Genomic DNA, 115,343 nt, shown 5'->3' on the forward strand with positions numbered 1-115,343 from the left:
CCCGGCGGAGAACCAATCAAACGAGATACCGTGTGCTTCTCTTGGTATTCGGACATGTTGATGGTGGTCAAAAATTGGCGTCCGCCATAAAGCTGCTCGGCAATTTGCACGACCGTTTCGGTCTTGCCCACGCCGCTAGGACCGACCAGCAGGAACGCGCCCAACGGCCGCCCGGGGCGGCGCAGGTCGGCACGGGCGGTGAGCAGATGGCGATGGATCCGCTCGATGGCAGCCCCTTGCCCTTGAATTTGTTCGCCCAGATAGCGAGGCAATTCGGTTAGTCGCGTCAGCTCATCGCTGGTCATTCGCTCCACGGGCACACCGGTCCAGTCACCGATCACTTGCGCGATCTGCGCTTCTTCGACACTGGGAGTCACGAGCGCAAAGTCTTCCTGAAGTTGGGCTAGCTGTTGTTCTCGCTCGGCTAACTCACGCTGCCACTGTTCAGGCAACGCCTCTTGCGAATCATGCTCGAGTAGTTTGCGGTGCAGCCCCACGATGGCATCCACGCACTCACGCTGCGCCTGCCAAGCTGCTTCGAGGGTCGATAGCTCGGTTTCGAGGGTCGACAAGCGCTCATCCAACGCGTGGCGGGCCGCCGTGTCCGGCTCGCGACCCAGCAGCGTCTCTCGGGCTAAGTGATCACGCTCACGCAGCGCAGCCGTATGCTCGCTCTGCAGATGGCTCAGCTTGCGAGGCGGCGTATCCAGTGCCTGCGCCAGCCGCGTGCAGGCGGTATCCAACACATCGATGGCTTTGTCAGGCAACTGTCGTCCGGCTAGATAACGTGCGGAGAGTGCCGCCGCCGCACGTAAACCGCTATCGCCGATCAGTACTCCGTGAGCACGCTCGTACACATCCTGCAGGCCACGCAATATGACCAGTGCCTGTTCGACGCTGGGTTCAGAAAGCGCGACGGGTTGAAAACGCCGCGATAGCGCGGGGTCTTTTTCAAAGTATTTTTTATACTCACGCCACGTGGTGGCCGCGATGGTACGCAGCTCGCCCCGGGCCAGGGCGGGCTTTAGTAAATTGGCCGCATCACCGCCACCTTCCTGGTTACCGGCACCAATCAACGTATGCGCTTCATCGATAAACAGTAGCGTCGGACGCGGGGCATTCTTCACTTCATCGATGACGGCTTTCAGACGCTTTTCAAACTCACCTTTCACCGCCGCACCGGCTTGTAACGCGCCTAGGTCGAGTGTCAAAAGCTCGACGTCCGCCAGGGCGGCGGGCACTTGGCCTGCCACGATACGTGCGGCCAAGCCCTCTACGACGGCGCTCTTACCCACGCCAGCGTCGCCAATCACGATAGGATTGTTTTTACGACGCCGCCCTAGAATATCGAGCATTTGATCGATTTCCGGGTCTCTACCAAGCACCGGGTCCAACTTGCCCTGACGGGCTTGCTCCGTTAGCGACGTGGCAAACCGTGCCAACGCGGTGTCATCGTTCTGCTGGGTAGGCGATCGCGATGCCAAGGTCGACGCCTCTTGCGGCGCCTCGGCGGATTCAGCGGTTATCCGGTCAAAATGACGGCGTAAATGCTCACGATTGATGTCGGCAAGCAGGCGCACCGATCCGCTAGCCAAATAGCGGTCTGGGTTATGCAGCAGCGCGGTGAAAATCACCCCACTACGCAGCGTCAGATGTTGATACTCGGTCGAGGCCAATAACCACGCGTCTTGTAGCAGCTCGATGAGCAGCGGAGAAAAGCTGGGGGTGGCCACCTCGAGGGTGCGTGGAGGACGCAACTCTTCGGCCAATTGGGCACGCAAGTGCGACGTATCCAGATCGATATGCTCACAGATGCGGCGTACATCGCACAGCGGCTGGTCGAGCATGGCTTGCAATAAATGCCCTGCCGTCACTTCTGGAGCTTGCTGCTGCGCGCATAGTACAGCCGCCTGTTCGAGGCCTTGTCTCGCCACCGTGTCAAGACGGCCAATCAGTGCGGATAGCTCTACCCTGAGCATGGTGACTCCTAACGATAAAGTTGGTTGAGAAGGGACGTAATTTGGTCCGCTTGTTGATCAAGCGACAAGGAGAACGCGAGGTAGACCCCGACCATGGCAATACCGAAGAGGGCAAAGATTCCCCATGTTGGGAAACGTGAGCCTCGGCGCTGGCGACCCTGAACGACGTTATTCAGCGGTGTCGTCAAAGACTCGTCGGCAGGCTCTTTCAGCCCCGCCAGCTGATCCCCCAAGGCGCGCACGACTTGCTCATACTCGTCGCGGCCATGCGACATCACCCGATAGCGTCCCTCGAAGCCCAAACAGAGGCACAGATAGATGAACTCCAGCATGTCGCGATAACGCTGCGGTTCTTGTTGCAAACGTGCCAAGATGGAAAACACTTTTTCCCCACCCCAGGTTTCATTGTGAAAACGCGTCAGTAACGAGTGTTCGGCCCATTTGCTTTGGCGCCCCCAGGGCATTCCCATGACCGCTTCATCAATGAATGAGCACAGCACATAGCGATACGCCAACAGGGTCGCCCGGTCATAGCCTTGTTCGGTCAACTCGATATCGATCGCCGCAATTTCGTCGACGACTTGACGGTACAAACGCTCCACATCGCCAGCACTGTCTAACTGACGTACCCGCACGACCATGCCCAAAAGACTACTGGCGGCATCGACCAAGGGGTTGAGATTGTGTCCACGCAGGCGAAACCAGTAATCTTCGTCGGCGTCGAGCTGCTCGGCATGGCTATGAATGAGATGCTCAAGGCCGCGCTCGTTGATCAAATCCTCGTGTCGCCCCTTTGCATGAAACGCGCGCTGCCGGGAGGTGCTCAGTCCATCACTCACTAATTGCTGCATGATTTAACTCCTGATCGCCCAGAACTGCATTTCCAACCCGGGGAACTCGCCCGCCACGTGGAACGCAAAACCGCTGGCACCGTTGAGCATTCCCCACGCTTCGCTTTGGCGGTCCAACTGGAAGTAGGTATAGCCTGCGTGATACGGCAGCTCACGAGGTGCCACTGGCAAAGGCTCGAGCGGTACGCCGGGTAGCTGTAAGCTGATCAAATCGCGGATACGCTCGACGCTGGCGACCTTCGTTTGCTGCAGAAATAGCTTGCGCAGCCGCTCGTTGGGCATGTCGGCACGCACCGCTAGAATGAACTCGGCGGATTCGATCAAGCTGAGATCAGACAGCGGCGCCACCAAGAGGCCAAATCGACGAGCCTGCAATTGAATCGCCACGGCACGTGGCTCGAGTACCGTCGAGAGCGCTTGACGCAGCATTTTCATCAGAGGACGGAACGCCCGCTCGGGATGATCGTGATCGTAAGCGGGACACTCTGGCGGCAAGCGCGACTCGTCGGTAAACGTGACCAGTTCACAGGCGATTTCGTGCATGGTGTCGTAGAGGCGCTCGGGATGGAGCTGACCTAGGCGCGCTAGGTGTTGGAAACGGGGCTGGGCACGGTTCAACAGTTGTAGCAGCATGAAGTCCGATACGTCCGCGACACCGGCTTGATGGGGTGTCGATAGCCGCTGAGCAATGTTGCGTGCACGCTCGCGCATCAACCCGGCCATTTCGCCGACAAAGCGCTGCAAGCCCGGAGCTGCCTGAACGTTGAGCAGCGTGGGCAGAAACTGCTCGTCCAGCACGAGGCTACCGTCAGGACGCCGTTCGACGATTCTGGCAACGGCTAAACAGGCGTAGCCGCTACGATCTTCTTTTTCTAGCAGCAAGCGGGGCGATACGCGGGCCACGTCTAGCTCGGCACTGGCCCCTTCCCGTGAATGCAGGTCGCGCACGCTACGGCTCAGTAACCGATAACGTGCAGGCAAATCATCACCAGGCCAGCGCACTTCTCCTACGCCGTCTGTCGCTAGCGGTAATCCCAAATAAACCACTTGGTTCGTGATGCTGGCGTCGTCGATCTCCAACGGTGTGGGCTCGACATCATCGGCCGGTAAATGGAACGCCACGCCGTCCGGCATGACCCCACTGGCTCGACTAATCGCCACACGCCCGAAGCTGAGGAATTCGTTGTTCAATTCCAAAGAGAGAAAGCCGTATAGATAGTGGCTGACACCCTTCAAGCGGGTATCCAACAAGCCTTCCAAACTTCGCTGTTGCTGTTGGAAATGCTGCGGTTTGATGAAGAGCCCTTCGCTCCACACGACTCGGTTGCGGGTCGCCATTACTCTTCCTTCCTTAGTGCTACTTCGCGGTCACGCAGGTGCACCAACAGATGGTAGTGCTCGCCTTGGCTGGTGATTTTCACGACCTTTTTCCATTCCGCCTCGTTGGGCGAGGCATAAAACGCGATGATGCCGATGTAACGCGTATCCTCGTCTACCTCGAAGGGCTCGTAGAATTTCCACTGGCCGGGAAGCAGGGTGAAGTCATCATGGGTCAAGTAGTTGGTGCCCAGTGCCTCCTCTAGATCGCGCTGCAGCTGTCCCAGATCCGCGGCCATGAGCATGGAGTCATCTTTCAGTTGCAGTATCTGAAAGCGCAGCGGCGTGCCCTCGCCATCCGCATTAGGGTTGGCGTTGGGCTCGGCCACCATGCTGAGGTCCACGAGAGAGGGTCTCTCTTCTGGATACCCCACAGGGATAGAAGGATCACGGATCACTTGCCATGCCTTACCCGTGGCTTCCCGCGTTGAGGCACAGCCGACCAGCACTAAACAGAGGCACGCCACTGCCGCCAGCCGAACTAAACGGACGGTGCTCATGCTTCCTCCCGCTGCTGGCGTCGAACGGACTGGTCATAGCCCTGCTCGAAGACTTCCCAAAAAAGTTTTTGAAAGCCTTGCTGACGCCCAGAGTTAAGCTCCCGGTAATAGTGCTGGTACATTTCCCAAGCCCAGCCACCTTCATCGTCGATACGAGTGCCCGCGCCTCGGTACGCATGAAAACGCTTGAGCAGCGCATCGGGGGAGAATGCATCCAGAATGGCCCCCAGCGCTAAGCCAATGGCCTCTTCGACGGCGGCTTGGTGCTGCCCTTGGTGACGTAAACTTTCGGCCACCGCCTCGGGAGCTGACAGATGCACGGGGCTGCGCTGGGCGGAAAACAGCGTCTGTGCCGTCTCATCAAAGGAGAGCCCCAAACGTAATGGGTTATCCTCGATGGGCTGGAGCCGACGATCCCGAAGTGGGTACTTACTGTCATTTTGCGCCTTTTGCAGCAAGCGCAAACCATCCACGGCGGCGCGTAGTGTTTGGCCGGCTTCTTCCAAAAATGCCTGCTGCTCTTCGCTATCACGAAAAGGTAAATCGAGCCCCATACCTCGCAATAGGGGATCAGCGCCTACATGGCCCAGCGCTTGTGTCGTAGGGGTTTGCCAGCGATCCTCGAGCTGTTCACCCACCGAGCGCTCTAGGTCGTTAAGTTGCCGCTCATCCATGTCACTGCTCCTCTGCCTAAATGTGCCGTTAAAGGTTTGCCTACCAGAAAGGTTGACCGTTTCGCTGCGCGGCGGGTGATGCCGAAAAGGGGCTTCCTCGAGAGGTTCTATCGGTGATACGGGGGCTGACCCGCGATCCAACGCCACCATAGGATCGTGCTGTAACGAGCCAGGCATGACACCTCCTAGTGCCTCAATGGGGTCGTCTTGCCTGGACTGCTGACGATGCGAGTACTCACTCCCAATGGGCGCTTTGTCATACGGGTGCGTCATATCCTCATGTTCTTCATCGATCAGCGTTGTGATCGAGTGCACGCCTGGCTGCCACCCATGGCGGTCGCCCAAATGCACTTTTAACCGATACTCACCTACGATCAGCTCATCGCCATCGCGCAGAGCGACTTTTCGGCCTCTCCCCACGGGCAGCGTCGCGCGATTGATGTAGGTATGGCCACTGGCATCCACCAAGCAAAACTTGCCATCGATCTTAAGGATCTCAGCATGATGAGGACGTATCAGGCCGACATGATCTTGAAGCAGCCAGTCATCTGCGTCACTTGCTCCCAGCGTGCCGCCTTCTTCATAAAACACGTGGCTGCTGGAGGAGCGACCCTCTAGCTGTTCACTGTTCAACACAACCAACGTAATGGCATCGAAAGGCTCGGCGTGCATGGTTTAACTCGTCATTTGAATACGGACACGGCGATGCGTCGCGCTGCCGTCGCCGTCAGGGTTTACGAATGTCGTCCAGCCCAGTTGGCAGGAATCAATCTCGCCCAACTGCATGGGCCTCACGTCGCGCTCAAGCAGCTCGAGCTCCAGGTCGTAAGCCAGCGGCTCGCGCAAAACGAAACTCACCAGTGTCCTCAACGGCTGATGCTCGACGCCATCAGGAAGAAAATCGCGAAACCTCTCCAGGGTTAGCCCGCGCAAGCAAAGGGCAAACTTGCCGTTCACATCGGCCACCCGTTCGCCTGCCACCATGTCCTCACCAAGCGTCATGCCTGTGAAACCAGCCCGGCTACGCTGGTCCAGCGGTATGTCGACCCAGCGGTGTACCCACTGTTCGATCTCGACCGTGGCAATGTCGAAACAGTGGCTGACGATGCCGCTGACCACGTCCGGCGAACGTGACCGACCGGCCAGCAAGCCGGCATACGCCAGCATCTTGCTCCAGTTGATCGGTGTCTCACCGCGTAGGTTGCTGTCGGCAAGCCCTACCAAAGCAAAGACGGTGGCGGAAAAACCATCCTGAGCATCGTCTTGATAGCGCACGTAGTGGCGATACTTGCGCCAGCTTCGATGCAGCAACGTCAATAAGCGGTGATTGAAGAAGTCTAAAAAATCACCTGCCGCTCCTTCCTGATGCGCCGACTCATGCGCCAATGCTTCTAGGTAGTAGCTAGGCAGCGGTGACTGCGCTCCCTGTAAACCAAGAAAGCTGACTTGCAGGGCATACTGCCCCTCCTCGTTCATTTCCAGAGCCAGCACATCGCTACTCGGAAACCCCAACGACGCCGAGGCGGTATAACGCACTCGCTGAAAATCGGGCACGCTACCGCTATGGCGTTGCTCCAGGTCATCACCATGATGACGATGCAGCAGTTCGACCAGTTGAAAGAATTCGTAGCGACGCGCGCCGTTGAACAAGGGCGCCAGCGTTACATCAGAGGCTGCTGCCCCACTTGCAAGCTCCATACATAGCGCTCTTGGTTATGGCGATTGATCACTTGCAATTCGTGAAACGAATTGATGCTGGCGTACAAAGACAAAAAGCGTGCTAATACGCTGCCAAAGAGATAAAGGCTGCCCTCATCGCCAAACGCGTCTTGATCGAGCGTCATGACCGAGCGCAATCCGCGCACGGGCAAACCTCTGCGTAAACGGTCGACAGGCTGCGTCTGAATATTCACGATCCCGGCCAGGCGCTTTTGTGCGATGCGTTCTGCTTGCCGGTCGACCAGCGCTCGAAAGTCGTAGGCTTTCAGCACAGCACATAGCGCATCTCTATTGAGTAGCGACAGATAGTTCAGCGATAAATTGGAAATCAGCACCCACAGCAAACCATCATCGATGGCGGGCCGCAGTACGGGCGTGGGCTTGGTGATATTGCGAAATGCTGCGAACGTGGGGCTTTTCTCGGTGCCTACGCACACGTCACCAATCGTGAGCTGCTCGGGCAGTTCACGATTACTGCAGGTCAGGCTCAATGAGATGGTCTCCCGCAGCCCCAGGCACTGCTGCTCATCGCCTCGGATGAAGGCAATGTCGTGATCAAATCCATCACCTCTCACGCTGTTACACACCCGCACCCGGTAATGCAGCGTTTCGCGTCCTCGGTCGCGCTCGATTTGATGCTGAAAGCTCTCGAAGGGCACATAACGACGCGCGGCTGCCTGTACGCTGTTTTTATCGCTCTCTAGGCGCCCGACGACGTCATCGACACTGAACGTTTCGAAATGCGCGGGAGTTTGGCTACTAGGCCGAATACGATAGTCACTTCGCTCCCCCGTCAGGTCGATAGGTTCAGCGTCATGCTTGAAGAGGTTGATCGCTGGCGTGCAGTACAGTGCCAAATGCTCGTCTTGCACCCGCGCATCCGTCGGTAAAGGGCGAGAAAACTCGAAACGAAGCGTGGCACGACGACCGGGGGTCGCAGGCAGGGTTTGCGCGAGATGTTGTACATCGAAAAAATGGAAGGCCTCGGGGAAGCAGAGATACTCCTGCAGGATTCGATACCCCTGATGCACGTTTCGCGGGTAGGGCAGCAAGGCTTGGTCTCCATCGAAGCCAACCGCCTGTAACGTATCCGCTGGCAGCCTGTACGCAACGCCGTCGATCTCCAGCTCTAGTCGCGCCAGATAGTGGCTCATCCACAGATACAGCGTCCTTGCGGTATACGAATCTCCACCCAAATAGAGCCGTATCGCGTCGATACCCAGCGAGTTCATGGGCTGGTCACTGTGCACGGACATCGCCAATTCGACGACGGAGCTTTCCCGGGTATGCCGCGCAGTGACACCGTCATGTGCCAATGGGTACAACGCAACATCATGACAGGTGCGAAATAAGCAAGCCGTGTTGTTAACCGCCACGCTCGCCATCTCTGTCCCACGGTCAACGACCTGCTGTTGGCTCAACGCGTTCACCTGCGGCGTGAACTGCACGACCGTCATACTGGGCACCGGACGCAAATAGTTTGGCCACAGCATGCTGATCAGCGAGTGGGTCAGCTCAGGAAACTCATCCTCGACTTTTTCGCGCATGCGCCCCGTCAGAAAGGCAAAGCCTTCCAACAGACGCTCGACGTCCGGATCGGTGCTGCGTTCCGATAAAAAACGGCTAAGGCCAGGGTTTGCGTCGGCAAACTCCCGCCCTTGTCGTTTCAGAAAATTGAGTTCGTCTCGGTAGTAGCGATTGAGCATGAGTGCCTCGTTGGTCTATCAGTTGAGACACTGATAACGCTTGTTGTTGAGCAACAGATCGATCGTGGTGTGCGTACTGCTGTTTCCTAAAGCCACCGTTGCATGTACTTGAAAGCGCAGCTGGAGAGGGTCACCTGAGTTGGGCAACGACTCGACGTCGACATGCTGGACGCGTGGCTCATAGCGCTCGATACAATGCCGAATGGCCTGCTTGATATTGAGTTCCAGATCCAACACACCGATGGTGGCATCATTGAAATCCAGCAGGCCAAGCTCGGGCACACTCGCACTGTTGCCAGGATGGCTATTGAGCAAATCCACCAAATGCCGTTTGATGGACGCAACGACGACTTCCAGCGGACTCTCGCTCGCCTCTGCATGGTGCGGTTGAGGTGCGGCAAGACGCTCGAACAAACGGTTGCCTAATCGCTTACGACTGCTCTCCATTGCCATCCTGGCTCCACCCTCTTATTCCTTGTCGAGTCGACCGACCAAAGACAGCTCGAAGTTGGCCCCCATGTATTTGAAGTGCGGGCGAACGGCCATCGACACTTGATACCAGCCCGGATCGCCTTCGACGTCGGACACTTGGATAGAGGCAGCCCGCAGGGGACGACGGCTACGAACATCGGCAGGTGGATTCTCCTGGTCAGCGACGTACTGGCGAATCCACGTGTTGAGCTCGCGTTCCAGGTCTTGGCGTTCTTTCCAAGAGCCAATTTGTTCACGCTGAAGCACTTTGACGTAGTGCGCCAAGCGGTTGATGATGAACATGTAAGGCAGCTGAGTGCCCAACTTGAAGTTGGTCTCTGCGGCTTTCCCTTCCGCCGTATTGGGGAACACTTTCGGCTTTTGAACGGAGTTAGCAGAGAAGAAGGCTGCGTTATCGCTACCTTTACGCATCGTGAGCGAAATAAAGCCCTCTTCGGCCATTTCGAATTCGCGGCGGTCGGTAATGAGCACTTCCGTTGGAATTTTGGCTTGCAGCTGACCGAACGCCTCATAAGTGTGTACGGGGAGATTTTCCACCGCGCCGCCACTTTGCGGACCAATGATGTTCGGACACCAACGATATTTGGCAAAGCTGTCGGTCAGGCGCTCTGCGAGCAGATAAGCGGTATTTCCCCATAGATAGTGATCGTGGTTTTCGCTGACGTTCTCGCGGTAGTTGAACGTCTTAACCGGGTTTTCGATGGGGTCGTAAGGTGTTCGCAATAAAAAGCGAGGGGCCGTCAAACCAAGATAGCGAGCATCCTCGGACTCACGCAGACTGCGCCACCGTGCATATTTCGGCCCTTCGAAAATCGCTTTGAAATCCTTGATGTTGGGCAGTTCTTCGAAACTGTCGATCCCAAAGAAGGAGGGCGCCACGGAAGACATGAACGGCGCATGAGACATGGCGCCCACCGCCGAGGTGTACTGCAGCAGCTTCATATCAGGAGTCGAGGGTGAGAAATCGTAATGACCGATGATGCCCGCGACCGGCTCACCGCCAAATTGGCCATATCCTGCATTATAAACGTGGTGATAAAGGCCACTCTGGCTGATTTCGGGGGCAAACTCGAAATCTTCTAACAGCTCCTGTTTCGTGGCATGGAGCACATCGAGCTTGATGTTCTCACGGAAATCCGTGCGGTCTACCAGCAGCTTCAAACCGCGCCAAGCAGACTCCATTTGTTGAAAGCCACGATCATGGAGAATTTCATCGACTTGATGACTAATTTTACGATCGAGTTCGACGATCATACCGTCGACGAGCGACTTATTGACGTTTTGCACCGAATCACTATTGTTCAACAGCTCTGCAATGAACGCGGCCACGCCTTGTTTGGCGACATCATAGCCTTCATCGGCGGGTGCCATACGCGTTTGAGCCATTACCTGATCTAGCAGGGAAAGCTCTGATTCTGTCTCTGTCACTACTGCAGACTGCTGCTTTGCCGTTTTGCTCATTGCCATGCCTCGAAATCGTTGACGGTGGGATCGCTAAGACAACTGCCACGGCTCACTCGCCCTGGCGGTCCGACTCCAGTAGCTCCAACTCGCTTAATAGCTGCTGGCGAGCGTCTTCGTCCTCCAGCAGTTTTTGCAAACGATCACGGAAGGCGGGCACATTGCCCAGCGGCCCTTTCAAGGCGACCAGCGCTTCACGCAGCTCGACCAGCTTACGCAGTTCGGGTACCTGCTTGGCAACGGCATCAGGGGAGAAGTCATCCAAAGACTTGAACGACAGGTCGACCGCCATATCGTTAGGCGTTTCATCGTCTGCAAGGCGGTTAGGAACAGAGGCCTGAAGCGTTAGCCCAGCCTCACGCATGACCGATTGAAAATTATTCTTGTCGACGGAAACTGCTTGGCGCTCCTCAATCGACGTCTCTTCCTCACCGCCTTTGAAATCACCCACGACCAATAGCTTGAGAGGAAGCTCCGTTTCTGATTGTTGATCCCCGGTTGCCGGCACATACTTGATGTTGATGCGCTCTTTTGGCGCGACAGTTCCTTGTTTAGCCATGCGGATAAGCCCTAGAGAAAAGTGACCGAATGTAACCGCGAACGGTTCTCAATCAGGGAAAATTACCGAATTATTCTTCTCTATGCCAACCGCTCTGAATATCGATCCTGACAAACTAATCGCCAACTACTGTCTAGATAGCTACTGTTTCATTCATTTTTTTAGGAGTTAGCAGCTTTATAAAACAAAAATACTGACAAAGTATAATTTGTAAGATATTTCTTACAAAAACTATCGGCAATCTCTTAAGCGAATAGACAGAAATCACTTACAACAGCCATAAAAAACGACCGTTTGATCCGGCCATTTAGTCAACTATGATCCCTCATCATTCATGTCTTTGACTTCATTTAAAGCTACATTTATTAACATCTGCGTGCGATCTGCCACAAAGACTTAATACGCCCTGTATGTATTAGGCAACCTTTTGCCAATGGCAAGAGGTTGCTTAATGACAGGCAAAAAATTGCCTAATTAAAAATAAATAGCCTCGATATAAAAATTCAAGTGATTGTTTTTAAAGCGAACAGCCAGAATGGCATCTGTATTGCAATAACACTGCGTCCATCGGACAACGTTAACTCAATCCGTCAAGGAGCAGACTTATGCCAACTCCATGCTATATCAGTATCGAAGGCCAAACTCAGGGCAATATCACTGCTGGCGCATTTACCCCTGATTCAGTGGGTAACATCTACGTGGAGGGCCACGAAGATCAAATGCTGGTTCAGGAATTCAAACACGTCGTCACAGTTCCTACTGATCCGCAGTCTGGTCAACCGTCTGGCCAACGCGCCCACAAGCCATTTATCTTTACCGTTGCATTGAATAAAGCCGTACCGCTCATGTACAACGCGCTGGCATCCGGCGAGATGCTGCCGAACGTAGAGCTCAAGTGGTACCGCACGTCGGTAGAAGGCAAACAAGAGCACTTCTTCACCACGACCTTGACCGATGCCACGATCGTCGATATCAACCTGCGCATGCCGCACGCTCAGGATATGACGAAAGCCGAATTCACCCAGCTCATGGATGTTTCCCTCGCCTACCGCAAAATCGATTGGGAACACACCGTGGCCGGCACGTCGGGTTCCGACGACTGGCGCGCGCCTATCGAAAGCTAAGTCCCCTTTCGATACGCAAAAGGCCCTCCTTATGGAGGGCCTTTCTCGTTATTACCGCCAACTCATGCCTATCACACGAACCGGCCTAGACCGACCGCAGAACGTAACCGGTCCATCGTGACCGTCGCCTCTTCTCTGGCACGCTCGGCGCCTTTTTGAAGTACGGCTTCGATATGTCCGGGATCTTCCATCAGCGCATTATAGCGCTCCCTTGGCTCACTGAGATGCGCGTTGAGGTAATCGAACACTCGGTCTTTCGCCTCCCCCCAGCCAATGCCTTCAGCGTATTGCTCGCGCATATTCGCCGTCTCAGCATCGCTGGCGAAAGCAGCGTAAATCTGGAACAGCGTGCAGGTATCAGGATCTTTCGGCTCACCCGGCTCGAGCGAGTTGGTTTTGATTTTTCGCACCAGCTTTTGCAGCTTTTTCTCGCTAACGAACAGCGGGATCGTATTGTTGTAGCTCTTGGACATTTTGCGACCATCCAAGCCCTTCAATACTTCGCCCTTTTCGCTCACCACCGCTTCTGGCTGAGTGAAGTACTGACCTTTGAAAAGGTGATTGAAGCGACCCGCGATGTCTCTCGCCATTTCAATGTGCTGAATCTGATCGCGCCCTACCGGCACCTTGTTGGCGTTGAACATCAGTATGTCGGCGGCCATCAGCACCGGGTAGCCAAACAGCCCCATGGTGATACCTTTATCGGGGTCTTGGTCGCCCGCTTCTTCGTTCTCGGCCACGGCGGCCTTATACGCGTGAGCACGGTTCATCAACCCTTTCGCGCAGACGCAGGAGAGCATCCACATCAGCTCAGGGATCTCATGGATATCCGACTGACGGTAGAAAATGGCGTTGTCGGTATCCAGACCCAGCGCCAGCCACGTGGCCGCAATCTCTAAACGCGACGCTTGCACACGCTTGGGCTCTTGGCACTTGATCAGCGCGTGATAGTCAGCGAGAAAATAGAACGACTGCACGCTCGGGTCTTGGCTTGCTTCGATGGCAGGCTTGATAGCGCCCACGTAGTTACCAAGGTGCGGCGTTCCGGTCGTGGTAATCCCGGTCAGCACGCGGGTTTTGGCTGTCTGACTCATGATCTGAATCCAACTGAATGAAGGTCAAAAACGATACGCTATTGTACGCTTATTGCCAAACCACCGCTGCCTCTGCCCCTACTTCATGAGGGTTTTCGCGGCGAATGAGCAGCGGCGCACTTTGTGCGACCACCGTCCCGCTCCCTTCGAAGGTGGCCCCCATGGCCATGACCCATCGCTCGCTATGGTAAATGACCGGCATATAGAAACAGCTGTGCTGGGGACAGTGATGCGATGTCGATACTTTGGCGTGCGTGCCATACTCCTCAAAACGTGCCGTCTCGGGCGCATCTAGCAGTGGAGCGCCCTGCCAATCGAGTTCCTCCCAACGGGCCAAGGCTTCTGACGCCGCCGTTTCAGATCGCATTTGCGCTTGTATCGATGCACGAAAGTTACCTGCCAAGCGCTCGTCGATCAGTGCCGTTTGCATACTGACGAGCGCCATGACCAACGCGCTGGCCAGCAGTACCATGACGATGACCAAAGCCGCGCCCTGCTGTTGCTTCACTCCGCTCTTCTCCATGGTTATTCCCCTTGGGGTGCCAGTAGACTGGCACGGTGCGTTACATGAAAACGCAATTCGCTGCCGCCGGGGCCTAATGGCAATGACACGAGGCTATCGGCGCCGTCAGCCGTTTGGCTTCCCAACGGTACATCGCGTTCGCACGTACTCGTCGAGGGGGTGGCAAAATTGACCATGGGTTGAGCGCGCGACATGTCTTGCAACGTACAGCGGCACTCTTTGGCGACGCTCTGGCAACGTAAATGATAAAACGCCTGCCCCGACGCATCATAAGGCCCCTGCCGTCGCAGGGTTTGTGTCATCGTCGTCACTGCAAAAATCAGTGCTTCCTGCTGGCGACTCAGCATATCGACATGGCGATGGGTTTTCAGCGTGCCTAGAAATAGCTGCCCTGCCCCTAATACGATGACTAGCCCTATCGCCATCGCTACCATGACTTCCGTTAGGGTAAAACCGCGCTGCCTTTCCTTTAGCACAGAGACTCCTTGACCCTTACTTCAAAGCGGTAATAAGAACCGATACTCCATTCTGCCCCCGTTCTCATCCTGGGGCGTATCGAGTTGCACCGTGACATCGAACTGGCAGCCCGACCGGGCAATCCCACTTTGGCCCGGGTTCACGCTATGTCGTAGAGGGGCCCCCTTCGCCAGAAACCAGGCGTCACGCCACGCGTTTTCAATCGAGGCGACCGGTACGTCTTGGCACGCTTCTATATGAGAGATGGCGGCCCACACACGCTCTTGCGCGTCCAATGCAGCCACGGAGGCCAGCGACCGTTGATAACCGCTGTGAGCGCTTTGCATCGATTTCAGCTGCATTGCAGCCACACTGAGCACTCCCACTGACAAAATGACGAGCGCGACCAGCGCTTCCACCATAGAGAGTCCTCGCTGGCGCGTCTGCATTACCAACAGACTACCGGCGTGCGCTCGCCGCGCGCATTGAGTTGAATATCGCCATGACAGCCATCGGCCTGAGGGGTGGTCGCAGTGAGAAGAAAACCGCCGTCACTCTCTCCCCCTGCCGCGACAGAAAGGGTGTAGTTGCCATCAGGCGACGTCGTGGTGATGGCACAGCCGGTGTAGTTGTATTGACGAGAGTAGCAGCGCTCCATTTCAGAAGCGGCTTGCAGCAGCCCCGCATGCGCATCAGTGCGAAGCGAGCGTTCTACATAGCGTGTGTAACTGGGATAGGCGATACCTGCGACGATGCCAATGATGGCCACGGCAATCAGCATTTCGATGAGGGTAAAACCTTGCTGGTGAGTCTCCTGCTCGCCAGCAAGGGAAAATGAAGGGCTAGGCACCGAGTCAGCTCCTGTATCGGTTAAACCATACTTCGAGTATGTCGGAAACCGATACGCTTTGCATCACTCGCTGACGTCTATTCACTCACGCAAGTTCACCGATGAGCGCTTCAGCACACTCATCTTGTAAAGCGCGTTACTCGCTGACGATCACTCGTTCACGCAGCTCTCTTGGCATCGAGAACGTAATCGTCTCTTCACGCCCCTGCAGTTCGACAGGGGCTTCCGCGCCCAGTGTCTGCAACTTATCAATGACGCCTTTGACGAGCACTTCAGGGGCGCTCGCCCCGGCAGTGACGCCAATACGCTTGACGCCGTCGAGCCAAGTCGCATCAATTTGCTCAGCGTTATCGATCAAATAGGCAGGAGTGCCCATTCGCTCGGAAAGCTCACGCAGCCGGTTGGAATTCGAACTATTGGGGCTGCCGACCACCAAGACTAGGTCGCTATCCGCCGCCAAGTCACGCACCGCGTCCTGACGGTTTTGAGTGGCGTAGCAGATGTCGTCTTTACGCGGCCCCTGGATGTCGGGAAATTTGTCCCGTAGCGCGTCGATCACCTTGGCGGTGTCGTCCATGGAGAGTGTTGTTTGCGTCACGAACGCCAGTGCCGAGGGGTCGTTCACGACTAAGTTGGCCACATCCTGCTCGTCTTCGACCAAGTAAATCTTGCCGCCATGGGAGGTGTCGTAGCGCCCCATGGTGCCTTCGACTTCCGGGTGGCCTTCATGGCCAATCAAAATGCACTCCTGGCCGCGCTTGGCGTAGCGCAGCACTTCCATATGCACTTTGGTGACCAGCGGGCAGGTGGCATCGAACACCTTTAGGCCACGCTGCTCTGCGTCTTGCTGCACCGCGCGGGAAACGCCGTGGGCGGAGAAGATGACGATCACATCGTCGGGCACTTCGTGAAGCTCTTCCACGAAGACCGCGCCGCGTTCACGTAAGGTTTCCACCACGAAGCGGTTGTGCACCACCTCATGACGCACGTAAATCGGCGGACCGAAGACATCCAGCGCACGGTTGACGATATCGATCGCGCGGTCGACGCCCGCACAAAACCCGCGCGGGTTGGCTAGCTTGATCTGTACGGGCTGAGATGACTCTGATGACTGCATAAAAGCGCCTTGATGCAACCTGCATCGCTCAGGAAATTAGTGTTTGGTGATTGGCGTGACGTCGAGCACTTCGACATCGAATGTCAATGTACGCCCCGCCAGCGGATGGTTGAAGTCGACCTCGACGCGGTCACCATCAATGGCTTTGACCACGCCAGGCAATTCCGTTCCCGCTTTGTCGGCAAACGACATCACCATGCCGATCTCAGGCGATTCGTCACCAAAGTCTTCCCGCTTCAGCGTTTGAATGTTCTGCGGATTGTGTTGGCCAAACGCATGCTCTGGCGTGATATCGAACGAGCCGTTCTGGCCTGCGGCCATGCCTTTGATGGGATGCTCGAAGCCGGGCGGCAGATTGCCATCGCCAAATTGGAACGTCGCTGGCGCTTTCTCTTTGGTGGAATCGACGACCGTGCCATCTTCCAGCTTCAGGGTAAAATGCAGGGTGATTTCCATCCCATCGTCAATTAGGTAGTCCATGGTGCCTCACTCATTGATGTTAAGAAGAGGATGACTGCGCGGCTTTCTTACGCCGACGCTCACCCATGACCGACTCCCAAATCAAGCCCACGGCCCCTAGGGTAATGCCGATATCCGCCACGTTAAAGGCAGGGTAGTACCAGCCCGCCGCATGGAAGGAGAGAAAATCCACCACATAGCCGTGGATCAAGCGGTCGTACAAATTGCCCAACGCGCCTCCGATGATCAGCGGCAGCGCGATGGCTAACAGCGTCTCATCGGCGCGCACCCGAGATAGCCACACGGTGAGACCGATACTGGCACCGATGGCAATCGCCGCAAAGAACCAGCGCTGCCAGCCGGGATGCTCGGCTAAAAAGCTAAACGCCGCCCCCGTATTATGCAGCAGCGTGAGGTTGAAAAATGGCAGCACCTCGACCGGCTGAGCATAGTTCAGGAAATGGCTAGCGGCGTACTTGGTGGTCAAGTCCACTACGATGACCGCGACGGCAAGCCACAACCAGCGCAGCGGCCGCCGCATGGGCGGCCGCTGGGAGTGCAGATCGTTCGCTGAAGAGGCGTTAGGCATAATGACGAATCTCACCGCTACCGTCGGGTAAATTACTCACGCAGCGGCCGCACAGGTCAGGATGCTCGGCAATGCTGCCTACGTCCGCCCGATGATGCCAGCAGCGCTCACACTTGGCGTGCTCACTGGCACTCACCGCGACCTTCAGACCAGCAAGCTCGGTGCTTTCGGCATGGGCAGCCTTTGCGAGCGGCGCTAAATGCACTTCACTAGTGAGCATCACGAAGCGCAACTCGTCGCCAAGCTTGGTTAACGTTGCGTGCAGCTCCTCATTGACGAACAGCGTCACTTCTGCCGCGAGGCTACCCTTGATCACTTTGGCGTTACGGGCGTCTTCCAGACATTTGTTCACCGAATGCTTCACTTCCAGCACCTGTTCCCAGAACGCGCGGCCCATATCAGCGCCCTCGTCCAGCGTGGAGAGGCCAGTGTAGTAGGTCTCCAGCAGTACGCTATCGCCACGCTCGCCGGGGATATGCTCGAAAATCTCTTCGGCGGTAAAGGACAGAATCGGCGCCACCCAGCGACTCAGCGCTTCCACCACGTGATAGAGCGCGGTTTGCGCGCTGCGGCGGGCCAGCGAGTCGGTTTGGGTGGTGTACTGGCGGTCCTTGATCACGTCCAGGTAGAAGCCGCCTAGCTCCCGGGCGCAAAAGCCGTGCACCTGCTGATACACATCCAGGAAGCGGTACTCCTCATAGGCGGTTTCGATGCGGCCTTGAAGCTGTGCGGCACGGTCCACCACCCACTGGTCCAGCGCCAGCATATCGCCAAACGCGACTTGATCCCGCGCGGGATCGAACCCGTTCAAGTTGGACAGCAGGAAGCGGGCAGTGTTACGGATACGGCGATAGACATCGGCGGTGCGCTTGAGGATTTCATCCGAGACGGCCATTTCACCGGAGTAGTCGGTCGACGCCACCCAAAGGCGCAAAATATCGGCCCCCAGCTTATCCATCACGCTTTGCGGCGCGACCACGTTACCAATGGATTTGGACATCTTGCGGCCCTGGGCATCCACCGTGAAGCCGTGGGTCAGCAGCTGGCGATACGGGGCATGACCATCGATCGCTGCACCGGTGAGCAGCGACGAGTGGAACCAACCGCGGTGCTGGTCGCTACCTTCCAGGTATAAATCTGCCCGCGGGCCGCTTTCATGACCGTGGGGGTGCGAGCCGCGCAGCACATGACGGTGGGTAGTGCCCGAGTCGAACCATACGTCCAGCGTGTCGGTGACTTTCTCGTAATCCGACGCCTCTGCGCCGAGCAGCTCGGCGGGGTCGAGCTTGAACCATGCCTCGATGCCCTGCTGTTCCACGCGTTTGGCGGCTTCTTCCATCAGCGACACAGTGTTCGGGTGTAGCTCACCGGTTTGCTTATGCAGGAAGAACGGAATCGGCACACCCCAGTTACGCTGGCGAGAGATACACCAATCTGGGCGGTTGGCGATCATGCTGTGCAGGCGCGCCTGACCCCAGGCCGGGGTAAACTCGGTGGCCTCGATACCGGCCAGCGCGCGCTCGCGCAGAGTCTTGCCATCTTTGCCTTTGATATCCATGCCAACGAACCACTGGGCCGTGGCGCGGTAGATCACCGGCGTTTTGTGGCGCCAGCAATGCATGTAGCTGTGGGTGATCGGCGTATGGGCCATCAGCGCGTTCACGTCACGCAGCTTCTCGATGATGTTCGGGTTGGCTTTCCAGATCATCTGGCCGCCGAAGAACGGGAGGTCATCGGCGTAAACGCCGTTGCCCTGTACCGGATTCAGCATGTCATCAAAGCTCATGCCATGCTCACGGCAGGTGACGAAGTCATCCATACCGTAAGAAGGGGCAGAGTGAACGATACCGGTACTGCCGGCTTCAGACTCGACGTAATCCGCCAGATAGACCGGCGAGAGACGGTCGTAGAACGGGTGGCGGAAGTTGATCAGGTCCAAGTGTTTGCCCTGAGTCGTCGCGACCACCTCACCTTGTAAACCAAAGCGCTCCAAGCAGCTCTCGACCAGCTCTTCGGCCAGCAGCAGCAGGCGCTCACCGGTGTCGACCAGCGCGTAGGTGAAGTCGGGGTGAACGTTCAGCGCCTGGTTGGCGGGAATGGTCCAGGGCGTAGTGGTCCAGATGACCACTGCCGCAGGCTTGGCCAGCTCGCTCAGACCGAACGCCGCTGCCAGCTTGTCGGCGTCTTCCACGGGGAAGGCCACGTCGATGGCATCGGACTTCTTGTCAGCGTACTCGACCTCCGCCTCGGCCAGCGCCGAGCCGCAGTCGAAACACCAGTTCACCGGTTTCAAACCTTTGAAAACGTAGCCCGCGTCGACCATGTCGGCCAGCGCTCGGATTTCACCCGCTTCATTGGCGTAATCCATGGAGCGATAAGGGTGGTTCCAGTCGCCAATGATGCCCAGGCGCACGAAATCCACCAGCTGGGTTTCGATCTGGGCACCGGCGTACTCCCGGCAAAGCTCGCGGGCTTTATCGGCAGCCAGGTGCTTGCCATGGGTGGTTTCCACCTTGTGCTCGATGGGCAGGCCGTGGCAGTCCCAGCCGGGCACGTAGGGCGCATCGTAGCCCGCCAGGTTTTTGGACTTGACGATGATGTCCTTGAGAATCTTATTAACGGCGTGACCGATATGGATACTGCCATTGGCGTAGGGAGGGCCATCGTGCAGTACGAACAGCGGCGCACCCGCACGGGCGTCGCGCAGGCGCTGGTACAGGTTCATGTCCTGCCACTGGGAAACGCGCCCTGGCTCCTGCTTCGGCAGCATGCCGCGCATGGGAAAGTCGGTTTCTGGCAAGTTTAGCGTATGCTTATAATCCATAGTCCGGTCAGCCGTCGTTTGTATCGGCGGCGTCATCCGCCGAAGTGAAATCAGAAGAAGCGGTCTCACGCCCAAGCGGGGCCGAGGCCAGCGGAAGAGAGAGTGCAATGCCAGTCTCCACGGCCGCAAAGTAACGGCGCGCCCTGGCTTGGTCATGGTGAATCTGTGTTTTCAGTGCCTCGAAATCGTCAAACTTCACTTCCCCCCGTAGCCGTGCGCAGGGGTAAACCGTCAGCCGCTGGCCGTACAAATCGCCCGTAAACGCCAACAGGTGCACTTCCAGCGTGGGGCGTTTGGCTCCCACCGTGGGCCGAAAGCCGACGTTCGCCACGGCGGGATAGCGCTCACCGCTGGCAAGCTCGGCCACGACCGCAAACACGCCACGCAGCGTCAGCGGCTGGGGCAGCAGCGGTAGGTTCGCGGTTGGCACGCCAATGGTGCGCCCCAGTTGCTGGTCGCGCACCACGCGGCCATGCAGCGAGTAGGGCCGGCCCAACAAACGGGCAGCTACGTCGAAGTTGCCGCTGGCCAGCAGGGTGCGCACACGGGTGCTCGACACGCGCTCGTCATCGACTTTAAAGGTGCGGGTGTGCTCGACGCCAAAACCGTGGGTACGCCCGACCGCTTCCAACAGGCTGAAGTCCCCCTTTCGGTCGCAGCCAAATCGAAAGTCGTCCCCCACCACCAAGTGCTTGACACCCAACCCCTCGATGAGCACTTGATCGATGAATTCACGGCCGGTCAGGCTACGCAGCGCATCGTTGAACGGCAGACAGAGCACCTGCTCGGCACCGTGGTCGCGTAGCAGACGCATCTTTTCGCGTAGCCGTGTCAGGCGAGGCGGCGCTTGATCACCGGCAAAAAACTCGCGGGGCTGAGGCTCGAACACCACCACAGTCAGCGGAACGCCCAGGCGCGCAGCGTGCTCACGGCACTGTTGCAGGATCGCCTGATGCCCCCGGTGCACCCCATCGAAATTACCAATGGTCGCCACGCAGCCACGATGGGACGCTGTCAGATTGTGCAGACCTCGAATGACGTGCATGGCACCCCTGTTTTAAAAGCGTTAGATTTTAAAAAGCGCTGGCCGTGATCAAAGCGTTTGATTATAACGAACACGCAGGCCAGGTGCAGGAGTAGATCATCACCCCCAACGCCTAACTTAACCGTTCATTCTAAAGTGGCGCAGCCGCAGGCCAAGCGCCGTTAACCAGATGAAGTAGAGCCCGCCGCCCAACACGACCAAGGCCGCCACCCACCCCACGCGCTGCCATAGACCGAAGTCGAGCCATGCCTGCCAGTCAGGCGAGACGACCAGGAGCGCGAGACTCATGAGTACGCTGCCACCGATCAACTGTACGCCAAACCGCCCCCAGCCCGGCTGGAACACCAACACCTGCTGGCGATAGAGCAAGTACCCCAGCAGCCCTGCATTCAAAAACGCCGAGAGCGCCGTCGCCAGTGCCAAACCCGCGTGGGCCAGCGGCCAAATCAGCAGCAGGTTGAAGACCATGTTCGCAACCATGGCGATAATGCCTACTTTGACTGGCGTTTTGGTGTCTTGGCGAGCAAAGAAACCCGGCGCGAGCACCTTGATCAGCATAAAGGCCACTAAACCGAAGGCGTAGGCACGCAGGCTCATGGCCGCCATCTGAATATCGTTATCGGTCATCGCCCCGTAGTGAAACAGGGTAATCAAAAACGGCTCGGCCAGTACCGCCAGTGCCAATGCCGCTGGCACGCCCAGCAGCAGCACCACGCGAAGCCCCCAGTCCAGCATGGCGGAAAAGTGCTCGGTGGACTGCTCCGCGTGCCGCTTGGAAAGTGCAGGCAAGATAATGGTGCCAATCGCCACCCCAAACACGCCAAGCGGTAGCTCTACCAACCGATCCGAGTAGTAGAGCCACGAGACGCTTCCCGCCGCCAACAGCGATGCCAGCACCGTATCCAACAGCAAATTGATCTGCGACACCGATACGCCAAACAGCGCCGGGGCCATCAGTTTTAAAATACGCTTGACGCCGTCATGGGCAAAGTTGGGCCACGGCGTGGGCAAAAGCCCTAAACGCAGTAAAAACGGCACCTGAAACGCAAGCTGAGCCGCCCCTGCAATCAGTACGCCCCACGCCAGCGCCATGGCGGGCTCTTCCATCAGGGGCATCAAAAACAGCGCCGCACCGATCAACGACAAGTTCAGCAGTACTGGGGTAAATGCGGGCACTGCAAAGCGGTTCCAAGTGTTCAGCACGCTGCCTGAGAACGCGGTGAGCGAAATGAGCAGCAAATACGGAAACGTCAGCCGCAGCATATCGGCGGTCATCGCTAGTTTATCAGGGTCGCGACCAAAGCCAGGGGCAAACAGCCACACCAGCCAGGGCGCGCCCAGCATCGCCAGCGCCGTGATCAGCGCTAGCAGGGCCGTCAGGCTGCCCGCCACCGCGTTCAGCAGCTCACGGACCTCCTGCTTGGTACGCTGAGAAGAGTACTCCGAGAGCACCGGCACGAAGGCTTGATTGAATGCGCCCTCGGCAAAGAGACGGCGTAAAAAATTGGGAATCTTAAATGCCACGAAGAACGCATCGGAGCCATTGCCCGCTCCTAGGAACGTCGCTACGACCACATCGCGCACCAACCCCATCACCCGGGAGAGCATGGTCATGGCGCTGACCACCAACCCAGAACGCATCAGTCCTCGACGGGGTGGCGGCATATTGGCATGCGGTGATGTATCGGCGCTCATCAAGTACTTTCCTACAGGCGACTAGAGGCTAAATAGAGACTCGCACATCGCCTGCGAGGCGACGTTCAGGCACAAAAAAACCGGCCGCAGCCGGTTTTTTTATGGCGCCTGCCGGCTTACGCCGCCAGAGCCTTAATGCGCTTGTTCAAGCGGCTTTTCAGACGTGCAGCTTTCTTCTTGGAAAGAACGTCTTTATCAGCAATACGGTCAACGACCGGCTGCATTGCCTTGAACTCTTCCATCGCTTTGCCATGGTCGCCGGTGTTGATCGCTTTGATCACACGCTTGATGTAGGTGCGGACCATGCTGCGCTGGCTGGCTTTCAGGACGCGACGAGTCTCGGCCTGGCGGGCGCGCTTGCGTGCTTGCTTGCTGTTCGCCACAGGTATCTCCTTGGAGAATAAGGGCTGCCTATCAACGGCAACGAATTTACTATGTGTTTGTCGGCTGGCAGTTGCCAAATCACGACATTTCCGTAACAACCAATTGATCTAGCAGGGTTTTCAACACTGCTAAATAGTGTAACGAGCAGTCTTATAGCTGCCCGCTCACGGGTCTTGTCTGAGAGGATGGCGTAGTCTATCACGCGCAAAGCGGGCTTACTAGCCGGTGTCAATGCTTTTCGATGGTGCACTTACGGCAGTGCCTGGCCCGTGGGTGCCAAAATCTTGCGCAAAAAGCGCCGCGTGCGCTCGTCTTGGGGATTGGTGAAAAGCTGCTCTGGTGGCGCCTGCTCGACGATTTGACCTTCGTCCATAAACACCACACGGTCGGCGACGTCTCTGGCAAATTGCATCTCGTGGGTGACCACGATCATGGTTTGCTTCTCGGCCGCCAGTTGCTTCATGAGAGCCAGCACTTCCTCCACCCACTGCGGGTCGAGCGACGAGGTCGGCTCATCGAACAAAATGACGTCGGCATTCGCCGCCATGGCACGGCCAATGCCCACCCGCTGCTGCTGGCCGCCGGAGAGCGATGCAGGGTAAGCATCCGCTTTATCCGCCAAACCGATGCGCGCCAGGATCTCCCTGGCGCGAGCGTGGGCCTGCGCCTTGGGTAGCTTGTCCACCACGATCATGCCTTCGCTAATGTTTTCCAGCGCGGTTTTATTGGCGAACAGGCCGTAATTCTGAAATACGAAGGCGGTGCGACGGCGCAGTGCCAAAATATCCGCCCGACTCGCCTTTCGCGCATCGGCGCGCAGATCACCGACGGTAATATGCCCTGCCTCTGGGCGCTCTAAAAAATTGATACAGCGCAGCAGGGTCGACTTACCGGTGCCCGATGGGCCGATGATCACGATGATCTCACCCTGCTCAAGGTGTAAATCTACATGACTGAAGACCGGCTGCTGTCCAAACTGCTTGCTGACAGATTCAAGCGTGATCATCGCTGGTACGCCTTGTTCAAATACGTTTCCAGTCGGCGCTGGCCCCAAGAGAGTGCTTCCACCACGACCCAGTAGATGATCGCCACCAACAGGAAGGCTTCCAGATACAAAAAGCTGCCCGATGCCTCTTTCTGGGTGGCCCCCATCAGCTCCGTCACGCCCAGCGTAAAGGCCAGCGAGGTCGCCTTGATCATATCGATGAAGTAGTTCATCAACGTTGGCGTGGCCACGCGGGTGGCTTGCGGCAGGATAATCCGCCGCATCAGCTGCGGCTGGGTCATGCCTATCGAGAGCGCCGCCTCGGTTTGGCTGCGGTCGATACCCACGATGGCCGCACGAATGGATTCCGCCATATAGGCCGAAAAGTGCAGCGTCAGGCCCAATACCGCAGCGGTGACGCCATTAATGGAAATCAGCGCATCGATGAGCTGGGGCAGGCCGTAGTAGAACAGAAATAGCTGCACCAGCAGGGGCGTGCCGCGAAAAAACGAAATGAACAGCAGCGCGGCGCCGTTCAATACGGGAATCTTCAACACCCGCACGACCGCCAACAAGCAGGCAATGACTAGCGCAAATACCATGGCGATGCTCGCCATCTGCAGCGTCAGCGGTAAATAACTCAGAAGGACCGGCAACAGGCCCCACATATACTCCACATTTAGCATCGTCGTATCGCTTATCAACAAAACGGCCGTGGTCATGCCACGGCCGCCATCATCAGAGGTTCGCCGAGCTTATGGCGTCGTGATGTCAGTATCGAACCATTTCTGGGAGATTTCACCCAGAGTGCCGTTTTCACGCAGCTCAGACAGCGCGGCGTCGACGCGGTCGCGCTGCGCCCTCCCCTCCTCGTCGTCACGGAACGGCAGCGCGTTTTCGATGGTGGTGAACGGTTGACCTGCCAAGGCGAGCGGCAAACCGCGCTCACTAATGACCTGGCTGGCACTCACTCGATCCATCACGAAGGCATCGACACGGCCCAGCGCGACATCCTGCTCCACATTGGATTCGTAGGTGCGGATATCGATCTCGTCGGCGTTCGGCTGCTCACGCAGCAGCTGCTCGTAGTTAGAACCCAAGTTCACTGCCACGCTTTTGCCGGACAAATCGTCGACGCCTTCGATGGTGTCGTTACCGGCACGTACGACCACTTGGGCACCGTCGTATACATAAGGCGCGGTAAAGGCATACTTGGCTTTGCGCTCATCGGTGATAGTGATTTGGTTGGCAATGGTATCGATGCGACCCGATTCCAACATGCCCGCCAAGCCCGAGAAGCTCGCGGTCACGAATTCGATCTCGTCGCCGGTGATCTCCCCTACTGCATTCATCACATCGACTTCGAAACCCTTCAGCTCATCTTGCTCGACATAGGTGAACGGGAAGTAGCCACCCGACATACCGACACGCAGCGTGTCGGCCTGGGCAGCCATGGATGCCCATCCCGCAACGCCCAAGGAGAGCGCCATCACAGTCTTTTTCAAACGGCTTACGTTCATCATACGGTTTTCCTCATCGGGCCTTAGGCCCCTCGTAGAGACAGGGGCACTGGCGTCGGGGTGCCCGTCACCAGCGCAATGCCGACAAGATACCAGCAAAAAAGAAATAATAAACCGCCTGCTTATGATTTTTTGGAACTAGCCATATCTCAAGTTGACTGCATCGACTCGCCGCCCAGGCCGACGACCTGCTCTAACTGCTCATAGGCATGCCGTAGCCACACCTTCATACGCTGGCGCTCGGCAATGTTCATCAGGCGGCGGTCGTTGGCCACCGCCCAGAAGCTACTATTATTGAAATCGATTTTTTGGGTGAGCTTGGCATGCAGCCTTGGAAGCTCAATGAGCGCCACCCCCTGGTCATGAGCTTGCGTATAGGTATCCGACAGCAGAAAGCGCTCGAAATGTTCGCCGCGGCCTTTGTTCTGCACCACCACGATGTCGACGGGTTGCGATGCGTAGCGCGTCAACACCTGAGACAGCAGCGTCACCGAATCGGCGCCATCGTCCATCACGTGCCACCACACGACTTGCATACCCAACTCATCGAGCAGGCCGAACACATCGGTTTCATCGATCCAGCGATTGATGGGCTGGGCCGATTGCGCAGCCAAGTCGATGATCAAATCGCGATCCGGGTGCTCCTCGACCGCCGAGAGCATGCCGTCCAGGCTGTCGTCGTCGCCTACCACCACCGGCGAGGCGTACTCCTGATAAAAGCGTGAAAACGTACCGTGGGAGGCGTCGCAATCAAAGCCCAAAAACGGCCGTTCGTGATCGATGTAGTACTGCGCCAACACCCGCGCCGTCATCGACTTCCCCACCCCGCCCTTCTCACCGCCAATAAAGTGAACCTTACCCATCCGTGTCTCTCCGCCGTCGGGCCCGATGCCCTGTTGGGAATTTAGCAGGAAAACAGATTGAGCTAGACTTCAAATAAGCACCATAAAAAGGTGGTACATGCTGCCTGATTTGCTCCATAACTCTTCATAATTAGACGCTCTGACTGAGGGATATTAAACACAGGAAGCACAAAAAAATAATAAAAAACAACATTTTAAATTTTTTTACTGAGCTAGTCAGCTTTGTAGCGATTACGTCCATATATTTTTTAGCTTGAGCATGCATGAGCGAAATTATAGAACCAAAAGCGCCACCCTGATCCATTAGCAAAAACTGCCGATAGGGCGTCAGGATACGACACCACACAGCGTCACGGAGAGGTAGAGGAATACGTCATGAGCACCCACCAGCTTATGCTGCAACATAGATTGCGTAGCAAAATTGCTAAAATTTGCATAATAGGGCTAGGTTACGTCGGTTTGCCACTGGCATTACGCTATGTCGAAGCTGGTTTTCGGGTAATAGGAGTGGATATTGATCAGTCAAAAATCGATCTCCTGAGTAGTCGAAAAAGCTACATTGAGCACATACCATCAGAAAAAATTGAAGCCGCTAGTCACTGCGGGTTTGAAGCCAGCTCCAACTTTAGCCGCGTCGCAGAAGCTGACGCCATCATCCTTTGCGTGCCTACCCCTCTCAATAAATACCGCGAACCAAATATTAATTTTGTCATAGACACAGTTAACGCTATCAAGCCCTACCTGCGCGAAAACCAAATTGTGTCATTGGAGAGCACCACCTATCCGGGCACTACTGAGGAAGAGCTGTTGCCACGCGTGCAGGAGAGTGGCCTGATCGTTGGAGAAAACATTTTCTTAGTTTACTCGCCAGAACGGGAAGATCCTGGCAACCCAGACTATGAGACTCGCACGATTCCTAAAGTGATTGGTGGACACACCCCAGCCTGTCTCGAAGTGGGTATTGCGCTTTACTCACCCGCGATTGATCAGGTCGTGCCAGTCAGCTCTACCAAAACAGCCGAAATGACCAAGCTGTTAGAGAATATCCACCGCGCTGTAAATATCGGCTTAGTCAACGAGATGAAAATGGTCGCCGATCGAATGGGCATTGATATATTTGAGGTTGTGGATGCCGCAGCAACTAAACCCTTTGGCTTCACACCCTATTACCCGGGCCCAGGCCTAGGTGGCCACTGTATTCCTATTGACCCCTTCTACCTTACCTGGAAAGCTCGAGAATATGGACTGAATACTCGTTTTATCGAGCTTTCTGGGGAGGTGAACCGCGCCATGCCAGAGTATGTAGTGAACAAACTGATAGATGGCCTGAATGAGAATGGCAAGGCGCTCAAAAACAGCCGCGTACTAGTATTAGGTATCGCCTACAAAAAGAATGTGGACGATATGCGCGAGTCCCCCTCAGTGACGATCATGGAGTTGATCGAAGCAAAAGGCGCAAAGGTGGACTACAGCGATCCTCATGTGCCCATTTTCCCAAAAATGCGCGAACACCATTTTGAGTTGGCAAGCGTGGAACTGAACGTTGAGAGTTTGGTGAGCTTCGATGCTGTGGTACTGGCTACAGACCATGACTGTTTCGATTTCGAACTGATCAAGCAGCATGCCCAATTGATAATTGACAGCCGCGGTACTTTCCGCGAGTCCCACTCACATATTATCAAGGCCTGAGGAAAAGAATGAAGAACTTTGCCCTAATCGGCGCTGCTGGCTACATAGCTCCTCGTCATATGAGAGCGATTAAGGAAACCGGTAACCATCTGGCAGTTGCCTATGACATCAACGACTCGGTGGGAATCATAGACTCCATATCTCCCCAAAGTGCATTTTTTACCGAGTTTGAGCGCTTCCAAGAGCATGCTTGGCAGCTCAAGCGTACCCCCCAGACTGCGCTGGACTACTTAACGGTATGCTCACCCAACTACCTGCACCATGCCCATATTGCCGCAGGCCTAAGGCTTGGCTGTAATGTGATATGCGAGAAGCCGCTAGTACCTACACCTGAACTACTTGATGAGCTGGCATTAATTGAGCAGGAGACTGGCAGGCGGGTCTTCAACATTCTGCAGCTACGACACCACTCAGCCATCCTGGACCTAAAACAGAAAGTTGAGAATAGCTCACGCTCAAACAAGTACGAGGTGGAGCTTACCTATATCACTTCCCGCGGCAAGTGGTATATGGAGAGCTGGAAAGGCGACCCACGCAAGTCCTTCGGTGTAGCCACCAACATCGGCGTCCACTTCTTTGATATGTTGTACTTCGTCTTTGGCAGCCTACAGAAGAACGTGCTGCACTACGCCAGCGACAACAAAGCCGCTGGTTACCTTGAATACGAGAGGGCTCGGGTACCGTGGTTTCTTTCTATCGACGCCAATGACTTACCGGAAAGCATCAAGGGTAAGCAACCCACCTACCGCTCCATTACCGTGAATGGGCAAGAGATCGAGTTCTCCAGCGGCTTTACCGACCTGCATACGATAAGTTACCAAGAGATTCTCGCTAACCGCGGCTACGGCATTGAGGATGTGCGCCACTGCATTGAGGCCGTGAACATTATCAACTCCGCCCAGCCTTCTCCAGGGGTCGATAAAGCTCACCCATTCCTGAGCAGGCTGGTATGAAATGGATAACTCAAGCTTGATGATTCATGATTCCGCCATTATCGATGAAGGAGCCCAGATAGGTAAAGGCTCCCGAGTATGGCACTTCGTGCATGTATGTAGCGGGGCTCAAATTGGCAAAGGCGTCTCACTGGGGCAAAACGTCTTCGTCGGCAATAAAGCCGTGATTGGCGATAATTGTAAAGTGCAGAACAATGTTTCCATTTATGACAATGTCACCCTGGAAGAAGGCGTATTTTGCGGCCCCAGCATGGTATTCACTAACGTCTACAATCCCCGCTCGCTCATTGAACGAAAAAATGAATACCGCAACACACTAGTGAAGAAGGGCGCTACCTTGGGAGCCAACAGCACTATCGTCTGTGGTGTTTCCATCGGCGAGTACGCCTTTATCGGCGCCGGAGCAGTCGTCAATAAAGACGTTTTAGCTTACGCCCTTATGGTAGGTGTCCCAGCCAGGCAAATCGGCTGGATGAGCCAATACGGCGAACAACTAGCTCTACCATTGCAAGGGCAAAGCGAAGCAGTATGTCAGCATACCGGTGACCGCTATGTACTAAATGGCAACCAGCTGAAGAGGATGAGCGCATGATTCATTTTATTGACCTCGCAGCCCAACAAGCGCGCATAAAGGATAAAATCGACGCAGGTATCCAGCGGGTTTTGACCCACGGTCAGTACATCCTTGGCCCCGAAGTGGCCGAGCTGGAAGAAAAACTCGCTGCCTATACTGGCACCAAGCATTGCATTACCTGCGCTAACGGCACAGACGCCTTACAGATCGCCCTTATGGCGATTGGGATCGGCTACGGAGATGAGGTGATTACTCCCGGTTTCACTTATATTGCCACCGCCGAAACGGTAGCGCTGCTGGGCGCCAAACCAGTTTATGTGGATATTGACCCTCGCTCTTACACCCTAAATCCATCAACGCTAGAAATAGCCATTACACCGCGAACCAAGGCCATTATTCCCGTTTCACTCTACGGTCAGTGCGCTAATTTTGACAACATTAATTCCATTGCGGAAAAATACGGTTTACCGGTAATTGAAGACGCTGCCCAGAGCTTTGGCGCTACCTATAAAGGCCGCCAATCTTGCAACCTAAGTACCATCGCCACTACTAGCTTCTTCCCGAGCAAACCGCTGGGTTGTTATGGTGATGGAGGTGCAATGTTTACCAACGATGATGAGCTAGCTAAAGTACTGCGCCAAATTGCCAGCCATGGTCAGGATCGCCGCTATCATCACATCCGTGTAGGTGTAAACAGTCGATTGGATACCCTGCAGGCTGCTATCTTACTGACCAAGCTAGATATTTTTAACGAAGAACTACTACTACGCCAGCAAGTAGCCGATCGCTACACTCAACTACTTAACGGCGCAGGCATAACCACCACACCTTATGTCGCCCCTCACAATACTTGCACCTGGGCACAGTACACCATTCGGGTCGAAAATCGTGTAGAGGTACAAGCCAAATTGAAAGAAAGTGGGATACCAACCGCTGTACATTACCCAACCACGTTAAACCAGCAACCTGCGGTCGCTGACAAAAATTCATATTTACCAATAGGGGACCAAGCAGCTACACAAGTAATTAGTTTACCTATGCACGCTTACCTCAGCAGCCATCAGCAAACTCAAGTAGCTGTAGAGCTAACATCGGCGATAGCATTTAGCCGATAAAGTCTAACTCTCCCTAAAGAAAAACCAACTTCTCAAAGAAAAGAAAGGCTAGACGTGAAACTACTTATATTATATAACGCAAAAATTGACCCATTCGGCACACACTTAGCATTCTCTAATAGCATTGCAGAGGCCGCAGCCGAGCGCAAATATGAGCCGCTCATTATGGATATTAGCTGCTTTCGTCACGAAGCATATGAAGCCCTAACCTCTGGTTATTTCGATGCGGTACATTTAGAGCAAAGCCACGGCGCTGAACTAATAAAAAAAGCACGCCAAGAAAAAAAAAGGACTCCTCCCTTTTACTCATTAGTTAGAGACATGCCCTTTTACCCATGGATAAAAGAAAACATTATTGAAACAAACGATAACTCTAAGTTTTTCTATGTCGAACCTACTGCTATTGACATTGCAAAAAAAATCAACAAACGACACGATGGTGAGTATCATCCTAGTCTATACACTTCATCTCTTGTCACAAAAGACAGATTAACAAAGCCATCTCAAAGGCCAATCAACAATCTATACGTAGGCAGCTATCAAAATAACGAAAAAAACCTCAATGAAATCAAAAAAAATAAAGCGCTCTCTCAAGCGTTAGAAATCGTTCTTGAAACCAAAATAACACCTGCTCATATTGCGCTCTCCGAAGCTTTCAAAAGAAACATAAATTTTGAAAAAGAAAGCAATATGGTGGATTTATGTTTTCTTATCAATCAAGTAGCAAGATCAATTCGCCGTGAACAGTTTTTACGTAGCATTGCTCCCAAAATCCCTCTCACACTTATGTGGAATGGAAAATTTCCAGAAGGCATTAAGTTTCATAAAGACACAAAAATATTAAAACCAAAGAATTATGCACAGACTGTTAAACTAATGCACTATAGCAGCAACATGTGGATGATTATCAACAACTTTGGTTCTGCGCTAAGTGAGCGACAGCTGACGGCTGCTGCTAGCGGGTGTATTCCCTTCACCACCATGAATAATCATCAAGAAAAGCATAAAGAATTACAATGCATTTTCCATAATATAGATCACGACATAGAAAACAGCATCGAGCTGTCAAAAGACTTAAGCACCCTTGACACTATACACACTATCATTACAGAAGGAAATGCATTAAAAGAGTTCACACCATCGCAGTATTTAAAAAAATTGGCATATCTTACTAAATAAGCAACTCTTATTATAAAAATCATACTAAAAAATTATAGACGCATTATAACCCCCCCCTTAAAGCTCTCCACAAAAAGCAAGGCAGTAGGGATTTTGAGCATCCTTACTGCCTTGAAACAAAAGATAACAACTTACTGACATTCAGTTAACATAAACACACTACAACACTTCAAATAAATAAGTAGGAGTTGCATTAAATCGCTTTATTGCCTTATAACCAAAGACTTTTAGATATTCACTCACAGCATTAAAATAACTTTGATCTCCAGCTTCAACATATAACAAAGGAGAACTAACACTCAACACCTCTTCACAACCTTTTAAAACATCTAACTCCATACCTTCAACATCTAACTTAATCATGCCAACATTTCCCGTTTCACTATTTCTTAAAAAATCATCTAACTTGACAACATCAATTTCACCATTTTCGCTCATTCCTATCTTTGTCATGCCAACATTATTAGGATCATGGAATATCACGCTTGCCTTTCCATTAGAATCTGCAACACCTAAATTAAATGCATCAACTTTTCCATCGACTCCATTAATTTCTATATTTTCCATTAGGATGTTAAAAGCATCAATATTGGGCTCGAAAGAAATTACATGACTCGCATTAAAGAACTTTGAGAAAAATATGGTATGGTTCCCTATATTTGCTCCGATATCTATTACAACAGCCCCATCCTTAAACCTGCTAAGCATATCTTCTAACATAGCAACTTCATAAAAAGAACCCGTTCTAGCAATTATTTTCTGTATATGATCGTTTTTATTAGGCAAATAAAACCCAATATTTTCGCCGCCATATAAAAAACGACAAATATCCTCACTAGCTCTTTTAATCTCTAAGTTATCTTCTTCCATAAGGCATTTTTCTAATTCTGAGATTTGTTTTGATAGAGCATAATTCCTCTTAATAAAACCATTATATTCACTAGACCTATAATCATCAGATAACACCTGACCAACAGCTTCTTCCACAGTGTTAAAAACTAATGACTGGGGATAAATATTTTTTGCACCTGGCCAATTATGTATCAATGGTTTGATCCCTTTTGCCATGGCCTCTGCTATGTTATATCCAAAAGACTCAGAAACACTTGTTGAGATTAGATAATCTTTATCCTCAAGCCAATCATCAATATTTTCGACATGTCCATAAAAGACTACGTTTTCTTTTATGCAAAGAGATTCTAGGATGTGGTTTATATAGCGATAAAGTATAGGATCACTGATTTTTCCTGCCACATGCACGGTGTACCTTTTGTCAATTTTTGCTAACTTCTCTATTACTTGCACAAGAAGCTGTGGATTCTTAACACTTTTAAATGACGCAACAAAAGCCAAAGAAAAGCCGGGCCCGCGCTCTCTATAAGTAAACCCTTCTAAATCCACGCCATTATGTATTACAACAGAAGATATGTTGACCCCTCTATTTTTCACATATTCCATTGTATGCTCAGAAACAAATATTAACCTATCTAAAAAACCACTTTCAATTTTATATGGCCATTGTGAAAAGGCTTCAAAGCCATGTAGTCGGCAAACCACCTTACATTTTTTCTGTATTGCTTTACTTGCCTCAACCACAACTTCATCACACCACTCAAACCACGTCACGTCCGACCAATCCATGAGTGATTGAAGCCTTTCCATATTAGGCAATCTATAACCCAAATGCCAATATTTTACATTAAAATTCTTGCTAAACACCTCAACAATAGGCTTAATGAATGTCTCTCCGCGCGAGCATACAATTAGCAAATTCTTATTTTCTTCTTTCTGCCTTTTTCCTTTTTGATGCTTAACAAAATAAAGTTCATCACCAGCCTTAAAATGGTGCTCTTCAGCCTGAACTCCATCGCCTGCCAATGTATCAATATCCGTTACACTTTCACCATCACTCTTTTCGTATAAATAAGCAAGAAGCCATTCCACCTTATCTTTTTGTTGGCTATCAATATCTTTAGCGACGAAAATAGCATCGTCTGATCTTAGCTCTAAGCCTTTATAAGTCAAATTTTCTAAGCGCAGAAAGTCAAGTCCATTCAGGCTCGCCCAGCGCTGTAGTTCTGCGAGGTTTGGTTGACGCTCATGGGTTGGCTGAAAGGCTAGCTTCACCTGCACAAGTAAGGTGTTAGCCAAATATCTATGGCCATTTTCCAAAATAGCTATAGCATCGTTCAAGCTATCTAATATCAGTAAATCAATACCTGGAAGCCCTTCAATAGCATTAAGCGGCACCGTACTGATAGGCAGCATTGACAGCACACGAAGAGGATCATCCTGCTCACCAGTTTGCTGCTCCTCTAAAGGTTGGAGTGTACCTGTTAACTCAGGGTCCAACGTTGCGTACAACGTAGCATCCTTACCATCTCCTAATGTAGCGTGAGGGTAGTGGTGCCACTCACCAAGTTGTTTTAGTTCATCAGCTTGCTTAGTTAATAAACTCCCAGGATCAAAGGTAATAACGGCAAAGTTGCCTGTCTGCATCCACTCAGTAAATCTTGGGTGTCGGGCAAACAGCGCGCCATTGTCAATCACGGTAATTGGGCTGTCCAAGTGCCACTCAAGCTCAGCCTCTTGCTGTTCTGGTTCAGATTCTACGGCCACTAACTCAATTAGCTGCTCGTCATCAGCAAACCACGCATCCCCCTCTTTATTAAAAGTGAGAGCTTCCGGTTGTTTACCTTCACAATGACGATACCAGATACCACGCATTGCCATAGTAAAGTGCTTGGCAAAACGAGGGCCATCACACAAGGGCGATTCTTTCAGGATGGTTGGTAATGCAGCACGTATGACGGCGAGGCTTGGTAAATCAGACGCTAGCTCTTTTGCACGCTTACGGAAGTCGTCCCAGTTATCCGTGACTAACTCGGGCATACCCGCATTGGCCAAATGAGTCGCACTATGTCGACCGGCGAATGTCGGCCCTACACACGTGACTACCGGCACTCCCATGGCGAGCGCTTCGCAGGTTGTCAGGCCACCTGAATATGGCCATGTATCGAGCGCAATGTCGATGCGCTGGTACGTCGTGAGGAACTGCTCATGTCTAGCAGGGCCTTCCAATATTAGCCGACCCTCTTCTATCCCTTGTTCGTTAAAGCTTTTGACGATCTTACGCTTGAAATTATCTCCCTCAAACTGAATACCTCTTAGCAATAGCCTACTACTTGGAACTTCATGAAGAAGCTGAGCCCACTCTTTAATAAGGGGGGGAGATAGCTTTGCCGGGTTATTCAAGCAACCAAAGGTAATAAATTGATTACCAAGCGCAGGCAAACTGCTTACCGATGGCATGTATTCCGGTAAGTGGTAGCAGACATAATCATCCGGCAAACGAATCAGTTTTTCAGTGTATAGATGGTCGCTGCCGTGGGGGGTTTCAAAATGGTCACTCAAGAAATAGTCAACGGCATCCAGCCCGGTCGTATTAATTTGCATGCCTACCCATTTTACAATGAGAGGCGCAGGCTTGCTTGAAATGGCTTGATACCTTGAACCATCCCCCCCACCATTCATGTCTAAAAGAATATCAATACCATCAGACTTAATAACGTCACTTAAATACTGGTTAGTGACATTTTCGACGACCCTCCATTGACTGGCTAGAGCGATCACTTTTTCAGTGATAGAGTCTTGAACTTGATTGGTACTGTAAAAAAATAGTTCAAACTCGTCGGAAGACAGATTTTCCAGCGCAGGTAGTACCATTTGGCCAACGGGGTGAACTCTAAAGCCACCTGAGAGCAGGCCTAGCCGTATTTTTTTATTAGGCCGTGCCGGCTTAAAAGCCCCATTCATATTTTTGAGCTGATATTTTTTTGCCCACTGCTGATGAATCTCTTTTAATTGCTCGGCAGTATTTTCCGGGTTATAGTGTTGCGCAATAATTAGATTCGAAAACACCTGGCTATTATCTTGTAGGCTCAGCTCTGCTTGAAAATATTGTTCAGCCTCCCTGTATTCTCCTTCTCGCATGGCCAAGCTGCCTAGATGATTATTAACACTCAATTTATTAGACGCCAACTTCTTAACTTCAAGCAATGTTTTCTTGGCCTCACCCGGCCGCCGTAGATTATCTAAAATACGGCTGCGCCAAAGCAATGTATCCACATTGCTACGATCCAATTGTATCGCCTTGTCGTTAGCTTGCAGTGCCAAGTCATTTTTACCTTGGACATGATAGGCCTGACTCAGCCATGAAAAAATGTCAGGGTTTTTGTCTTGCTGCTTCACTAAACTCAAAAGGGTAGGAATCGCGTCGGATGCTTGCCCGCCGAGGACTTGGTATTGTGCACGTTTCAGCTGATATTCACTCGGGACTTGATGCATAATCTTGTCGATTTGCTGCATACAACTGATGGCATCAGCGAACTGCTTCAAACGTGCGTAAGTATCAGCCTTAGCAACCCATCCTAAAGCGCTAGAGGGGAACTGCTGGGTCATTGCCCCCGCAATGTTCAATGCTTGTGTTAGCTGGCTGGCTTTATAAGCTTTATCAAAAGCTGTTGTCATACGGGCTAATGATTGGCTAGTAGGAGTTACTTGGCCATTTTTCTTGCTTTGATTTTTTTTTGCTTGCTTGCGAGCCATGACTACCTCGGTGGCGCTCTGGGCTAATGATGAGTTTTCATCATCATACCTGAAGTGCAGGCACAAAAAAGGCTGGCCAATGGCCAGCCTTCGCTGCTATTTCTTGCTTTAGAGTGGCTATTAGCCCAGCAGGGACAGAACAGACTGAGGCGTCTGGTTGGCCTGGGCCAGCATCGAGGTACCCGCCTGCTGTAGGATCTGCGCACGCGTTAGGTTGGATACCTCAACAGCGTAATCGGCATCTTGAATACGTGAACGAGCTTCTGACAAGTTAGTGACGTCAGTTGTCAGGTTCTCAAGCACTGATTCGAAGCGGTTAATAGTCGCACCAAGGGTTGCACGACTATCATCGATAGATTGCAGAGCCGTATCAACGGAGTCAATAGCAGTTTGTGCGGTCGAGAAACTGGATACATCCAGAGCACCAACACTCAACCCACTTGCGGTAGCATCGACCAAACCAATGCTCAGTTCGTCAACGCCAGCGGTAGTGTTGGCTCCAACTTGGATATTCAGCGTTGTAGCTGAATCATTCAGAAGGTTGGTGCCGTTGAAGCTGGTTGCATTCGCTACACGAGTAATCTCAGATACGCGCTCATCGATTTCAAGCTGAATAGAATCGCGGTCTTCTGCGGTGTTGGTATCGTTAGCAGCTTGAACCGCCAGCTCACGGATACGCTGCAGGTTGTCGCTGATTTGGTTAAGACCACCTTCCATGGTTTGTGCCAGAGAAATACCGTCATTGGTATTACGCTGAGCCTGCTGCATGCCGGTGATTTGGGCGGTCATGCGGTTAGCGATGGCTTGACCAGCAGCGTCGTCGGCAGCGCTGTTGATACGCAGGCCAGAAGACAGACGCTCTTGCGCTTTGGACAGCATGGCCTGGGAGTTAGACAGGTTGTTCTGACCGATCAGGGCAGTGATGTTCGTATTGATCACAGACATGGAAGTGCTCCTTGAAGATTAACTGGCCATCAGGCCTGCTTTGCGGCGGTCAACCGCCGTTATTTTAATTAACGGCAGGCCAGTCAGAATCTTTAAAAAATTAAGCGCTTTTTTTGTAAAACAATGTAACCAGCTTAGTTATTATTCTGCATGGCGTTCAGCATGCTGAACTGCTGTGCTAGGTAGGAGCCCATCGAGTTCATCTGTGCGATCATGCCATCCAATTGAGCGAACTGAGTACGATAGCGGGAGATGTTGCGCTCGATGCTCAGCTCCATTCTGGCCTTCCGTTCCTTGAGATTGTCGATTCGCTGCTCTGCGCTGTTCACAGAAGTTTGAATCAAACCATCGTCACCGGTAATCGACTTGAGCGTCGCGCTCAACCTGCCCGCAAACCCCTCTTCTGATGACTCACCTGCAAAAAAAGCGCTGAGAGCTTCAGGGCTGTTGGAGATTGCCTCGTCCAATTTCGTATCATCTATCTGAAGACGGCCACGCTCATCGATCGCGATGCCAAACTGCGCCAAACGAGTAAAGTCGCCAGTACCAACTGGATTGGTCACGTCACGGCTTAGCCGTGTTTCAACCGTGCGTACGGTGCGGTCACCTAGCAGCTCGCCAGATGTCTCTCCCTCACCATTGAACGCTGTCATACGGCCTACGGTGGACTTCATTTCGTTGTAGGTGCTGACAAACTCCTTAATGGCTTCTTTTAAAGAGTCTTCATCGCGCTCAATGACAAGACTAACGGGCATTTGTGAAGCCGCTGTCAGGTCGAGCGTTACGCCTTGGATAGCACCTTCCACCCGGTTGCCACTGCTTGTAATCGCAATGCCATTCACTTCCAGAGCGGCATCCTGGCCTGCACGTCGTGTACTGGTATCCATGGACAGACCATCTAGGCCTGAAAAACCAATAATCGAAGCTTCTTTACCGGTTTCTTTTGAGCTCAAGGCTAGCCGATAGCCTGTACCGTCATTCACGATAGAGGCCGTCACGCCAGCGTCTGCATCGGCATTAATTTGATCACGCACGCTAGCTAATGTGCTGCCCGCAGAAATATTGATCGTTTTGCTGCTCAAGGCCGGCGCATTTGGATCGAACGCGCCGTCGGTATAGGTGGCGCCAAAATCTAACGTTAGAGTGGTGTCGCTGGCAGCCAGGACTTGATCCATCGTGACGCTGTTAGACGCCACGCTGCCCGCCCGTGCCAGCTGTGTCACATTGATATCGTAACGTCCAGCGTTAGCCGACTCTCCTGCTGTCGCGCTGACCCCTTCGCCAGTCACCGTACTTTTTTGCTGCTTAAACGTAGAAGCATCGTTCAACGCAGTAATCGACTCTTGCAGACGATCCATTGCCGACTGCAGGCGACCGTACGCCGATATTTTGGTTTGTTGAGTATTCTGTTGCTGCGTGAGCGGCGTTAGCTTCTGCCGCTCAGACGCTTGAAGCTGAGTCAACAGGCCATTCAAATCCAAACCTGAACCAACGCCAAGAGAGGTAATCGTCGCCATGTGGCTCAGCTCCTTTTCGTTTAAAAGTTATAGACTGAGTAGATTATCGGCAGGGTGGAAAAAACTTTAGCTTTGCAAGGATCAAAGAGCTAAAAAAGGCCTAGAGGATACTCTAGGCCAACATGACTTCGTATTCGAGTTTAGTTTTGGCCTATCTGGCCTAGTGTCGCAAGCTGCTGAGTCAGGTAGGCGCTGGTCTGATTCATTTGACCTACCATGCTGTCCATCGCAGCGAACTGAGCCCGGTAGCGCTCAACCGTTTGGTCGATACGGCTTTCCGTTGTCGCGAAGCGATCGTTTAGCGACGAAACCCGACGCTCCGAGCTGCTCACAGCGTTTTCCAGTCGTCCGCTTGGCCCGACGAGCTGCTCGACCGTCGCTGAAATTTGTCCTGCCATGCCATTCTCACTGGAGGTGCCTGCAAAGAAGTCCATTAACTGATCGGGTTGATTAGCGATGATGCCATCAAGCTGCTCATCATCGATTGCTAACGTTCCATCCAACTGAAGAGAGATGCCAATATCGGAGAGCATATTGAAGCCATCCCCACCCAGGCTACGGCTTAGTGCTTGGCGCAAGGTAGTTTCGACTGCCCGTGTGGCGCTGTCACCATTCAGCTCGCCCGCACTATCGCTTTCCGGATTATAGGCAGTCAGGCTGCCAATGGTATTTTTCAGCGCGTTGTAATCATCGACAAACGCCGTTATCTGCTCACGAATTGCCTCACTGTCCTGAGAAACCGTCAAAGTGCTGCTGGCGTTGGCTTCTGATAGGGTCAGCGTCACGCCTTGAATAGCATCCTCAATGCGATTGGTGGCACTGACGATATCAATACCGTTGACATTGAACGCCGCATCCTGACCTGCTTGCACCACCTGCGTGTCGCTAGTGGCAACATTCGCGTCTAAAATTTGCGAAAAATTGGTACTTTGAATGCTGGCCGCAGCTCCTGTTTCCGTTGCATTCACAGAAAGACGATACCCTTCCCCATCATTAATGATCGAAGCACTCAAACGTCCATCGCTTTGTGCGTTGATAGCATCCCGCATGTCATTGAGCGTGCTTCCATCCTCGATCACAATGGGGTCTATGGCACCATCAGCGAGAGAAAAAGACAGCGTTTGTTGACCAGAGACGAGTGCCACATCCGGGGCGTCTAAACGCTCCGTGACTAAACTGCCTGCCGTGGCTAGCTGATCGACTTGGATATCGTACTGGCCTGGCTGGGCATCATTGCTACTCACAGCAGCAACGGCACCCCCTTCCACACTCGTACTTAGACTTTGAAAAGCGTCCTGCTCGTTCAATGCTTTAGCCGACGCCTGAAAAGCAGAGAGCGCGCTTTGCAACTGCCCATAAGCAGAAATTTGCGCCTGCTCTGTTTCGATCTGTTCCTGGATGGGTTCGAGTTTGGAACGTTCCGCCTGCTGCAGTTGCGTCAGTAAGCCATTGAGATCCAAGCCAGAACCAATACCTAACGATGTAATAGAAGCCATAATCAAGCCTTTATTGGTGCGTTTTTACTCGCTATTAGTCACTCCTAATCAAGAGGCAACGTATTTTCTAGCGCAGTCGACATTTCTTAACATCATTAACCGTTTTCTTTATCTTATATTTTTCGGCAGTGCACAGCACTACTTAACCAGTATGACGAACTTTTAAGTTTCTATATGTAAAAACAAGTAACATGAAGAATCTCACGCCAGTCATTGGATAACTTGTATCAACCATAGACCTTAAAGACTTCATTTTCTTGACAGTTAGCTATGGGTACCGCTCAGAAAGCGCTGAGAGCCTCACAAAATATAGACCTTGGTCTAATCCCCCTCCTGCATTATAATGCACTGCAGCACACCCATTTTGCTGCGAATGCAGGAGCCTCCCCCATGCCCGCCGAAGCGTTACCCTCTGCGTCGACTGCCTCCTTCCATATTCAGCGCAGCTTACGACACTGTCTCTCCAGCGTAGCCGAAATGCTGTATGAGAGCGGACACGTGCTCGAAACCATCACACTGACACAGCGAGGTCTGTCCCGCCAAGAGCTGGATAGGCTTCGCCAGCAGCACCCGCGCTGGGCGATTTGCCAAACCACCTTGGAAAAGAGCGACGCCGCCATGTTCAATGACTATGACCGCTTGGTATTGACGCCATTGGGCCGAGAGCTAATGTTCGATATGTTTGGTCAAGGCGCCGCCGACTGCGCTTGAGCATCATTAGCGATATGAAAACGCCCGCTGAGGAAGCGGGCGTTGGCAGATGCTGATGTCGCGCTGTGTTAGCACTGATATTTCAGTACTAATGCTTATGATCTGAGAGAACCGCTTAGCGCAGCCCTAACAGCGAAAGAATAAACAGCACGACAACGATCAGACCGATGATATAGATGATGTTACGCATAATGGCACTCCTTGCTTTTGCGTTTCATGGAAATCAAAGGGTTGCTTCCCTTCAACGGGTGCTTTTAGCGTAGCAGGCTTTTCATCGGTTTGCGTAATGTCCTTCAGCGTTCCGCTGAGGGAACCTTGTCTGTGCATGGCTTTCAGAGCCGTACCACTCTCTTCTCAGGTATCGCCATGAAAACGACGGCTTTTATGCTGGCGTGTGCAATAAGTGCGTTGACCGTTACGCCGGTCCTTGCGTCAGCCCCTTCATCGGAGGCGCTGCAAGCACTCGATCGACAGGCCCGAACCCTCGATCGTCTACACACCGTCGTGGTGGCACATGACGGTACGATCATTCATGAGCATCATCAGGGCGGTCCCGGCGTCGCGGAGCCTGCCAACGTCAAGTCGCTTTCTAAAACGGTATTGGCCGCCGTGACCGGCGCGGCCATCGAATCAGGCATTATCGAATCGGTGGATCAGCCCCTCGTAGCGCTACTCGATAGCGTGCCGAGCAGCGCCGATCGTCGAGTCAACGACATCACGGTCGCTCACCTGTTGGCCCAGCAGGCTGGGTTGGAGCGCACCTCCGGCAGCAACTACGGCGCTTGGGTAGCTAGCGCTCACTGGGTCAACGATGCGCTTACACGCCCGTTCGTCGACCGTCCTGGTGGTCGAATGCTCTACTCTACTGGCACCAGCCATTTGCTGTCGGCAGCGCTGACTCAGGCCAGCGGCGAAAGCACGCTTGCACTTGCGCAGCGCTTGTTGGGCGAGCCGCTCGTTATTGCGATTCCCCCTTGGCCGCAGGACCCTCAAGGGATCTATTTTGGTGGGAACGACATGCAGCTTTCCCCACGCGCGCTCATTGCGATTGGGGAGCTATACCGTAATGACGGCAGGACCGATGGCCAGCGCGTGCTGCCAGAGGGTTGGGTAGAACACTCTTGGACGCCCAGAGGCCAATCGCCTTGGACAGGTGATGGCTACGGTTTTGGCTGGTTTATGACGACGCTCGCGGGGGAAGACGTTGCTTACGGGAGAGGATATGGCGGGCAGGCGCTGTATGTGATTCCTGAGCGCGACATGACGGTGGTGATTACGTCAGACCCAACGCCGCCCTCTCCCGGCGGTCAATTTCAGCAACGGTTGAATGAGCTGGTCGTCGATTTATTGGAGGATGGGTAGCGCGGCGCAAGAAACGTCACGCCCTCGCCAACTACTCCCCTTTATGCGCCAAACTCATCAAGTAGAGCGCAGCGGCCAGCGCCAGCACGGACAGTGCCAAGTAGATCGCATCCAGCGGTGTGGCGAAGCGAATGTCCACCACGGCGCGGAAGAACTCGATGATCACGGCCAGAATCACCACGCGGGCGATTTTGTCTTTCAACTGATCCAGCGAGGCGACGTTGAAGGGGTGGGCGGGGTAACGCACCTCGGCTTGGTCGATACGCGAGACGAACAATCGATACACGCCCAGCCCGAATATCAGCAGCACGATGGCAATCAGATAGATATCCACCGCGATAATGATGTCGGGCACCAGGGTGTCATGGATATTTTGGCTGTCATCCACCAAGTAGTAGTGCAGCACATCCCCCACTACCTTGAAAATATCCAACGTACCGACGATAAACAGCATCAGCGAGCCCAGCAGGCTTGGCACCACCGCCAGCATGACCAAAAAGCGCGAATTCCACAGCGCCGTCTCGATACGCCTCTCCCAAGTAGACTGCTCGTGAGGCGGTTTGGGTGGCGGTGTCGACTGAGGTGAAGGTGAGTGACTCATCGTAGACGCATTGCTCCTTATGGTATCCAAGCCCATCACAAACGTACCTTGACTCTGCCTGACACGTCGACCAGCGGAGCCAGTTCACAAGCAGCGCTTGGTAAGTATTAAATAAGATTCATCAAGACGACCGTAAACGTCACGCCCGTCAGCAAAAACCCCAGTGCGAGCATCAGGCCATCTCTCGCCACCAGCCCCAGCCCAAACAGCGAAAGTGCCAATCCAGCGCCATTGGCACTGAAAGGGATGAACTCCATGGGTGGCATCGCTAACGCCACCAGCAGGCAAGCGAAGGCCGTCACCCGAATACCGATATAGCCCGTCATCCACGCCAAGCGCACGCCCAGCAGTCCATCGATCCAGCGGGCCGGTTTTTTCATATAGTGCAGCCCTTTATCGAATTTATGCCGAGACAAAGAGCGGTTGAGCAACCAACCAGGTAGCCAAAACGTTGCTCGACCGATCAAAAGCTGCACCGACGTGAGCAGCACCAAGGCGGCCATCAGCGTTGGCATTCCGGGGATATCACCAATGATCGGCGCCAGCGTAATCAAGCCTGCCAACAGCAGCAGCGGCCCAAACGAGCGCCGCCCCACCGCATGCACCACATCATCCACGCTAACCTGCGCGTTTTCCCGCTCCATCCGTTCCATGGTGTGGATCAGTTCGGTTAAATTCGTTGCTTCCTGCGTATCGCTCATGGGCGTCTCGGCGCTCCTTTACCGTGAGTGTTGGGATGGATTACGCTCTCGTCGGGTGAATGGCTGAGTTTGCTGCGAATGAAGTCGCTATGACTGACGTAAAGTAGATCCGCCAGCCGACGGATGCGATGCTCTTCCAGCGGGTCGAGCGAGCCATCGGCCCAGGCCAGCTCCCACATGAGGTTCACCAGCTCCAGGCGCTGATCGTAGTCGTAGTGCTGTTTGATCAGGCTAACGAACTGATAGTGATCCACTGCATCGTCGACCTCCGCCTCTGCCAATGCCATCAACTGGCTGACATCTTGTTCATCGAGCCGGTAGCGCGCCATCAGCATTTGCTTGAGGGCCGCGCGCTCTACGTCGCTCTGATCGTAGTCCGCGCGCATCACCTCACACAGTAGCGCTGCCGAGGCTAGCTCCAGGGTCAGGCTTTGGTCATCACGCTGCTCAGGCGCAGAGAGGGCCTGTTGAAAAAAAGAGTGAATGGCATCCAGCACGGCGAACTCCTCCTGTCAGTGGCTAGCTTAGGACTCCAAGATGCCTCGAGAGTGCCGCCTCAATCCTTGCGCTTGGCGAGCTGCTCTTTGAGCTGTTTGGGCACTTGTTTGATGATCAGCCGATCTTGGGTTTCGTCATATTCAATACTGGAACCCAGCAGGTGTGAATCGAAGCTGATCGAGACGCCGCCAGAGCGACCGGTAAAGCGGCGAAACTGGCTAATGGTGCGTTTGTCCGGCGGTATTTCCGGCGAAAGGCCGTAGTCGGCGTTGCGAATATGGTCGTAAAACGCCCTGGGCTGCTGCTCGTCGACGAGCTCGGAGAGCTCTTCCAGCGTCATGGGTTCGCCACGGCGTAACTGCTCGTTGGCGTAGTCGACCAGCGTATCGGTTTTTTCACGACTGGCATCGTCGTCCAGGTCCTCTTTTTCGACGTAGTCGCTAAAGGCTTTCAGCAGCGTACGGGTTTCGGCCGGGGCATCGATGCCCTCCTCCATCCCCAGCAGCGCCGCGACGCCGTCGGCCAGCTTTTTACCGCCGCGGTCCTTCAGGAACGACACGTACTGCGTGCTTTCCGCGCCGCTCTGCCACTGGGTCACGTTGATGCGTGCCGCCAGCGTGAGCTGGCTCGTATTGAGCTGGGCGGCGGGCACCGCTTGGTGCGCGTCGTTGAAGCCAATGCCTTCCCGCTGATGCACGAGCGCCATGAACAGCGTTTCGGTGTCACCTTGACGAAGATGGGCGATGACCAAGAAACCGCCCACCGAGAGCTGGCCCTGCAACGTTTGAGCCAGCCGCTCGGCCATGGCGCTGGACAATTGGGCAAAGGTTTGCTCGTCGGCTTGATACGCCTTGAGCCACGCCACCAAGGGGCTTGCCTGCTCACCCTGCTCGGCAAAACGCCCCCAGCCTTTTGCCTTGGTGTTGTAAGTGTCGTTTAGCGCGTTCACCAAGCTTGCCATCACCGCGTCATTGCTGGCGGTGTCGGTCTCGGTAGGTGGGGCAGTCACACTCAAGCGTTCGCCGTCGAGGGAAGGCTCCAAGCGGTAAACGGTACTGTGTAGTAGCGGCATAAACAAACATCACCTTTTGAAAAAACGTCGACTAGCACACATCGATATCAAGGCTTCAAGCGGTAGCCAGTGCGGAAAATCCAGGCAATGGTGGCAAGACTTGCCGCCAGAAACAGCAAGATCATCGCCACGCTGGCCCCTAAGCTGACATCGCTGATGCCGTAGAAGCTCCAGCGGAAGCCGCTGACGAGATAGACCACCGGATTCGCCAGGGTCACGCTCTGCCAAAACGGCGGGAGCATATCGATGGAATAGAAGCTGCCGCCTAAAAACGTGAGTGGCGTAATCACCAGCAGCGGCACGAGCTGCAGCTTGTCGAAGCCATCTGCCCAGATGCCGATGATGAACCCCAGCAAGCTGAAGGTGACGGCGGTCAGCACTAGGAACGTCAGCATCCAGAACGGGTGGGCGATCTGCAATGGCACAAAGAAGCTGGACGTGCCGAGAATGATCAGCCCCAGCAGTATCGATTTCGAGGCCGCCGCCCCTACGTAGCCCACGACGATCTCTAGATAGGAGATCGGCGCCGACAAAATCTCATAGATGCTGCCGGAAAACTTGGGAAAAAAGATGCCAAACGAGGCGTTCGAGACGCTTTGGGTCAGCAGCATGAGCATGATCAAGCCAGGCACGATGAAGGCGCCGTAGCTCACGCCGCCAATTTCCGTGATCCGCGAGCCAATCGCCGCGCCAAACACCACGAAGTAGAGCGAGGTGGAGATCACCGGCGAGACGACGCTTTGCAGCAGCGTGCGGCGGGTGCGCGCCATTTCCGCCATGTAAATCGCGCGAACGGGATAGAGGTTCATGAACGCTCCTTCACCAAGTCAACGAAGATGTCTTCCAGCGAGCTCTGCCGGGTGTGTAGGTCTTTAAAGCCAATGCCCGCCTGCTCTAGCTGCGTTAACAAGGTAGAGATCCCGCGCCCTTCCTCTTCCTGGCGACCATCGTAGGTGTACACCAGCTCATGACCGTCGGCGGCCAAGCTGAGCGCTTCCCGCGCCAGTGCGGGCGGCAATTCCGCCAGCGGGCTATGCAGTTGCAGGGTCAGTTGCTTGCTGCCCAGCTTTTTCATGAGCGCGGCTTTTTCTTCTACCAGCACGATCTCGCCGCGATTGATGACGCCAATGCGGTCGGCCATCTCTTCGGCTTCTTCGATGTAGTGGGTCGTGAGAATGATCGTTACCCCCTCATCGCGCAGCCCGCGCACCACGTCCCACATGTCCCGGCGAAGCTCGACATCCACCCCGGCGGTCGGCTCATCCAAAAACAGAATGCGCGGCTCGTGGGAGAGTGCTTTCGCAATCAAAACCCGGCGTTTCATACCGCCGGAGAGCGTCATCAAACGGTTGTGACGCTTATCCCACAGCGAGAGCGACTTGAGCACTTTTTCGATATGGGCTGGATTGGGGGCTTTGCCAAACAGGCCGCGGCTGAAACTCACCGTGTTCCACACCGTTTCGAACGCTTCGTTGGTGAGTTCTTGCGGCACGAGACCGATCCGCTCGCGGGCTTGGCGGTAATCGCGCACGCTATCGAAGCCGTCGACGATGACATGGCCTTCGCTTGGGTTAACCAAGCCACATACCACGCTAATCAGCGTGGTTTTACCCGCCCCGTTCGGGCCGAGCAGAGCAAAGATTTCACCGCGTTGGATGGTCAAATCCACACGGGTGAGCGCCTGAAAGCCACCTTCGTAGGTTTTATTCAGGCCATCGATGGTGATGATAGGGTCGTTCAAGGCGTGCTCCTTACATCGCGGGCCAGCGCAGTACCGGCACAGCACGATGCCAATGGCACCGCGACGGCAGCCGCGGTGCATGACGGCCTTTAAAAGGGATTAGACGATGTCTGGAAAAGCGGCGTGCGCCGCCAGTCAGACAGAGTGCTAGGTGCGGCTGGTGATTTCGAGCAAGTGATAACCAAACTGAGTCTGTACCGGCCCATGCACTTTATTGAGTTCACCGCTGAAGACGACCTTGTCGAATTCAGGCACCATTTGGCCGGGGCCAAAGCTACCCAGGTCGCCGCCCTGGCGGCCGGAGGGGCAGCTGGAGTGCTGCTTGGCGACATCGGCGAAATCACGACCGTTTTCGATCTCTTGTTTCAGCGCGTTGCACTGCTCTTCGCTGCTTACCAAAATATGACGGGCGCTGGCACGTGCCATAACGAACTCCTTTAATAAAACCAATTTGGCGGGCCAGTTTACCACGCCTGCCGCTAGTCGTGACCCAAGGCACCGCTATAACGAAGCGCCTCGCCCACCTTCGCCAAAGCGCGCTCGTGCGCCTGCACCGAGAGCGGCCCACGGGTACACGCCACCACGACCCAAGGGCCGTTTCCGGCGCGGCTCTCCTGGGAGGCGAGCACCTCGCGAGAGGCAATGCCAGCATCACAGCTTCGCCGATGCTGCGTGCCCGTTTTGTGCGCAAAGGTAAATGCGCGGCCCATGCCCCGTTTCAAACGGTGCTCACCGGATTGGGTTCGTTGCATGATGCCAAGCAGCGTTTGGCGCTGTTCGGCATTCATATCCTCCATGCCACCGCGATGCAAGCTGGCCAGTAGGTCGCCATAGGCGCGCAGCGTGCCGACGTTTTCACCCGTGGCTTCATAAGCATCGAAGGCGTGGTCATAGTCGGGTTGGCCGAAGCTTTCTTCGCTCACGTCCAGCACACGGGCCAACGCAGCGGAGCGCTGGTTCACACCGTATTGTCGCAGGGCGATAAAATCTAACCCGCTCAGCTGGCGAGCCCCGGGATGCCATTGGCCATACACGCCTTGGCGAACGTCCACCAGCTTGCTGATGGGGCCGAGATGCTCCGGCTGGCCGTTGCTGGCAGCGATCATACGGCGGGCACGAGCATTCACGGCATCCAGGCCGACGCGGTCGATCAGCATGTCCGTGGCGGTGTTGTCGCTGACGGTAAGCATCTGCTCGAGCAGGTAGCGCACCGAGATCGGCGTGCCGGGGTCGTGCCAATTGACCGGCCCTGCGCCATCGACAAAGTCGCTACGTGCCAGGATCAGGCGTTCATCCAAGGAGAGCGTGCCCGCCTGACGCTCGGCCAGCACCTGAGCCGCCACGGGCACTTTAATCAGCGATGCCAAATACCAGGGGGCGTCTGCCTGCCACGCGTACGCCTCGCCCGTTGCGAGATTCTGAACGTAAACGCCAAGTGCTCCGCCAAATACGTCTTCAATGGCGCTTATTCGGGCGTCTAGATCGCCTTGCCAAGGGCTCTGCTTATCGACCTCGTAATACCAGTTCGTGTTAGCCCATACCGTGGCGCTGGCGGGCAATAAAACACCTACCAGCGCTGCCGCTAGCCAGCATTTAAACTGTCGCAACCGTACCTCCTACCGCTGATGGTGGCGAATTATTTGTATCGGGCGATCCAGCGCGTTAGCCAAATCCACAGCGCGGCCCCAATAATCAACAGCCCACCGACGCCAAGCGCCTGTGGATAGGTGTACATGCCTTCTCCTTCCAGCAGAAAACGCAGCACCAGAAAAATCATTACAATGTGAAAAATGAACGCTTTGAGGGCATCGCTACCCACGACCGTCAGCGGTGTCAACACCCGAGATGCCGCCGACCCACCCGCTAGCGCCATGCCCAGAATCACCAGCGCACCACCCACGCTGTACAGCGTGAATTTTAGCCCAGGCGGGTGCTTGCCATCGTTATTCGCCACCGCCAACATCGCGGCAGACACATCGCCTTCGGCCAAGGCCAATCCATAGAACGCGGCGACCATGACAGCCCCCACGCCCACCAGCGCCAGCACCAGTCGTCGCCGCAGCGCCGTATCAAAATAGCAGCGCAGCAGGGCTTCACCGATCAGCAGGCCCGTCAAAATCAGCGGCGCGCGGCTGAGCTGCCCCCAGGTGTAGTGGTCTTCATGATCGACCAGCAACGCTTTCAAGGTATCGTTACCGCCAAAGCTTAACCCCTGCAGCCAGGCAGAAAGCGTGGTCAAGCCAATAATGAGCGTACACCGACTCCATAGCGGTGCGCGCGCCCATAGCGGCAGCACGAGCGGCACCCAGAGTAGCGCAATGGCGTAAAAGCCGAGAATCTCTACCCAAATCGCAAAGCGCTGGTAAAGCAGCGCATCGACAATATCGCCAGGCGCGTAATACGGCAGCATCTCGACGATGGTGAGCGCCTTGTACCAAAACCACACTTCTATCGCGCGCACCCACAGTTTTAGCCGCCGTCTTGGCCATGCATCCGTTTGGGTAGACGCTAAAAACGCCACGGCCAGCGCAATCCCAAACACTAAAATGAACAGAGAAGAAGAGAACTTGGTAAGAAAGTGGACGGGCACCATGCCCCAATCGGGCACGTTGCGTATGCCAATCAGCCCGCTCACCGTGTGGCTGAGAATCATCAGCCCAATCGCTACACCACGGGCGAGATCGATCGCATCTATACGCCCTTCCGCACGGGGAAGGTGCGGCACTTCTTGCCAGGTAAACACGTTAGCAACGTCCTTGTCGGGTGTTCATGTTAATGAAGCATTGCTTTTACCATAGCCTATCCGTCTAGTGAGATACGGCGCTTTATTAAACGTTGCCACTCTTCCAACACAATAATTTCAACACAATAATTCCAACACAACAGTGCCCCGCAATGGCGGGGCACTGTGCTGCTCATCCATGAGCGTGAGGTGAAGGACTTCCTTTCGCTAAGAGGAGGTTACTGGCCGGACGTGTCGTCCTTTTCCGTTTCCCACTGCTCCTGCTCTTCTTCCTCTTCTTCGTACGTAAATTCTTGCTCTTCCTCTTCGTACTCGGTGGTCACGTCATCCGTCGTGGCATCCTGCTCCTGACCGGTGTCGTAGGAGTTATAGGTGCCTTGCTCGTCCTGCATGGTCTCTTCTTGCGGTGTTGTAGGCTGCTCTTCGTGCTCTTCCATCGCAAACGCCAACGGGCTTGCTACCAGACCAAACGATACACCCAGAATACCCAGTTTCTTGAGAGCTTCCTTTTTCATGCTCGTGCCTCCTAATGGCAACTCTTTCGTTCAATTCAGCGTTCAATATTCACAACGTTGCATCTTCACGATCGATAAGAGCGGCGAGTCGTCCTAACTTTTCGCTCTTGCCCAGTCACTGCAGCCACCGTACCAGAGCATACCCAAAACCCATGTATCATATATTTTTCAGAAGCTTATTGAATAAATACGCAACTATATATCCGCTGATCCGCGACTTTTAATTAGCGAAAACTTGTTTATGTTTGACACATGGGACCCAGCGATTCATGCCATTCAGCACGCAGGCTAATTAAGCATCAGAGATAGCGGTCAAAGCAGAAGCGTTGGAGGGAGAGGTTGCAAGGCCAGAAAGGCTTATTTTAACCCAACATAACTGCTGGTATCTTTTGGTCACCGTTCATCGTATCGAGAAAACAAATGTCTACCCAACAAGCATCCACGTTTCGTTTAGTGACCCGCAGCGATTTTGATGGTTTGGTTTGCGGTGCCCTGCTCAAGCATTTGGGCCTCATCGACGACATTACCTTCGTGCATCCGAAGGACATGCAGGACGGCAACATCGAGATCGATGCCAACGACATCACCACCAACCTGCCCTACGTGCCTGGCTGCCACTTGGCTTTCGATCACCATTTGAGCGAAACGGTGCGTAACGTCGAGCGGGCCGACAACCACATCATCAACGCAGACGCCCCGTCTGCGGCCCGCGTGGTGTGGGAGTACTACGGCGGACATGAGGCCTTCCCCGCCCGCTGGGACGACATGATGGACGCCGTCGATAAAGGTGATTCTGCCCAGTTCAATAAAGACGAGATTCTCGATCCTCAGGGGTGGGTGCTGCTGAACTTCATCATGGATGCCCGCACGGGCCTGGGCCGCTTTCGCGATTTTCGTATTTCCAACTATCAGTTGATGATGAAGTTGATCGATTACTGTCGAGAGCACACCATCGATGAAATCCTCGCCCTCGACGATGTACACGAGCGCACTACGCTTTACCGTGAACACGAAACGTTAGCGAAAGAGCAGATCAAGCGCTGCGCTACCGTACATGGCAACGTGGTGGTGCTGGACCTACGCAACGAGGAGATCATCTACGCGACCAACCGCTTTGTCATCTACGCCATGTACCCCGACTGCAATATCTCGATTCACGTAATGTGGGGGCTCAAGCAGCAGAACACCGTGCTAGCGATTGGTAAATCGATCCTCAACCGCTCCAGCCGCACCAACGTAGGCGAGCTATGCCTAAGCTACGGCGGTGGCGGTCACCTGAACGCGGGCACCTGCCAAGTCGACAACGACCAGGCAGAGAAAGCGCTGGCGGAGATTGTCGAGAAGATTAGAGCGGATGGGTAAAGAAGCTACTTATCTACCTTCGTTCTTCTAATACCCACCTCGTCTTCGCCCCTCACGTCACTAGCGTCTAAGGGGCGAAGCAAACGACTCTTCTTCAATACCCCATGACATCGGGCAGCCAAGTGGCCAGCCCAGGTACGGCGATCAGCAGCAGAATGGTCGCCAGGATGGGCAGCAAGAAGGGCAGTATCGCGGTCACCACTTGGTCATAGCGTAAGCGTGTAATGCCCACCATCAAGAACAGCACCGTGCCAAACGGCGGGGTAATCACGCCTACCGACAGCGTAATCACCATGACGATACCGAAGTGTACGGGGTCTAGCCCGGCGCTCAACGCGGCGGGCACGACAATGGGGGTGAAAATTAGGATGCTTTCGATCACCGACATGAAGCAGCCGATCAGCAGGAAGAACAGCGCAAAGCAGAGCAGCAGCACGAACATGGGCATATCGATACTAGCCACTTGGCCCGCCAGCGCCTGGGGGATGCCCATACGCACGAGAATCCAGCCATAGAAGCTAGATACCGCGATAATCAGCAAGATCACCGCACTGAACATCAGGGTGCGACGGAAAGCATTGAAAAGGTCCCGCCAACTCAAATCGCGATAGATCAAGCCACCCAAAATCACCGCATAGAGCGAGGCAATCGCGCCTGCCTCTGTCGGTGTGAAAAAGCCGCCCCAGATGCCACCGACAATGATCGCCGGCATCATCAACGGCAGAATGGCACGTTTTCCCGTGCGGGCGACTTCACACGCATCGAAGGGAACCGGCTTCGGCATCACCACCTTGCCACTGGCCGATAGCAATAGCGTCATGCCCATGAGCAGCAGCGCCATCAATATGCCCGGCAGTAGCCCCGCCATGAACAGCCCACCGATACTCACATTGGCCAGCCAGCCATAGACCACGAGGGCGATGCTGGGCGGGAGGATGGGGCCGATCACACTGGAGGCCGCCGTGATGCCGGTCGAGTACCCCAGTGCGTAGCCACGCTCTTTCATGGCTTTGATTTCGATGCTGCCAAGCCCGGCAGCGTCGGCGACGGCAGTGCCCGACATAGTGGCAAAAATAGAGCTGGCGACCACGTTAGCGTGGCCCAGGCCGCCCTTGGTAAAGCCCACCAAGGCGGTGGCAAAGTCAAAAATGCGCGTCGTGGTGGAGCCGATATTCATGATATTGGCGGCCAAGATGAACAGCGGGATTGCTAAAAGCGTAAAGTTATTGAGGGTTTGTACCATCCGTAATGGCAGCAGCTCGACGGGCAACCCGCCGGTTCCCGTCACGACGAGGGCAACAAAGGACGTCACGCCGATGGCGACCACGACAGGTAAGCCCATCGCCATGAGCGCTAGCAGGCCACCGACAAAAATCAGTAATTCGGTCATGGCCGAGAGGCCTCCTCTTCACGGGCCGCGCCCAACCACACCACGGGACCACGCACGCATTGCCACAGGGCGATCAGCGCCATGCCCACAAAGCTGAAAAAGACACCGTAATAGAGGTAACTGAAACTGATGCTGAGCGAGACGGTTTTATTGTTGGCGCTCACGTCCGACATGATCCACGCACCCCAAGCGGCAAGCGCGAAAAAGCCAAACGAGATCAGCGCCGTGAGACGATATTGAACATGCCGACCCAGGCCGGAAAGCTTGTGACTAAACAGATCAACGGCTAGGTGCTCGCCGCGCACCCAAGCCGATAAAGACCCAAAACCAATGGCATAGATGGCTAGCATCGAAGCCACCTCTTCTGTCCAGGGCATTCCAACGCCGAGCAGGTCGCGGGCAATCACGGCCGCCACGATCAGCAGCAGAATAGCGGCCATGAGCGCAACGCCCACCCCGTCGCAGAGACGAGTCACACTCCTTAGCGTATAGAAAGCCACTCGATCCAACCCTTTGCTGGGCGCTACCGCGTCTTCCACCAGAAAGCTCCTTATCTGAACGTTTTTTGATCGCCTATGGAAACCCGTCGTTGATAGCGTATTGACCTGACGTCTAAAACAGCGACGACCCAAGGGGCCGTCGCGAGCGCTGTGCTACGTGTTTTACGGGTCTTGATGACCCAGCGCGTCTTCACGAACACCTTCGGCCATATCCGCCATGACGCGGTCAATGGCCGGTAACGCGGCTTCACGGAAAGGTGCAACGTCTGGCTCGATCACGGTCATGCCTTCCTCTTGAAGGGCTTCGAGATAGAACTCGTCGAGTTCGCGCTCTTGCTCTGAACCGTATTGACGGGCCACGTCGATTGCCTCTTCGATCAGCGCTTGGTCCTCGGCTTCGAGGCCATCCCACCAGCGCGAGCTGGCCACCCAGCTCCACGGGAACTGTACATGGCTGGTCATGATCAGGTAGTCCTGTACTTCCCAGAGACGGCGAGTGTAGGGGGAGGAGAGCGAGTTCTCATGACCATCGACCTGACCGGTCTGCATGGCAAGATAAATTTCGGGCGCGGGCACGTTGACGACCTGAGCACCGATCTCTTCCCACACTTCCAGCCATACTGGCAGCGACGGTAGGCGCAGGCGGAAGCCTTCCAGATCGTCCGGCGTGTGGATCTCTTTATTCGCCGTCATATGGCGGGGCCCGCGGTGCTGCAAACCAAAATACTTCAAGCCGCCCTGGCTTTCGGCTTGCTCCACCAGCGCTTGGCCGGACGGACTCTCCATGTAGGCATCCACTTCCTCCCAGGTGGTGAACACGAAAGGAACCGTAATGGCGTCATATTCAGGCGCATACTGCTGGCGCCAGTTACCGCCGGTGATGGAGAGCTGGGTTTGACCCAAGTTGAGCAGTTCCAGCACGGCGTTTTCGCCGCCTAGCGAACCGGCTAGGAAAGGCCGCACGTCAAAGCGGCCGGGCGCTTTCTCTTCCAAATACTCGGCGAAGCGCTCTACGGCGGCACTTTCGGAACCGCCCTCGCTCATGGTGTTATTGACTTGAATCTCAATGGGGTTGGCCAGCGCGAACGGGGCTGTCGTCAACATGCCTAAGGTCGCCAGCGTGGCAAGCAGGTGTTTCCGCATGGGAAGGCTCTCTATGGTTGTCATTATTGGGTGTGATGCTGGCTCGATCTTGAAACAAGCCGCCAAGGCGCTCAAATCGGCGTTCGAGAAGGCAGGCTTCGTCAATGACGATGGCTGCAATCGCCCAGAGAATGGCGCCTTTTCAGAGACGCGGCGAAAGAGTGCGACTAAAGATGGATACTCAAGCGCTCGGATTCGTCACCCAATGACGCTTTCCCGAGCAGTTCAATATCAAGTCACTGTGGGAGTATTCTCCATGCACGAAACCAAGCAGGTCGTGTTCATCACCGGTGCGACGTCCGGCATTGGGCTCGCGTGCGCTCACCTCTTTGCCCAGGCAGGCTGGGCACTCGTTTTGACAGGCCGACGCCAGGAACGTCTAGAGCAGCTACAGGCGACCTTTGAAAAACAAGTACCGACTCATACGGCGGCGCTGGACGTCAGCGACGCCAAAGCGGTGGCCAGCGTCGTGGCGGCCTTGCCCGAGCCTTTTCAGCGGGTGCGCACGCTGATCAACAATGCCGGGCTGGCGCTGGGCAAGGATCCGGCACCGCAAGCATCACTGGATGACTGGCACCGTATGATCGATACCAACATCAAAGGGCTGGTCAACGTCACCAAACACTTGCTGCCGCATCTGTGCGCTTCTCCCTCAGGGGCCACGATCATCAACCTGGGCTCCATTGCCGCCAATACGCCCTACCCGGGCGGCCATGTATACGGTGCCACCAAGGCTTTCGTGGAGCAGTTCAGCTATAACCTACGCTGTGACGTGGGCCCGCTGGGCATTCGCGTCACGGACCTGGCCCCCGGCATGACGGCCAGCGAGTTCACCCTGGTGCGCATGAAGGGCGACCAGAGCGTCGCCGACCGCTACTACGAAGGTGCGCAACCGCTCCAGCCGGAAGACGTGGCCACGCAGGCGCTGCATGTGGCCTCCCTGCCTGCCCACGTCAACATCACCCGCCTGGAAGTCATGCCCGTGTGTCAGCAGTGGTCAGCACCGACCATTTTGCGCAATCAGACGTGAGTGTTGGCTCGGCCCATTACGTCGCTGGGCCAACCACATGCTTCACCTCTAGGTAGGCACTCAGTCCCCAAGGCCCCAACTCGCGGCCAATGCCGCTACGCTTGAAGCCGCCCCAGGCGGTTTCGGGCAGTACGAGCTGCTCGCTGTTGTACCAAATACTGCCTGCCCTCAACTGGCGGCCAACGCGCTTGGCGCGTTCCGGATCACCACTGATCACCGTGGCGGCGAGGCCAAAGTCACTGGCATTGGCAAGCCGAATGGCTTCGGCATCGCTGGTCACGCTATGGCCGCAAAGCACGGGGCCGAAGATCTCTTCTTTCCACAAACGGCTCTCTACCGGCACATCGCGGTAAAGTGTGGGTGCTAGAAAATAGCCTTGCGCGGGTAGCGTGCGGTGCCGCCCATCGCGCACTACCGTGAGGCCTTCCTGCTCGGCAATATCCAGATAACGCTTTACCGCATCGCGCTGCTTGGCGCTGGTCAACGGCCCTAAGTCGGTACCTTCGGCAAGCGGGTCGCCCAGTGTCAGCGCATCCATCCGTTCGGCAAGCGCCGCATAAAGTGCTTCGGCAATGTCTTCGTGTACCAATAGACGCGACGTGGCTGAGCAGATCTGCCCAGCGTTGAAGTAGATACCGGCCATCACCCAGTCAGCGGCTTGGGCAGGGTCTGCGTCTTCCATCACTACAATGGGCGATTTACCGCCCAGCTCCAGCGATACGCTCGCGGTGCGGGTACTGGCAGCCTGCATGACGGCCTCGCCCACGCGGTTACTGCCGGTAAAGGAGATTTTATCCACGCCAGGGTGGTTCGTCAGCGGCGCACCGATGCCCTCACCGTCACCATTGAGCAGATTCAACACCCCTGCGGGCAAGCCGATTTCCAGCGCGATCTCCGCCAGCACCCGTTCAGGCAGTGGCGTCACTTCCGACGGTTTGAGCACGGCAGTACAGCCTGCAGCCAAGGCAGGCGCCAGCTTCCAGGCACTGGTCACTAGCGGGAAGTTCCAGGGTGCAATCAGCCCCACGACGCCGACAGGGTCGTGATACGTGCGTGCTTCAACGCCGTCCATATCGACATTGACCCGCACCCCTTGCCGGGCATCCAGCGCTTTGGCTTGCTTGGCGTAGTAGCGATAGCAGGCAATCGCATCGTCCAGATCAACACCTGCTTCCACCAGAGGCTTACCGTTATTGGTAGCCGACAGGGTGATCAATGCCTCTCGACGAGACGCTAGTGCATCAGCAAATCCATCGAGGTAGTTGGCACGTGCGGCCCCTCCCAACGCCTGCCATTCAGGTTGAGCCTGTTGAGCGGCGTTTACGGCAAGATCGACATCTGTCGCATCTCCCGCTGTGACCTGGGCAATACGCTCCTCGAGGTAAGGATTCATCACGTCGAGCAAACGGGTGCCCTTCGATGCAACCCACTGGTTGTTGATGAACTGCTGGTTGAGTGTCTGCATGGAAACGTCCTAGTCAGAAGGTGAGCACGAGCGCTGCCAGGCAGCGGCGTCGATCTCGATCAGTAGCGGCCCGCTGGGAGCACGGTTGGCGAGCGCCTCGGAAAGCTCGTCGGGGCTCTCTACCAGCATGCCCGGGCAGCCGAAGCCTTCGGCCAGAGTCAGGAAGTTGGGCGCTTGAATATCGACCCCCAAGCGCGCCACGCCGTTGGCATCCATATAGCGGCGGATCTCTTCGTAGCCCGCGTTATGCCATAGCACGACGACCACGGGCAGGCGGGCTTCCACGGCGGTGGCGAGTTCCGAGAGCGTAAACATCACTCCGCCGTCTCCCACCAGCGCCACGACGGGGAGATCAGGCCGGGCTAGCTGTGCTCCAAGTGCCGCAGGCAGCCCATAGCCCAGGGTGCCGTAGCCGGTAGAGGCATTGAAGTAGCGCCTGGGCGCAGGCTGGCTGACGAGGTGGTTGCCGGCATACACCGGGGCGGTGGAGTCACCCACGAGAATGGCGTCAGGCAAATGGTCGGCCAGCGTTGCGTAGAGCGGCACGAAATCGCTAAACGCGGGATCGTTGGCCAAATCCAATGTGTTTAGCGCAGCGGCCGTTCGCTCGACGCCCTGACGTTTCAGCGGCTCAGAAAAATGCTTGAGCAGAAGCTCCAAACTCCGCCCGGCATCGCCCACCAGGCCGAGCGTAGTACGCTGGTTGCGCACCAGTTGTTCGGGATCGATGTCGATACGAATCAGCGTGCCGTTGAGATGAAAGCCGTCGTCGAAAACGACGTCATAGTCAGTTTCGCCAAGCTCGGTACCTACGGCCAAAATCACATCGGCACTGGCAGCCAGCTCCCTCACAGCGGGCAGCGCGGCATTGGCTCCCAGGTCCAGCGGGTGATTACACCCCAGCAGCCCCTTGGCGTTGATAGTCGTCACCGTGGGGGCATCCAACTGCTCAACCAGCGCTCGCGCGGCGTCAGGCGCTGACACACAGCCACCGCCCAGCAGCACCAGAGGCTGCTTCGCCGCCTTGAGTAGCCGAGCCGCCTCGGCCACCCCCTCTGGGTCGGGGGCCGCGCGATACAGCGTTGGGGCTTGCCAACTAATCGGCACGCGTACGGGTGCAATGAACAGATCGATGGGGATTTCGATATGTACCGGGCCTGGGCGAGCACCACTGAACACGGCAAAGGCGCGGGCCAGTACTTCCGGCAGCGTGCTGGCATCCAGCAGCGTGTGGCTAAAACGCGCCACGCCGCTGATCAGTTGCTGCTGGCTGGGCAGTTCGTGCAGCCGCCCCTGCCCCAAGCCCAGGGTATCGCGTCGGTTAACGCTGGAGATCACCAGCATGGGGATGGAGTCCGCCAGGGCTTGGCCCATGGCGGTGGCTATATTGGTCATCCCCGGCCCGGTGATGATCAAGCACACCCCCGGCTGACCGCTGGCACGGGCATAGCCATCGGCCATGAAGCCAGCCCCCTGCTCGTGGCGCGGGGTGATGTGCTCTACCTCACTGCTTTCCAGGCCACGGTACAGCTCTACTGTGTGTACACCGGGAATGCCAAACAGCGCCCGCACGCCGTAGGTCTCGCGCAGCAGATGGATCAACAGATCGGCGCAGGTCATCGTCGTTGACTCGTTCATACATGACCTCTTAGAAGAAAAACGTATGGGCCATGAAGGCAATGATTGGCAGCGTAATGGCCGTACGCAGCAGAAACACCACGGCTAGCTCCCAGAACCTGATGGGAATCTTCGACTTGAGCAGCAGTGCACCAATTTCCGACATATACACCAGCTGCGTCATGGAAAGGCAGGCAATCACGAAGCGGGTCAACTCACTATCGATGTTGGTGGCCAGCACGGCAGGCAGGAACATGTCCGCGAATCCTACCAGCGTGGCAGGGGCGGCCGCCTGGGCTTCGGGAAGACGCAACAGTTCCAGCACCGGCACCATGGGGTAAGAGAGCCAGGTAAATAGCGGCGTGAACTCGGCCAAAATCAGCGCCACGGTGCCAATCGCAAACACCAATGGCAGCAGCGTCAGAAAGATATCGATGACGTTGAGCAGCGCCAACCGTGCTAGTTCTTTTGGCCCTGGTGCGCCCGCTGCGCGGCGGGTGGCCTGCAACAGGCTGTAGCGGAACAGGCCCACGTTTTCGGTGCGCTCCTCGCTTAACTGGCAGCCGACCGGCTCGTAGTAGTCATCGGATTTACGCGACAGCGGCGGAATCCGCGAGACAACCACCGCAGCAATTAAGCCCGACACCACGACGGTAAAGTAGAACGGCACGAACAGGTGATTGAGATTGACGAAATTGACTACTAACAGACTAAAAGCGATGGAAGCGACAGAGAAGTTCGTTGCAATCACCGAGGCTTCGCGGCCATTGTAGTAGCCCTGCTCGTACTGTTGGGCAGTAATTAGCACACCCACCGTTCCCGACCCCATCCAAGAGGCAGTCGCATCGATAGCGCTTCGCCCAGGTAAGTTGAAAATAATGCGAAACGGTTTGCGTACCATGGTGCCAATGAACTCCATGAAACCGAATTCGACCAGAAATGGCAGCAATACGGCAGCAAAGAAGAAAAAGGTCAACAACACAGGGGCTAAGTCATTGAGCATGACACCGCCGGTAAACGACGCAGTGACGAACTCAGGCCCAAACTGGAAAAAGGTCATGATGACAAAAACGGCGCCCAAGACCCGCATGGCTATCCAAATCGCGCCCACATTGAACATATCGTGGAAAGGCCCACTTTTCGCCCAGGCAGGTTGGGTGACTTTAACGTAGAGCGTCACGACGACTGACAGGCACAATACGAACAACGCGATAGCGGGTAAGGCGTCCTCCAGCAGAGATTGCAGCCCATCTGCCATGATCCCCATGCCAATATTGATCGAATCACCTATTTGGAAAGGCACCAAAAACAGCATTACCCCAATGATGGAAGGGATCAGAAACTTCAGTAAATCTCGGCTAGGGATGGGGGCCGTCGATGTCGGTTCTTCCGACTTCGCTTGAGAATGAGACATACGATTCACCTTTTGAGTGTGATTATTGGAGGTGGGCTGGCGGCGTCCGGAAGGGGAGCACCGCTCCCCTTCCTGTGTATTGTCATCCGCGCCTTGTCAGGTCGGCGCTTGGTGCAGGGCACTTTTGCAGGCAGCGCTTACGGGCGGCGTTGCGCTGCGGGCAGTACGCAGAGCATTTCATAAAGCAGCGTGGCGCCCATTAGCGCCGTGTTGCCGCTGGGGTCGTACGGCGGCGACACCTCGACCAGGTCCCCGCCCACGATGTTCAAGCCAGCGGCACCACGCACGATTTCCAGCCCTTGAGCAGAGGTCAGCCCGCCCATTTCCACCGTGCCGGTACCGGGGGCGACCGAAGGGTCCAGACCATCGATGTCGAAACTGATGTACACCGGGGTATCGCCCATTTGCTCACGCACTTCGGCCATCAGTGGGGCCAGCGAGCGGTACCAGCACTCCTCGGCGGGCACTACGCGGAAACCCTGTTCGCGGCACCAGTCGAAATCTTCCGGGGCATAGCCGGTTCCACGCAGGCCGATTTGCACGACCTTGTTATGAGCCAGCAGCCCTTCCTCTTGGGCGCGGCGGAACGGCGTGCCATGGGCAATCGGCTCACCGAACATATGCTCGTTCACATCCGCATGGGCATCGATATGAATCAAGCCCACCGGGCCATGCTTTTTGGCCATGGCGCGTAGAATCGGCAGCGTCAGCGTGTGCTCGCCCCCTAGCGTGAGAGGAATGCAGTCATGCTTCAGCACGTCGTCGTAGAAGGCGGTGATGATGTCGACGCTTTTCGGCAGATGAAAGGTGTTGATGGGCACGTCACCGATATCGGCGACCTGAAGACGCTCGAAGGGAGCTGCCCCCGTGGCCATGTTGAAGGGGCGCAACATGCGCGACTCATCGCGAATCTGGCGTGGCCCCAGGCGGGTACCGGGGCGGTTCGATGTACCGATATCCATGGGAATGCCGATAAACGCTGCATCCAGCCCTTCGGCACTCTCTTGTGTGGGCAGGCGCATCATGGTGGCAGGGCCTGCAAAGCGCGGCATGGTGTTGCCGCCCAGCGGCTGATTGAATTCCGACATCGTTCTCTCCTTGGATTTATTGTGGCCAGCCTGAAGGGCTCGGCGCTTCAGCGATTTATCCAGCTCATACCGCTCATGCATCATTGATGCACAGATCAGTGCACAGACCATGCCAAGTCACCTGCGCTGATAAGTAGGGAGGTTTACCGCCCCATCGATGCAAAAATGAATCGCAACGCTAATGAAACGATGCAAAAATGAATCAACGAGTCATATTTGCATTGTCCTGTTCATCCAACGATACAAAAGCGGGTGCGGTAGATAAGGAGGGACGCATGAGTGAAATCGACAGGCGCGTACTGCAAACCATCGTGGAAACCGCCAATGATCACTTCTTTATCGTCAGCGGCGACGGTCAGATTATGGATATCAGCCCCGGTGCCGAGGCGGTATACGGCGTATCACGGGAGGAGCTGCTTTCCAGCAGCGTTCAACAGCTCCAGGCCGCCGGTATTCTGAAACCGTCCATCACCATGGAAGTCATCCGCACTCGCCAGCCCGCTCAGCTAATGCAAATCACCGGCACGGGCCGCCGCGTCATTGCCGAAGCCTACCCGGTGTTCGTCAACGGCAAGCTGGAGCGCATTGTCAGCCGCTCACGGGATTTGACCGACCTTCAGCTGCTGCAGGACGAATACGCCTTGCTGCAAAAACGTTTTAGTGAGCACTTGAAACGCAGCCAGGCCGCCCCCGATGCCGAAGAGCAGGCGTTGGATGAGGCACTGGATAACCTACAAGTCAGAAGCCATGTGATGCGCGAAATTGCGCTACTGCTAAAGCGAGTCGCGCCATCGGATGCCAATGTACTGATGCTGGGGGAGTCTGGCGTGGGCAAGACGGCCTTTGCCAAGCAGCTCCACCGCTGGAGCGAGCGCCATCATGGCCCGTTCATCGAGGTCAACTGCGCAGCGATCCCGGAAAACCTGTTCGAGTCGGAGATGTTCGGCTACCAGCCCGGCGCCTTCAGCGGTGCCGCGCGGCAAGGCAAGGCCGGACTGCTGGAGCAGGCCGAAGGGGGCACGCTGTTTCTGGATGAAATTGGCGAGCTGCCGCTGCTGATGCAGACCAAACTGCTGAAAGTGATTCAGGATGGCAGCCTGACGCGCCTTGGGGATACGCGCTCCCGCCGGGTCGATTTTCGCTTGGTGGTCGCGACCAATCAGGATTTGGGCAAGCAGGTGGAAGCGGGGCGTTTCCGCCTCGACCTTTACTACCGCCTCAACGTCATCCCGGTCACCCTGCCACCGCTGCGCGACCGACGTGAGGATATTCCCGACTTGGTGGAAGCATGCTTACAACGGCTGAACCAGCGCTATGGGCGGCAGAAAATTCTCGGTAATCACGTATGGTCGACCCTCATGGGCAGCGACTGGCCGGGTAATGTCAGGGAGCTGGAAAACTGGCTGGAGAGAGCCTGGCTTTCAAGCCCCACCGATCAAATTGAAGTGCCTGCAACGCAGGCCTATACCGAACAGCATACCCACCGCTTGGCGAATGTATCTGCTTCACCTATCGCGGCACCGCTCGCCTCAGGCGAAAGCTTGAAAGAGTACCTAGAGCGGTTAGAGCGGGACGCGCTACGAACGTTGTGTCACACGCTGCCCAGCACCTACGCCATCGCCAAGCGGCTGGGTATCAGCCAATCCAGCGTCGTACGCCGGTTGCAGCGTTACGGCATTAACATCTCTCGTTGATGCTTAGCCCCATACGTCACACCCCTGCCACACGAGCGTCATTCAACCGCAACACCTCCATCACATGATTGACCGATAAGCCCACGGCCAATCTTGGAGGTGCTATGTCACAACAGCCGCAAATACGCCTTCAAAGCGTTTCCAAGCACTGGGGCGCGACCACGGCAGTCAACGACATTTCCTTCGACATTCAGCCTGGGCAGTTCGTCATCCTGCTGGGGCCGTCAGGCTGTGGAAAATCCACCACGCTGCGCATGATCGCAGGTTTGGAAGAAGCCAGCAGCGGGGAGATTCATATTGGTGAGCGCGATGTGACAAGCCTGCCACCTGGCGACCGTGGGCTGAGCATGGTGTTTCAGTCCTATGCGCTATTTCCGCATTTGAGCGTGGCCGACAACATCGTCTTTGGCCTGCGCAGCCGGAAGGTAGCGAAGGCAGAACGGCAGCAGCGCCTGGCCCAGGTGGCCGAGCTGGTGGACCTGACGGATTACCTGCACCGCAAACCGGCCCAGCTTTCCGGCGGCCAGCGTCAGCGGGTGGCGCTGGCGCGAGCGATTATCTCAGAGCACCCCATCTGTTTGATGGATGAGCCGCTGTCCAACCTCGATGCGCGGCTGCGCAGCGATATGCGCAGGGAGATCAAAGCCCTGCAATCACGACTCGATATGACGGTGGTTTACGTCACTCACGATCAGGTGGAGGCCATGAGCATGGGAGACCGTGTGATCTTGATGCAACAAGGACATATCGTGCAGGACGGCACACCCGACGAACTTTATAACCAGCCCGCCAGCGCTTTTGCTGCCAGCTTTATTGGCAGCCCGGCCATGAACCTTTTGCCTCTAGTGCAAGGTGACCAGGGGGCCGTTATCGAGGGCGAACCCTCGACCCCAGTGGCTCCCATGGAGGCCGCCGGGGGGCAGCTGGGCGTGCGCCCTGAAGATATCGAACTGCGCCCAGCATCCGAGGCAGGCATTCCGGCCCAGGTACTCAGTGATGAGTACTTAGGTGCCGACACGATTGCCCATGTCGCCGTCGGCAATCACACCGTGCGCGCTCGCCTTAGCGGTAAGCAAGCGCTCTCGGGTAAGCCCTGCAAACTCTACTGGACGCCAGATAGCGCCCATTTGTTTGATCAACAGGGTCTGCGTCAGCAAGCGTTAGCGCCTCTTGCCTTACCCGCTTCGCATCGAAGCGTACCGCGCCCGCCCGCCGTGGGCTCTTTCCAACACTGACCGCTCTCATCCTGACAACATCACAAACACTTGTGGAGTCTCTCATGCGTTCTCAGTTCTCTTTTGCAATGACAGCCATCGCCGCAGCACTGTTAGGTGCCGGTCACGCCAGCGCTAACAGTGTCGACTTGACGATGTACTACCCTGTTTCCGTAGGTGGCGCACTGACCGAGGTCGTTGACAACTTGGTGGACGAGTTCGAAAGCGAACACCCGGATATCAACGTAGAAGCCATCTACGCAGGCAACTACGACGACACTCGCGTGCGCGCCATGTCCGCCATGGAAGCGGGCGATACGCCTCAGCTCTCGGTGCTGTTCTCCATCGACCTGTACGAGCTGATCGAGCAGAACGCCATCGTGGCCTTTGATGACCTCATCGACACCGAGGAAGAGCAAGCGTGGCTGGATAGCTTCTACCCCGGGCTGATGGAGAACGGTCAGTTGGATGGCAAGACCTACGGTATCCCCTTCCAGCGCTCCACCATCGTGCTGTTCTGGAACAAGGACGCCTTTGCAGCCGCTGGCCTGGACCCGGAAACGCCGCCGGAAAACTGGGAAGAGATGGCCGAGATGGCGGCTGCCGTGCGCGAAGCCTCGAACGGAGAACAATGGGGCGTGATGGTACCGTCCACCGGCTACCCCTACTGGATGTTCCAGGCGTTCGCCTTCCAGAACGGCCATCGCCTGATGAACGACGATGGCACCGAGGTCTATTTTGACGACCCGGCCGCCATCGAAGCTCTCGAATACTGGGTGTCGCTGGCTACCGAGCACGATGCCATGCCTAGCGGCACCATCGAGTGGGGCACTCTGCGCCAGAACTTCCTAGAGCAGTCCACCGCCATGATGTGGCACACGACGGGTAACCTGACCGCCGTACGCAACGAGGCCAATTTCGAATTTGGCGTCGCCATGCTGCCCATGAAGACCCAGCGCGGCAGCCCCACTGGCGGCGGCAATTTCTACATCTTTGAAGATGCCAGCGAAGAAGAGCAGCGCGCGGCGATGACCTTCATCCGCTGGATGACCGCGCCCGAGCGTGCCGCCGCATGGTCGATCGAGACCGGCTACATGGGCGTTAGCCCCGCCGCTTACGAAACCGACGCGCTACAACGCTATGTGGCAGAGTTCCCACCCGCAGCGGTCGCCCGTGACCAGCTGGAACACGGCACGGCGGAGCTTTCCACCTACCAAGGAGGCCGCATTCGCCGCGCCTTGGATAACGCTGTACAAGCGGCGCTGACCGGACAGATGTCGCCAGAGGAAGCACTTAGCCAAGCACAGCAAGAAGCCGACAGCGTGTTGCGCCGCTACGCACGCTAGTCGTCAGACATATGACTGTTCGCCGGGGCATGCCCCGGCTTTTCCAACGTTTGGTACTGCTCTATGTCATTCAACGACCACCGCAACATGCAGCTCTATGGCGCGCTTCTGCTGCTACCCGCTGCGGTGCTGCTGACAACGTTTGCCTATTTGCCGACCGTTTCTACGGTCATTAACAGCCTTTTCTTACCCGGCTTCCGCGGTGCGCCCCCTGAATTCGTAGGCATCGAGAACTATCAGGTGCTGTTCGATGACCCAACGTTTTGGCAGGTAGCTCGCAATAATCTGTTCTATGCACTGGGTACCATTCCCACCTCTATTGCGCTGGCCTTGGGCATGGCGCTATTCGTCAACGGCAAACTGCCGGGGCGCGGTTTTGTACGTATGGCCTACTTTACGCCGACGATTCTACCCATGATCGCCGCGGCCAATATCTGGATGTTTTTTTATGCGCCGCAGATTGGGCTGTTTAACAGTGTGCTCGGTGCGCTGGGATTTTCCGGCGTTAACTGGCTAGGCGATCCAAGCGTTGCGTTAAGCTCGGTCATCGTCATGTCGGTGTGGAAAGAAGCCGGCTTTTTTATGATTTTCTATCTCGCGGCGCTGCAGAGCATCCCACCCGAGTTAAAAGAGGCTGCCGACCTTGAAGGGACGAACCGTTGGAGCTTTTTCTGGCGGGTCACCTTTCCGCTACTGATGCCCACCACGCTGTTCGTGCTGATCAACGCGCTGATCAATGCGGTGCGGGTGGTCGACCACCTGTTCATTCTGACCAAGGGCGGGCCCAATAACGCCACCAACCTGCTGCTCTATTACGTCTACGAGAACGCGTTCTCCTTCTTCGACCGCACCATGGCGGCCACCATCACCGTGGTCATTCTGCTGGTACTGGCGGTGGTGGCCACGCTGAAGTTCACAATCCTGGACCGCAGGACGCACTACCAATGAATACGCCCGCTACCTACGCGCCCCGCGCGCGCTTCGACTACTCCCTACCAGCGTTGGAAACGATAGCGGCATGGCTACTCGCGGTTATTTGGATCTTTCCACTGCTGTACGCCTTTTGGGCCGCCTTCCACCCCAGCGAATTCATGGTGACTTTCGATCTGTTCGCCCCGCTCACACTGGATAACTTCACGAACGCCTGGGCCCAGGCCCCCTTTGCGCGTTACTACCTGAACACCTTCGCGCTGGTGACCGGCGTGGTACTGGCCCAGTTCGTGGTCTGCACGCTGGCCGCCTTTGCCTTTGCCCGCTTTCCGATCCCCGGCAAGCACCTGCTGTTCATGCTGGTGCTGATTCAGCTATTCGTGTTTCCCGAAGTGCTGATCGTCGAGAACTACCGTATTGCCAGCGAGCTGGGGCTGATCAATACCATCACCGGCATTGGCCTGCCCTACGTGGCCAGCGCCTTCGGTATTTTCCTGCTGCGTCAGACCTTCAAGACCATCCCCCGAGAGCTGGAGGACGCCGCCCGTATCGAGGGCTGTGGCTGGCTGGAAATTCTGTGGAAGGTCTACGTGCCGCTGGCCAAGCCCACCTATCTGGCCTACGGGCTGGTGTCGATCAGCCACCACTGGAACAACTTCCTGTGGCCGCTGGTGGTGACCAACTCCGTGGAGAGCCGCCCGCTGACGGTGGGATTGGGCGTGTTCTCCGCGCCAGAAACCGGCGTCAACTGGGCCACCGTCAGCGCTGCCACGCTGCTGAGTATTGCGCCGCTGCTGGTGGCTTTTCTGCTGTTCCAGCGCCAGTTCGTGCAGTCGTTTTTACGGGCGGGGATTCGCTAACCCAACTCACTCGAGTTTTCGTGCGACAATTCTCCTTCACGCACACGACAAGGAGAGCAGCGATGCACGGCGACCCGGCAGCCCTCAAGGTACTGCAAGACGTCTTTGGCTTTGAGCGCTTTCGTGGCCCCCAGCAGGCCATCATCGAGCACGTGACGGGCGGCGGAGACGCGCTGGTACTGATGCCCACCGGCGGCGGCAAATCGCTGTGCTATCAGATCCCGGCGCTGCTGCGCGCCGGCACCGCCATCGTGGTCTCGCCGCTCATCGCGCTGATGCAGGACCAGGTGGCCGCGCTGATCCAGAACGGGGTGCGCGCCGCCTACCTCAACTCCAGCCTCGAGATGCATGAGGCGATGGAGGTGGAGAACCGCCTGCGCGCAGGCGAGCTGGACCTGCTCTACGTCGCGCCCGAGCGGCTGGCCACGGCGCGCATGCAGATGCTGCTGGAGCAGACGCGCATTGCGCTGTTCGCCATCGACGAGGCCCACTGCGTTTCCCAATGGGGGCACGATTTCCGCCCCGAGTATCGCCAGCTCTCCCATCTGCACCAGCGTTTTCCTGACGTGCCGCGCATCGCGCTCACCGCCACCGCCGACGTGCCTACCCGGCACGACATCATGGAGCATCTTCAGCTTCAGGAAGCCGCGCTCTACAACAACGGCTTCGACCGCCCCAATATTCGCTACCACATCGCTGAAAACCAGGGCAATGCCAAAGAGCAGCTGCTGAGTTTCATCCGCGAGCATCACGACGGCGAGGCGGGCATCGTCTACTGCCTCTCCCGCCGTAAGGTGGAAGAAACCGCCGCCTGGTTGGCGCGCCAGGGGCTCACCGCGCTGCCCTACCATGCCGGACTGTCAGCCGAGCAGCGCCAGCAGCACCAAACCCGCTTTCTGCGCGAAGATGGCGTGGTGATCGTCGCCACCATTGCCTTCGGCATGGGCATCGACAAACCCGACGTACGCTTCGTGGCGCACCTCAACCTGCCCAAAAGCATCGAAGCCTACTACCAGGAGACCGGCCGCGCCGGACGCGACGGGCTGCCCGCCGATGCCTGGATGGCCTACGGCCTTCAGGACGTGATCACCCTGCGCCAGATGCAGCAGGACTCCAGTGCCGCCGACCAGCAGAAGCGCATCGAGCAACAGAAGCTCGATGCCATGCTGGGGCTCTGCGAGATTATCAGCTGCCGTCGTCAGGCGCTGCTCCACTACTTTGGCGATTCGCTAGATGAACCCTGCGGCAACTGCGATAACTGCCTCACTCCGCCTGACACCTGGGAGGCCACCGTGGCCGCACAGAAAGCGCTGTCGTGTGTCTACCGCACTGAACAGCGCTTTGGCGTGACGTATCTGGTGGATGTACTACTAGGCAAACGCAACGAACGTATCAGCCGCTTTGGCCACGACAGCCTGAGCACCTTCGGCATCGGCCAGGAGCTCACCGCCAGCGAGTGGAAAGCGCTGTTTCGTCAGCTGATCGCCAGCGGCTATTTGAGCGTCGACATGGAGGGCCATGGCGCGATCAAGCTCACCGCCAACGCCAGGCCCCTACTGCGCGGCGAGCAACGTCTCACCCTGCGCAAACCCAGCAAGCCAGCGCGGCGCGGAGCCAAAGGGGCATCTGCCGCCAAGGGCCACGGCGCACTGTGGGAAGCGCTTCGCCAGCATCGCAAGGCGCTGGCCGATGCCCAGGGCGTGCCCGCCTACGTGATCTTCAACGACGCCACCCTGGCCGAGCTGGTCGCACAAAAACCGCAAACGCTGCAGGCACTGGGCGCCATCTCGGGCATCGGCGCACGCAAGCTGGCCGATTACGGTGAAGGATTTCTGGCGGTGGTACTGGCGCACGCCAATGAGACCGAGACACTCTCCGACATCGGCAATAGCGCCATGGAATCCGCCACGCTGCTGCGACAGGGGTTCACTCCCGAACAAGTCGCCAAGCAGCGCGGCCTAGCCACCAATACCATCTACCGCCACTTGAGCGATGCCATTCAAGGCGGCGCACTGGCCCTGGAAGAGGTGGTCAACCTGGACCCAGCGACCCTGGCGCAGATTCACGCCGCCTTCGAGCAGTTTCCAGGCCAGGGGCTGAAAGTGGTGTTCGAAGCGCTGGAGGGGCGTGTGGATTACTCGATACTGCACTGCGTGCGGGCATCCCTGGCCGCCAAGGGTTAGCGCCATCCTCGCAGATGCTCGCCCTGGGCAATGGCGGCGGCGTCGAACACGCCGGTATCCAGAATCCAGGCGGTGACCAGTGAGGCAGGGGTCACATCAAACGCCGGGTTCCACACTGGTGCATCGCTGGGCGCCCACACCACCTCGCCAAACGCGCCGGCGGCACCGCGCACCTCCGCGCCATCGCGCTGCTCGATGGGAATAGCCGCGCCGGTCGAGCAGGCGGGGTCGACCGTGGTGTAAGGGGCCACCACGTAGAACGGTACCTGATGGTAGTGTGCCGCTACCGCCAGCATGTAAGTGCCCACTTTGTTGGCAAAGTCGCCGTTGGCGCAGATGCGATCCGCCCCCACCATCACTTTATCCACCTTGCCCGCCGCCATCAGGCTGGCCGCCATGCTGTCGGTGATCAGCTGGTAGGGAATGCCTAAATCGGCCATTTCCCACGCGGTCAAACGGCCACCCTGGAGCAGCGGGCGGGTCTCATCCACGTAAACATGCAGCGCCACGCCGCGCTGTTTGGCGATGGCCAGCGCGCCAATCGCGGTGCCTACGCCCCCCGTGGCCAGCGCGCCGGTGTTGCAGTGGGTCAGCACCCGGTCGCCGGAGGCCAGCAGGTCAGCGCCCCGCTCGGCCATGCGCTGACACAGCGCGCGGTCCTCTTCGAACAGCGCTTGGGCGCGCTCGGCCAGGGCGTCCGCGCCCTGGGCAAAACAGGCTTCCATGGCATCCAGGCAGTACATTAGGTTCACCGCCGTCGGCCGCGTTGCCCGTAAGCGGTCGCTCACTAACTGCCACTCGCTTTGCGGATGACGCGCCGCGTACTGGGCCAATACAAAGGCGGCGCTCAAGCCGATCAGCGGCGCCCCGCGAATGGCAAGGCGTTTGACCGCGTGCTGCCACGCCTCGGGAGAGTCGCAGCGCACCCACTCTTCGGCCTGGGGGAGCCGAGTCTGGTCCAAATATTCGAGCGCGTCGGCATACACCCGTAAACTGCGTGACTGTAAATTGACCATGAAGGGCTCCTTGAGGTCTTGAACCGGAGAACGCGGCGCGCGGCTTATCAGGCGCGAAGCTTATCATATAGAATGGCCGCCACTAGACGAGGCGATGCTGACCCGATGAACACCTTACACACCGAACTGCTGGACGCCATCTCCTGGGCGGCGCAGCAAGGCTGGACGCCCGCCACCGGCGGCAACTTTTCCGCGCGTACCGAGGCGGGCTATATAGTCACCGCCTCCGGGCGGGATAAAACCCGACTCCAGCCGAACGATCTGCTGCACTGCGACCTGGAAGGCCGCGTACTGGAGGGTAGCGGCAAACCCAGCGCCGAAAGCGACCTACACGCCGCGCTGTACCGGCTAGACCCGAACATCCACTGCGTGCTGCATACCCACACCGTGGCCAGCACCGTGCTGTCGCGGCGCTTTCCGGAAGGTATCGAGCTAAGCGGCTTCGAGATGCAAAAGGCGTTGGCGGGCAACGTGACCCATGATGCGACGATTCTTTTGCCGGTGGTGCCCAACTCCCAGGACATGGAGGAGCTGGCCGCGCACGTTCGCCAAGGCTGGCCGATGCCCTGGGGTTTTCTAGTCGGGGGCCACGGCATTTACGCCGTGGGCGATAGTATCGCCAGTTGCCGCCGTCACCTGGAAGCGATTGAATTCTTACTTGCCTGTGTACTGGAAGAGAGCCGGTGGTCCTAATGAGTCAATCAACCGTTCGCGCCATCGTGACCGATATCGAAGGCACCACTACCGATATCAATTTCGTCCATAACGTGTTGTTCCCCTACGCCTACGCCAAGCTGCCCGACTTTCTGTGCGAAAACGCCGAGGCACCGGCAGTGGCCGAGCAGCTAGACGCTGTGCGCAGAGATATGCAGGACCCCGAGGCCACGCTGGAAGCGGTGATTGCGACGCTGCTGCACTGGATCGATACCGACCAGAAAGTGACCCCACTCAAAGCCCTGCAGGGCATGGTGTGGGCCGACGGCTACCAGCGCGGCGACTTCACCGGCCATTTATACGCGGATGTCGCGCCAGCCCTGCGCCAGTGGCAGGCGGAAGGCAAGGCGCTGTATGTGTACTCGTCAGGCTCGGTGCAGGCGCAGAAATTGCTGTTTGGCTATAGCGATGAGGGCGATTTGACCCCGCTGTTCAGCGGCTATTTCGACACCCATATTGGCCATAAGCGTGAGGCCGCGGCCTATCAGCGCATTGTCGAGGCGCTCGATCTACCTGCAGAGTCGGTACTGTTCCTGTCGGATGTGGTCGAAGAGCTGGACGCGGCCCAGCAGGCGGGCATGCAAACGCTACAGCTGGTGCGTGAAGGTACCCAGGCGGGCACCCGCCATCCGTGCGTCACCCGTTTCGACGAGATCCACCTGTAACGTTTCTGTCTCGTCACTTTCAAGGAGAGCTTACGATGTCACAACTCAAAGTATTTGCCGATAACAATCCCCATGATGCCCTCATCGACACCACCGACGGCGAACGGATTACCGCTGAGCTAAACCAGGTAGGCGTACTGTTCGAGCGCTGGGCAACCCCAGGCGAGATTGCCGACGATGCCACCCAAGAAGAGATTCTGGCGCTCTACCAAGAGGACATCGACCGGGTCAAAGCCAAAGGCGGCTACCAAACCGTCGACGTGCTGCACATGGTGCCGACCCACCCCGAAAAAGACGCCATGCGCCAGAAGTTCCTGAACGAGCACCGCCACCATGAAGACGAAGTGCGCTTCTTCGTCAAAGGCCAGGGGCTGTTCTGCCTGCACATCGACGACAAGGTGTATCAGGTGCTTTGCACCCGCAACGACCTGATCAGCGTGCCCGCCAACACCCCGCACTGGTTCGATATGGGGCCAGAACCGGAATTTACCGCACTGCGCTTCTTCGACAACGTGGAAGGCTGGGTCCCCCACTGGACCGAAAGCGACATCGCCGGGAAGTTCGATCGTTTGGATCAGCTTTAACGGTTAAATAGTGAATGGTCAGTCGTGAATAGTAGGAGGCCGCGTTAGCGTTTGTGCACTAACGCGGCCTCTTTTGTTGTGCGCTTACAACACCGCTTTCTGGTTAAACGTTTTGGCCAGCTCTGCCAGTGCGTTGAGATCACAGTAGGCTTCCGGCTCCATGATCAGCGTTTGCCCCATCAACACGTTGCGCGCTTCCAACTCGGCGCGTAAGCCAGTGTCTTCGATCTCTTCGAAGTCGGCGTTGTGGGCCAGCGAGAGCACGCGGCGGTGCATTTCGATGCCGCAGTAGGCCAGGGCATCTTCACGAATCTCTTCAAGTAGCGCATCGCAGGCGTCGTCGGCGCTGTTGCCCTGGTCTTCGAACAGCGACCTGGGGAATAGAATGCCGGTGCGCTCGGTTTGCCAGAGATGGCGAAACGTCTCGTCGAAGCGGGTAAAGCACTCGGTGATGACCGCTAAAATCCAGGCTTGGTAGGCGTCTAGCTCGTATTCCTTGCGGTGGGCTGGCTGACTGAAGTAGGCCATGAAGAAGTTCGCCACGGCCATGCCCAGGTCGAATGCCATGGGTCCGTACTGGGAAAACTCGGGGTCGATGACGCGCACGCTGGTGTCGGTGGCCATGATGGAGCCGGAGTGCAGGTCGCCGTGGAGCATGGTTTCGGTGTTCGAGGTGAACTTCATCAACAGCCGCTGCACCTTGGCCTTCAGGCGGGCGTTGCGGCGCAGCTCATCCACCACGGGCGATAGCTCCGGCGTATGGCGGTTCATCTCCGCGCCGTAGTAGGGGTCGGTGAACACCAACGATTCGGTGATCGCGGGAATCGCAACATTTCCAGAGAACAGCCCCACGTCGGCTTTCTTGTCCGGGCTCGCCATGGAGAGCTCCGAGCCGCGAAACGCCGTGCGCGCACAGAACTCACCCAACGTAGCGCCCAGCTTCTCTACCCGTTCGCCGCTGATCAGCTTGCGCCGCAAAATCACGTGCGGATGCAGATACTCCATCACGATCAGCGCCTGGGGCTTGTCGAAGTAGTACACCTCGGGCGCCACGCCGGGCGCCCGCGCGGCTTGGCGCACCAGGGCAAAGTACTCGTAGTGGGCGCGATAGAGCGGCAGCGGCCAGCTCTCGCCCACCATGCGCACGTAGGGCAGCGCCTGCTTGACCACCACGCTTCCGGCACTGCCGGTGACGATGAATACCAGGTTGAGGTTGCCGTCGCCCACCTCACGGATGCGCCACTCGGCAGGATCTCCCCCCACGCGGCTAGCGACGGCCTCCACTTCCCCTAGCCGCTGCCCCAGGGTCTCCACTGCTAGCGCTCGATACGTCTGCTCGTTTGCCACCGCTGCTTCCTCGCACAAAATGAAGTCGTGTTTGTCATACCCCGTTAGCGTTGTCAATTCGCTGCCGGAGACACGGTCAACCCCGTCGATGGGCGCGGCGGTGGTTGCGAAGACGGTTGCGGAGACAGTTGCAAAGAAATGTTAAACAGGAAACCGCTCAATGGACAACTTTTGTACTAGTTTTATAGTGAATACCTGACCAATCCCATCAGGTACTCCATCATGAAAAACAATGGCACCGTGACCCAGGTGGAACATCCTCTCCGTGACGATGATGTGCTGATTTCCAAAACCGACAACAGCAGCTACATCGCCTACGCCAATCATCGATTCGTCGAGATCAGCGGCTTCGAGTACGACGAGTTGGTGGGCTCGCCCCATAACATGGTGCGCCATCCAGACATGCCGTCGCCCGTGTTCGCCGATATGTGGAGCGATCTGAAAGCGGGTCAGTACTGGAGCGGCCTGGTCAAAAACCGGCGTAAGAACGGCGACCACTACTGGGTACGCGCCAACGTCGTGCCCATTCGGGAAAACGACAAAGTGACCGGATTCGTCTCGATCCGTGTCAAACCCTCCCAGGCTGACGTCGAGAATGCCGAGCACATCTACCGCGATATGCGTGAGAATCAGGGACGCTTTACGATCAAGCATGGCGAAGTCATGGCCCGCAACCCGCTAAAACGGCTAGCGAGCGCCACCTGGTGGGCGCCTCGGCTGGCCAACGTATCGGGCGTGCTGTACACCTTGGCCGCCACCGGCATGCTGATGCTAGCCAGCACCTGGTGGCTGGGCGGCCAAGTTGCCAACGGCGTGCTCGCCCCGCTGCTCGCCATGGTGTTGGCCACGGGTTTACTGTTGAGCCTTCATCAGTGGCGTCAGGCGCGCCGACTCCGGCGCTTTCTACACAAGGCCAACGACTTCGCGCTGCAAATCGCGGCGGGGGATCTCAACGCGCAGGTGCCCTCGGTCGGCCATGTCGCCATGGATAACACGCTCGCCACCATGAATTTCATGCGCCGCTCGCTCGAAGCGCTGATTGGCGATGTGGACCAGCGTATTGCCCAGGTCATGCCCTCGGTGGAAGCGCTGTCCCACCACAACCAAGCCATGGGCCATCGTGTGGATCAGCAGGCCTCAGCCGTGCAGCAAACCGCCGCTAGTGCAGAGCAAATCGCCTCGACCGTGCGGCAAAGCTCGGACAACGCCCAGCTTGCCAGCCAGGCCTCGGTGGGTAACGTCAGCGAAGTCGATAACGCGGTGGCGATTATGCATGAGCTGGCCGAAGCGATGGACGGCATCACGGCGACGTCTCAAGACATGGCGGGCATCGTCAAAACGATCGATCACATTGCTTTCCAAACCAACATCTTGGCGCTGAATGCGTCGGTGGAAGCGGCGCGCGCCGGTGAGCATGGCCGTGGCTTTGCGGTGGTAGCCGAAGAGGTACGCCGCCTGGCACGCCAGTCTGCGGAAGCCGCCCATCAGGTACAAACGCTGATCGAGACCGCGCGTCAGCGCATCGAAGCCGGGCAGCATAAAGCCGGCTCGGCGGGCGATGCCATGGGGCGCATTCGCCAGGCCAGCCATAACGTCAACGACTTGATGGAGGAGATTCGTGCGGCCGCTCGAGAACAAAGCGAGGGCATCGCGCAGATCAGTCAGGCCATTTCCCAGATCGACCGAGGAACTCAAGAGAGCGCCGCCAGCATGGATGCGTATCTGAACGCCGTCGACGTGCTCTCTCGCGAGGTCAACTACCTGGCCCACAGCGCCCACGCGTTCATGCCGGTCACGAACACTCAGGCATCCGCCCCTGTGCTGCCACGAACCAGCAACAACGTTTACCAGCTTCCCATGGCTGAAAAATCCCCCACATTTCCTAGAGCGCAAGCGGTATAACCCCGCGCCGCGGGTGGCGCATGCCACCCGCGGCTATGCACCCTGCAGAGTAAAAGGGACTGGAAGAACCGTCTGGATGTCCATGCCATTGGCTATTGAATGGATATGCTTAAGCCATCGCCGCTCAGCGCATCCGGTGAACTGATCATCACCACGCGGTTACGCCCTTGTCGCTTGGCCTCGTAAAGCGCCTGATCGGCAGCTCTGAATAGCTGAGAGGCGTTCACGCCCACAGTGGGCTGCAGCACCGCCCCACCCACGCTAATGGTGACATAATCAGGCGCGACCCGGCCCAGGTGGGGTAGCTGCAGCGCTTCCACCGAGTGGCGCAGCTGCTCGGCTTGATCCAACACCGCTTGATGCGGCTGCCCTTTGCTCAATACGACGAACTCTTCACCGCCAAAGCGCGCCACCACGCAGGCGCTGCTCGCATGGGTAGCTAGCGTGCTGGCGACACTTTTTAGGCAGTGATCGCCCTGCAAATGGCCGTAGTAGTCGTTATAAGCTTTGAAACAGTCGATATCGATCACCATCAGGCCTACCGTGGCACGCTCCTCCACGGCTTGCTGCCAATAGTGGTTGAACAGCGCATCGAACTGGCGGCGGTTGGCTAACTCCGTCAACGGGTCGGTCAACGACAACTTGGACAATTCCGCATTACTGCGCAGCGCATGCCCGGTCCGATGGGTTTCGCGCAGCAACAGCAAGTAGGCTTTGCGTTCGCTGGCTTCCAGGCGGTAATTGGCCACCAAGGTGAATACCGCTTTGGCACAGATCGAGAAAATCGCCAGTCTCTTGACCTCGGTGGGCATCGGGTCGTAGCCAATGACGAAGTACACCATAATCGCCACGCTCAACAGCGACGACCCCAGGGCATAGGAAAAGCGCAGTGAATAGAGAATATTCCCAACGACTAAAATAAGGCCAAACGAAAAAATATCGAGATAAGAGTAAGGCGACTTCGACGATACAGAGATCAAGCACGATGCCACCATGCCGACGACGACCGTGCTTGCCATCATGGTTTCGCGCGCGCTTCCCGAGACGCCTTTATAAACCGCCCACAAGATGGGCAGGCCAAACGGTAGAACGACGAAACCTCTGATCAGCACAGAGAGCCAAAACACCTCTGGGCGAAAGCTGTAATCGTTAATGAGAAACAGGCTGTAGATCAGTGCCGCAATCAGGCCCGCGACGACCATATTGCGGTTTCGCTGCGGCTGGGTGTCGCGCTCGAAACGAGCTTCTAGCGCGCGCGAAAAACGCAGATGCCATTTAGGGTGGGATAACTCGTGCTCAATGGTGCTAGCAAAAGAGTCACTGGTCATTCACACCTCGCGAAGAAACTGCGCTTCTCAATCTTGCAGATACGAGAACTTGCCATCATGTTGCCAGACGATCATGACAGCCGTCAGCGCTCGCTTAATAGCACTAGTTAATCTATTTTCATGTCCTCTTACAACTATCTAAAAACTGCAATTCAAGAAAGTGGTTTAAATTTTTCTTTTTTTCACAAAGGAGCGCACATGGCCCGACAAACCGTCTCGTCAGAGCGTGATCTCACCTTTACCATGGGCCGCGAAGAGCTGGTCATTCACCGCCGTTATGAGGTGCTCGGTATCGTCAACGACTTTCTAATCGGCATCTGGTTCGTCATCGGTAGCGTCTGTTTTTTTTACGAGGGTGCAGTACAAACCGCTGGGGTTTGGCTCTTCGTCATTGGTAGCGTGCAACTGTTGATACGCCCAGCGATCCGCCTGCATCGCTACGTCTATTTCAAACGTCTGCCCGACGAGCAGCACGATGCCTAACGCCACTCATGAAGCGAACGCCCTGGGCAGCTAACGGGCTTCTCAGCCGGTCGGGCAAGGGGCTGTCGGTGATGACGGCGTGATAATCTGCCAGGGACCCGGCGGCACAGCGTAGCGGCAGGTCGAATTTGGTCTTGTCCAACACGAGAATGCGGTACGCCGCATGGGCCAGCAGGGCCTCGCGGGCCATCACTTCGTCGTCGTTGTAGTCGTAAAGCTGGCCGTGGCTATCCATACCGCCCACGGAGACAATGCCGACATCCACCCGGTAGCGCTGAAAAAAGCGCCACGCGTCGCCACCAATCACGTCCTGGTCGCGGCGGCGCACCCGACCGCCGGCCACCACCAGCTCACACTCCAGCGCGCATAGCTTGATCAAGGCGTGCAGGTTATTGGTCATGATCTGCAGGCCCTGCTTGTCGTGCAGCGAATCGGCTAACTGCTCGACCGTCGTGCCCGTCCCCAGAAAGAGCGATTGGTGATGCGTAATCAACGAGGCGGCCTGACGTGCAATATGTCGTTTGCCCGCCTGATTGACGATTTGGCGCTGGTCGTAGCCCACGTTCTCTTGGTCGGGAAAGGGCATCACTTCGCCGTGACGGCGTAAAATCAGCCCCTGCTCAGCCAAGACGCGAATATCCCCACGCAGGGTTTGCACGGAGACGCCAAAATGATGGGCCAGCGCCGCGAGCGTTTGCCGCCCCTCTTCTCGCACGTGCGCTAATACGGCACGCCGCCTCTCTGTCACGTTCATACCGCGCCACCTTTCCTTTTATCGTTTCCATTGGAAAAACGAAAAAACCATTCCCGCTAGCGAAAGCTTTTCGCTATCAAACGAAAGCGTAGTGTCACGATGTTGTAAGCCGATGACAGTAGTGTGGTGACTGTTCACCTACTGGAGGTTTTCTCGATGTTGAAGCGCTCGTTGTGTTCCGCCGTGACTCTCGCAAGCATTGCCCTCTCCACCTCGTCGTTCGCTGATGAGAAGCTGGTGCTCTATACCAGCCAGCCTAATAGCGATGCCCAGCAAACGGTCGATGCTTTCCAAGCCGCCTATCCAGACATCGAAGTGGAGTGGGTGCGCGACGGCACCACACGCCTGATGACACGGCTGCGCTCGGAGCTTGCTGCCGGTGTCAGCAACCCCGACGTGCTGCTGATTGCCGACAGCATGACCATGACCTCGCTGAAACAAGAGGGCCATTTACAGCCCTACCTCAGCCCCGAGCGCGACGCCTACGACGAAGCGCTTTACGACCCGGAGGGCTACTTCTACGGCACCAAGCTCATCACCACCGGTATCGTGTACAACACCGGCGCCGAGCAGCAGCCAAAGCGCTGGGAAGATCTGACCGGCTCTGAATATGAAGGCCTCGTCACCATGCCTAGTCCGCTGTACTCCGGCGCAGCGCTGATTCATATGGCAGCCATCGCGGAGAATCCAGCGTTAGGACTCGAGTACTACGAAGCGCTTCAAGCCAACCGCACGGAAGCCCAGGGCGGTAACGGCGGCGTGTTCAATGCCGTGGCCGCGGGCACCAAGCCCTACGGCATCGTGGTGGATTTTCTACCCATCCGCGAAGCCGCGAAAGGCTCGCCCGTGGCGTTCGTGTTTCCTGAAGAGGGCGTGAGCGCCGTTACCGAGCCCGTGGCCATCATGCAGGAGGCCGAGAACCTGGACGCCGCTCAAAAATTCGTCGACTTCGTGCTTTCCCAAGAGGGGCAAACACTGGTCAGCCAGCAGGGTTACCTGCCTGCTCACCCGGACGTGACACCGCCTGAGGGCTTCCCTGAGCGGAGCAGCATCGACCTCATGCCGGTGGATATCGAACAGGCACTCGAGCAGGAAGAGACGCTCAAGCAGCGTTTTAGCGATCTGTTCGGCGGCTAATCATGACCCCTTCGCTCAACCTTGGCAGCCAGCACCGCTGGCTGCTTAGCCTGATCACCCTGCTCGTCGTTCTGCTCAGCCTCGCGCCCAGTGTGCGTCTGCTCGTCGAAGCATTGAGTGACCTTGGCCAGGGCAGCCAGGCACCGCTGTGGAAAGTGCTCAATACCGCCAGCACGTGGCGTGCGTTATGGCACAGCCTGTATACCTCGGGCCTGGGTATGCTGATCGCTCTGGTGCTGGGCAGCCTGTTCGCCTTCGTGATCACCCTGACGGACATTCGCGGCAAAGCGTGGCTGGTGTTCTGCTTCATGCTGCCCATGATGATTCCGCCCCAGGTCACCGCGCTGAGCTGGCTGCAGCTATTCGGCCCGGCCAGCCCGCTATTGAAGAGCATCGGTATGGCGCCGCCCCTGGGTAGCCCGCAGCCGCTCTACTCCGCAGAGGGTATTGCCCTGCTGCTAGGTATCCAGAGTGCGCCGCTGGTATTTTTGGCGCTACGCACCTCCTTGCTATCGCTACCCCGCGAATTGATCGAAGCCGCCCGCATCAGCGGCGCGCGACAGGCTCAGGTGTGGGGCCATATCATCTTGCCCATCACCCGCCACGGCTTGGTGACGGGAGCCGCCATGGCGTTCATCTCCAGCCTGGGTAACTTTGGCATTCCCGCGATGCTCGGTATTCCGGCCGGTTATTACGTGCTACCCACGCTGATTTATCAACGCATGGCCAGCTTGGGCACCGGCGTGCTGGCAGAGATGGCGGCGCTTTCGATGCTGATCGGCGTCCTGGCACTGGCCTGCGTGGCCTTGCAGCAGTACTGGATGAACCGCAGCCGCTTTGGGTTAGGCGGCCACAGCGGTCGCGCCCACGATTTTTTGCTAGGCCGCTATCGCCCGCTGGTCACGGCTCTGCTGGTCGGCGTCCTGATGGTGATCCTGGTCGCGCCGCTGGCCGCTCTGGTGGTGAGCTCTTTGGTACCGGCGATGGGCGTGCCGCTTAGCGCTGACACCGTCACGCTCGATGCCTACCACGAAGTGATCGGTCGTCAAGGCGCCACTTGGCGGGCAGTGAGTAACAGTCTTTGGCTGGCGGGCGGTGCCGCGCTGGTGCTCATGCTCTGCAGCCTGCCGCTCGCCTACCGTTTACAGCGGCTTCCCCCTCGCCTGCAGCAGCTCACCCTGAGCGCCATCGAGCTGCCCTACGCGCTGCCCGGCGTGGTGCTGGCGATTGCCTGCATTCTACTATTCGTACGCCCCTTACCGTTTATCGACCTAGCGCTTTACGGCACGCTCGGGCTGATTTTCGTGGCCTATTTGGCGCGCTTTCTGGTGGTCTGCCTGAAACCGGTGAGCGCCAGCTTGGCCCAGCTAGATCCCTCTCTGGAAGAAGCTGCTCAGCTTGCGGGCGCGGGCCCCTGGCGTCGGCTCATCACCATTTTGCTTCCGCTAATGGCGCCCTCGCTGTTCGCCGGAGGGCTGCTGGTGTTTCTGCTGGCGGTGAACGAACTGACCGTCTCCGCGCTGCTCTGGAGCGCCGGGAATGAAACCCTGGGCGTGCTGATTTTCAACCTGGACGAGGGCGGCGAGAGCGTGCTGGCAGCGGCCGTTTCCGTGCTGGTGGTGATCATGGTCGCCACGCTGATGCTATCGCTCAGCCTGCTGGCCCCCCGTTTACCTAAAGGAGTCGTGCCGTGGCAGGGCTAGCGATTCATCGTGTTACCAAGCAGTTTGGCGATCACCGGGCGGTGGATGATCTGTCGCTGGAGATAGCCCCTGGCGAATTCGTCGCCCTGCTCGGCCCCAGCGGCTGCGGCAAAACCACCATGCTGCGGATGCTGGCCGGGTTCGAGCAGATCAGTAGCGGCTCCCTGACACTCAACGGCACCCTCCTCGCCAGCGACCAGCATCACATGCCTCCTGAGCAGCGCAATATGGCGATGGTGTTTCAGTCCTACGCGCTATGGCCGCACATGAGCGTGGCCGACAACGTGGGCTACCCGCTGAAACTTCGCCGCGTTCAGGGCAGCGAGTATCAGCGCCGGGTCGCTCACGCGCTGGAGCAGGTTGCGCTTACTCCCTACGCCCAGCGCGCTCCACAGGAGCTCAGCGGTGGCCAGCGCCAGCGGGTAGCGTTAGCGCGCTGCTTGGTCACCGATCCAGACGTAGTGCTGCTCGATGAGCCGCTCGCCAACCTGGACCGCAACCTGCGCGCCTCTATGGAGCACAGCTTTGTCGACTTCCACCGCCGCACCCAAGCCACCATGGTGTACGTGACCCATGATCAAAGCGAAGCCATGGCAATGGCGGATCGCATTGCGGTGATGCGTGACGGCGCGCTGGTACAGTGGGCAACGCCTGAAACGCTCTATCGAGCGCCGCGCAGTGAGTGGGTCGCTCAGTTCATTGGCCAAGGCAGTCAGCTAAAGGTCGCAGGCGGTACCCCGGGCCAGCGGCTGGATGAGTCAGCACTGATGCAAGGCTTGGCCGCGCCGCTCACGGCGCGCACTCAGCCCGTTTTGGTACGTCCTGAACATATCCGTATTGAGGCACACTCCCCTGCACCGTCGTCCGCGCACTCGCCTAGCCCATACGACTTAACCGGATGCGTGGAGCGGCTCACCTTTCGCGGTGAACGCTATGAGCTACACCTGCGCTTAGCCACGGGAGAAGCGCTGCTGGCCTATCATCACACGGCGCTCAACGAGGGCCAGCACGTCGCGGTGCGCTTGTTGGAAGGCTGGTGCCTGGAGCCTGACCAATGAGCGCCACGATTCAAATCCTCAGCGGGCTGGGCGACAAAGGGCCCGCGGCCATCGTGGTCGAAGCGCAAGGCAAACGCCTGCTGCTGGATGCCGGCGGCGCACTGCACCCCGGCGAGCCGGTTACCTGGGCACAGGGGCTCGCCGTGGACGCCGTGTTAATCAGCCATGACCACGTGGACCACATTGGCGGCGTCGTGGAACTGCCCGCGCAGATACCGCTTTACTGCACGCCGTTAGTCGCCAAGACGCTACCCCCGCAGCGGGCGTGGCAGCCGCTGCCCTATCGGGGCCGTCTTGACGTTGAAGGCATTGCGGTCACCACCGGTCAAGCGGGGCATTCGCTGGGCGGCGTCTGGCTGCATCTCGACGACGCGGGCGGTATTTTTTACAGTGGCGATGCCTGTTTCGAGTCGCGCCTGTTTCCGTTCGATGCGCCCCCACCCGCCCACACGGCGCTGCTAGATGCCTCCTATGGCCGCTACGACCAGCCCCAAGCGCAGTGCATCCACGCCATTGGCAAGGCGTTGGACCACCCTTTGGTGCTGCCGGTACCGGAAACGGGGCGTGCCCTGGAAATGGCGCTATGGCTCTCGGAAGAGGCGGACCAACGCCACCTTCCTTTGGCGATTGACCCGATCATTCGCGATAACCTGGCCGCCCTACTCGCGCTGCCCAATGACCTTCGCCGAAAAGGATTGGACGCGGCTATCCAGGCGCTTTTGCAGCGCCCCAATGCCCGCCATCCGGCGCTTTGGCTGGTCAGCGACCGTGACGATGATCCGCCCGACTGGCCGCATCATCGTCTGCTGCACACCGGCTATTTGACGCCGCAGCGTCGCCAACAGCTCGCGGCGGGCGAGGTGCTCTGGCAACGCTGGAACGTCCATTTGCGCGCCTCGCATTTGGTAGCCCTGGCCCACCAGCTCCAAGCGGTCCAAGTGGCACCGCTCTTTACGCCGCTCCATGCCGATGCTGAGTCCGCCTGGCGTGACCTGCTGGGCACACGGCTCATCACACAGCCTTCGCTTGACGTCGAAGCGCAGACGAAAGTGCTCTCTTCGCCCCTGTTAACACCGTAGGAAATATCTCTATGAACGCAGTCATTGTCGATGTCGACGGCACGCTGGCCGAATTTCATCCTGCCGATGTCCACGAATGGGTACTGGGTCCCGCCAAACAGTGGGATCCCTTTTTCGCCCACATGGCCAACGCGCCGGTCATTGAGCCCGTCGCCCGGCTGGTCAAGCTGCTAAAAGCCCAAGGCCAGCAGATCGTCATTTGCAGCGGCCGCCCCGACAGCCATAGAGCGCACACCCACACATGGCTTACTCGCCATGAAATCCCCTTCGACGCCATGTACCTGCGTCCAGAAGGTGATGACCATGTGGATGACGAAGAGGTGAAAGCGGCGCTACTGAATCAAATGCACCGCGACGGCTTTGCCCCTTGGCTCGTGCTGGACGATCGCGACGCCGTGGTCGCCCAGTGGCGCGCACTCGGGCTGACCTGCCTACAGTGCGCGCCGGGAGACTTTTAAGCATCGGCGAGGCGCGAGCGCCGCTGCCACAGGAGTACCGCCACGGGCACGAGTGAGATAGGCATCAGCACCAGATTGAGCGTTGCCCAGCCTAAACCGCTGACCAGAGGGCCTGCCAACAGGGCAGTGCAAGCAGCGGTGCCAAACACCAAAAATTCGTTGGCCGCCTGGGTGCGCGCTTTGTCCGCCGGGCGGTAACTCTCGGTGAGTAGGCCCGTGGCGGGCAGGAAGGTGAAGTTCCAGCCCAGCCCAAGCAGCACCAGCGCCACGTTGAAACCGGCCAAGCCGAGTTCCCCCTGAGCCACCATCGCGCTGGCCACCAGCAGCAAACACCCCGCGACGATGACTGGCTTGGCGCCGAAGCGAGCGGCCAAGTGGCCGGTAAAGAAGGAGGGCAGAAACATCGCCACGACATGCCACTGAATGGTCATCGAGACATGGTGAAAGTGGTGCCCCGCACTCTCCATGGCCAGCGGCGTGGCGGTCATCGCCAGGTTCATCACCCCGTACCCCACCATCGCGGCACTCACCGCCACGATGAATCCCGGCTGGCGGAGTATCTTACCCAGCGGCAGTGGCGTACCTTCGCTGTGGGTTCGGGATGCGGGCGGTAATCGAGTCACTATCAACACCAGCAGAGCCAGTGAGTAAAGCGCTGCCAATCCGATGAAACTCCCCAAGAACGGCACCTCGCCCAGCTCACGGCTTGCCCTTGCCAGCCACGGCCCGGCAAACGCCGCTAGCACACCGCCTCCCATCACCAACCCAATCGCTCGGTCGCGCAGTGGCGCTGGCGCGGCCTCAACGGCGGCAAAGCGGTAGAGCTGACCAAACCCAATGCCCACGCCGATTAACCAGGTCGCAAATAAAAACAGCCCAAACCGCTCGCCGATCAGCGCCTGCGCGGCCAACAGAGCCCCCACCAGCCCCACGAGGTTGCCCAGCATAAAGCCCCGTTTACGGCCCAACCGCGCCATGATCAGCGAGGCTGGAATGGTCGCGCACATTAGGCCGAGCCATTGCGTCGCCACGGGAGCCGTCGACCATACGGCGCTAGGCGCCAGCGACGCGCCGATCAGCGGCGAGATACCGATCAGTAGCACATTGCCGGTCACCAGTAACGCTTGGCACAGTGACAAGAGAGAGACGGTTACGGGCATGAGCGGTCCTCTTGACTGACAGCGGCTCGGGAAGAGGCAAAGCGTTGGCGATACACCGAGGGGGAGACGCCGTAGTAGCGCTGAAACTGGCGGCGCAGCTGTTCGGCACCACCCAGCCGCCAGCGCTGTGCAAGACGCTCCAGGGAGAGTGGTTCTCGCTCGTTGAGCAGCGCCAACCGGGCTTGTTCCAAGCGTAGCTGCGTCACATACGCGCCCGGCGTGGTGTTTAAATGCCGCTTGAATAGCCGTGTCAGATGACGTGGCGAAACCGCCATCTGTTCGGCCATGCTCTCCAGGTCGACGGCTTCGCTGGGATCGGCATGCAGTCGGTCCAAGAGACGGCGCAGTGGCCCTGCCGACTGCTGACGACGCAATACCTCACTGAACTGGGACTGGCCGCCAGGGCGCTGTAGAAATACCACTAGCTCTCGGGCCACCTGTCCCGCGAGCTCTGCACCATGATCGGCCTCCACCAGCGATAGCGCTAGATCAATGCCGGCGGTCACCCCAGCGCTGGTATACCGGCCATGGCTTTCGATATAGAGCGCATCGGGCTCCACCCACAGCGCCGGGTACTCTTCCGATAATTGCTGGGCATGCCGCCAGTGGGTCGTCACACGGCAGCCGTCCAGCAAGCCAGCCTCAGCCAGTAAGAACGCCCCGGAGCAAATGGAGCCAAGCCGTCTGACGTCGGGGGCTATCTCACACAGCACTTGCTTGACGGCAGCGACGTCTCGCTGCTGCATCACGCCGCTGCCGCCTGACACTAGCAGCGTATCCAACGGCCGTAATTGAGGGAGCTGTTGGTAGGTGTGGGTCGCAAGGACGCCCAAGCCGCTATTGGTCAACACGGGCCCCGTGGCCTCGGCCACGAGCGTCAACTGGTACAGCGGCTGAGGGCTCAGCGCGTTCGCGCTGGCAAAAACCTGCCAAGGGCCGCTGACATCCAGCAGTTGGCAGTCGGGGTAGGCAAGCAGAGCAACATGTCGCGTCACAGACTCTCTCCAATAAGAAAATGGAACTAGAGAGAGTCTCGGCGCTACGCCCTATGTCGGCAATGACCATCACCCCACCGATAAAGACATGACGAGGGTGCTTGGGCTCGGCGTTAGCCCGTACGCTCCATCGGCGCTTCCATACGGCGCACGCTGGCAACGAAGTCGCTGAACCGCTCGCCTTGGATCAGCACGTGGTCGCAGAGCGCCTGCTGGGCCTGGGCTGCGTCGCCCTGCTCGATGGCGTCGACGATCGTCTGGTGTTCATGGAGCGAGTTGTGCATGCGCTGGCGTACCTGGAGCTGTAAACGGCGGTAAGGCTTCAGGCGCTGCTTGAGCTGGCGGGCTTCGCTGGCTAGAAACGTGTTGTGGCTAGCGGTGTAGATACAGTCATGAAACGCTTCGTTCTCGTAATAGTACTCATCCGTGTCGCCCGCCAATGCTGCCGCTTCGCAACGTTGGTGCGCATCCTTGAGCGCCGCAAGTTCAGTGTCGCTGATGCGCCGCGCGGCCAGGCGGCCACACATGCCCTCAAGCTCAGCCATCACTTCGAACATTTCGATGAGCTGATCGATCCCTACCTTAGCGACGAACGTACCCTTCTTTGGCGAGACCGTGACTAGCCCGCTGGCAACCAACTGCTGAAACGCTTCGCGTACCGGCGTGCGCGAGACGTTGAACTCTCGTCCTAGGGCCTCTGGGTCTAGCCGCTCACCAGGAGCACGCCGTCCGTTAATGATGTCATCTTCTAACGAGTCTCTTAGCCGCTGTGCGTTAGAGCGCTTTGTATCCACCATCGAGTACCTCCTTCAATAACGCCGCAGGCGATGACATTAATATGGCATAAATTTGACATTAGCATACATAACCGCTATTGAAATATATATCAGCTCGCCTGATGAACACACAATGCCAATCCAAACACACAACGTTAATCCAAAAACACAACAACAACGGTTGGAGACGCTACATGAAACGCTTTTTACTACCCACCGCTGCGGCCCTCGGTCTCGCCATTGCTGCCTCCCACGCCAGTGCCGGTACCGTACTGCGAGCGTCGCACCAGTTCCCTGGTGGTCAGGGCGATATTCGCGATGAAATGGTGCAAATGATGGCCCGCCACGTTGCCGATGCGGATGTCGGCTTGACCATCGAAGTCTATCCCGGCCAGTCGCTGTTCAAAGCGCGCGAGCAGTGGGGTGCCATCGCCCGGGGCCGCCTGGACATCACCTCGCTGCCGCTGGATTACGCGAGCGGTCGCCACCCGGAATTCTCTGCCACGCTGATGCCGGGGCTAGTACGTAACCAGGCCCACGCCCAGCGGCTGAACGACTCCGAGTACATGACGATGATCAAAGACGTCATCCTCGATGGCGGTGCGCGCGTGCTCGCGGATGCTTGGCTGTCGGGCGGTTTTGCCTCCAGCGAGCAGTGCATCACCTCACCGGAAACGGTCGCAGGGCAGAACATCCGTGCGGCGGGACCTGCGTTCGAAGAGATGCTGGAAGCAGCCGGGGCGTCGATCTCCTCCATGCCTTCATCCGAGGTGTATACCGCCATGCAAACCGGCGTTTTGGACGCCGCCAACACCTCCTCCATGTCGTTCGTCTCTTTCCGTCTGTATGAGCAGGTGGAGTGTCTGACCGAACCCGGCGAGTTTGCCCTTTGGTTCATGTACGAGCCCATCTTGATCTCCGAACAGGTGTGGCAGGGCTTGACCGAAGAGCAGCAGGCCGCGCTGATGGAAGCGGGCGAGGCTGCCGAGATCTACTTCGCAGAAGAGGCGGCTGCCATCGACCAGCAGATGGTCGACGTGTACCGAGAGAATGGCGTCGAGGTGGTCAGCATGAGCGAGGATGACTACAACGCTTGGCTCGAAATTGCCCGCGACACCTCCTACAAAAACTTCGCCGATAACGTTCCCAACGGTCAGGCCATCATCGATGCGGCGCTCGCCGTCGAGTAAGGCGCTTGCTATTTGACCGTGCTGGCCACTCGTTGAGTGGCCACGTTTGTCCGCTGCTTGCTGAGCTTGACGAGGGAACTATGGCAACTTCAACCACTCACCCCCCTGCCCTGCGCAGTGGGGTTCTTGGCGGCTACATCCGCCTGATGGATACGCTATCGCGCGTGTCGGCTTACTTGGCCTGCGCCATGTTCGTGGCGGGCGTTTTGGTGATCTGCCAAATGGTGTTCATTCGCTACGTGTTGGGCATGAGCACGAGCTGGCAGACGGAATTCACGATTTTTTCGGTGACTGGCGCCATGCTGATGGGCAGCCCGTATGTCCTGATGACTGGCGGCCATGTGGCGATCACCATCGTGCCGGATGCCCTTGGCGGCCTGGCGCAAAAAGCCATGCGTTTGGTGGCATCGCTGTTTGGCTTGCTGTTTTGCGCGGCGCTGGCCTACGCCTCTTGGGTGTACGTGTTCGAAGCGCTGCACGGCGAGTGGACCACCGGCTCGGTGTGGAACCCGCCACTGTGGCCTGCTCTTCTGCCCATGGCCGTGGGAGCCACGCTGCTCTCGCTACAGTACGTGGCTGAAATCATGCGCGGGGAGGGCTGACCATGGATCCCATTACACTAGGCATCATCGTCGCCGTCGGTTTGATCGTACTGATGGCGATTGGCACCCCCATTGCGTTCGCGTTGGGCGGCGTGTCGCTGCTGGCGCTGCTCTACGACCGGGGATTGCCGGAACTCACCTACTTTGGCGAAACGTTTTTTGATCGCATCGCCGAGTTTGGCTTCGTGGCGATCCCGATGTTCATTCTGATGGGCGCAGCAGTGGCTTCCTCTCCAACCGGGCGCGATCTTTACCGCTCGCTCGACCTATGGATGGGTCGTCTGCCTGGAGGCCTTGCCGTCTCCAATATCGGGGCCTGCTCCATTTTCGCCGCGCTCTCGGGCTCTTCCCCGGCCACCTGCGCCGCCATTGGTAAAATGGGCATCCCTGAAATGCGCACTCGTGGCTACCCCGACGGCGTGGCGGCGGGCTGTATTGCAGCAGGCGGCACATTGGGGATTTTGATTCCCCCCTCGGTCACCATGATCATCTATGGCATCTCGACCGAAACCTCGATTGGCCGCCTGTTCATTGCCGGGGTAGTGCCCGGCTTCATGCTCGCCGGCCTGTTCATGATCTGGACCATGATAGCCTGCAAGCTGGCCGGGGGTTACAACAACCCGCTGGCGGCCTCTGCTGAAAAACTGAAAGAGAACATCAAACAGAACGTCGATAGCAACATGAAGGCGCTCGTACGAGTGCTGCCCTTCTTAGGCGTCGTCGCGGGTATTCTGTTCGCCCTTTACGGAGGCGTGGCAACACCCTCGGAAGCCGCAGGTGTCGGCGCATTCCTCTGTTTGGCGTTGGCGATTTTGATTTATCGGATGTGGCAGCTTGGCCCCATCAAGCTAATCATGCGCGACTCGCTGCGGGAAAGCGTGATGATCATGCTAGTGATTGCCACTGCCGAAGTATTCGCTTACGCGCTTTCGTCGATGTTCATTACCCAGACCGTAGCGGCCGCCATTGCCGATTTAGAGGTGAATCGCTGGGTACTGATGGGCGTCATCAACTTGTTTTTGTTGGTGGCAGGTTTCTTTTTGCCGCCCGTGGCCGTGATCGTGATGACCGCGCCGATCCTGCTACCGATCATTTTGGCGGCCGATTTCGACCCCTATTGGTTCGCGGTGATTCTGACCATCAATTTGGAAATCGGCCTGATCACACCGCCGGTGGGGCTCAACCTGTTCATCATCAAAGGTATCGCACCCGATATCTCGCTGCGGGATATTTTGATGGGCAGCCTACCCTACGCACTGTGCATGGTGTTGGGCATTCTGCTTCTCTGCCTATTCCCAGGTATTGCGCTATGGCTACCCAACCTGATCATGGGTTAACGGGGGACGCATCGTGAACATGACTTTTCTCCAAGAGATGTTTAACAGCATCACCCAGCGCGACGCGCTGTTACGGCGAAAACATCCAGAAACACTGACGCCCGACCATCATCAACTGGTCAAAGCCTGCCAAGCGCTGCTGGCCAGTGACGGCGAGGCCTCCAGCATCGCGCTGGCCAGCCGCGCACTGGCCTTGTACCAGCGGCTCTCGGAAGGGGAAAAGCGCGCGTTTTTTAAGCGCCTGGCCGACGACTTTGCCGCTGAACCCAAGCAGATCGATAGCGCCTACCAAGCCTATCAACAGGCCCGCGACAACCACACGCTTCAAGCGCTGTTCGAGGCTTGCGAGCCGCGCCGCCAGGAGCTATTTAGGCGCTTGAACCTCGCCACCGACGGCACCTATGACCTGGTCAAAATGCGCGAAGATCTGCTGCAACTGCTGCGCGAGGAGCCTGACTTAGCGCCTATCGACGATGATTTTGCGCACCTGTTTGGCTCCTGGTTCAATCGCGGCTTTTTAATGCTCAAGCGAATCGACTGGAATACCCCAGCGTCCATTCTGGAAAAAATCATCCGCTATGAAGCCGTGCATGAGATTCAGGACTGGAACGATCTGCGGCGGCGACTGGATGCCCGAGACCGCCGCTGCTTCGCATTTTTTCACCCCGCGATTGGCGACGAGCCGCTCATTTTTGTGGAAGTAGCGCTGCACAAAGGATTGCCCAGCCGCATACAGCCGATTTTGGCAGGGGAAGAGGATGGCTTGGCGGACCCCGATGATGCCGATACCGCCGCCTTCTTTGGTATCAGCAACTGCCAAACCGGGCTCCGCGGCATTTCGTTTGGCAACTTCCTCATCAAACAAGTCGTGCAGGAATTGAGTCAGGAGCTCCCCCAGCTCAAGCACTTCGTTACCCTCTCCCCGGTGCCCGGCTTCGCCCAGTGGCTGGCCGAACAGCAGCAGGAAGATCAGTGGCCCGAGCCTATCCGCGAGGCGCTCGACGCGTTGGAGACGCCCAACTGGCAGCAGGATAAAGCCCGCGAAGAGCGCCTCAAAACCGCCATTCGCCCCCTCGCGGCCCACTATCTGGTCGATCAGAAGAATCGTCACGGCCTGCCGCTGAACCCAGTGGCGCGTTTCCACCTGGGCAACGGTGCCGAGTTGCATCGCATCAACTGGCTGGGCGATGTCTCGACCAAGGGAATGAAACAAGCGGCAGGGCTGATGGTGAACTACCTCTACGTGCTCGACGATATCGAGCGCAATCATGAAAACTATACCGCAAAGGCCACCGTTGCCTGTTCGAGCGAGGTGCGCGACCTCGCTCGCCGCGCCCGCAAGCTGGCCAAGGGAGAGACCACCAAATGAACCACAACTTATTCGATACCTTTGCCGCGCGCATGCGCGAGCGTGGCAACGCCCCCTTTATCACCACCCGCGAGGGCCGCTACTACAGTTACCAAGACGCGCTGAATGAAAGTGCCCAGCTTGCCGGAGCGCTGACCTCGCTAGGCGTGAACGTAGGCGACCGCGTGGCGGTGCAGGTGGATAAAAGTCCGGAAGCCATTTTGCTCTACCTCGCCTGCCTGCGCATTGGGGGCGTCTATTTACCGCTCAATACCGGCTATACCGGCGATGAAATCCGCTATTTTTTGAACGATGCCGAGCCCGCCCTGTTCGTCTGCAGGCCCGCCGATATCGACACCGCCCGTACCATAGCCCGCGATACCGGCTGCCCGGCGGTCGAAACCTTGGGCACCGATGCCGATGGCAGCTTGATGGAGAAAGCGCAGCAAAGTGCCCCCCGAGACGACATCGTCACGCTGGGCGAACGGGATTTAGCGGCGATTCTATACACCTCGGGCACTACCGGGCGCTCGAAAGGCGCCATGCTGACCCACCGCAACCTCTCCTCGAACGCTGAAACGCTGGTCTCGTCCTGGCACTTTAGCGCCGACGATCGGCTGATCCACGCGCTGCCTATTTTTCATACCCACGGCCTGTTCGTGGCGTGCAACGTCACGCTGATGGCCGGGGCCAGTATGTGTTTTTTGCCCAAATTCGATGCGGATGTCATTTTCGACGAACTGCCCAAAGGCAGCGTGATGATGGGGGTCCCCACGTTCTATACCCGCTTGGTTCAAGACCCACGCCTCACCCCCGAAGTGACCGCCCAGATGCGCCTGTTCGTGTCGGGTTCGGCGCCGCTCACCGCGGAAACCCACGAAGCGTTCGAAGCCAAAACCGGCCACGCCATTCTCGAACGCTACGGCATGACCGAAACCAATATGAATATTTCTAACCCCTACACCGGCGCACGCCGAGCGGGCACCGTCGGCATGCCGCTGCCGGGGGTCGAGATGCGTATTACCAGCCGGGAAACCGGCGAAGAGGTGCCACAGGGTGAGATCGGTATGCTGCAAATTCGCGGCGCGAACGTGTTCATTGGTTACTGGCGCATGCCAGAAAAGACCCGTGAAGAGCTTTTGGAGGATGGCTTTTTCATCACTGGCGATCTCGCCATGGTCGATGAGCAGGGCTACGTGCACATTGTGGGCCGAGATAAAGACTTGGTGATCTCCGGCGGGTATAACGTCTACCCCAAAGAGGTCGAGCAGGTGATCGATGAGCTGCCGCAAGTGGCCGAGTCTGCCGTAATTGGCCTGCCCCACCCCGACTTCGGCGAAGGCGTCACCGCCGTGGTGGTGCCCCAGCCAGGCGAGCAGGTGGATGAAGCCGCCATTCTGGATCATCTCGCCGGGCGGCTGGCCAAATACAAACAGCCAAAGCGGGTCTTTTTCGTCGATTCGCTGCCGCGCAACACCATGGGTAAGGTACAAAAGAACGAGCTACGCAAGCGCTTCGACACCACCTACCACGCCGCTTAGCCGATTCTTTAAAATGGCCCACCAAAAACACCCACGCCCCGCAGTGCGGGGCGTGGGTGTTTTTTCTTGAACGCTACTTTCAAATGTTGGCGTGATCAGCCGCCTGCAAAGGAGGCGTACATGATCACCACCAGGATCACCAGTACGATACCGGTGGGCACCGCGCCTTTCCACGGTGTGAGATCGACGTCGCCGGAGTCTTCCTGCACCCAGTCCGTGGCACGAGGGCGCAGCTTACCGATCACCAGCATCACCGCCACCAGCAGCACGAACACCGCCGCGACGAAGTGGAATTCGTGCATTACCATCGGCAGCTTGTTGAACGGCGGCACGAAGTAGCCTGCGGCAATCAGCAAACAGCCCCCGACCAGCGCGACTTTTGCAGCCATCGGCGGAACGCGCTTGGTCAGCAGGCCAACTAGCACCACGGCAAGAATGGGGATGAAGTAGATTGCGTTCATTTTCTGCAGGTAGCCAAACAGGCTCTCCTGGCCCGCCAGCAGCGGCGCAATGATCATGGTGGTAATCGCCATGATCCAGCCAAACACCTTGCCGGATTTCACCACCTGCTCTTCCGTGGCGTCCTTTTTCAGCACGCCTTTGTAGATCCCCAGGCTGAAGATCGTCGTGGTGCTGTTCAGCGCGGAGTTAAACGAGGAGAGAATCGCCCCGACCATCACCGCCGCAAAGAAGCCGGTCAGGTAAGGCGGCAACACGTTGAAGACCAAGTGGCCGTAAGCCTCGTCCGCGCGAATACCCTGGTCGGCATACAAGTGGTAGGCGATGATGCCGGGCATCACCAGATACAGCGGCCCCAACAGCTTGAAAAAGCCGGTCAGCAGCACCCCTTTTTGACCTTCTGCCAGGTTCTTCGCGGCAAAGGTGCGCTGAATGATCTGCTGGTTGGTGGTCCAGTAGAAAAGGTGAAGCAACAGCACGCCGGTAAAAATGGTCGAGAACGGCACCTGCTGATCCGGCCCGCCGAGGGAGTTGAACTTGCTAGGATCACTCTCTTTTAGAATGCTCCAGCCCTCCATCACACCACTGCCACCGCTGACCGCTTGTAAGCCGAAGTAAACGATGATGAAACCGCCAATCAGCAGGCCGACACCGTTCAAGGTGTCAGAAACGGCAACGGTGCGCAGGCCGCCAAACAGCGCGTAGACCGCGCCAATCAGCCCCACCGCCCATACCGTCGCCCAGAGCAGCACCGTGCTGGAGCCAATGCCGGTCAAGCCCTGTAAATCCAGCATGCCCTGAAGACCAATGGCACCGGAATAAAGAATGATCGGCAGTAGCACCACCGCGTACGCAATCAGGAAAATGACGTTGGCAATCAGCTGTGTGCCCGTGTCAAAACGAATCGCCAACAGCTGCGGCAGCGTGGCAATACCGCTTTTCAAAAAGCGCGGCAGGAAGAACAGCGCCAATGCCACCAACGCAATGACGGCGATCACTTCCCAGGCCATGACGCTCAAGCCGTCGGTGAAGGCCGAACCGTTCAGCCCCACCATCTGCTCGGTGGAGAGGTTGGTCATCAGCATGGACGCTGCAATCAGTGGAAACGTCAGCGTTCGGCCTGCCAGAAAATAACCACTGGTGCTGCGATGATCGTCACGCCGTGTGATGCGCCACGTGACAAAGGCCACCAGGCCCGTAAAAAACAGAAACGATGCCAGGGTTAGGGCATGCATGGGGGAAAGTCCTTCGGTGCGGTCGCGTCTGAAGCGGTGCCCAACACGGGCACGAAGAGCGGTATCAAGCGATACGACACGGTGAATTTAGGTAAAAATACCAAGCATCGCGGGATTCTAAGCGGGTGACACGTTTCATCTATTAGCCTTTAGTATTAAGAAATTGTCATAAAGACGTTTTTTAACCACGTATAGCGTCGACAACGAAAGAGGGGCGGTAATGCCCGCGCCTCCGCTAAGCTATGTCACAATGTCGGCTGTTGATTGACCGCACGTCATTAACCACAAGGATGCTCATCGCCATGCTGCACTATTTACAAGGACTCCCCTCTTTCTTTGCCTACCTGCTCGGCGCGCTCGCGCTGCTGGTGGCGTTTATGTATTGCTATAGTCGCCTGACCCCTCACCATGAGTGGGCGCTGATTCGAGCAGGCAATGCGGCGGCGGCCACCGCCTATGGCGGCTCTATCCTGGGTTTTACCCTCCCGCTCTACAGCGCCATGGCCCACTCGATTAGCTATCTCGACTTCATACTGTGGGGCGTGGTGGCGTTCGGCGTGCAGATCGCCACCTTCTTTGGCCTGAAACTGTTTCTGCGTCGTCAGGGCGAGAGTTTGTCTCAGCACATCACCGAAGGCCACCAGGCCTACGGCACGCTGGTCGGCAGCATCTCGATTGCCGTGGGCCTGATCAACGCGGCTTCAATGACCTGGTAACGGAGCGCTCTCATGGAAAAGCAGACCCAACCTACCCACCTGCCCCGCCGTAAGCGCAGCGCGCGCCTCTCGCTGGCGATGATGGGCGCGAGCGCCTTCGGTTTGACCGCCTGCACCCAGCCCGCCGAAGATGAGCATTTGACCGACGTGCGCTTCGACGAGCCTAGAAGCTATCAGGGCGTCAAGGAGTGCGTGGCCGCCAACGTCTACACCCGCAGCGCCTGCGAAGACGCCTACGAGGCCTCGTTGGCGTCCGTCCCCCGCTTCGATACTCTGGAAGCCTGCGAAGCCGAACACGGCGAGGGCGCCTGCGCAGCCCCCACCGACGAACAGGCCCAGGCCGCGGGCGGCGGCAGTTGGTTCATGCCTGCCATGATGGGCTATATGGTCGGTAATATGCTGGCGAATACCAGCCGAGGGCGCTCGTTCGAGCGCGTGTATCAAGAGCCGGTCTACCGTAACCGCCAAAACCAGGGCAACTGGAATGCTGCGGCCAGCCAGGCGACGCAACGGGTCAATCAGCGCAACGAGGCCCTGCGCAGCTCGGTGGTGCAAAACCGCCAAGCCACGACCCGTCGCGGTTTGGGCACACGATCGGCCTCTTGGGGTTCCTAGCATTTTGGGGTATTGACCACCGTTTGGGAGCCACCATGCTGCGCATCAACGTCTCTGAACGACCGCAATGGAAAGCCCTGGCCAAAGAGCTGGGGTTTCATTTTCACACCATCGATGGCGAGCCCTATTGGAAAGAGGACGCCTACTACCAGTTCACCCTGGCACAGGTGGAGAGAGAGATCGAAGCACCCACCGAAGCCCTTCACGAGATGTGCATGGCGCTAGTGGATAAGGTGTGTCACTCCAATGCCTTGATGCAGCGTCTCGCGATTCCTGAGCACATGTGGGACATCATCCACCACTCCTGGCGAAGCGGACAGCCGCCGCTCTATGGGCGTATGGATTTTGCCTATTCAGGCGACGGCCCTGCGAAGCTCTTGGAGCTCAATTACGATACGCCCACCTCGCTGTATGAAGCGGGCTTTTTCCAGTGGGTGTGGTTGGAACAAGCCATCGAGCAAGACATCCTGCCCCGCCATGCCGACCAGTACAACTCGATACAAGAGCGTCTGCTCAACGCCATGGCGCATCTTGGCGATCGTCTTCCGAATCGTACGCTCTACTTCTCTTGCGTCAAAGGCAGCGACGAAGAACGAGCCACCGTTCACTACTTGCAAGACATCGCCGTACAAGCGGGCTTGCAGGCGCCGTTCATTTACATCGAAGACATCGGCGTAGCGCCGGGAGTCGAGCACTTCGTCGATTTGGACGACCAGCCGATTGCCGCGCTGTTCAAGCTATACCCGTGGGAGGAGATGGCGGTAGAAGCCTTTGGTGAGGCCGTCACGCAGCTCAACACCCACTGGTTCGAGCCACCCTGGAAAGCCGTTCTTTCCAATAAAGGAATTCTGCCGCTGTTGTGGGAAGAGTACGAAGGGCACCCCAACCTGCTACCGGCCTATTTCGAGAAGGATAGTCACTCGGCGCTAGCACCCGGCTGGGTGCGCAAGCCATTCTTTTCGCGGGAAGGAAGCAACGTCAGCCTAGTTACGCCGGGCGGGCAAGCGGAGAGCGTGAGCGGCCCTTACACCGATAGCCCATGGATTCGTCAGGCCTATCAGCCGCTGCCTCGCTTTGGCGATAAACACGCACTCATCGGTAGCTGGGTGGTGGGCGACCGCGCTTGTGGCATGGGTATTCGCGAAGACGTGGGACGTATCACCAAGGATACGTCGTGCTTCGTTCCCCACGCAATCGTATGACGGAGGGCAGCCTAGGCGGCGTTCGCCCCCGAGCTATCGCTGTGCTGCGACAACCGCCAAACAGGGGACATACTCGCAGCTTGCTCCTCTGCCAAGACCAAGCGCTCGGTCTTCGGCTCGGCTAGGCCGGGTAAGAAGTGGCGAGCTCCCACCCAGCGCAACGGCTCGGCTAGCTGTACCTCTTCAGGCATTCCGCCCTTCATCATTCTCAAGAGATAGTCATCGCTCTCGGTTGGGTGCCAGTGGGTCAGTAACTCAAAGGGCGCTTGAGGCGAACGACGTGCGGCCAGCACACCCAAACCGGGCTGGCAGTGCAGTTCGATGATGTGCGCAACGCCTTTCGCCAGTAGCGCACGGTAGGTGTGCTTATCCAATGTCGAGGTCGAGACGGCCGTGATGTTCATGGGCAGTGAGGGAAGCCGCTGCGCCAATTGACACCAGCGGTCTGCACTGGTCACCATGATGTCACCCGCATTGAGTTCCCAAAGCGCGTTGGCATGATCAAAGAGAGAGCGCGACGACCAGCCCGCCAGCTGCGGAAGCAGCGCACCGAGCATAAAACCTGCGGCCGTCTGTGCCGATAGCCAACTCACCACGCTACGAACTGGCTGCCCGTCCTGATCAAACAACGTCGCGAGCGCCTCTGCTTCTTGCAGCAGCGACGCCGCACTGTAGCGATGCTGACGTTGGAGTCGATGGCTGAACGCGCCGCCGATGTCGCTATCGAATAACTGTAAGTGGGTAATGTCACCACGCTCGTTCAACGCGTCTGCCCACTCATCCACGGTAATAGAAGAATCAGAAAGTACGTCGGCGTCCGTCAGGCCAAAGCGACGTTTGACCGAATCGACCAGGCTTTCTCGCTCGGGGGTCCCCGCGGCAGGCAGCATATCGCTTTGCGGGTTGCCGTAGCGCGCCAACATACTTCGCAACACGGCAATCAGAGTGGGTGAGGTCAGTGACAACATGATGCTTCCTTAGCAAATCGTCGTTCCATTAGGTTGCCAGATTACTCACATGTATCACTTTTGTCAAAGTATTAACTTATATCAAGCTTGCTAGCTAATACTTGTATAAATAAGCCGGACCTGAAGGCCAATCGTTGGTAGAAATAGTCGATGCTCTTGCCAAACGCCGCTGAAATCGTTGCTATCATGCCAAAGGGTATGAGGCGACTCAGCAATGAACAATGCTGATGCCTCATGCCTTTCGTTAAGCGTTTTCGTCCCACTTGGAGCAACCGCGATAATGACAGCGCGCTGGAAAACCCTGCCATTACGGCTACGTCTGTTTATCTCCTTCGGCACGGTGTTGGCCATTGCCATGTTTCTAGCGCTCTACCTGCAGGCGCGGGCACACGGCCAAGCTCGTCTGGATAACCTGCTGAACGTCGAGTTACCTGCCCAGGTTGAAGAGCTAGCCACACGCATCAACCTCCGCTTGAGTCCAGCGTTGGCGTTGTCTGAAAGTCTAGCCAACAGTTACTTCATCGAGCAGTGGGTTGCCGACGGGCTGCCAGCCATCCAACAACCGGACATCGAGCGCTACCTGTCACGCCTCATGAACCAATTGGACACCGAGCTGCTCTTTATCGCCGCTCAAACACAAGGGCGCGGCGTCTACTTCCAGTACCGTGACGGCAACTTCATGCAGCGTCCGCTCCAGCGTCCCGGTGGCGACGACGACTGGTACTATCAGTTCACCGACAGTGACGCTCCGTACAACTTAAATTTAGACAGCGACACCTTCTCCCCAGAGGAGGCCTTCGTCTTTTTGAACTTCCGCAGCAGCGCGACCGCTACCAATGGCCGTCCCAGCGTTGTCGCTGGCGCGGGGCTCGACCTATCGCGCATGGCCCAGCTCATCCGTGACTATCGTCTGGGCGACACCGGTCGAGCGTCGATCTTGAGTGCCGAAGGCGCCTTCATGGTCACCAGTAATGAAACCAATATCTCGGCACTTCAACCCCAGGAAACCGATACGCTACTGCGCCAGGATAATGACATTCGCGTCAGTGAAATCGAGCGCAATGGCCACCCCTATTTCGTCACCACCCGCTGGCTGCCAGAGTTACAGCGCTATCTCATGGTCGAGGTCTCCAAAGAAGAGTACACCAGCAGCATTCGCCAGCGCTTTTTGAGCTCGGTTGAACTTGGCCTACTGCTTCTCGTCGCCGGACTGCTGCTGCTTTACCCCTTGACGGGCAGTCTCATTCGCCCGCTCGATCGCTTTCAGCGCCAGCTCAAAGAGATTACCCATAGTCTGGACCTTTCCCGCCGAGTGGAAACCGACGACCGCGCCGAACTGGGCGACTTGGCCGACCAAACCAATCAGCTATTGGAGCGTCTCTCCCGCGCGATTGCGGCGGTGTCGTCCAACGCGCTAGCGCTCAATCAAGTAGCCGACCGCTTGGCACAGACGGCCGGGCTCTCCGGCATACAGGGCGGCGACATACAACATGAAGCCAACCAGACCATGGCTGCTGCGGTCGAGGAGATGGCCTCTTCGGTTGCCGAAATCACCTCCACCATGGAAGAACTCTCCACGTCTTCCACGCAAATTGCCGATCACTCGCAGTCCGTGGTGGACGTGGCGAACCAAACCCTTGAACGCAGCCGCAAGGGCAGTACCGCCATGCAGCTGCTTCAGGCCAAAATGCAGGATATTAGAAGCGACAGTGAGCAGAGCCTCGCGGAAATCATGACGCTGGGCGCGAAGTCCAAACAGATCAGTAAAGTAATGGAGCTGATCAATACACTGGCTGCTCAGACCAAACTGATCGCTTTCAACGCCGCACTCGAAGCGTCCAGCGCAGGGGAGTCCGGCCGTCGCTTTTCCGTGGTCGCCAATGAGATACGCCGCTTGGCCGATAGCGTGACCGACTCCACTCAAGAGATCGAGGGACACACCGACGATATCCAGCAAGCGATCAATCGCTTGGTCGTGGCCTCAGAAAAGGGCGCGACATCGATCGAACAGGGCGTCGAGGCCAGCCAAAGCACCGCGCAAGACCTGGAAGCGCTGCTCAAAGCCGCTAGCCAAACGAGCAGCGCCGCGCAGCAAATTTCGCTCTCGACCCAACAGCAGAAAACCGCCAGCAGTCAGGTGGTGATTGCCCTACGAGACATCGACACGGCCAGCGCTCGCAATGCCCACTCCGTGCGCAGCATCACGGAGATCAGCCAGGACATGGTACAGATGTCTGCCGAGCTGAACGCGCTCGTTCAGGAGTTCACTCTCGATGAGCAGAGCGCCAAACCGAACGACGATAAGCCACGTCCTTCCTGAGGAGGCGTCGATGAGTGCAATTCGGGTCGTGATGGCCGATGACAGCCCGCTAGCGCGCGAGGTATTGCGCGACATACTCACTCGGGATGGTGATATCGAGATCGTCGGTGAAGCGACCAACGGTCAAGAAGCCGTCGAGATGGCGCGGCGGCTGAGCCCACAGCTCATTACCATGGACCTGACGATGCCCATAATGGATGGGCTCAGCGCCATCGAAGAGATCATGCACACCAAAGGGGTGCCCATCGTCGTGATTAGTGACCGTTCAGACGCCCAAACGGCCTATCGCGCGCTGGAAGTCGGCGCACTGGAAGTGCTGCCCAAGCCGGGGCTGGACGACGAGGATGCTCAGCGCCTTCTGGCACGGGTGCGGCTATTGGCAGGCGTGTCCGTGATCACCCGACTGCGCCGACGCGCTCCTGCGACACCCGCGCTCGCGCCTGCCAGGCCTGCGGCTGTCCCTATGTGCCCGACCGCCTCACGCGGTTTTCAGCGGGTGGTCGCCATTGCCTGTTCGACTGGCGGCCCCCAGGCACTCGCGCGGCTGTTAAGCAAGCTCCCCAAAGAGTTTCCCGCTCCCATCTTGATTGCCCAGCACATTAGCCCTGGCTTCATCGAAGGTATGGCGACATGGCTAGGGTCGCTCTGTACGCTGCCAGTGAGCGTCGCCCAAAGTAGCGAGCGCCTTCTGCCCGGACACATCTATTTGTGTCCGCCCGACAGTCAGATCAACGTAACGGCACAACACCGTTTGCAGCTGTCACCCGGCCCTGCACAGGCGCTCTACCATCCAAGCTGTGATGCCATGCTTCATAGCGTGGCGAGCGTATATGGAGCCGATAGTATTGGGGTGATTTTAACCGGTATGGGCCGAGACGGCGTCAGCGGCATGCGCGCGATTCAGCTCGCGGGAGGCACCACCTTGGCACAGGATGAAGCCAGCTCGGTGATCTACGGTATGAACCAAGAAGCCATCAATGCGGGCGTAGTACAGCAGGTGTTGGGGCTAGACGAGATCCCGACGCGCCTGCTTCGCGACGTGCGCTTCACCCCCTCACCCTGGCGGGCACCGCAATGAGTTCACTGGCACCGTTCAAGCAGTGGGTGCATCAACGCTGCGGGCTACATTTGGAAGGACTCGCTGAAGCGCGTTTGGTGCGCGCCATCGAAGCCTTGCACGTCGAACTCGGTACACAAGACAGCCACGTCATGCTGACTCGTTTGGCGGAAGATGACGCGCTGTTCGACCGCTTTGTTAGCCAGTTGACGGTCAACGAAACGTACTTCTTCCGCGAACCGGAAACCCTTCACTGGCTGGTAGAGACGTACCTGCCACGTCGGCTGGCCGAGCAAGGCGGTCCGCTACGCTTACTCAGCGCTGGCTGCTCCTCGGGGGAGGAGCCCTATAGCGTCGCCATGGCACTACAAGAGCGCTACGGCGACCGCGCTCAAACGCTGTTCACCATTACCGGCGGCGACGTCGACCAGCAGGTACTGAAAAAAGCGCAGGCAGGGCGCTATGCGGGCATGGCGTTTCGTGCCCTTCACCCTTCACTAAAAGCCCGTTTCTTCACCCCGGTCGGGCGCAGTTTTCAGCTGGATACCACGCTGCGTCAGTGGGTGACGTTTCAGCCGCTGAACCTGCTGTCGACGAGCGCTTGCCACATGGATGGCCCGTTCGATGTCATCCTGTTTCGCAACGTCTCGATCTATTTTGACGAAGCTACGCGCCGTACCATTCAGCACCAGCTCAAGCAGCTTTTAGCCCCTAACGGCATTCTGCTATGTGGCGTGACTGAAACCTTAGGTAACGATCTAGGCGTGTTCTCTCTCAAGGAGGAGCAGGGGGTGTTCTACTTTCAAGCTGAGCTGCCGATGTCAGCGCGCTCCGTCAACGAACTCGTGCCCGTCGCCCCGCAGGCAACGAACGCACCGGTGGCGAGCGAGCCCGCCCCCCATGCGGAGCCTCTGCCCGCCGAGCCCAGTCACCAAGAGGAACCGCCGCCCTTTTCAGCGCCACCGTCCGCTAACCACGACACGTTGCAGCACGCCCACGATGCGCTGAATCAAAACCGCTTCGACGACGCGAATACCCTGCTGATGCCGCTGTTGGCCGACGACCCGTGGAGCGTTGATGCATTGCTACTGGCGGGCCTCGTTGCCCGCTGGCAACAGCAGCCTCAGCGCGCGTACGATTATTTCAAACGTGCGCTCTACGTGTCCCCCGAGTGCTGGCCAGCCCACTTTTATCAAGCGGAGCTGCTACGCCAAGGCGAGTTACCTGACCAGCCCACTCAGCGGCAGCGCGGTTACGCCGCCGTCGTACGCTTGCTAGACGCCTCTCCGCTAGCCAGTGGCGGATTAAAAGTGATTGCCTCGCCTTTGCCTCCCGGCGATGCCTGCTTCTTGGCAAAACGCTATATGAACGAACATGCCGTCACACAGGGAGCGGGCTAATGGCGCTCGATATTCGACGCTTCATTCAGCGGTTCGTCGAAGAGGCTGCTGACCACTTGCCCCGCTTGCGCGAAGGCATCAGCGCTTTGGAGCAAGGCGCCGCTGATAAAGAGCGTATCAATGAGCTATTTCGCTCCGCGCATACGCTCAAAGGCTCATCGCGGATGCTCAAGCTCACCCCTATCACCGCGGTGGCCCACAGCATGGAGGAGCTGCTCAGCGCTTTTCGAGACGGCAGCCAAGTGCCTGGTCCCGATAGCATCAGTCTGCTATACCAAGCCACCGATGCGCTCGCTGACGATGTGGCCCAACTCGCCCAGGGCGCGTCTCCTGAGACGCTCGCCGTCGCCGACCCGGTGCTTTGCCAGGCGTTGGAAGCCGCTGCTCAACCCAGCACGGCCACTCTCTCCAACGCGGAGGAAGCCCCCGAACCCACAGCACCGCTGCCGCTGTCTCCACCGGTAAACCCACCGCGGCCCGCTGGCAGCGCGACCCTGGCACTCAGCGATACGGTGCGCGTGCGCCTGGAGCGATTGGACGATGTGATTCGTCTGATGGGCGAAGTGCTCTCGGGGCATCACCATCTGCATACGCTGGTCGAACAGGCGCAGGCGTTGGAAGCGCGTCTGCCTGGCGATCAGCGCAGCGCCATTCATGCCTTCAACCGCGACTTGAAAGACAGTGTGCTGAGCCACGATGCGTTAATGAGCGACCTTCACGAGCGCGCCCTGCAGATGCGTATGCTGCCCCTCGGCGTGGTCTTCGACCCGCTGGCGCAGATGGCCAGGGAGCTTGCCCAGTCACTAGGGAAGCATGTGGACTGCCGGGTGCGGGGCAGTGAGATCGAGCTGGATCGCCAACTGATCGACCGCCTTTCCGACCCGCTGATTCACCTGCTGCGTAACGCGCTGGATCACGGTCTAGAGACACCAGAGCAACGCAAAGCGGCAGGCAAACCCCCCCGAGGTCAGCTCGTACTTGAAGCTTGGCAGGATGGCAACTGGGTCGTGGTGGAAATGCACGACGACGGCACAGGTATTGCGCTGGACGCCGTCCGCCAAAAAGCCCTGGCCAAGCAGCTGCTCAGCGAAGAGCAACTGTCGGCGCTCAGTGAACAAGAGACGCTCGACCTGATCTTTTTGCCCGGTTTTTCGACCAAGGCGATGATCACCGACTTTTCGGGACGCGGCGTGGGTATGGACGTAGTGAAACGCACCATCATGGACGAGCTGAGCGGCGATTTGCAGCTCACCAGCGAGGCAGGCAAGGGCACGCGCTTTACGCTGCGTCTTCCACTATCACTGGCATTGATGCGGGTGCTGCTCATCAAAGCCGGCAACGTAACGCTCGGTATCACTGCCCCCCATGTGGCGGAGCTGGTCGAGTGCTCACCGGCGCAGTTCATCGACGCAGCGGGGCAGCCTACGTTGATCTTACGTAACGAGTTCGTGCCAGTAGTGCCGCTTGCCCAGTTGCTGGATCTGCCCGTGGCCGACACGCTGCCCGATCCGGCGTTACTGGTCGTCGTCCATCAGCGCCAGCAAAAACTGGCGCTGATCGTGGATACGCTGGTCGACGAGCGGGACATGGTGATCAAGCCGCTTCCCGAGCATCTACGCTACCTTCCCATGATCTCGGGCATGGTGTCTCAGGGGCGTAATGCGCTGGTCAGCCTTCTCCACGTCCCGGCGCTGTTTGAACGCGCCAAGCACCATACGCTCACCCCCCGTGGCGTAGAACCCAGCGGCACCGCTCACCGGATATTGGTCGTGGATGACTCTTTGAACACTCGGGAGATCGAAAAAGACGTGCTGGAAGCGTGGGGCTATCAGGTGACCCTGGCAGAGAATGGTCGCGATGGATTGAACAAAGCCCTGGCCGAGTCTTTCGATGCCGTGCTTACCGACGTTGAAATGCCCGTGATGGATGGCTTTGCGCTGACCGCCAGACTGCGCGAAAATGAGCTATATCGTCATAAGCCGATCATCATCATCACCTCTCGCGAAAAAGAGAGCGACCGCCAGCGGGGGATGGAGGTGGGGGCCGATGCCTACATCGTGAAGGGCAGCTTCGATCAGAACAACTTAGTGGAGACGCTCAAAGCCTTGTTGGGCTGAGTCTCCCGCCACGAGGATAACCATGCGAATATTGGTCGTAGACGACGACCCCTTAGCCGGGGAAATGACCGGGGCGCTGCTGGAGTTTCAGGGCCACGACGTCCTGCTCGCCAACGACGCCATGGAAGCCACCCACGAACTGGATTCCCATGACGATATCGCGCTGATCGTCAGCGACATGTATATGCCTCTGATCAACGGCATCGAGCTTTTGCACATGCTGCGAGAGCAGGGTGTCATGCTTCCCTTCATACTGCTCACTGGTGACACGCCGGATGATGCACTGCGCCAGACCCCAGGGCTCAGCGCTTGCTTACAGAAAGATGCCGCGCTAGACACGTCATTAGAGCGCGCCGTTGCCCAAGCGCTTGGTGCGTAGCCATGCCGTTACCCAGCTATGCCCGGCTCGTCCACTCGCACAGGTAGCCTGATGTCATCCTCTGCTTCTTCGCTGCACGATAAACTCAATCAACTGCGTCAGCGTTTCATCGACCAGTTACCCGCGCGTTTACAGCTCACTGTCGGGCTGTGGCAACAGAGCCAGGCCTCCGCCGAGGCACAGGCACGACTTGGCCCAGAGCTGCATCGGTTTTTCCATAGTTTGAAGGGCACCGGACGCTCACTGGGCTTCGAGCGCATTGCGCTATTGGCCGAGCAGGGCGAGGCCGCTCTCGACGGCCAAGCACCTGCCGGGCAGGTGGTGGAGCAGGTGTTCGTCCACCTCGCCGAGGAGCAGCAGCGGCTGCAGTCACTGCCTGAGCAACAGCGGGCACTGGCCGCCATGACCAGCGTCGAATTCTCGCCAAAGCCAGTGCAAACCCGCAGCAAGCGTCAGCGGCTGATCTACCTATGCGACGACGAACCGGACCAAGTGAGCCAACTGCTGCACCACCTGCGCTGCTTCGGCCACGAGGTAGTGCACTTCGAAGACACGGATACGTTCTTCAACGCCGTGATCACGCGTCGTCCCGACGCCATCATCATGGACGTGCAATTCCCTCAAGGTAATACGGCGGGCACCGAGACGCTCGCCAGCCTCAACAAGCTGACCGGTGAACCGCTGCCCTCGATCGTCCTCTCCGCCCACGGTGATTTTCACTCACGCCTCAGCGCCGTGCGAGCAGGCTGTAACGGCTACTTCACGAAACCGGTGAAACCGCTGGACTTGATGCTGGCCGTGGATGAGCTCACCACGCCCAGCGACGAAGAGCCGCTGCGCATTTTGATCGTGGACGATGAACCAGAGGTCGCGGCATATCATGCCCTCCTGCTGGAGCAAGCGGGGATGGCCGTACAGCAGGTCAATCACCCCGCCGATGCGCTGACGGCCCTCGAGCGATTTAGTCCCGACCTGCTGCTCGTCGATGTCTACATGCCCGTTTGTTCCGGCGAAGAGCTGGCGAACATCATTCGCCAACAGCCCGAACACGTGGGTCTACCGATCATTTATCTATCGAGCGAAACCGACAGCCAAAAACAGCTCTCGGCCATGACGGCGGGCGTCGAGGCCTTCATCACTAAACCCGTAATCCCCGATGAACTGGTCTCGGCCGTCACATTGCGCGCCGAGCGCCTACGTTTACTGCGCTCGCTGATGACCCGTGACAGCATGACCGGGCTATATAACCACAGCACCACCACCGAACTCATCAGCAAAGCATTGGCACAAGCGCACCGTGACAACACCGAGCATGCCATGGCGATGATCGACATCGACCACTTCAAAGCGGTGAACGATACCCACGGCCACCTTGCCGGTGATCAGGTCATCATCACCCTGGCAAGGTTGCTGAAAACCCGCCTGCGCATGTCGGATATCATCGGGCGTTACGGCGGCGAAGAGTTCGTCGTGCTACTCAAGGGGGTCAGCGACGAGCGCGCCTGCGAGCTGATCGATGCACTGCGCCACGACTTTGCCCAGGTGGACTTTCATGCGGGCGGCACGCGCTTTCGCTGTACGTTCAGTGCCGGCATCAGCCGTTTTCCTAACCACCCCTCCACCGAGTCGCTGCGCCTGAGTGCGGACCAGGCGCTCTACCGCGCCAAGCATCAGGGGCGCAACCAAGTGGTCACCAGCACGGAGCAGGACGATGACGGACTCCCCACGGACTGCCCCTGAGGCGAACGCCACCTTCGCGCAGGCGTTCAACGCGCGCGGCGATGAGACAGCCATTGTGGAGGTGGATGAGCCCAGTCAGCAGGTGGTCCTCTTCCAGCTCTCCGGTCAACCGTTTGCGCTGCCCGGCCAGGCAGTGAGCGAAATTTTGAAAGGCGACACGCCAGTGTATTTCGTCCCTGGCTTGCCAGATTCCACCGAAGGGGTAATTCACCTGCGCGGCCAGATCGAATCACTGATCACGTTGCAGCCGCTGTTGGGCCTTGCTCCGTCTCAAACCGACGGCATGATGCTTGTCGTGAAAGGCGCCGGCATCCGCAGCGCGGTCCGCATCGATCAGTTGCAGGATGTCTGCGAGCTGCCGATAAGTGCTTTGAAGACGCCTCCCGACACCCTGCCCAGTGCGCTGCGTCCCTACGTAAGCGCGCTTTGGCAATCCGATGACACGCAGCGCGCCACGGCTCTCCTCGACCCCGACGCACTGCTTCAAGCGTACCTACAGGGTCTTGGCTAGCCAGTGAGTACCGTGACCTGTGTTCGCTTCAACGCCTGCGGCCATCAGTGGGCGCTGGAAGCTCACCACGTCAGGCGTATCGATAGCGCCGCGACGCTGGCACGTTACGTGTCTTTCGAGACACTCATGTGCCGAGGACCTGGACACTCGAGTCGCTGGCTCACGCTGATCGACCGCCAAGGCCCTTGGCAGCTTGGCCTGCCTGGCGACAGCGAGCTTATCCCTCTCCAGGTCGCTGACCTCCACCCTCTGCCGCCGCTTTTGGCCGCCCGCACTTCCTACCCGGCGCTTTGCGGCGTCGCCCTGGAAGGAGCGTCCATGACGCTTCTTCTTGAGGGTGGACGACTCGGCCTGCCCGTCGATTCTGACTCAGTGGACTAACCACAAACAGGTCACCCGGCTGCCCGGCTCTACTTGGCAGTGCGGTTCGATCACGGCCAACGCATCAGCCGCAATACACGAAGAGAGCACGGCTGAGTTTTGGTCGTCGAACGCCTCGGCCTCTATCCCCTCGGCGGTAAAGCGCAACGCCACGCGCATGTAATGCTGGCGCGGACCGGTGTCAGTGGCGAACCTAGCCGTGGCCGTCAGTCGCGGCAACGACCCAAGCGAGGGGCAATCTAGGAGCGCCCCAATGAGCGGCCGCAGAAACAGCCATGCGCCCACGAACCCCGATACCGGGTTGCCCGGTAACCCCACGAAACGCGCAAGGCTACCGTCGTCACGGGGGAGTCGCCCCAACGCCAGGGGCTTACCGGGACGAATCGCCAGCTTCCACATATCGAGCTGGCCTAGCGATTCCAGGGCCGCTTTGACGTGGTCTTCCTCACCCACGCTCACACCACCCGTGCTCACCACCACGTCGGCGTCGGCAGCTGCGGCGTTCAACAGCGCGACGGTCTGGGCGTAGTCATCGGGTACGCTCACCAACTGAACCACCTCAGCACCAAACGTCTCTAGCAGGCGCTTGAGCATCGGGCGGTTGGAGTTATACAGCTGGCCAGGCTCGAGCGGCGTACCGGGATCGACGATCTCATCACCGGTGGAGAGCAGCGCCACCCGAGGACGACGACGAACGCTGACGTCGGTGATGCCCTGCCCCGCTAAATGCCCTAACGCTGCGGCCTCCAAGCGCTCACCTGCATTGAGCAGCAGATCGCCTTGACGTACGTCGCGCCCCTGCAAGCGCACGTTATCACCGGCAGGCACATCGTCTGGGATAAGCGCTTCGCCCTCCTTTTCGACCACCCGCTCCTGCATCACTACGCAGTCAGCGCCGGGGGGCATCTGCCCGCCGGTGAAAATCCGCGCGCAGGTGCCCGCTGCCAGCGGCTGTGCCGTATCGCCCGCCGCAACTCGCTGGCTGACCAACAGCCACTTACCGGCGTCTACAGCGCGCAGCGCATAGCCATCCATCGCGCTGTTATTGAAAGGAGGCACGTCCAGCGTCGCCGTGACCGGCTCGGCCAGCACACGGCCAGCGGCGTCGTTCAACGCGACTCGTTCAACCGCTAGCGGCATAACCTCGGCCAGCAGCGCGTCGAGCGCCGTTTCGATCGGCTGCAGCTCAGCCATGCTGCCCCCGGCCTGGAATCACCAAGTTGGCAAAGTTACAGGGCTTATGGCGGCTATCGAGCTGCTCGGCCAGGATGCCGTCCCAGCCGGTGCGGCAAGCGCCGGTGGAGCCCGGCAGACAAAACACCACCGTGGCGTTGGCAAAACCGCCCAGCGCGCGGCTCTGAATGGTGGAGCTACCGATCTCATCGCCGCTCAGCTGGCGAAAGCGCTCGCCAAAGCCTTCGATGCGTTTATCCAGCAGTACCGAGACCGCCTCGGGTGTGGAGTCACGCCCGGTAAATCCGGTGCCACCGGTGGTCAGCACCACCTGCACGCTGGGGTCGGCGATCCACTGCGCCACCACCGCCCGAATTTGATACACGTCATCCGGCACGATGCGCTTGTCGGCCAAGCGGTGGCCCGCCTCGGTCAACCGCTGCACCAGCGATTGGCCCGAGCGATCGGTCTCTTCCGTGCGAGTATCCGAGACGGTGAGCACCGCGATGTTCAGCGCTTCCATGGCATCCATCGGCTACTCCTCGCGCTCATTTCGAGCATTGGCTTGTTTCCTGGCTTGACGCGCCTCGAGCGCGGCGAGCTGTTCCGGCGTCGCCTCGCCCTGGTGATGCGCCTTCCACTCACTGTAGGGCATGCCGTAGACATACTCGCGGGCGGCCTCCAGATCCAGCTCGGTGCCGTGCTGATCAGCGGCGGTCACCAGCCATTTCGAGAGGCAGTTACGGCAGAAGTCCGCCAGAATCATCAGGTCGATGTTCTGCACGTCTTTATTGTCATCCAGATGCTTCAGCAGGCGGCGAAACGCGGCGGCCTCCAGCTCGGTGCGGGTGGTGGCATCCAGTTCGTCAAATGTCGCCATGGTCATTCCTCTTTCCCAATGCATGGAAGTGCAGCATAACAAAAGACACCGCCCGAAGGCGGTGTCGAAGGGCATTCACGTTCACTGATGTCGACGGAGTGACTCAGCTTGGCTTAGCGGCAGAGTTGGCTGCCGAATGCTCGCCGCTGTCACCCGCTTTACGCGCCGCTATCTCTTCTTCGCTGATGGCCTGATCTTTGACCTCTTCGTACCACAAATTGTGGTGCTCTTTGGCCCAGGTTTCATCCACGTAGCCGGTGGTCATGCCTTCCAGCGCGCCTTCCGTGCCCAGCGTGCCGATGTAGATGTGGCCCAGCGACACGGCGGTCAGGCCGAGCGCTCCTACGGCGTGGATGATGTTGGCCCACTGCATGGTGTCGCGACCCTGGTCGAAATTGGGGAAGTCGAGCACGAAGCCGCTCGCCACCACCAGAATGCCGACGGATGCCAGCAGCCAATACCAGGCTTTTTCACCGCCGTTGCAGAAGCCCGCATCGACATGGCCTTTGCCAATCATGCCGCCGCCTTTTTTGAACCATACCCAGTCGTGCTTTTTGGGAATGTTCTCTTTGATCAGGCTAATCAGCATGATCACCAGCAGCACCCCGAAGATCGGTCCCAAATAGTTGTGCAGCACTTTGGAGGCCGACACCATCCAGCCCCATACGGCATCGCCAAATAGAGAGCGGAACACGAACTTACCCAGCAGCAGGTTGAGTCCGGTCAATGCCAGGGTGATGAACAGCGTGGCGACGGTCCAGTGTAGAGCGCGCATTAGCAGCGACCAGCGCAGTAGCAGACGACCGGTGCGCGGCTCTTCCAGATACTTCCGCCCGACGATGAAGTAGAACAGCGCGATCAGTGCTGCCATGCCGCCAATGGCAATCATGCCAAACGGCGACACCCAGCGATTACGCAGAATGCGCCACGTTTCGCCGCTCGCGTTGATCAGGTTGTAGTTACTTTCATGCCGCGAGTCGCGGTAGTTGGGCCCGGTTTCTCCGCTGCGCACCTGACGCCACTGGTCGGCGGTGATGCCCGGCGCAGCCGTGGTCATTTCACGATCTGGATCGGCTTGCGCCACGGCCATTTGGGTGACGCCCAGGCTGGCCACCAACAGTACCAGCATGAGACAGAGACGCCAGCCGCGCTGTAGCCAGCTAGCGGTGCCGCTAGGCGCCCGTGAGGGCACCTTTGTCATGGTCAAGGTTGTCATGACACGCCTCCTTACCCTTTGCGGGCAGCATCGTAGGCAAGGTTGTCAGTGCTAGCCTGAGGATTGTTCGACCACGCACCATCTTTATGGCCACGGTGTACCACGCGTTGACGGAAGATATCGGCAACGTCCTGCGCGTCTCCGGCCAGCAGCGCTTTAGTGGAGCACATCTCGGCGCACAGCGGCAGCTTGCCTTCTGCGATGCGGTTAGAGCCGTACTTCTGGTACTCCTCTTCTTTGGTTTCGGCGGGACCACCAGCGCAGAAGGTGCACTTGTCCATCTTGCCGCGCTCGCCGAACGCATCTTGCTGCGGGAACTGCGGCGCGCCAAAGGGACAGGCGTACAGGCAGTAACCACAGCCGATACATAGGTCTTTATCGTGGAGTACGATGCCGTCGTCGGTTTTGTAGAAGCAGTCGGTGGGACATACCGCCATGCAGGGGGCATCGTCGCAGTGCATGCAGGCAACGGAGATGGACATTTCGTCCGCTTCACCGTCGTTCAGGGTCACCACGCGGCGGCGCTGAATGCCCCACTCGACGTCATTGGCATTCTTACAGGCAGTGACGCAGCCATTGCACTCGATGCAGCGCTCGGCGTCACACATAAATTTCATTTGAGCCATGGTGTTCTCCTCGTGCCGGTGCGGGGGTAGCCACACCGGCATGCTGTCTGGTCAGGTCGTGTTAGCTGGCGCGTTCGATACGGCAAATGGTGCACTTGGTCTCTTGCATCAGTGTCACCGGATCGTAGCCGTAGGTGGTCGCGGTATTGGCCGCTTCACCAGTCACGTAGGGAACGGTGCCTTCCGGGTAGCGGTCGTGCAGGCTTTCGCCCTGGAACACGCCGCCAAAGTGGAACGGCATGAACGCCACTTTACGATCCACGCGGGGCGTCACCAGTGCTTTTACTTTGACCCGACCACCTTCGGCGCCTTCGACCCACACCTGATCGCCATCGCGGATGCCAATGTCGTTGGCATCGGCTGGGTTGATTTCGACGAACATCTCCTGCTGCAGCTCGGCCAGCCAGGACATGGAGCGCGTCTCTTCACCGCCACCTTCGTACTCGACCAAGCGACCGGAGGTCAGAATGATCGGATACTCCGCGCTGTTGTCACGGTCCTGGATGGTTTTGTACATCGTGGGCAGACGCATGATGGAGTCGAAATCGTCCCATGTCGGGTAGCGCTCGACCAGGTCACGGCGGGTGGTGTAGAGCGGCTCCCGGTGTTTCGGAACGGCATCTGGGAAGGTCCACACCACGGCGCGCGCTTTGGCGTTGCCGTAAGGCGCACAACCGTGTTCGATGGCCACCCGCTGGATACCGCCGGAGAAGTCGGTCTTCCAGTTTTGGCCTTCGGCCGCTGCTTTCTCCTCATCGGTGAGATCATCCCACCAGCCCAGATCTTTGAGCAGCTGATCGGTAAACTCCGGGTAGCCGTCGTCGATGTCACCGCCAACCGGTGCCGAGCCTTCCGCCAGCAGGTTCACACCGTCGCGCTCGATACCGAAGCGGGCGCGGAAGCCCATGCCGCCTTCCATGACCGGGACGCTGGTGTCGTAGAGGTTGGGCGAGCCGGGATGCTTGAACTCAGGCGTTCCCCAGCAGGGCCACGGTAGGCCGTAGTAGTCGCCATCGGCAGGGCCGCCCTGGGCACGCAGGTTCTCAAAACTGAAGGTGTGCCAGTTTTGCTGGTGCTCTTTCAAGCGCTCTGGGCTTTGGCCGGTGTAGCCGACGGTCCACATACCGCTGTTAATTTCACGCAGTACGTCTTCGATCACCGGTCGATTGCCTTCCATCGCGAAGTTCTTCACGAACTCGTTGCCAAAGCCGAGCTTGTTGGCAAATAGATACATGATTTCGTGGTCCGGCTTGGACTCGAACAGCGGCTCGATGACCTGGTCGCGCCACTGAATCGAGCGGTTCGTTGCCGTGACGCTACCGGTCGTTTCAAACTGGGTGGCGGCGGGCAGCAGGTACACGCCGTCGGTACGGTCATGCATGACAGCGGCAACGGTGGGATACGGGTCGACGATGACCATCATCTCCAGCTTCTGCATCGCCTTCTGCATTTCGACGCCGCGGGTTTGCGAGTTGACCGCGTGGCCCCAGTAGAACATCGCTTTCAACGCAGTGCGCTGGGAGATGTTGTCATCCTCTTCCAGCACGCCATCCACCCAGCGAGAGACGGTGATACCGCTGGAGTACATCGGTTTGCCATCGGCGTACTCGGTGTCGTCGAAGCGGCCTTTCAGCCATTCGTAGTCCACGTCCCACACCTTGGCCCAATGCTGCCATGCCCCCTCTGCCAAGCCGTAGTAACCCGGCAGGGAGTCACACCCTAGCCCCAAGTCGGTCGCGCCTTGCACGTTGTCGTGACCACGCAAGATGTTGGCGCCGCCACCGGATTTACCGATGTTACCCAGCGCTAGCTCTAGAATGCAGTAGGCGCGGGTGTTGTTGTTGCCGGTGGTGTGCTGAGTACCGCCCATGCACCACACCACGCAGCCGGGGCGGTTGTCGGCAAGACGCTTGGCTACGTCGAACATCTCGGCTTCGGGTACGCCAGTAATGTCTTCGACGACGCTGGGCGGGAACTGGGCGACTTCGGCCCGCACATCGTCCATGCCATAGACGCGCTGGCTGATGTACTCACTATCTTCCCAGCCGTTTTCGAAGATGTGCCACAGCAAGCCCCAGATGTAAGCCACGTCCGAGCCGGGGCGAATGCGCACGTACTTGTTGGCTTTCGCCGCCGTACGCGTAAAGCGCGGGTCTGCGACGATGATGTCGCAGTTGTTGCGCTCTTTGGCAATCAGGATGTGCTGCATGGCGACCGGGTGCGCTTCACTGGGGTTCGAGCCAATGAACAGGATCGCCTTGCTGTTGTGCATATCGTTGAGCGAGTTGGTCATCGCTCCATAACCCCAGGTATTGGCTACACCCGCCACGGTCGTGGAGTGACAAATACGTGCCTGGTGGTCAGTGTTGTTGGTGCCCCACATGGAGGCGAGCTTGCGCATCAGATACGCCTGCTCGTTGTTGAACTTCGCCGAGCCCAACCAGTAAACGCTGTCCGGGCCGTAGCTGTCGCGCAGCTCGAGCAGCTTGTCGCCGATCTCGTTGACCGCCTCGTCCCAGTCCATGCGCTGCCACTCGCCCGCCACTAACTTCATCGGGTACTTCAAGCGGCGCGTGGAGTGGCCGTGCTGGCGCAGCGACGCGCCTTTGGCACAGTGGGCCCCACGGTTGATCGGGTGGTCGAAGGCAGGCTCCTGTTTGGTCCAGATTCCCTCTTGCACTTCGGCATAGACACCACAACCCACCGAGCAGTGGGAACAGATGGTGCGCTTGGTCTCCACCGGGGAGTCGAGCACCGGCGTTTTATTCGCCGCTTCGGTGCGCTGCATCATCGGCGCGCCCATGAAGCCTGCTGCGGCAACGCCGCCAGTGGCGACGCCCGTACGCTTCAAGAACTGACGACGGGAAATACCCAGTCCAGTGGTCGCAGGGGCGTTCGTTTTACGAGTTAAACGCATGGCAAATCTCCTGGCAGTTCGCCGTCAGTCACGCAGCGATGCGTAGTAAGCACGAATATGGTCGGTCTCACGGTAGTTCACCGTCTGCTTATCGCGCTCGACCGGGCTCTTGTCATCCGCCTGTGCCAAGGTGACGTGGCCGACCGCAGCGG

105 protein-coding genes (2 of these 105 cut by a window edge) are annotated in these 115,343 nt (G+C 57.4%); 42 read left to right on the forward strand and 63 right to left on the reverse strand.

Annotation, left to right across the window (positions count from 1 at the left end):
- The 10 genes in view from tssH to tssB are tightly spaced (at most 52 nt apart) and all read right to left on the reverse strand, a layout consistent with a single transcriptional unit that may run on beyond the window.
- Positions 1–1,979, reverse strand: the 5' portion of a protein-coding gene (gene tssH, locus GYM47_RS14995; protein WP_153843103.1) for a type VI secretion system ATPase TssH. Its footprint begins 631 nt before the window's first position; the window shows 1,979 of its 2,610 coding nt (coding positions 1–1,979); its start codon is at positions 1,977–1,979; its stop codon lies off the left edge, out of view.
- A gap of 8 nt (positions 1,980–1,987) precedes the next feature.
- A complete protein-coding gene (icmH, locus tag GYM47_RS15000) occupies positions 1,988–2,830 on the reverse strand; it encodes a type IVB secretion system protein IcmH/DotU (protein ID WP_153843102.1) in 843 nt (280 codons plus the stop codon).
- A 3-nt stretch (positions 2,831–2,833) separates the two neighbouring features.
- A complete protein-coding gene (tssK, locus tag GYM47_RS15005) occupies positions 2,834–4,168 on the reverse strand; it encodes a type VI secretion system baseplate subunit TssK (protein ID WP_153843101.1) in 1,335 nt (444 codons plus the stop codon).
- Positions 4,168–4,707 (reverse strand): type VI secretion system lipoprotein TssJ, encoded by a 540-nt coding sequence (tssJ, locus tag GYM47_RS15010; protein WP_139525715.1) that lies wholly within the window; start codon positions 4,705–4,707, stop codon positions 4,168–4,170. Before tssJ ends, tssK begins: the two co-directional genes overlap by 1 nt.
- Positions 4,704–6,053 carry a type VI secretion system-associated FHA domain protein TagH gene (tagH, locus tag GYM47_RS15015; protein ID WP_153843100.1) on the reverse strand — a complete coding sequence of 450 codons (1,350 nt, stop codon included), beginning with the start codon at positions 6,051–6,053 and terminating at the stop codon, positions 4,704–4,706. The genes tssJ and tagH overlap by 4 nt, the downstream gene beginning before the upstream one ends.
- A gap of 3 nt (positions 6,054–6,056) precedes the next feature.
- Entirely contained in the window at positions 6,057–7,079 is a 1,023-nt protein-coding gene (gene tssG, locus GYM47_RS15020) for a type VI secretion system baseplate subunit TssG (protein WP_153843099.1), read from the reverse strand.
- Positions 7,043–8,806: a type VI secretion system baseplate subunit TssF gene (tssF, locus tag GYM47_RS15025; protein ID WP_153843098.1), complete on the reverse strand. Its 1,764-nt coding sequence runs from the start codon at positions 8,804–8,806 to the stop codon at positions 7,043–7,045. Before tssF ends, tssG begins: the two co-directional genes overlap by 37 nt.
- A gap of 18 nt (positions 8,807–8,824) precedes the next feature.
- The gene (gene tssE / locus GYM47_RS15030) at positions 8,825–9,259 is read right to left on the reverse strand and encodes a type VI secretion system baseplate subunit TssE (protein WP_153843097.1); all 435 of its coding nucleotides are present in this window, start codon (positions 9,257–9,259) and stop codon (positions 8,825–8,827) included.
- A gap of 15 nt (positions 9,260–9,274) precedes the next feature.
- Positions 9,275–10,759, reverse strand: a complete 1,485-nt coding sequence (gene tssC / locus GYM47_RS15035; RefSeq protein WP_153843096.1) for a type VI secretion system contractile sheath large subunit — start codon at positions 10,757–10,759, stop codon at positions 9,275–9,277.
- Between the two features lie 52 nt (positions 10,760–10,811).
- Positions 10,812–11,318, reverse strand: coding sequence for a type VI secretion system contractile sheath small subunit (tssB, locus tag GYM47_RS15040; RefSeq protein WP_153843095.1), 507 nt, complete (start codon positions 11,316–11,318; stop codon positions 10,812–10,814).
- A 605-nt stretch (positions 11,319–11,923) separates the two neighbouring features.
- On the opposite strand from tssB, the gene GYM47_RS15045 reads away from it, so the two are divergent.
- Positions 11,924–12,442: an Hcp family type VI secretion system effector gene (locus GYM47_RS15045; protein WP_139525722.1), complete on the forward strand. Its 519-nt coding sequence runs from the start codon at positions 11,924–11,926 to the stop codon at positions 12,440–12,442.
- A gap of 71 nt (positions 12,443–12,513) precedes the next feature.
- Here GYM47_RS15045 and GYM47_RS15050 read toward each other — a convergent pair whose 3' ends face one another.
- From GYM47_RS15050 to GYM47_RS15125, 16 genes are all read right to left on the reverse strand, one after another.
- Positions 12,514–13,536 carry a tryptophan--tRNA ligase gene (locus GYM47_RS15050; RefSeq protein WP_153843094.1) on the reverse strand — a complete coding sequence of 341 codons (1,023 nt, stop codon included), beginning with the start codon at positions 13,534–13,536 and terminating at the stop codon, positions 12,514–12,516.
- A 49-nt stretch (positions 13,537–13,585) separates the two neighbouring features.
- Positions 13,586–14,059, reverse strand: a complete 474-nt coding sequence (locus tag GYM47_RS15055) for a pilus assembly PilX family protein (RefSeq protein ID WP_139525724.1) — start codon at positions 14,057–14,059, stop codon at positions 13,586–13,588.
- 2 nt (positions 14,060–14,061) lie between these two features.
- Positions 14,062–14,535, reverse strand: coding sequence for a PilW family protein (locus tag GYM47_RS15060; RefSeq protein WP_231125590.1), 474 nt, complete (start codon positions 14,533–14,535; stop codon positions 14,062–14,064).
- Between the two features lie 21 nt (positions 14,536–14,556).
- Positions 14,557–14,964 carry a type IV pilus modification protein PilV gene (gene pilV / locus GYM47_RS15065; RefSeq protein WP_153843093.1) on the reverse strand — a complete coding sequence of 136 codons (408 nt, stop codon included), beginning with the start codon at positions 14,962–14,964 and terminating at the stop codon, positions 14,557–14,559.
- Positions 14,964–15,365: a type IV pilin protein gene (locus tag GYM47_RS15070; protein WP_153843092.1), complete on the reverse strand. Its 402-nt coding sequence runs from the start codon at positions 15,363–15,365 to the stop codon at positions 14,964–14,966. Before GYM47_RS15070 ends, pilV begins: the two co-directional genes overlap by 1 nt.
- A 136-nt stretch (positions 15,366–15,501) precedes the next feature.
- Positions 15,502–16,482, reverse strand: coding sequence for a 4-hydroxy-3-methylbut-2-enyl diphosphate reductase (ispH, locus tag GYM47_RS15075; RefSeq protein ID WP_153843091.1), 981 nt, complete (start codon positions 16,480–16,482; stop codon positions 15,502–15,504).
- Between the two features lie 36 nt (positions 16,483–16,518).
- On the reverse strand, positions 16,519–16,962 hold the full coding sequence (gene fkpB, locus GYM47_RS15080) for an FKBP-type peptidyl-prolyl cis-trans isomerase (protein WP_139525727.1): 444 nt from the start codon (positions 16,960–16,962) through the stop codon (positions 16,519–16,521).
- Positions 16,963–16,981: 19 nt separating this feature from the next.
- Positions 16,982–17,530, reverse strand: a complete 549-nt coding sequence (gene lspA, locus GYM47_RS15085) for a signal peptidase II (RefSeq protein ID WP_153843090.1) — start codon at positions 17,528–17,530, stop codon at positions 16,982–16,984.
- Positions 17,523–20,354 carry an isoleucine--tRNA ligase gene (ileS, locus tag GYM47_RS15090; RefSeq protein WP_194928577.1) on the reverse strand — a complete coding sequence of 944 codons (2,832 nt, stop codon included), beginning with the start codon at positions 20,352–20,354 and terminating at the stop codon, positions 17,523–17,525. The genes lspA and ileS overlap by 8 nt, the downstream gene beginning before the upstream one ends.
- Positions 20,355–20,361: 7 nt before the next feature.
- Positions 20,362–21,399, reverse strand: a complete 1,038-nt coding sequence (gene ribF / locus GYM47_RS15095; protein WP_153843089.1) for a bifunctional riboflavin kinase/FAD synthetase — start codon at positions 21,397–21,399, stop codon at positions 20,362–20,364.
- A gap of 117 nt (positions 21,400–21,516) precedes the next feature.
- On the reverse strand, positions 21,517–23,094 hold the full coding sequence (gene murJ / locus GYM47_RS15100; RefSeq protein ID WP_153843088.1) for a murein biosynthesis integral membrane protein MurJ: 1,578 nt from the start codon (positions 23,092–23,094) through the stop codon (positions 21,517–21,519).
- 116 nt (positions 23,095–23,210) lie between these two features.
- Positions 23,211–23,477 carry a 30S ribosomal protein S20 gene (rpsT, locus tag GYM47_RS15105; protein ID WP_083024671.1) on the reverse strand — a complete coding sequence of 89 codons (267 nt, stop codon included), beginning with the start codon at positions 23,475–23,477 and terminating at the stop codon, positions 23,211–23,213.
- A 251-nt stretch (positions 23,478–23,728) separates the two neighbouring features.
- On the reverse strand, positions 23,729–24,484 hold the full coding sequence (locus GYM47_RS15110; RefSeq protein ID WP_153843087.1) for an amino acid ABC transporter ATP-binding protein: 756 nt from the start codon (positions 24,482–24,484) through the stop codon (positions 23,729–23,731).
- Entirely contained in the window at positions 24,481–25,149 is a 669-nt protein-coding gene (locus GYM47_RS15115; RefSeq protein WP_139526218.1) for an amino acid ABC transporter permease, read from the reverse strand. Before GYM47_RS15115 ends, GYM47_RS15110 begins: the two co-directional genes overlap by 4 nt.
- A 69-nt stretch (positions 25,150–25,218) precedes the next feature.
- Positions 25,219–25,983: an amino acid ABC transporter substrate-binding protein gene (locus GYM47_RS15120; protein ID WP_168444491.1), complete on the reverse strand. Its 765-nt coding sequence runs from the start codon at positions 25,981–25,983 to the stop codon at positions 25,219–25,221.
- A 149-nt stretch (positions 25,984–26,132) separates the two neighbouring features.
- Positions 26,133–26,846 (reverse strand): nucleotide-binding protein, encoded by a 714-nt coding sequence (locus GYM47_RS15125; protein ID WP_153843086.1) that lies wholly within the window; start codon positions 26,844–26,846, stop codon positions 26,133–26,135.
- Between the two features lie 393 nt (positions 26,847–27,239).
- Here GYM47_RS15125 and GYM47_RS15130 point away from each other — a divergent pair, with 393 nt between their 5' ends.
- Genes GYM47_RS15130 through GYM47_RS15150 form a run of 5 tightly spaced genes read left to right on the forward strand, consistent with a single transcriptional unit; the run spans position 27,240 to position 32,356 of the window.
- The gene (locus GYM47_RS15130; RefSeq protein WP_153843137.1) at positions 27,240–28,535 is read left to right on the forward strand and encodes a nucleotide sugar dehydrogenase; all 1,296 of its coding nucleotides are present in this window, start codon (positions 27,240–27,242) and stop codon (positions 28,533–28,535) included.
- An 8-nt stretch (positions 28,536–28,543) separates the two neighbouring features.
- Entirely contained in the window at positions 28,544–29,488 is a 945-nt protein-coding gene (locus GYM47_RS15135; protein ID WP_153843085.1) for a Gfo/Idh/MocA family oxidoreductase, read from the forward strand.
- A gap of 19 nt (positions 29,489–29,507) precedes the next feature.
- A complete protein-coding gene (gene wbpD / locus GYM47_RS15140; RefSeq protein ID WP_153843136.1) occupies positions 29,508–30,080 on the forward strand; it encodes a UDP-2-acetamido-3-amino-2,3-dideoxy-D-glucuronate N-acetyltransferase in 573 nt (190 codons plus the stop codon).
- Entirely contained in the window at positions 30,080–31,177 is a 1,098-nt protein-coding gene (locus GYM47_RS15145) for a DegT/DnrJ/EryC1/StrS family aminotransferase (protein WP_269202173.1), read from the forward strand. Before wbpD ends, GYM47_RS15145 begins: the two co-directional genes overlap by 1 nt.
- Positions 31,178–31,231: 54 nt before the next feature.
- The gene (locus tag GYM47_RS15150; RefSeq protein WP_153843083.1) at positions 31,232–32,356 is read left to right on the forward strand and encodes a hypothetical protein; all 1,125 of its coding nucleotides are present in this window, start codon (positions 31,232–31,234) and stop codon (positions 32,354–32,356) included.
- A 159-nt stretch (positions 32,357–32,515) separates the two neighbouring features.
- On the opposite strand, the gene GYM47_RS15155 is transcribed toward GYM47_RS15150, so the two are convergent.
- The 4 genes from GYM47_RS15155 to fliD (GYM47_RS15170) all read right to left on the reverse strand — a co-directional run bounded on the left by GYM47_RS15155 (position 32,516) and on the right by fliD (GYM47_RS15170) (position 40,922).
- On the reverse strand, positions 32,516–36,964 hold the full coding sequence (locus tag GYM47_RS15155) for an FkbM family methyltransferase (RefSeq protein ID WP_153843082.1): 4,449 nt from the start codon (positions 36,962–36,964) through the stop codon (positions 32,516–32,518).
- A 120-nt stretch (positions 36,965–37,084) separates the two neighbouring features.
- Positions 37,085–37,909 carry a flagellin N-terminal helical domain-containing protein gene (locus GYM47_RS15160; protein ID WP_153843081.1) on the reverse strand — a complete coding sequence of 275 codons (825 nt, stop codon included), beginning with the start codon at positions 37,907–37,909 and terminating at the stop codon, positions 37,085–37,087.
- Between the two features lie 134 nt (positions 37,910–38,043).
- Positions 38,044–39,426 carry a flagellar filament capping protein FliD gene (fliD, locus tag GYM47_RS15165; RefSeq protein WP_153843080.1) on the reverse strand — a complete coding sequence of 461 codons (1,383 nt, stop codon included), beginning with the start codon at positions 39,424–39,426 and terminating at the stop codon, positions 38,044–38,046.
- A gap of 140 nt (positions 39,427–39,566) precedes the next feature.
- The gene (gene fliD, locus GYM47_RS15170; RefSeq protein ID WP_153843079.1) at positions 39,567–40,922 is read right to left on the reverse strand and encodes a flagellar filament capping protein FliD; all 1,356 of its coding nucleotides are present in this window, start codon (positions 40,920–40,922) and stop codon (positions 39,567–39,569) included.
- A 390-nt stretch (positions 40,923–41,312) separates the two neighbouring features.
- On the opposite strand from fliD (GYM47_RS15170), the gene GYM47_RS15175 reads away from it, so the two are divergent.
- Positions 41,313–41,633, forward strand: a complete 321-nt coding sequence (locus GYM47_RS15175) for a hypothetical protein (RefSeq protein WP_153843078.1) — start codon at positions 41,313–41,315, stop codon at positions 41,631–41,633.
- Between the two features lie 366 nt (positions 41,634–41,999).
- A complete protein-coding gene (locus GYM47_RS15180; RefSeq protein ID WP_153843077.1) occupies positions 42,000–42,995 on the forward strand; it encodes a serine hydrolase domain-containing protein in 996 nt (331 codons plus the stop codon).
- A 31-nt stretch (positions 42,996–43,026) separates the two neighbouring features.
- On the opposite strand, the gene GYM47_RS15185 is transcribed toward GYM47_RS15180, so the two are convergent.
- The 10 genes from GYM47_RS15185 to GYM47_RS15230 form a co-directional block, all read right to left on the reverse strand.
- Positions 43,027–43,596, reverse strand: coding sequence for a YqhA family protein (locus GYM47_RS15185; protein ID WP_139525746.1), 570 nt, complete (start codon positions 43,594–43,596; stop codon positions 43,027–43,029).
- 107 nt (positions 43,597–43,703) lie between these two features.
- Positions 43,704–44,297, reverse strand: coding sequence for an exopolysaccharide biosynthesis protein (locus GYM47_RS15190; protein WP_153843076.1), 594 nt, complete (start codon positions 44,295–44,297; stop codon positions 43,704–43,706).
- Positions 44,294–44,794 carry a tellurite resistance TerB family protein gene (locus GYM47_RS15195; protein ID WP_153843075.1) on the reverse strand — a complete coding sequence of 167 codons (501 nt, stop codon included), beginning with the start codon at positions 44,792–44,794 and terminating at the stop codon, positions 44,294–44,296. Before GYM47_RS15195 ends, GYM47_RS15190 begins: the two co-directional genes overlap by 4 nt.
- A 59-nt stretch (positions 44,795–44,853) precedes the next feature.
- Positions 44,854–45,867: a nucleoid-associated protein gene (locus GYM47_RS15200; RefSeq protein ID WP_153843074.1), complete on the reverse strand. Its 1,014-nt coding sequence runs from the start codon at positions 45,865–45,867 to the stop codon at positions 44,854–44,856.
- A gap of 47 nt (positions 45,868–45,914) precedes the next feature.
- The gene (locus GYM47_RS15205) at positions 45,915–46,676 is read right to left on the reverse strand and encodes an ABC transporter permease (protein WP_139525750.1); all 762 of its coding nucleotides are present in this window, start codon (positions 46,674–46,676) and stop codon (positions 45,915–45,917) included.
- Complete coding sequence (locus GYM47_RS15210) at positions 46,673–47,608, reverse strand: ABC transporter ATP-binding protein (RefSeq protein WP_153843073.1); 936 nt, start codon at positions 47,606–47,608, stop codon at positions 46,673–46,675. The genes GYM47_RS15205 and GYM47_RS15210 overlap by 4 nt, the downstream gene beginning before the upstream one ends.
- A gap of 147 nt (positions 47,609–47,755) precedes the next feature.
- Complete coding sequence (locus tag GYM47_RS15215) at positions 47,756–48,034, reverse strand: peptidylprolyl isomerase (protein ID WP_016915098.1); 279 nt, start codon at positions 48,032–48,034, stop codon at positions 47,756–47,758.
- A gap of 53 nt (positions 48,035–48,087) precedes the next feature.
- On the reverse strand, positions 48,088–49,215 hold the full coding sequence (locus GYM47_RS15220) for a serine hydrolase (RefSeq protein ID WP_153843072.1): 1,128 nt from the start codon (positions 49,213–49,215) through the stop codon (positions 48,088–48,090).
- Positions 49,216–49,244: 29 nt separating this feature from the next.
- Positions 49,245–50,351 carry a heparan-alpha-glucosaminide N-acetyltransferase domain-containing protein gene (locus GYM47_RS15225; protein WP_153843071.1) on the reverse strand — a complete coding sequence of 369 codons (1,107 nt, stop codon included), beginning with the start codon at positions 50,349–50,351 and terminating at the stop codon, positions 49,245–49,247.
- A gap of 218 nt (positions 50,352–50,569) precedes the next feature.
- The gene (locus tag GYM47_RS15230; RefSeq protein WP_153843070.1) at positions 50,570–50,866 is read right to left on the reverse strand and encodes a hypothetical protein; all 297 of its coding nucleotides are present in this window, start codon (positions 50,864–50,866) and stop codon (positions 50,570–50,572) included.
- A 420-nt stretch (positions 50,867–51,286) separates the two neighbouring features.
- Here GYM47_RS15230 and GYM47_RS15235 point away from each other — a divergent pair, with 420 nt between their 5' ends.
- Entirely contained in the window at positions 51,287–52,228 is a 942-nt protein-coding gene (locus GYM47_RS15235) for a DHH family phosphoesterase (protein WP_153843069.1), read from the forward strand.
- 94 nt (positions 52,229–52,322) lie between these two features.
- On the opposite strand, the gene GYM47_RS15240 is transcribed toward GYM47_RS15235, so the two are convergent.
- The 3 genes from GYM47_RS15240 to GYM47_RS15250 form a co-directional block, all read right to left on the reverse strand.
- Complete coding sequence (locus GYM47_RS15240) at positions 52,323–53,618, reverse strand: TRAP transporter large permease (RefSeq protein WP_153843068.1); 1,296 nt, start codon at positions 53,616–53,618, stop codon at positions 52,323–52,325.
- On the reverse strand, positions 53,615–54,157 hold the full coding sequence (locus GYM47_RS15245) for a TRAP transporter small permease (RefSeq protein ID WP_153843067.1): 543 nt from the start codon (positions 54,155–54,157) through the stop codon (positions 53,615–53,617). The genes GYM47_RS15240 and GYM47_RS15245 overlap by 4 nt, the downstream gene beginning before the upstream one ends.
- Positions 54,158–54,280: 123 nt before the next feature.
- Positions 54,281–55,261, reverse strand: a complete 981-nt coding sequence (locus tag GYM47_RS15250; RefSeq protein WP_153843066.1) for a TRAP transporter substrate-binding protein — start codon at positions 55,259–55,261, stop codon at positions 54,281–54,283.
- 256 nt (positions 55,262–55,517) lie between these two features.
- Here GYM47_RS15250 and GYM47_RS15255 point away from each other — a divergent pair, with 256 nt between their 5' ends.
- Complete coding sequence (locus GYM47_RS15255) at positions 55,518–56,291, forward strand: SDR family NAD(P)-dependent oxidoreductase (RefSeq protein WP_153843065.1); 774 nt, start codon at positions 55,518–55,520, stop codon at positions 56,289–56,291.
- A 16-nt stretch (positions 56,292–56,307) separates the two neighbouring features.
- Here GYM47_RS15255 and GYM47_RS15260 read toward each other — a convergent pair whose 3' ends face one another.
- The 4 genes from GYM47_RS15260 to speB form a co-directional block, all read right to left on the reverse strand.
- Positions 56,308–57,756, reverse strand: a complete 1,449-nt coding sequence (locus GYM47_RS15260) for an aldehyde dehydrogenase family protein (protein WP_153843064.1) — start codon at positions 57,754–57,756, stop codon at positions 56,308–56,310.
- A gap of 9 nt (positions 57,757–57,765) precedes the next feature.
- Positions 57,766–59,394 carry a 5-guanidino-2-oxopentanoate decarboxylase gene (locus tag GYM47_RS15265; RefSeq protein ID WP_196781562.1) on the reverse strand — a complete coding sequence of 543 codons (1,629 nt, stop codon included), beginning with the start codon at positions 59,392–59,394 and terminating at the stop codon, positions 57,766–57,768.
- A 10-nt stretch (positions 59,395–59,404) separates the two neighbouring features.
- Positions 59,405–60,787 carry a YjiH family protein gene (locus GYM47_RS15270; protein ID WP_139525761.1) on the reverse strand — a complete coding sequence of 461 codons (1,383 nt, stop codon included), beginning with the start codon at positions 60,785–60,787 and terminating at the stop codon, positions 59,405–59,407.
- 137 nt (positions 60,788–60,924) lie between these two features.
- Positions 60,925–61,875: an agmatinase gene (gene speB / locus GYM47_RS15275; RefSeq protein ID WP_153843063.1), complete on the reverse strand. Its 951-nt coding sequence runs from the start codon at positions 61,873–61,875 to the stop codon at positions 60,925–60,927.
- A 275-nt stretch (positions 61,876–62,150) separates the two neighbouring features.
- Between speB and GYM47_RS15280 the strand changes: the two genes are divergently transcribed.
- The 6 genes from GYM47_RS15280 to recQ all read left to right on the forward strand — a co-directional run bounded on the left by GYM47_RS15280 (position 62,151) and on the right by recQ (position 70,102).
- The gene (locus GYM47_RS15280) at positions 62,151–63,569 is read left to right on the forward strand and encodes a sigma-54 interaction domain-containing protein (RefSeq protein WP_153843062.1); all 1,419 of its coding nucleotides are present in this window, start codon (positions 62,151–62,153) and stop codon (positions 63,567–63,569) included.
- A gap of 104 nt (positions 63,570–63,673) precedes the next feature.
- Positions 63,674–64,804, forward strand: coding sequence for an ABC transporter ATP-binding protein (locus tag GYM47_RS15285; RefSeq protein WP_153843061.1), 1,131 nt, complete (start codon positions 63,674–63,676; stop codon positions 64,802–64,804).
- A gap of 44 nt (positions 64,805–64,848) precedes the next feature.
- Positions 64,849–66,129: an ABC transporter substrate-binding protein gene (locus GYM47_RS15290; RefSeq protein WP_153843060.1), complete on the forward strand. Its 1,281-nt coding sequence runs from the start codon at positions 64,849–64,851 to the stop codon at positions 66,127–66,129.
- 63 nt (positions 66,130–66,192) lie between these two features.
- Positions 66,193–67,077 carry a carbohydrate ABC transporter permease gene (locus tag GYM47_RS15295; RefSeq protein ID WP_153843059.1) on the forward strand — a complete coding sequence of 295 codons (885 nt, stop codon included), beginning with the start codon at positions 66,193–66,195 and terminating at the stop codon, positions 67,075–67,077.
- Entirely contained in the window at positions 67,074–67,919 is an 846-nt protein-coding gene (locus GYM47_RS15300; protein WP_153843058.1) for a carbohydrate ABC transporter permease, read from the forward strand. The genes GYM47_RS15295 and GYM47_RS15300 overlap by 4 nt, the downstream gene beginning before the upstream one ends.
- A 62-nt stretch (positions 67,920–67,981) precedes the next feature.
- On the forward strand, positions 67,982–70,102 hold the full coding sequence (gene recQ / locus GYM47_RS15305) for a DNA helicase RecQ (RefSeq protein ID WP_153843057.1): 2,121 nt from the start codon (positions 67,982–67,984) through the stop codon (positions 70,100–70,102).
- Here recQ and mtnA read toward each other — a convergent pair.
- On the reverse strand, positions 70,099–71,118 hold the full coding sequence (gene mtnA, locus GYM47_RS15310) for an S-methyl-5-thioribose-1-phosphate isomerase (protein ID WP_153843056.1): 1,020 nt from the start codon (positions 71,116–71,118) through the stop codon (positions 70,099–70,101). The genes recQ and mtnA overlap by 4 nt on opposite strands.
- Positions 71,119–71,223: 105 nt before the next feature.
- Between mtnA and mtnB the strand changes: the two genes are divergently transcribed.
- The 3 genes from mtnB to GYM47_RS15325 are packed head-to-tail and all read left to right on the forward strand — an operon-like array spanning position 71,224 to position 73,081.
- Entirely contained in the window at positions 71,224–71,811 is a 588-nt protein-coding gene (mtnB, locus tag GYM47_RS15315) for a methylthioribulose 1-phosphate dehydratase (protein ID WP_153843055.1), read from the forward strand.
- Positions 71,811–72,497: an acireductone synthase gene (gene mtnC, locus GYM47_RS15320; protein WP_153843054.1), complete on the forward strand. Its 687-nt coding sequence runs from the start codon at positions 71,811–71,813 to the stop codon at positions 72,495–72,497. Before mtnB ends, mtnC begins: the two co-directional genes overlap by 1 nt.
- Positions 72,498–72,532: 35 nt before the next feature.
- On the forward strand, positions 72,533–73,081 hold the full coding sequence (locus tag GYM47_RS15325) for a 1,2-dihydroxy-3-keto-5-methylthiopentene dioxygenase (RefSeq protein WP_153843053.1): 549 nt from the start codon (positions 72,533–72,535) through the stop codon (positions 73,079–73,081).
- Between the two features lie 84 nt (positions 73,082–73,165).
- Here GYM47_RS15325 and mtnK read toward each other — a convergent pair whose 3' ends face one another.
- Positions 73,166–74,428, reverse strand: coding sequence for an S-methyl-5-thioribose kinase (gene mtnK, locus GYM47_RS15330; protein WP_153843052.1), 1,263 nt, complete (start codon positions 74,426–74,428; stop codon positions 73,166–73,168).
- A 222-nt stretch (positions 74,429–74,650) separates the two neighbouring features.
- Here mtnK and GYM47_RS15335 point away from each other — a divergent pair, with 222 nt between their 5' ends.
- A complete protein-coding gene (locus GYM47_RS15335) occupies positions 74,651–76,330 on the forward strand; it encodes a methyl-accepting chemotaxis protein (protein ID WP_153843051.1) in 1,680 nt (559 codons plus the stop codon).
- A gap of 92 nt (positions 76,331–76,422) precedes the next feature.
- Here the strand turns inward: GYM47_RS15335 and GYM47_RS15340 are convergent, their stop codons facing one another.
- Positions 76,423–77,658, reverse strand: a complete 1,236-nt coding sequence (locus tag GYM47_RS15340) for a GGDEF domain-containing protein (protein WP_153843050.1) — start codon at positions 77,656–77,658, stop codon at positions 76,423–76,425.
- A 198-nt stretch (positions 77,659–77,856) separates the two neighbouring features.
- On the opposite strand from GYM47_RS15340, the gene GYM47_RS15345 reads away from it, so the two are divergent.
- Positions 77,857–78,141, forward strand: a complete 285-nt coding sequence (locus GYM47_RS15345; protein WP_153843049.1) for a YrhK family protein — start codon at positions 77,857–77,859, stop codon at positions 78,139–78,141.
- Here GYM47_RS15345 and GYM47_RS15350 read toward each other — a convergent pair.
- Positions 78,107–78,895, reverse strand: a complete 789-nt coding sequence (locus GYM47_RS15350; protein WP_153843048.1) for a DeoR/GlpR family DNA-binding transcription regulator — start codon at positions 78,893–78,895, stop codon at positions 78,107–78,109. The two genes, GYM47_RS15345 and GYM47_RS15350, sit on opposite strands and share 35 nt — an antisense overlap.
- 156 nt (positions 78,896–79,051) lie before the next feature.
- On the opposite strand from GYM47_RS15350, the gene GYM47_RS15355 reads away from it, so the two are divergent.
- Genes GYM47_RS15355 through GYM47_RS15375 form a run of 5 tightly spaced genes read left to right on the forward strand, consistent with a single transcriptional unit; the run spans position 79,052 to position 84,330 of the window.
- Positions 79,052–80,032, forward strand: coding sequence for an ABC transporter substrate-binding protein (locus tag GYM47_RS15355; protein ID WP_139525778.1), 981 nt, complete (start codon positions 79,052–79,054; stop codon positions 80,030–80,032).
- A 2-nt stretch (positions 80,033–80,034) separates the two neighbouring features.
- Positions 80,035–81,735, forward strand: a complete 1,701-nt coding sequence (locus GYM47_RS15360; RefSeq protein WP_153843047.1) for an ABC transporter permease — start codon at positions 80,035–80,037, stop codon at positions 81,733–81,735.
- On the forward strand, positions 81,723–82,793 hold the full coding sequence (locus GYM47_RS15365) for an ABC transporter ATP-binding protein (RefSeq protein ID WP_153843046.1): 1,071 nt from the start codon (positions 81,723–81,725) through the stop codon (positions 82,791–82,793). Before GYM47_RS15360 ends, GYM47_RS15365 begins: the two co-directional genes overlap by 13 nt.
- Positions 82,790–83,872, forward strand: a complete 1,083-nt coding sequence (locus GYM47_RS15370; RefSeq protein WP_153843045.1) for an MBL fold metallo-hydrolase — start codon at positions 82,790–82,792, stop codon at positions 83,870–83,872. The genes GYM47_RS15365 and GYM47_RS15370 overlap by 4 nt, the downstream gene beginning before the upstream one ends.
- A gap of 11 nt (positions 83,873–83,883) precedes the next feature.
- A complete protein-coding gene (locus tag GYM47_RS15375) occupies positions 83,884–84,330 on the forward strand; it encodes a phosphatase domain-containing protein (RefSeq protein ID WP_153843044.1) in 447 nt (148 codons plus the stop codon).
- Here the strand turns inward: GYM47_RS15375 and GYM47_RS15380 are convergent.
- From GYM47_RS15380 to GYM47_RS15390, 3 genes are all read right to left on the reverse strand, one after another.
- A complete protein-coding gene (locus tag GYM47_RS15380) occupies positions 84,327–85,490 on the reverse strand; it encodes an MFS transporter (protein WP_153843043.1) in 1,164 nt (387 codons plus the stop codon). The genes GYM47_RS15375 and GYM47_RS15380 overlap by 4 nt on opposite strands.
- Positions 85,481–86,485, reverse strand: a complete 1,005-nt coding sequence (locus GYM47_RS15385) for a GlxA family transcriptional regulator (RefSeq protein ID WP_153843042.1) — start codon at positions 86,483–86,485, stop codon at positions 85,481–85,483. Before GYM47_RS15385 ends, GYM47_RS15380 begins: the two co-directional genes overlap by 10 nt.
- 113 nt (positions 86,486–86,598) lie before the next feature.
- The gene (locus GYM47_RS15390; protein WP_139525785.1) at positions 86,599–87,282 is read right to left on the reverse strand and encodes a GntR family transcriptional regulator; all 684 of its coding nucleotides are present in this window, start codon (positions 87,280–87,282) and stop codon (positions 86,599–86,601) included.
- A gap of 173 nt (positions 87,283–87,455) precedes the next feature.
- Between GYM47_RS15390 and dctP the strand changes: the two genes are divergently transcribed.
- From dctP to GYM47_RS15415, 5 genes are all read left to right on the forward strand, one after another.
- Positions 87,456–88,451, forward strand: a complete 996-nt coding sequence (gene dctP, locus GYM47_RS15395) for a TRAP transporter substrate-binding protein DctP (RefSeq protein ID WP_153843041.1) — start codon at positions 87,456–87,458, stop codon at positions 88,449–88,451.
- Positions 88,452–88,531: 80 nt separating this feature from the next.
- On the forward strand, positions 88,532–89,053 hold the full coding sequence (locus GYM47_RS15400) for a TRAP transporter small permease subunit (RefSeq protein WP_153843040.1): 522 nt from the start codon (positions 88,532–88,534) through the stop codon (positions 89,051–89,053).
- Positions 89,054–89,055: 2 nt separating this feature from the next.
- On the forward strand, positions 89,056–90,390 hold the full coding sequence (locus GYM47_RS15405; RefSeq protein ID WP_139525788.1) for a TRAP transporter large permease: 1,335 nt from the start codon (positions 89,056–89,058) through the stop codon (positions 90,388–90,390).
- A gap of 13 nt (positions 90,391–90,403) precedes the next feature.
- The gene (locus tag GYM47_RS15410) at positions 90,404–91,759 is read left to right on the forward strand and encodes a malonyl-CoA decarboxylase (protein WP_139525789.1); all 1,356 of its coding nucleotides are present in this window, start codon (positions 90,404–90,406) and stop codon (positions 91,757–91,759) included.
- Positions 91,756–93,279, forward strand: a complete 1,524-nt coding sequence (locus tag GYM47_RS15415) for a malonate--CoA ligase (protein ID WP_153843039.1) — start codon at positions 91,756–91,758, stop codon at positions 93,277–93,279. Before GYM47_RS15410 ends, GYM47_RS15415 begins: the two co-directional genes overlap by 4 nt.
- Positions 93,280–93,374: 95 nt before the next feature.
- Here the strand turns inward: GYM47_RS15415 and GYM47_RS15420 are convergent, their stop codons facing one another.
- Positions 93,375–94,973, reverse strand: coding sequence for a solute:sodium symporter family transporter (locus GYM47_RS15420; RefSeq protein ID WP_153843038.1), 1,599 nt, complete (start codon positions 94,971–94,973; stop codon positions 93,375–93,377).
- Positions 94,974–95,275: 302 nt separating this feature from the next.
- Here GYM47_RS15420 and GYM47_RS15425 point away from each other — a divergent pair, with 302 nt between their 5' ends.
- The 3 genes from GYM47_RS15425 to GYM47_RS15435 are packed head-to-tail and all read left to right on the forward strand — an operon-like array spanning position 95,276 to position 97,506.
- Positions 95,276–95,689 carry a DUF350 domain-containing protein gene (locus tag GYM47_RS15425; protein WP_139525792.1) on the forward strand — a complete coding sequence of 138 codons (414 nt, stop codon included), beginning with the start codon at positions 95,276–95,278 and terminating at the stop codon, positions 95,687–95,689.
- A gap of 12 nt (positions 95,690–95,701) precedes the next feature.
- Positions 95,702–96,304: a DUF1190 domain-containing protein gene (locus GYM47_RS15430; RefSeq protein ID WP_153843037.1), complete on the forward strand. Its 603-nt coding sequence runs from the start codon at positions 95,702–95,704 to the stop codon at positions 96,302–96,304.
- Positions 96,305–96,339: 35 nt separating this feature from the next.
- Positions 96,340–97,506, forward strand: coding sequence for a glutathionylspermidine synthase family protein (locus GYM47_RS15435; RefSeq protein ID WP_153843036.1), 1,167 nt, complete (start codon positions 96,340–96,342; stop codon positions 97,504–97,506).
- A gap of 11 nt (positions 97,507–97,517) precedes the next feature.
- Here GYM47_RS15435 and GYM47_RS15440 read toward each other — a convergent pair whose 3' ends face one another.
- On the reverse strand, positions 97,518–98,474 hold the full coding sequence (locus GYM47_RS15440) for a hypothetical protein (protein ID WP_194928576.1): 957 nt from the start codon (positions 98,472–98,474) through the stop codon (positions 97,518–97,520).
- A 280-nt stretch (positions 98,475–98,754) separates the two neighbouring features.
- Here GYM47_RS15440 and GYM47_RS15445 point away from each other — a divergent pair, with 280 nt between their 5' ends.
- The 8 genes from GYM47_RS15445 to GYM47_RS15480 are packed head-to-tail and all read left to right on the forward strand — an operon-like array spanning position 98,755 to position 108,379.
- Positions 98,755–100,794 carry a methyl-accepting chemotaxis protein gene (locus GYM47_RS15445; RefSeq protein ID WP_153843035.1) on the forward strand — a complete coding sequence of 680 codons (2,040 nt, stop codon included), beginning with the start codon at positions 98,755–98,757 and terminating at the stop codon, positions 100,792–100,794.
- Positions 100,795–100,804: 10 nt separating this feature from the next.
- Positions 100,805–101,872, forward strand: a complete 1,068-nt coding sequence (gene cheB, locus GYM47_RS15450; protein ID WP_153843034.1) for a chemotaxis-specific protein-glutamate methyltransferase CheB — start codon at positions 100,805–100,807, stop codon at positions 101,870–101,872.
- A complete protein-coding gene (locus tag GYM47_RS15455) occupies positions 101,869–103,251 on the forward strand; it encodes a CheR family methyltransferase (protein ID WP_139525797.1) in 1,383 nt (460 codons plus the stop codon). Before cheB ends, GYM47_RS15455 begins: the two co-directional genes overlap by 4 nt.
- On the forward strand, positions 103,251–105,368 hold the full coding sequence (locus GYM47_RS15460) for a hybrid sensor histidine kinase/response regulator (RefSeq protein WP_153843033.1): 2,118 nt from the start codon (positions 103,251–103,253) through the stop codon (positions 105,366–105,368). Before GYM47_RS15455 ends, GYM47_RS15460 begins: the two co-directional genes overlap by 1 nt.
- A 22-nt stretch (positions 105,369–105,390) precedes the next feature.
- Complete coding sequence (locus GYM47_RS15465) at positions 105,391–105,747, forward strand: response regulator (protein WP_139525799.1); 357 nt, start codon at positions 105,391–105,393, stop codon at positions 105,745–105,747.
- A 51-nt stretch (positions 105,748–105,798) separates the two neighbouring features.
- Positions 105,799–107,487, forward strand: a complete 1,689-nt coding sequence (locus GYM47_RS15470; RefSeq protein ID WP_153843032.1) for a diguanylate cyclase — start codon at positions 105,799–105,801, stop codon at positions 107,485–107,487.
- On the forward strand, positions 107,459–107,998 hold the full coding sequence (locus GYM47_RS15475) for a chemotaxis protein CheW (protein WP_153843031.1): 540 nt from the start codon (positions 107,459–107,461) through the stop codon (positions 107,996–107,998). The genes GYM47_RS15470 and GYM47_RS15475 overlap by 29 nt, the downstream gene beginning before the upstream one ends.
- Before the next feature lie 12 nt (positions 107,999–108,010).
- A complete protein-coding gene (locus tag GYM47_RS15480) occupies positions 108,011–108,379 on the forward strand; it encodes a hypothetical protein (RefSeq protein ID WP_153843030.1) in 369 nt (122 codons plus the stop codon).
- Here GYM47_RS15480 and GYM47_RS15485 read toward each other — a convergent pair.
- The 7 genes from GYM47_RS15485 to GYM47_RS15515 form a co-directional block, all read right to left on the reverse strand.
- Positions 108,368–109,573 (reverse strand): molybdopterin molybdotransferase MoeA, encoded by a 1,206-nt coding sequence (locus GYM47_RS15485; protein WP_139525803.1) that lies wholly within the window; start codon positions 109,571–109,573, stop codon positions 108,368–108,370. The two genes, GYM47_RS15480 and GYM47_RS15485, sit on opposite strands and share 12 nt — an antisense overlap.
- Positions 109,566–110,084 (reverse strand): molybdenum cofactor biosynthesis protein B, encoded by a 519-nt coding sequence (gene moaB, locus GYM47_RS15490; RefSeq protein ID WP_139525804.1) that lies wholly within the window; start codon positions 110,082–110,084, stop codon positions 109,566–109,568. The genes GYM47_RS15485 and moaB overlap by 8 nt, the downstream gene beginning before the upstream one ends.
- Positions 110,085–110,087: 3 nt before the next feature.
- A complete protein-coding gene (locus GYM47_RS15495) occupies positions 110,088–110,432 on the reverse strand; it encodes a DUF1244 domain-containing protein (protein WP_139525805.1) in 345 nt (114 codons plus the stop codon).
- A gap of 103 nt (positions 110,433–110,535) precedes the next feature.
- The gene (locus GYM47_RS15500) at positions 110,536–111,648 is read right to left on the reverse strand and encodes a formate dehydrogenase subunit gamma (protein ID WP_176558214.1); all 1,113 of its coding nucleotides are present in this window, start codon (positions 111,646–111,648) and stop codon (positions 110,536–110,538) included.
- Positions 111,649–111,659: 11 nt separating this feature from the next.
- Positions 111,660–112,274, reverse strand: coding sequence for a formate dehydrogenase FDH3 subunit beta (gene fdh3B / locus GYM47_RS15505; protein ID WP_139525806.1), 615 nt, complete (start codon positions 112,272–112,274; stop codon positions 111,660–111,662).
- Between the two features lie 61 nt (positions 112,275–112,335).
- Entirely contained in the window at positions 112,336–115,191 is a 2,856-nt protein-coding gene (locus GYM47_RS15510) for a molybdopterin-dependent oxidoreductase (protein ID WP_139525807.1), read from the reverse strand.
- 24 nt (positions 115,192–115,215) lie between these two features.
- Positions 115,216–115,343 carry the 3' portion of a twin-arginine translocation signal domain-containing protein gene (locus GYM47_RS15515; protein ID WP_139525808.1) on the reverse strand. It continues 76 nt past the right edge of the window, so 128 of the gene's 204 nt are visible here — the last part of the coding sequence; its start codon lies off the right edge, out of view; the stop codon is at positions 115,216–115,218.

The sequence above is a fragment of the Vreelandella piezotolerans genome, assembly GCF_012427705.1.
GTDB classification, from domain to species: domain Bacteria; phylum Pseudomonadota; class Gammaproteobacteria; order Pseudomonadales; family Halomonadaceae; genus Vreelandella; species Vreelandella piezotolerans.

Coding starts and splice junctions, on each gene's coding strand:
- icmH (WP_153843102.1), bottom strand. CDS start 2,830: ATGCAGCAATTAGTGAGTGATGGACTGAGCACCTCCCGGCAGCGCGCG.
- tssK (WP_153843101.1), bottom strand. CDS start 4,168: ATGGCGACCCGCAACCGAGTCGTGTGGAGCGAAGGGCTCTTCATCAAA.
- tssJ (WP_139525715.1), bottom strand. CDS start 4,707: ATGAGCACCGTCCGTTTAGTTCGGCTGGCGGCAGTGGCGTGCCTCTGT.
- tagH (WP_153843100.1), bottom strand. CDS start 6,053: ATGCACGCCGAGCCTTTCGATGCCATTACGTTGGTTGTGTTGAACAGT.
- tssG (WP_153843099.1), bottom strand. CDS start 7,079: ATGGAGCTTGCAAGTGGGGCAGCAGCCTCTGATGTAACGCTGGCGCCC.
- tssF (WP_153843098.1), bottom strand. CDS start 8,806: ATGCTCAATCGCTACTACCGAGACGAACTCAATTTTCTGAAACGACAA.
- tssE (WP_153843097.1), bottom strand. CDS start 9,259: ATGGCAATGGAGAGCAGTCGTAAGCGATTAGGCAACCGTTTGTTCGAG.
- tssC (WP_153843096.1), bottom strand. CDS start 10,759: ATGAGCAAAACGGCAAAGCAGCAGTCTGCAGTAGTGACAGAGACAGAA.
- tssB (WP_153843095.1), bottom strand. CDS start 11,318: ATGGCTAAACAAGGAACTGTCGCGCCAAAAGAGCGCATCAACATCAAG.
- GYM47_RS15045 (WP_139525722.1), top strand. CDS start 11,924: ATGCCAACTCCATGCTATATCAGTATCGAAGGCCAAACTCAGGGCAAT.
- GYM47_RS15050 (WP_153843094.1), bottom strand. CDS start 13,536: ATGAGTCAGACAGCCAAAACCCGCGTGCTGACCGGGATTACCACGACC.
- GYM47_RS15055 (WP_139525724.1), bottom strand. CDS start 14,059: ATGGAGAAGAGCGGAGTGAAGCAACAGCAGGGCGCGGCTTTGGTCATC.
- pilV (WP_153843093.1), bottom strand. CDS start 14,964: ATGCAGACGCGCCAGCGAGGACTCTCTATGGTGGAAGCGCTGGTCGCG.
- ispH (WP_153843091.1), bottom strand. CDS start 16,482: ATGCAGTCATCAGAGTCATCTCAGCCCGTACAGATCAAGCTAGCCAAC.
- fkpB (WP_139525727.1), bottom strand. CDS start 16,962: ATGGACTACCTAATTGACGATGGGATGGAAATCACCCTGCATTTTACC.
- lspA (WP_153843090.1), bottom strand. CDS start 17,530: ATGCCTAACGCCTCTTCAGCGAACGATCTGCACTCCCAGCGGCCGCCC.
- ileS (WP_194928577.1), bottom strand. CDS start 20,354: ATGGATTATAAGCATACGCTAAACTTGCCAGAAACCGACTTTCCCATG.
- ribF (WP_153843089.1), bottom strand. CDS start 21,399: ATGCACGTCATTCGAGGTCTGCACAATCTGACAGCGTCCCATCGTGGC.
- murJ (WP_153843088.1), bottom strand. CDS start 23,094: ATGAGCGCCGATACATCACCGCATGCCAATATGCCGCCACCCCGTCGA.
- GYM47_RS15110 (WP_153843087.1), bottom strand. CDS start 24,484: ATGATCACGCTTGAATCTGTCAGCAAGCAGTTTGGACAGCAGCCGGTC.
- GYM47_RS15115 (WP_139526218.1), bottom strand. CDS start 25,149: ATGCTAAATGTGGAGTATATGTGGGGCCTGTTGCCGGTCCTTCTGAGT.
- GYM47_RS15120 (WP_168444491.1), bottom strand. CDS start 25,983: ATGAACGTAAGCCGTTTGAAAAAGACTGTGATGGCGCTCTCCTTGGGC.
- GYM47_RS15125 (WP_153843086.1), bottom strand. CDS start 26,846: ATGGGTAAGGTTCACTTTATTGGCGGTGAGAAGGGCGGGGTGGGGAAG.
- GYM47_RS15130 (WP_153843137.1), top strand. CDS start 27,240: ATGCTGCAACATAGATTGCGTAGCAAAATTGCTAAAATTTGCATAATA.
- GYM47_RS15135 (WP_153843085.1), top strand. CDS start 28,544: ATGAAGAACTTTGCCCTAATCGGCGCTGCTGGCTACATAGCTCCTCGT.
- wbpD (WP_153843136.1), top strand. CDS start 29,508: ATGATTCATGATTCCGCCATTATCGATGAAGGAGCCCAGATAGGTAAA.
- GYM47_RS15155 (WP_153843082.1), bottom strand. CDS start 36,964: ATGGCTCGCAAGCAAGCAAAAAAAAATCAAAGCAAGAAAAATGGCCAA.
- GYM47_RS15160 (WP_153843081.1), bottom strand. CDS start 37,909: ATGTCTGTGATCAATACGAACATCACTGCCCTGATCGGTCAGAACAAC.
- fliD (WP_153843080.1), bottom strand. CDS start 39,426: ATGGCGACGATTACCTCTCTTGGCGTTGGTTCAGGTTTGGATTTGAAT.
- fliD (WP_153843079.1), bottom strand. CDS start 40,922: ATGGCTTCTATTACATCGTTAGGTATTGGTTCTGGCTTGGATCTCAAT.
- GYM47_RS15175 (WP_153843078.1), top strand. CDS start 41,313: ATGCCCGCCGAAGCGTTACCCTCTGCGTCGACTGCCTCCTTCCATATT.
- GYM47_RS15180 (WP_153843077.1), top strand. CDS start 42,000: ATGAAAACGACGGCTTTTATGCTGGCGTGTGCAATAAGTGCGTTGACC.
- GYM47_RS15185 (WP_139525746.1), bottom strand. CDS start 43,596: ATGAGTCACTCACCTTCACCTCAGTCGACACCGCCACCCAAACCGCCT.
- GYM47_RS15190 (WP_153843076.1), bottom strand. CDS start 44,297: ATGAGCGATACGCAGGAAGCAACGAATTTAACCGAACTGATCCACACC.
- GYM47_RS15200 (WP_153843074.1), bottom strand. CDS start 45,867: ATGCCGCTACTACACAGTACCGTTTACCGCTTGGAGCCTTCCCTCGAC.
- GYM47_RS15205 (WP_139525750.1), bottom strand. CDS start 46,676: ATGAACCTCTATCCCGTTCGCGCGATTTACATGGCGGAAATGGCGCGC.
- GYM47_RS15215 (WP_016915098.1), bottom strand. CDS start 48,034: ATGGCACGTGCCAGCGCCCGTCATATTTTGGTAAGCAGCGAAGAGCAG.
- GYM47_RS15230 (WP_153843070.1), bottom strand. CDS start 50,866: ATGAAAAAGGAAGCTCTCAAGAAACTGGGTATTCTGGGTGTATCGTTT.
- GYM47_RS15235 (WP_153843069.1), top strand. CDS start 51,287: ATGTCTACCCAACAAGCATCCACGTTTCGTTTAGTGACCCGCAGCGAT.
- GYM47_RS15240 (WP_153843068.1), bottom strand. CDS start 53,618: ATGACCGAATTACTGATTTTTGTCGGTGGCCTGCTAGCGCTCATGGCG.
- GYM47_RS15250 (WP_153843066.1), bottom strand. CDS start 55,261: ATGCGGAAACACCTGCTTGCCACGCTGGCGACCTTAGGCATGTTGACG.
- GYM47_RS15255 (WP_153843065.1), top strand. CDS start 55,518: ATGCACGAAACCAAGCAGGTCGTGTTCATCACCGGTGCGACGTCCGGC.
- GYM47_RS15260 (WP_153843064.1), bottom strand. CDS start 57,756: ATGCAGACACTCAACCAGCAGTTCATCAACAACCAGTGGGTTGCATCG.
- GYM47_RS15265 (WP_196781562.1), bottom strand. CDS start 59,394: ATGAACGAGTCAACGACGATGACCTGCGCCGATCTGTTGATCCATCTG.
- GYM47_RS15270 (WP_139525761.1), bottom strand. CDS start 60,787: ATGTCTCATTCTCAAGCGAAGTCGGAAGAACCGACATCGACGGCCCCC.
- speB (WP_153843063.1), bottom strand. CDS start 61,875: ATGTCGGAATTCAATCAGCCGCTGGGCGGCAACACCATGCCGCGCTTT.
- GYM47_RS15280 (WP_153843062.1), top strand. CDS start 62,151: ATGAGTGAAATCGACAGGCGCGTACTGCAAACCATCGTGGAAACCGCC.
- GYM47_RS15285 (WP_153843061.1), top strand. CDS start 63,674: ATGTCACAACAGCCGCAAATACGCCTTCAAAGCGTTTCCAAGCACTGG.
- GYM47_RS15290 (WP_153843060.1), top strand. CDS start 64,849: ATGCGTTCTCAGTTCTCTTTTGCAATGACAGCCATCGCCGCAGCACTG.
- GYM47_RS15295 (WP_153843059.1), top strand. CDS start 66,193: ATGTCATTCAACGACCACCGCAACATGCAGCTCTATGGCGCGCTTCTG.
- GYM47_RS15300 (WP_153843058.1), top strand. CDS start 67,074: ATGAATACGCCCGCTACCTACGCGCCCCGCGCGCGCTTCGACTACTCC.
- recQ (WP_153843057.1), top strand. CDS start 67,982: ATGCACGGCGACCCGGCAGCCCTCAAGGTACTGCAAGACGTCTTTGGC.
- mtnA (WP_153843056.1), bottom strand. CDS start 71,118: ATGGTCAATTTACAGTCACGCAGTTTACGGGTGTATGCCGACGCGCTC.
- mtnB (WP_153843055.1), top strand. CDS start 71,224: ATGAACACCTTACACACCGAACTGCTGGACGCCATCTCCTGGGCGGCG.
- mtnC (WP_153843054.1), top strand. CDS start 71,811: ATGAGTCAATCAACCGTTCGCGCCATCGTGACCGATATCGAAGGCACC.
- GYM47_RS15325 (WP_153843053.1), top strand. CDS start 72,533: ATGTCACAACTCAAAGTATTTGCCGATAACAATCCCCATGATGCCCTC.
- GYM47_RS15335 (WP_153843051.1), top strand. CDS start 74,651: ATGAAAAACAATGGCACCGTGACCCAGGTGGAACATCCTCTCCGTGAC.
- GYM47_RS15340 (WP_153843050.1), bottom strand. CDS start 77,658: ATGACCAGTGACTCTTTTGCTAGCACCATTGAGCACGAGTTATCCCAC.
- GYM47_RS15345 (WP_153843049.1), top strand. CDS start 77,857: ATGGCCCGACAAACCGTCTCGTCAGAGCGTGATCTCACCTTTACCATG.
- GYM47_RS15350 (WP_153843048.1), bottom strand. CDS start 78,895: ATGAACGTGACAGAGAGGCGGCGTGCCGTATTAGCGCACGTGCGAGAA.
- GYM47_RS15355 (WP_139525778.1), top strand. CDS start 79,052: ATGTTGAAGCGCTCGTTGTGTTCCGCCGTGACTCTCGCAAGCATTGCC.
- GYM47_RS15360 (WP_153843047.1), top strand. CDS start 80,035: ATGACCCCTTCGCTCAACCTTGGCAGCCAGCACCGCTGGCTGCTTAGC.
- GYM47_RS15370 (WP_153843045.1), top strand. CDS start 82,790: ATGAGCGCCACGATTCAAATCCTCAGCGGGCTGGGCGACAAAGGGCCC.
- GYM47_RS15375 (WP_153843044.1), top strand. CDS start 83,884: ATGAACGCAGTCATTGTCGATGTCGACGGCACGCTGGCCGAATTTCAT.
- GYM47_RS15380 (WP_153843043.1), bottom strand. CDS start 85,490: ATGCCCGTAACCGTCTCTCTCTTGTCACTGTGCCAAGCGTTACTGGTG.
- GYM47_RS15390 (WP_139525785.1), bottom strand. CDS start 87,282: ATGGTGGATACAAAGCGCTCTAACGCACAGCGGCTAAGAGACTCGTTA.
- dctP (WP_153843041.1), top strand. CDS start 87,456: ATGAAACGCTTTTTACTACCCACCGCTGCGGCCCTCGGTCTCGCCATT.
- GYM47_RS15400 (WP_153843040.1), top strand. CDS start 88,532: ATGGCAACTTCAACCACTCACCCCCCTGCCCTGCGCAGTGGGGTTCTT.
- GYM47_RS15405 (WP_139525788.1), top strand. CDS start 89,056: ATGGATCCCATTACACTAGGCATCATCGTCGCCGTCGGTTTGATCGTA.
- GYM47_RS15415 (WP_153843039.1), top strand. CDS start 91,756: ATGAACCACAACTTATTCGATACCTTTGCCGCGCGCATGCGCGAGCGT.
- GYM47_RS15420 (WP_153843038.1), bottom strand. CDS start 94,973: ATGCATGCCCTAACCCTGGCATCGTTTCTGTTTTTTACGGGCCTGGTG.
- GYM47_RS15425 (WP_139525792.1), top strand. CDS start 95,276: ATGCTGCACTATTTACAAGGACTCCCCTCTTTCTTTGCCTACCTGCTC.
- GYM47_RS15430 (WP_153843037.1), top strand. CDS start 95,702: ATGGAAAAGCAGACCCAACCTACCCACCTGCCCCGCCGTAAGCGCAGC.
- GYM47_RS15435 (WP_153843036.1), top strand. CDS start 96,340: ATGCTGCGCATCAACGTCTCTGAACGACCGCAATGGAAAGCCCTGGCC.
- GYM47_RS15440 (WP_194928576.1), bottom strand. CDS start 98,474: ATGTTGTCACTGACCTCACCCACTCTGATTGCCGTGTTGCGAAGTATG.
- GYM47_RS15445 (WP_153843035.1), top strand. CDS start 98,755: ATGACAGCGCGCTGGAAAACCCTGCCATTACGGCTACGTCTGTTTATC.
- cheB (WP_153843034.1), top strand. CDS start 100,805: ATGAGTGCAATTCGGGTCGTGATGGCCGATGACAGCCCGCTAGCGCGC.
- GYM47_RS15455 (WP_139525797.1), top strand. CDS start 101,869: ATGAGTTCACTGGCACCGTTCAAGCAGTGGGTGCATCAACGCTGCGGG.
- GYM47_RS15460 (WP_153843033.1), top strand. CDS start 103,251: ATGGCGCTCGATATTCGACGCTTCATTCAGCGGTTCGTCGAAGAGGCT.
- GYM47_RS15465 (WP_139525799.1), top strand. CDS start 105,391: ATGCGAATATTGGTCGTAGACGACGACCCCTTAGCCGGGGAAATGACC.
- GYM47_RS15470 (WP_153843032.1), top strand. CDS start 105,799: ATGTCATCCTCTGCTTCTTCGCTGCACGATAAACTCAATCAACTGCGT.
- GYM47_RS15475 (WP_153843031.1), top strand. CDS start 107,459: ATGACGGACTCCCCACGGACTGCCCCTGAGGCGAACGCCACCTTCGCG.
- GYM47_RS15485 (WP_139525803.1), bottom strand. CDS start 109,573: ATGGCTGAGCTGCAGCCGATCGAAACGGCGCTCGACGCGCTGCTGGCC.
- moaB (WP_139525804.1), bottom strand. CDS start 110,084: ATGGATGCCATGGAAGCGCTGAACATCGCGGTGCTCACCGTCTCGGAT.
- GYM47_RS15495 (WP_139525805.1), bottom strand. CDS start 110,432: ATGGCGACATTTGACGAACTGGATGCCACCACCCGCACCGAGCTGGAG.
- GYM47_RS15500 (WP_176558214.1), bottom strand. CDS start 111,648: ATGACAACCTTGACCATGACAAAGGTGCCCTCACGGGCGCCTAGCGGC.
- fdh3B (WP_139525806.1), bottom strand. CDS start 112,274: ATGGCTCAAATGAAATTTATGTGTGACGCCGAGCGCTGCATCGAGTGC.
- GYM47_RS15510 (WP_139525807.1), bottom strand. CDS start 115,191: ATGCGTTTAACTCGTAAAACGAACGCCCCTGCGACCACTGGACTGGGT.